An 87,087-nucleotide genomic window follows, 5' to 3' on the forward strand; every position below is an offset into this window, starting at 1 on the left:
GATTAGATCTGTTTCCTTTTTCATTGGTGCTTGGAATGGGATATTGCGCGTTGTAAAACCAGTCTCTTCTTTAATCTTTGCTTCCGTTTCGGCGGAGCCATCCCAACCAATCAAAACGAATCCGGTTGGGCGTTGATTTTGTTTGCATGTTTCAATGTGATTTTTTAATTCATCTAACGTATTAATTGTAAAATGTTCATTTTCTTTGTTTCGCAGGCGAGCATTTTCCAATAGGCGTTTTGGCATAATCTGTAGTTGTTCTTGAACGAAAGCAAATAACTCCTCGAAAGGAACGGCCACTTTGCCATCAATATCGCGAATTTTTGCCATGACCTGTCCATTTTCCAAATCTCTTGGACCACACTCAATACGGATACATGCCCCTTTTAGTTCCCATTCATGGAATTTGAAACCAGGCGAATTTTCTGAGTCATCCAAGCGTACACGATAGCCAGCCTCGTTTAAAGACGTGTAAATGGCATCTAGTTTTTCAAGAATAGCTGGGTTCTTTTTCCATGGGCCAACGGGAAGCAATACAACCTGTGTAGGTGCTACAGTTGGCGGAAAGACTAAGCCATTCTCATCGCCATGAGTCATAATAAGTGAACCTAATAAACGAGTTGAGATACCCCAAGAGGTGGTATGCGCTAGGACATGTTGATTTTCTTTTGTTAGGTACGTAATATCAAATGCTTGTGCAAATTTGGTTCCCATATAATGAGAGGTACCGGCCTGAACTGCCTTGCCATCTTTCATCATTGCTTCAACAGAATAGGTATCCACAGCACCTGCGAAACGTTCAGATGGGGTTTTTTGACCTTTGTAGACGGGAATGGCTAAAAATTCTTCACACAGACGGGCGTATTCATCAAGAATGTTCATCGTGCGGCGACGTGCGTCTTCCTCATCAGCATGTGCCGTGTGACCCTCTTGCCAAAGAAATTCAGAGGTTCTCAAAAACGGCAAAGTTTTTTTCTCCCAACGAAAAACATTGGCCCATTGATTGATTTCATAAGGTAAGTCCCGATAGGAATGAATCCAATCGGAAAATGCAGAACCAATCATAGTTTCAGAGGTGGGTCTTAAGGCAAGTGGTTCTTCTAACTTTTCATTTCCAACTTCCGTTACCCAAGGTAATTCCGGTGCAAATCCTTCAATGTGATCGGCTTCTTTCATGAAAAAGCTTTTTGGAATCAACATTGGGAAATAAGCATTGCGAATATCTTGGCTTTTTAAAAATTTATTGAATTCTTCTTGAATATGTTCCCATAATTCAAAACCATCAGGACGGAAAATAATTGATCCGCGGACAGGTGAATAAGACATTAATTCCGCTTGTTGCACAGTTTGCAAATACCATTGTGTAAAATCATTTGTTTGTTCTGACATACAATCAGCTCCTTGTTTGTTGTACTAAATGAAGGCAAAAGAAAAAGCCTCTCATCCTCTTTCGAAAGGACGAAATGCTTTGGACATTCGCGGTACCACCTTTGTTGACTGCTTTTTAGCAATCCCACTTACCAGACGATAAGGAGTCTATTCCTATTGCTTTCACAATAAAACCATTGGTAGGTTCACAGGATGCACATGGTATCGAAGTTTCAGCCTAGCTTCGATTCTCTTTACGAAGGATTCCTGCTACTAGTCCAAATCCTGTCTTTAGACTACTCAATTGTCTGCCAAAAAGCAAGTCCTTTTCAAAAAAAGAATAGAAATTTGCAGTCTGATAGGAAAATTCGTATAATGGATTGATTCTATTTAAAGGAGAGACAAGCGAAAAATGAGAAACGAAATGATGCATCGACCGGTTGTGAAACCGGAGCTCGTTCACTACCTACGAACCCAACAAAAACCTTTAGATGGTGAGCTAGGACAAGTGGAACGCGAAGCGAATGAACAAGGTGTTCCCATTATTCCCCATGAAACAGTGGTATTTTTAAAATTTTTATTGGGTCAGATGAAACCTAAGCAAATTTTAGAAATTGGTGCAGCAATCGGTTTTTCTTCTAGTTTGATGGCGCAAACCATTACTGACGGACATGTGACTACGATTGACCGATACGATGTGATGATTGAGAAAGCCAAACAAACCTATAAACGTCTTCATTTAGAAGAGAAAGTGACTTTACTTGAAGGACAAGCTGCTGATATTTTGGCTGAATTGACTGGACCATACGATTTTATCTTTATGGATAGTGCCAAATCAAAATATATTACCTTTTTACCAGATTGCATACGATTATTAAAAAAAGGAGGTGTCCTAATGGTTGATGATATTTTTCAAGGGGGAACAGTTTTGGATCCAATCGAGGAGATTCCCAGAGGACGCCGAGCAATCCATCGGAAACTAAACCAATTTTTAGAAGTCATCAACCACCATCCAGATTTAACGACTTCACTTGTTCCATTGGGTGATGGGATTGCATTAATTACCAAAGAAGCTGATGACGTTCAAATTAACATAGAAGACTAATTTCAATTAATCTTTCTTTAAGGTTGACATGTTATCCTCCTTTTGAAAAGAGGGGAAAGCAATGAAAGGGATAACAGTTATAAAAGGATTGGTCCTACTCAGTATGTTGGGAGGGCTTCTAACTTTTTTCTCAAAAACGATAAACCATCAATCAAGTGATTCAACGAGTCAATATGCGACGAGCTTGGCTGCTACGCCATTAATTATGGTTCCAGGAACCGATGCCACGGTCAATCGATTTGATTCCCTCATCGATTCCTTGAAAAAAAAGATTACAGATATCGATGTGGTAAAAATAGAAGTAAAAACAGATGGAACATTAAAAGTAGAGGGGACAATGAGCGCAAAAACGAACCACCCGATTTTTGTGATTGGTTTTGAAGACAGTAGTGATCAGACGTTAGCCAAACAAAGTGGCTGGTTCCAACAAGCATTACAATACATTCAGACGCGTTATCAAATAAAAACATATAATTACCTTGGTCATTCAAATGGTGGTCTTGTGATAACGGAGTATTTAGAAAATCAGACAACGACAAATGATCCAACCCTTGGGAAATTGATGACATTAGGGACACCGTTTAATGATGTATCCTTTGACTATAATGAAAAAGAGGATACGTTTGATCAACCGAAAGTAGTGAGTGAGCAATTCGCTAGCTATTTGAAAAAAAATAATCAAATTCCTGAGGGGATCCAAATGATCAATGTCGTAGGAAAGGTTGCGGGCACCTATTCCGATGGGGTAGTCCCAATAACAAGTGTTCTAGCTGGTAAATTGCTCTATAACAATCTAGCCAGCTACCAGGAACTTATCATAACAGAGGATAGCCAACATAGTGCATTGGTTCAAAATGAGAAAGTTCAAAAAACAATTGAATCTTTCTTTTGGTAGGAATAATAAATAACAAAAATTCATTGACTTTCAAGAACGAATTCCCTATAATATTGTTTGTTGCTGAATTGTCATAGTAGCTCAGCCGGATAGAGCATCCGCCTTCTAAGCGGACGGTCGGGGGTTCGAATCCCTCCTGTGACGTAAAAGGTCGCTTATTTTTTCCTAATGAAAAAGCTTTTAGATAAGCATTTCATTAGGATTTTTTTTGTATTTTTTGTTATGTGGTAGACGAACTGTACTTCGAACTGGTAAAAGTATCCCACACGTTTTGTCTCATAATAGCATTAGTTTATTATTTTGCAAGAGGTGGTATTTACAGCATTTAGTGGTGCAACTTTTAACTGTTGTGCATGCTTATTTGAATCTTTTTAGAAAGGCATAATGACATTTGTTTGGTTCGACCTTTCTTTAGAAGGCGGATGCTCTATCCAGCTGCACTGATTGGGTTACGTTGAGAATTTTAAAAGTAGAGTAATCCTTGAATAATTCACAGTATTTAACAGTAACCCTTGTAAACCCTTCTGCTTGAACAGTTTTTGCAAATTATTTTTTCATCCTTTGGGTGTAAAAAGGGCACTCCTTATGGTATTGTTAAGTCGACCAAAACGTCACAATACAAGCAAGGAGTGCCCATATGTCGATTTTACAACACAAACAACTAACTTTCAATAAAAATAATACACTTGCCAACGATGGTGGGAAAATTTCTTCAGATAGTGGTCTTATTCTGATAAAAGAGTTTATGAACCGGATTGGGTTTTCAAGCATACTTGAAGAGCAAGTAAAACTAACTGACAACCGAAAAAACCCAGATCATACGTATAACGATATAATAGAGCAGCTACTTTTACAGCATATCGCTGGCTACTCAAAAGATGTCGCAGCGAATCGATTACGACTAGACCCGATCTTCAAAACTATCTTTTCCAACAAAAACACTCTGGCATCACAACCAACGATTAGTCGCTTTTTCCAAGCAATCACAAAAGAAACTATCCCTCAGTTTATGCAGGTGGCCCAGTTGTATTTTGCAAGGCTTTTATACATAAAAGGGGATGCGGACATAATTCTGGACTAAAAATTAGTTCAGGAGGTACTCCCTTATGTTTTCTCACAAGAAACGCGAAAAAGCAATTCAGTTATTTTTAAAGCATGACTGTTCCTATGTTGCCACCATTCAAAAATTAGGTTATCCATCAATCAGTGCATTACGTAGTTGATACAAAGAGTATCTGATATCTAGAAGACTCCATTCTGAGTAGCAGAAAAAGTCAAAGTATTCTGAAGAACAAAAACGAATAGCTGTAAATCATTATTTTGAATATGGGCAATGTTATTCTCGTACTGTTCGTATGCTTGGTTATCCAAACAGGGAATCGTTACGGCAATGGTGTGAAGAATTAGCATCTGGGGCTAGAAAAATTCGAAAAAGTGCAGTAAAGTTAGAAAAAAATCAAAAAAATGATGTGTTGAAAAAATTTTATGAACCACAAATCAATAGAAAACATTTAGCTGAAACGGAAGATATAAGCAGAACTACTCTATATCAATGGAAAGACACGTATCTTGGAAATGACTTCCCACTGCGCATGCCACAAGAAAAACAATTACACCAAAAAGATCTGCTTGTAAAAGAAGTAGAGGAGCTTCAGAAGCAAGTGCACCAATTACAGCTCGAAAAAGCGTTACTTGAAGGAGCGGCTGAACTGTTAAAAAAAGAGAAATCCATCAATCTACTTTGCCTATCAAACCAAGAAAGGACAGTACTGATTGATGGCTGAAATTAAATTTAAACTGAAGAAACTAACGAAAAGGAACTGGGAAATCACTACAAAAGTGAGGATAGAGAAAATTAATCAACTCGTAAGAGATTGGGGGAATTACTATAAGATAAGTAAGGTGAAGAATTTTCTTTTATCCATGGATGCGAGAGTCAGAAGAATACTAAGAATGTGTATTTGGAAACAATGGAAAACGCCATAAATGAGAAGGAAGAACTTAATGAAGCTAGGGATGAACCGCTATGAAGCGTATAAAAATAGCTATTCTAGCTAAGAAATTGCAAGAATAGCTCACTCGTGGATCTTAACAACCACGATAACCAATGAACGCTTAGAACGTTTTGGTTTACTCTTTTTAAGTTAAACAGTATCAAAAAGTACACGTGATGTAAAATTGAACCGCCGTATACGGAATCGTACGTACGGTGGTGTGAGAGGACGAATAATCAATTAATGATTATTCTCCTACGCGATTAATCATTGGTTTTAGGAGAAGTAAATGGAAAATGTATCATTACAATATAAGAAATTTGGAAAACCAAGTGACGTGGTTCAGTTAGTGCAATCAGAACTTCGTCTTTTAAAAATGAATGAAATAAAAATAGCTATGAATCGTGTTTCAGTTAATCCCTCTGATTTAATTCCAATAACAGGCGCATATGCACATCGCACGCCATTGCCAGCTATTGTAGGATATGAAGGATTTGGAGTCGTTTTGGAAACAAGTTCTAAGAGCTTGGACTGGCTAGTTGGAAAACGGGTATTACCTCTCGGGGGAGAAACATGGCAAAAATTCTTGATTACCCAACGAGAACAAATAATCGTACTTCCTTCAGAATTATCCGATAATCAAGCTTGTCAAATATACATAAACCCATTGACTGCATGGGTACTATGTCGACAATTTATGAATTTAAAAAAAGAGACGGTCTTGTTAGTAAATGCTGCAAATTCTGCAGTTGGCAAACTTCTTTTGCAATTTGCTAACCTTAGTGGGGCAAAGTTTTTGGGTGTTGTACGTAATGAACAGGCTAGGAAACAGCTATATGAACTGGGGGCCACCCATGTGATTAATAGTAGCCAGGAAAATGTATTTGAACGGGTAGCGGACTTAACGAATGGTGAAGGTGTGGATTACGCGATTGATTCAATTGGGGGTTATCAAGGTACCATTTTAGCTACTTGTGTAAAAACTGCTGGAAGTTTCTATTTGCTTGGTTTATTATCCGGACAACAGATTGATTGGTCCTGTGTCGCAAAATTACCTATTCAAACCAAAATTTTTCATCTGCGTCATTGGCTTGAACAAGCAACATTATCTCAAAAGGAACAAGCGTTTCAGAAACTTTTTTCAATGGTAACTAAGAGGCAATTGATACTAGCGTCCTTTGATAAAGTTTCTCCCTACACGGATTTCTACAAGGTGTTAAAAAATATAGAAATGAAGGGGGTACAAGGAAAACAATGTATGCTATTTACAACATAAAGGGAGATTATAGAAAAGCAAGTAATAAAAGCAGTTATTCTTTTGATTCTGCCAAAGAAACATCCTGTTTTTAACGAAATATTCAGAAAATTATAAAAAAACATTTGACAATAGGAAAAAAAGGGCGTATCCTGCTAACAACAACTTGTTTGAAAAAGGTGAAAATGATGAGAACAAAGATGAGAAAAACCGTTAAGTTTAGTGATACATTTTTATTATTATTATAGATCAGGACTCTTTCTTTTAGCTACATTATAAGAGTCCTATTCGCATTGCATAAAGGAAATCAACCTTTGTGGAGTGCTTTTTTTATACTATTTTTTCTAACAAAGGGAGCGATGAAAATGAGAAAAATTCAATTTTTCGATACAACATTGAGAGACGGTGAACAGACACCCGGTGTAAACTTCAACACGAAAGAAAAAGTGCAGCTAGCTTTACAATTAGAAAAATGGGGAATTGATACCATTGAGGCAGGATTTCCCGTAGCATCACCAGGAGATTTTGAAGCGGTACGTGCAATTGGTCAGGCATTAAAAAAAGCTACCGTGGCTGGATTAGCAAGATGTCAAAAAGCTGATATTGACAGTGTCTATGATGCCATCGGTGACTGTGCGCATCCGCAAATCCATGTTTTTCTTGCGACTAGTGAGATTCATATGCGCGATAAACTAAAAATGACAGCAGAGGAAGTCTTGTCTTCTATTCATGAATATGTAACCTATGCGCGATCTCTATTTGACATCGTCCAGTTTTCTCCGGAAGATGCTTCACGAACGGACAAAGAGTTTCTTTTAAAAGCTGTTCAAACAGCAGTAAATGCAGGTGCGACAATCATCAATATTCCAGATACTGTTGGCTATGCTAACCCGACAGAATATGGCGCAATGTTTGCGTATTTAATTGAAAATGTTCATGCCGACCGTCCCATTACTTACTCTTCTCATTGCCATGATGACCTAGGGATGGCTTCGGCAAATGCATTGGCCGCCATTGAAAATGGTGCGAATCGCGTAGAAGGAACCGTCAATGGCATTGGCGAACGAGCTGGGAACACAGCACTAGAAGAGATTGCAGTAGCGTTGCACATCCGTAAAGATTTTTACCAATGTGAAACCAATATTGTATTAAATGAAACGAAGCGAACCAGCGATTTGGTTTCTCGTTTGTCAGGTATTGATGTCCCAAGAAATAAAGCTGTAATTGGTGGAAACGCGTATGCTCATGAATCGGGAATTCATCAAGATGGGGTGTTAAAAAATCCTGAAACTTATGAAATTATTACACCGCAATTAGTTGGGGTGGCAACCAATTCATTGCCATTAGGGAAACTTTCGGGTCGCCATGCGTTTCAAGAAAAGTTAAGAGAACTTGGTTATGATATTGATGGCGAAGAGTTGAAGGGGTTATTTAAACGATTTAAAGCATTGGCAGACAAGAAAAAACAAGTGACGGATGAGGATCTTTTGGCTTTATTAGCGGATGAGGTGCGCCAACAACCGGTTGATTGCCAATTAACTGCGCTTCAAGTTCAATACGTATCAGATGGGTATCAATGTGCAGTCGTAGCGATTGAAGAAAATGGCAAACAAATGAGTGCTTCTTCTGTAGGATCAGGTAGCATCCAAGCCATTTATAATGCAATTGACCAAGTTTTTGAGCAAGAACCTTATTTGATAAATTATGAAATTAAAGCCTTGACCGCTGGAGAAGATGCACAAGCCCAAGTTCATGTGACAGTTGAATGCCCGGAAACGCATTACTTAGTTAGTGGTATAGGCGTCGACTTTGATGTTTTGCAAGCATCTGCAAAAGCCTATGTTCATGCAAGTAGTCTACTAAAAAATAGGAGTGTATCTCAATGATAAAACGGATTGTTACGCTAGCCGGAGATGGCATAGGACCAGAAATTATGGACAGTGCATTGGCTGTTTTACAAGCAGCTTCACAGGAAACCGATTTTGACTATACAAATGACAAGCAGCTATTTGGTGGCTCGGCAATTGATCAGACCGGCTACGCACTACCCAAGGATACGTTAGAAGCTTGTCAATCGGCAGATGCCATTCTTCTAGCAGCGATTGGTGGTCCACGTTGGATGAATGCGCAACAAACACCTGAAAAGGGACTGCTAGCATTACGGAAAGCTCTGCAATTATATGCCAATATTCGCCCAATCAAAGTTGCTGACAGCTTGGTTCATTTATCTCCGCTAAAAGCAGAAATTGTAACTGGTACTGATTTCGTTGTTGTTCGAGAGTTGACAAGTGGCATTTATTTTGGGGAACCACGGGAAAAAAGAACCACAGAAGCCTTTGATACCAACCGCTATACAGTAACAGAAATTGAACGACTTATTCGACAAGCCTTCACGATTGCTCGCGGCCGCAAAAAACATGTAACCTCCGTTGATAAAGCCAACGTATTGGCAACAAGCCAACTTTGGCGCGAAGTTGCTGAACGGGTAGCTAAGGACTATCCCGATTGTACACTGGAACATCAGTACGTGGATTCAGCGGCGATGAAATTAGTTACGAATCCAACCTCCTTTGACGTGATTGTAACAGAAAATCTTTTTGGGGATATTTTAAGCGATGAGGGTTCCGTATTGCCAGGTACACTGGGAGTATTGCCAAGTGCGAGTCATAGTGTGAATGGGTCATCTTTGTATGAACCGATCCACGGATCAGCACCCGATATTGCTGGTCAAAACAGAGCCAATCCCGTGTCGATGATTCTCTCCGTAGCAATGATGTTACGACAATCTTTCCAAGAAGTGGCATTAGCGAATCAAATCGAAACAGCTTGTTACGCAACAATGGCGAAAGGCATTTTGACGCCCGATTTAGGTGGAACGGCTACTACTACAAGTATGACAGAGGCAATTATTGATGAACTAAATAAAGTACCAACTATCGTATAGAGGTGAAAACAATGGGGAAAACATTATTTGATAAAGTATGGGAACGTCATGTAATAACAGGTGAGGAAGGACAAGCACAGTTATTGTATGTTGATCTACAGTTAATACATGAGGTGACATCACCACAAGCCTTTGAAGGTTTACGGCAAGCCAATCGCCAAGTGCGTCGTCCAGATAAAACGTTTGGAACGATGGATCACAATGTACCAACTAAGGATATTTTTACAATTACTGACTTGGTATCCAAAAAGCAAATGGATACACTGAGAAAAAACTGCGAAGAATTTGGGATTACGTTGTGCGACAATGGTTCTTTGCGACAAGGAATTGTCCATATGGTTGGTCCGGAGGTAGGATTAACACAACCCGGTAAAATCATTGTCTGTGGGGATTCTCATACCGCAACACATGGTGCGTTCGGTGCGATTGCCTTTGGAATTGGGACCAGTGAAGTGGAGCATGTCTTAGCGACACAAACGATTTGGCAAAAAAAACCCAAACGAATGGGGATCCATGTCACTGGTGTCTTGCAGCCTGGGGTTTATGCGAAAGATATTATTCTGGCTTTAATTGCACGGCATGGGGTTGATTTTGGTGTCGGCTATGCTGCCGAATTTTATGGTGATACCATTCGTAATCTGACGATGGAAGAACGAATGACCATCTGCAACATGTCAATCGAAGGTGGCGCGAAGATGGGAATGATGGCGCCAGATGAAAAAACATTTGCGTTCATTCGAGGCAAAGAGTACGCTCCGCAAGACTTTGAAGCAGCCGTCGCTGATTGGTCGACATTGTATACGGATGAGGATGCGGTGTTTGATCGCGTATTAGAATTAGACGCATCTACACTAGAACCATATATTACCTGGGGGACCAATCCTGAGATGGGGGTAGCGATCCATGAAAACTTTCCACCAATTCGTGATCATAATGATGAACTGGCTTATGAATATATGGATTTAAAACCAGGACAAAATGCAGCAGATATTCCGATTGAATACGTGTTTATTGGCTCGTGTACAAATGGCCGCTTATCGGATTTACAAGAAGCAGCCAAGATTGTACAGGGCAAGAAGATCAAAGAAGGGGTTACAGGAATTGTTGTTCCTGGATCAAGACCGGTTCGGCATGCAGCAGAGGCTTTAGGGATTGATCAAATTTTTATAGCAGCTGGCTTTGAATGGAGGGAACCAGGCTGTTCAATGTGCTTAGGGATGAATCCGGATAAGGTCCCCGAGTTTGTTCATTGTGCTTCGACATCAAATCGGAACTTCGTTGGTCGACAAGGGAAAAATTCTCGGACGCATCTATGTAGTCCGGCTATGGCAGCAGCGGCTGCTATTAATGGAAGATTTGTCGATGTTCGCAGTTTAGTAGGGGGAAAGTGAAATGGAATCTTTTAAAAAATATGAAGGACGCATTGTGCCTTTTATGAATGACAATATTGATACCGATCAGATTATTCCCAAAAATTACTTGAAACGAATTGAAAAGACTGGCTTTGGAGAATTTTTATTTGATGATTGGCGTTATCTTCGTAATCGTCAACCTAACCCCGATTTTGTCTTAAATGAACCGCAATATGAAGCGGCATCAATTTTAATCTCAGGAGATAATTTTGGTTCGGGCTCGTCACGTGAACACGCTGCTTGGGCTTTGTTGGATTATGGCTTTCGGGCAGTCATCGCTGGTAGCTTCAGTGACATATTCTATATGAATGCAACCAAAAATGGCTTGTTGCCGATTGTTTTAGCAAAGGACGTACGTGATCGAATTGCATCCATTCCCGCTGACCAAACAATCACGATTGATCTTCCTCATCAAGTCGTTCGTGTTGATGAGGACGCATATCCATTTGAAATCGATTCGACTTGGAAGTATAAGTTAGTTAATGGGTTGGATGAAATTTCGATTACCCTTCAAGAAGAAACAGCGATTGCAAACTATGAAAAGACCATTGCGAGCTATTGGCAATAAAAATAAGAGGATTTTTATTGACGTTGAGTGAAAATTTTGCTAGGATAGTATTGTTGTAATTGTGGACTCCACAGCTACAACCGCACAGAACAAGTTTATAAGCACGCAAGTCACTTGGGATGGCGAGTCTAAGTCTAAATGAAGGAGGTGCTGTATAGCATGTACGCAATTATTAAAACGGGTGGCAAACAAGTCAAAGTTGAAGTTGGTCAAGCAATCTATGTTGAAAAATTAGATGTGGAAGCTGGACAAAAAGTGACATTTGACGAAGTGATTCTAGTAGGTGGCGAAGCAACAAAAGTTGGCGCTCCAACAATCGCAGGTGCAACTGTTGAGGGAACTGTAGAAAAACACGGCAAACAAAAGAAAGTCGTTACTTTCAAATACAAACCTAAAAAACATTCTCACCGTAAACAAGGTCATCGTCAACCATATACAAAAGTAGTGATTGAAGCAATTAACGCTTAAACACTAGAAAAGTAGGATGAATCGAAATGATTAAAGCAGTGTTTCAACGAGATGCAGCGGGAAGTATTTTTTCTTTTGAATTGTCTGGTCATGCAGATGCAGGCGAGTATGGTTCAGATGTTGTCTGTGCTGCAGTTTCAGCGTTAGCGATTAGTGCAACCAATGGCATCGATGCCTTGGCAGGTGCAACCCCTTCTGTACAAACAGATGAAAGTGATGGGGGCTATTTAGCAGTTGAATTACCCATGTATATGACACAAGAACAAAACAACATTTCGCAAATTTTACTTGAAAATTTATTGCTTGGATTACAAGCGATTCAAATGGAACATACGGAGAATATAACTATTCAGACACTCATTAAAAATTAGGAGGTGCATTCCATGTTGTTGAATATGAATTTACAATTATTCGCCCATAAAAAAGGGGGCGGTTCTACTTCTAACGGCCGTGACTCACAATCAAAAAGATTAGGTGCGAAACGCGCTGATGGTCAAACTGTTACGGGTGGATCTATTCTTTATCGTCAACGCGGAACCAAAATTTACCCTGGAGTAAACGTTGGTATTGGTGGCGACGATACATTATTTGCAAAAGTTGATGGTGTGGTACGTTTCGAACGTAAAGGCCGCGACAAAAAGCAAGTTTCAGTTTATCCAGTAGCTGCAGAAGCATAATCATAAAAGCATGAACGATTGTTTCATTGACAATTGTTCATGCTTTTTTTTTGCATTTTGGAATTAGAAAAAGGGGATATTTAATTGTCAGTTGGGCTAAACGGATTCGCTATCGCTGCCTCGTAGTTAATTCGTCAAGTGCGTGCCAATGAGTAGCCCGATAATTAAACCGAAAACAGAACAGAGAACAATAAGAATGGGTACTGAAAAAAAGAGACCAATCACCGCGCCAATAACCAATCCTGCAATTGCAGAAATAAACAGAGGAATGAGCGTTGATGATGCTTGTTTCTTTTTTCTTGAAGAATTTCGGCGTCTTTTTTGTTTGGTCATGGAAAAGCTCCTTTGAATATCACTTGCTTTTAGTTTAGTAAATTTCATTATGAAAATCAATCGAAGGGTTTGACCAGTGTTTTGAAGCCTTGAACAACGATTGTAAGTTACACGTTTTCTTTCTTACATATTCATGTCAAATAATTATCATTTTATAAATATTAACGAATAAAATAATTAAATAAAAATAACAATTTAATGAGTTTTTAATTTAAAATACATAGAATTATTTCGGAAAAATATGTTATGATACAGGTAAAGATAGGTCGAAATTTCACACCAAAGAAGGGGTGAGGAGAGATGAAAGAAACACAAGCAATCAATGCAAAAAAGACATTTGTTACCGGCGAAAATTTTTATGCTCAGCATCTTTTAGGAGCACATCGTCTGAGTGATTCTAGTTATATTTTTAGAGTTTGGGCTCCTAACGCAAGCCAAATCTGGCTAGTGGGCTCTTTTAATGATTGGTCAGAATCATTACCTATGAAAAAGGATGAAGCAACAGGGATATGGGAGGTTAGTACATCACTTACGCATGAGGGGGACTTGTACAAGTTTAAGTTGGAACAACCAAATGGAGAAATTGTTTTTAAAATGGATCCTTTTGCTGTTCGATTCGAACCACGACCCGGAACGGCGGCAATTGTCTATACGATTCCTGACAAGCGATGGAAAGATGGTCTGTACCGTGGCCGGACAAAGCGAAGCAATTATTTTAAGCGACCAATAAATATTTACGAGGTGCATGCAGGTTCCTGGCGATTTCATTGGGATGGCACACCCTTCACATTTAAAGATTTGTCAAAAGAGTTAGTTCCATATGTCAAGACAATGGGCTATACGCATATTGAATTGATGCCAGTTATGGAACATCCGCTTGATCAGTCATGGGGGTACCAATTAACTGGCTATTTTGCACTTTGTGAAAGCTATGGGACACCAGAAGAATTTCAAGAATTTGTCGAAACTTGTCATCTAGCGAACATTGGCGTCATTATTGATTGGGTACCTGGACATTTTTGTGTAAATAGTGATGCAATTGCCTATTATGATGGAACGGCTACGTTCGAGTATTCAGATGAGCAACGGGCAAAAAATATTCGTTGGGGTGCATTGAATTTTGATCTGAGTAAACCACAAGTGCAAAGCTTTTTAATTTCAAATGCATTGTTTTGGTTAGAATTTTATCATGTAGATGGTATTCGAGTGGATGCTGTTTCAAGTATGATTTACTTGGACTATGATGAAAAGCAGTGGCAGCCCAATCATCTGGGTACCAATCAAAATTTAGACGGTGTCTATTTCTTACAAAAATTAAATGCGGTCATTAAATTGGCCCATCCAGCTGCTTTGATGATTGCAGAAGAGAGCTCGTCTGAAACAAAAGTGACTGGTCGAATAGAAGACCATGCGCTAGGCTTTGATTTTAAATGGGATTTGGGTTGGATGAATGATACGCTGACCTTTTTTGAAATGGATCCTATGTATCGTGGAGAGCATCTTCGACTGTTAACATTTTCATTTATGTATATGGAGAATGAACAGTACCTATTGCCATTGTCTCACGATGAGGTTGTTCACGGGAAAAAGAGCTTGATGCATAAAATGTGGGGGGATCGTTACAAACAATTTGCCCAATTACGTAGTTTACTCACGTATCTCATGGCTCATCCAGGGAAAAAATTACTCTTTATGGGTAGTGAATGGGGACAGTTCCTGGAATGGAAATATAATGAGGGACTAGAGTGGAAAGACTTATCAGATCCGTTAAATTCAGCCATGCAAACTTTTACGAAAACAATCAATGAACTGTATCATTCTCAAGCAGCCTTATGGGAATTAGAAGATTCGCCTCAGCAAGGGATTGAATTTATTGATGCGGATAATCGCGAACAAGTGGTACTTAGTTTTATAAGAAAAAGCAAAAGGAAAAAAGATTTTTTACTTTTCGTATTTAACTTTTCTGCCATTGAGTATCAAAAATTTCAAATTGCAGTTCCTTATGAGGGCGTTTACGAGGAATATTTCAATACTGAGCGGTTGGAATTTGGAGGCACGTGGACAGAAAAACAACCGGATATGGTTGCAAAAAAAGTGGCAAATCAAAAGGGGAAACAAACAATTGAACTGGTGGTACCAGCCTTAGGGGCAGTGATCATCAAACCAAAATCAATTGTTTTAAATAGAAAAGGATGAGGGGAGGGAAGATGGCATTGCCATCAAAAGTATGAAAACAGAAATGCTCGCAATGATTTTAGCAGGAGGAAAAGGTAGTCGACTGGGAAAACTAACCCAAACGATTGCCAAACCCGCGGTACCATTTGGTGGAAGATATCGAATTATCGATTTTACGTTAAGTAATTGTGTAAATTCTGGTATCAGAAACGTAGGTGTTGTGACACAATACCAACCTTTGGCATTAAATGATCACATCGGAAATGGATCTAGTTGGGGACTAGATGGGATCAATTCGGGAGTCACAATCTTGCAACCTTATTCTAGCAATGAGGGGAGTAAATGGTTTGAAGGAACAGCCCATGCAATCTATCAAAATATGGATTACATCGATCAAATGGATCCTGAATATGTCTTGATTTTATCGGGTGATCACATATATAAAATGGATTATGAAAAAATGCTGGCTGCTCATAAAAAAAATCATGCCTCACTAACAGTCGCTGTGATTGAAGTTCCAATGGATGAAGCTTCCCGTTTCGGAATTATGAATACCGATGAACATGATCGCATTGTGGAATTCGAAGAAAAGCCGGCCAATCCTAAAAATAATTTGGCATCTATGGGAATTTATATTTTTACCCTATCTCGATTACGAGAAGTTCTTCTGAATAGCTACAATAAAGATGATCAAATGCTTGATTTTGGCCAACACGTGATTCCAGCGTATATCGAAAGCGGTGAGAATGTCTTTGCGTATCGCTTTAAAGGGTATTGGAAAGACGTGGGAACAATTGAATCATTATGGCAAGCTAGTATGGAATTTATTCAATTGGATAATGAATTAGATATGCGCGATAGCACTTGGCGAATCTATTCAAAGAACCCGATTTCACCACCAAACTTTTTAACGGAACAAGCTTCTGTAACAGATTCATTAGTTGTCGATGGGTGCTATGTCGCAGGGAAAGTCGAGCATAGCTTATTATCAAATGATGTGAAAATCAAGGAAGGTGCAGAAATAACTGATAGTGTCATTATGGCGGGTGCCACCATTGGGAAAAATGCAAAATTGAACCGAGCAATCGTAGGCGAGAATGCTATTATTGGGGATAATGCAGAGCTGGATGGAACAGACGAAATCGTCGTAGTTGGGTATGCAGAAGGGATTGGGGTGTTGATTGATGAAAGCTAACAGAGTTTCAGCCATAATGGGAAATGAATATGATGGTGAAGGATTGGGTGTGTTAACTGAACATCGACCACTAGCGACGCTTCATTTTGATTGTAAATATCGACTAATGGATTTCAATTTATCCAATTTGGTTAATGCCAATATCCAATCTATTTACATGTTGTTTAGCGAGTCAAAAATGCAATCCATTTTTGATCACTTAGGAGGAGGAAGAGAATGGCATTTAAACAGTATTCTAAGTCATTACTTCTTTGCTTTTCACGAAGATATTATTAGGAAAAAAGAAGCCGGTGAGCCCTATTTTGCAGCAATGATTGATTTCTTAAAAAAATCAAAATCAACTTACACGGTTTATGTAGGAAATAAAATGCTGTGTAGTCTGGATTTTCGCTCCATTCTCAAAGTTCATGAAGCACAGCGGGTAGATTGTACCATGGTTTTTAAACGCGTCCCTCTTTCTCTCGTCCATGAAGAAGACCATGTGCTTTCATTTGGCGAAGAAGGGGCATTTATGGGTCAACAACGCTACTCCGAAATGATAGGAGAACAAGAATTAGTTAATTTAGGCATGAATAGCTTTATTTTGAATACGCAATGGTTGATTGATTTATTGGAAAAAGCTCAAGCAAATCAACTTACGACTAGTTTAGAAGCGTTACTTTGGGAAACAGCGAATACGCAAGAAGGCTCATTTGCTACCTATGAATATACGGGGTACCTTAGCAATATTCATAATACAAAAAGCTATTATGACGCAAATATGGACATGTTGGATCCTAAGAAATTCAATTCACTGCTTTATTCTAGTCAACATATCATTACAAAAGCCAAAAACGAAGTGCCAACTTATTTTTCAAAAGAATCGGATGTTCATTCAAGTCAATTTGCGACCGGTAGCACAATTAAAGGGACTGTTCACCAAAGCCTCATTTCTAGACGATCGATTGTTGAAAATGATGCAATTATTGAAGGATCCATTATTATGGCGAATGGCTATGTCGGTAAAGGGGCTGAGGTTCGTTTTGCCATACTAGATAAAAATGTATCGGTGGAGGAAGGCGTGCGGATTATTGGCACACCAGAAGAACTAGTAGTTGTCAAAAAAGGAACAACGGTGAAAGAAGATCAATTAGTAGGTGGTGTGAAATGAGATTACTGTTTACTGCAGCTGAATGTGCCCCTTTCTTTAAAACAGGTGGCTTAGGGGATGTTGCCGGTGCCTTACCAAAGTACATCCAAAAGGCAGGTCATGAAGTTGTTGTTTTCTTACCTTATGTAGGTAGTATGCCAGAGCAATATAAAGAGCAACTAACCGATTTGTTCTCTTTTACCGTTCTTGTAGGTTGGAGAAAACAATATTGTGGAATCAAAACGGCTTTATTCGAAGGTGTTCGTTACTACTTTATTGACAATGAATACTATTTTAATCGGCCAGCAATTTATGGTTATTACGATGATGGTGAGCGTTTTGCATTTTTCCAACAAGCAGTTATTGAAGCAATGGAAAAAATTGATTACGTGCCGGATATCATCCATGTCAATGATTATCATACGTCATTTATTCCATTCTTATTAAAGAAAAAGTATCATTGGATTCAAGCGTACCAGTCAATCAAAACGTTACTAACCATTCATAACATTGAATTTCAAGGGAATTATCAGGAAGAGGTATTAAGTGATTTATTTGGAATCGGCAACGAAGACTTTGTGAATGGCCAAATCGAACAAGAAGGTCAAGTCAATTGGCTAAAAGCTGGGATTGTCTATGCCGATTGGGTGAATACTGTTTCTCCAAGTTATGCCAATGAAATTCAGACAAAAGAATTTGGTAAAGGTTTGGACGGGATTCTCCGCCAAGAAAGTGGGAAAGTGAGTGGTATTCTAAATGGAATTGATTACGAATCTCATAATCCGGCAACCGATCGCCATTTGTTCGCACCTTTTGATGCAACGAATTTAACAGGAAAAATTGATAATAAAATTCAACTGCAAAAATATTTAGGATTGCCTATCTCTGCGGAGATACCACTCATCGGGATGGTTAGCCGGTTAACCTATCAAAAGGGCTTTCATTTAGTTCTGGAAAGATTAGAAGAAGTGTTGCAACAACAAGTTCAAGTAGTCGTATTAGGTACTGGAGATCCTCTTTTTGAGGAGGGATTTCGTTATTTTGAAGGTCGTTACCCAGACAAAGTTCGTGCTTGTATTACATTTGATGTTGATTTGGCACAGAAAATCTACGGGGGATCGGATATCTTTTTGATGCCTTCTGCGTTTGAGCCTTGTGGTCTATCACAAATGATGGCAATGCGCTATGGAACATTACCGGTTATCCACGAAATTGGTGGCTTAAAAGACACCATATGGCCTTTTAATCCGGTGACTCATGAAGGTGACGGCTTTGGTTTTGCAACCTTTGATTCATATTACATGAAGGAAAGTCTAAATTTGGCTATTCATATTTTCCAAGCTGTCCCAAAAGTTTGGCAACTGATGGTTGAACGAGCGATGACGAAAGATTTTAGTTGGGAATCGGCATCGAAGCATTATTTGGATTTATATGAAAAATTAGTAAATGGCGTTTCATTTTCGTAAATCGAATGGAGAAAAGCTGGCCCAGGGAGAATCCATTGTGACCAGCTTTCTCGTATTTTTTAATTTAAAGAATGGGTGTGACTGGAATGAACAAAAAAGTTTTCAAGAAGAAATTTTTAGATTTACTTACAGAAAAATTTGCTATCTCGGTGGAAGATGCATCGCTCTTTGAAATATATACAACACTTGGTACGCTCGTTCGTTCTAGCTATGCAAAAGATTGGCGTCGCACCTGGAATACATATGATCAGTGTCAGCAAAAACAGCTCTATTATTTTTCCATTGAATTTTTGCCAGGCCGTATGATGAAAAGTAATTTATTAAATATGGGATGGCTTGATACCGTACAAGAAGCATTAGCCGATCTGGGAATCAATTTAGATGATGTATTGGCACAAGAACCAGATATGGCTTTAGGAAATGGTGGTTTGGGAAGATTGGCATCTTGTTTTATGGATTCAATTGCTTCTGAAGGCTTACCAGGCAATGGCAATGGGATTCGTTACAAGTATGGTCTGTTTAAGCAAAAGTTTATTGATGGCTACCAAGTAGAATTACCGAATGAATGGCTAGCAAGAGGAAATCTATGGGAAGTGCGCCGTGAAAGCAAAGCAGTCGATGTTTGCTTTAATGGACACGTTTATCTAAAAAAACAAGCGGATGGCTCACTTGAACCAATTCATGAAAATCCGACAATTGTGCGGGCAGTTCCGTATGATACTGGCATGGTAGGATTTCGTAATGGCACAGTGAATACTTTACGACTTTGGGATGCTGAAATTCCCCTTTCTGAAGAAAGCTATTATCGGAGCATTGAACAAAGACGCGCAATTCAAGATTTAACTTCTGTTTTGTATCCAGATGATTCAAATGAAGAAGGGCGTCGATTGCGTTTGATGCAAGAGTACTTTTTCGTATCAGCTGGTGTCCAAAGTATTTTGAGGCATTTTAAGGCAAAACAAAAGGATTTTCATAATCTAGATGAGTTTGTCGCCATTCATATCAATGATACCCATCCGGCATTGTGCGTTGCTGAATTCATGCGTTTACTGCTTGATGAGGAAAAAATGAGTTGGGAACGAGCTTGGAATGTGACCGTCAAAGTGATGAGCTATACCAACCATACGATTATGGCGGAAGCGCTAGAAAAGTGGCCTGTTGATATGTTGCAATCAGTACAACCGCGTATTTACCAGATTATCGAAGAAATTGATCGACGCTTTATCGAAGAAATGACAGGTGTAGTGGACTGGGAAGTCATTCAACGAACAAGGATTATTTCCGACAATCTGGTTCATATGGCTCATTTGGCAATTATTGGAAGTCATAGCACGAATGGTGTGGCGAAACTGCACTCTGATTTACTGAAAAATGTCGTTCTTCATGATTTTTATCGGCTTTACCCGGATCGATTTAATAATAAAACGAATGGGATTGCTGAACGTCGATGGTTGCAATTAGCAAATCCAGCGCTCTCACAAGTCCTTGATCAGACCATTGGAGACAGCTGGCGGTATGATGCCAATGATTTGCATCTTTTAATGAACTTTCGTGAGGATGAAGCCGTTCTTAAGCAATTACAAGTAGCGAAGCAAGCCAATAAACATCGTTTAACAGAATTTGTTTTAAAAGAAACGGGGTTAAAAATCAACGAAACAGCTATTTTTGACGTTCAAATCAAACGATTGCATGCCTACAAACGACAACTACTCAATCTATTGCATATTTTAACGCTATATTTTGAAATCAAAGAGGAAGGCAAGACGGATATTCAACCACGTGTCTTTATTTTTGGAGCCAAAGCCGCGCCAAGTTATCATTATGCAAAATCAATTATCAAAGTATTGAATGAAGTGGCCACAATGATTCGTCATGATCCAGCTGTTTCTGACAAACTAAGCATTGTTTTTTTAGAAGACTATAGTGTCAGCTTAGCAGAAGTCATCATTCCAGCTGCCGATGTTAGCGAACAAATCTCCCTTGCATCAAAAGAAGCATCCGGGACAAGTAATATGAAGCTAATGTTAAACGGTGCCGTAACGATTGCTACTTTAGATGGAGCGAATATCGAGATACGCGATGCAGTAGGCGAAGAAAATATTGTTATTTTTGGATTGACTGAATCTCAAGTATACGATTATTATGAACAAGCCAATTATCATTCGTATACGTACTATGAGTCCTCTCCTAAATTAAAGCGAGTAGTTGATTCATTTATTGATGGTACCATTCCAAATATCTACCAAGAAGGTGTAGAAATTTTTGATTCTCTTTTGAAATATAATGACGAATTCTTTGTCTTAAGAGATTACGAGGCATATATCCAAGCACAAAGACAAATAGCAGCGGATTATCAGCAGCAAGATAAATGGTTACGTATGAGTCTTGTAAATATTGCGAATGCGGGCCGTTTTTCAGCGGATGATACCGTGATGAAATATGCTGAAGATATTTGGCAAATTGAAAAAACCAACCCTAAGAGAAGGCAAGCGGAGGATAAAAAATATGTCCCATATACGCTTTAATCCTTGGGTCGAGTACTACAAACTGCCTTTTGGGGCAGCCGCGGTCGATCAAGAGATTGTGCTTAGAATATACGTTGCTACGAGTGCTCAATCACCCCAAGTTTACTGTCTATACCGTAAAGAAGGGGAAGATACCCAAGAGTTATCGATGCAACAAATCGGAACGCATTGGTATGAGTGCCGAATGGTTTTACCTGAGAAAGGTCTTTATTTTTACTCTTTTGTGATTATTGCAAATGATGAACAATCGCTGGAAACCATTTATTATGGCAAGGGAGCAGATTCAAGTGGAATTGGGCAAGCAACCTATGATGGCAATCAGGTGAGGGAATTTCAATTGACTTGTTTCAAAGAAGAGCCAATTGTTCCTTGGTACGTTGAAGGAGTCGCTTATCAAATTTTTCCGGATCGATTTGCCAATCACCTCGCCAATCATCAATTGTTAGTTGAAAGAAGAAATACGTTTCATTATGGCAATTATTTGGACCGGCCAATGTATGTTAAAAACCAAGCTGGGGATGTCGTTCGCTGGGACTTTTTCGGAGGAACACTAAAAGGTATTGAGGAAAAAATTCCGTATTTACTGGATTTAGGGGTCACCATTCTTTATTTGAATCCCATTTTTTCAGCGGACAGCAATCACCGCTATGATACGAATGATTATTTTGAGATTGATGACTTGCTTGGCACCAAGGAGGATTTTCTGTCTCTTGTCAACGCACTTCACCAAGCGGGAATTCGTTTAATCCTTGACGGCGTTTTTAGTCATGTCGGTAAGAATAGTAAGTATTTTAATCAAGATGGTCGGTATGGTGATGATGTAGGAGCTAGTCGCTCTCAAGCAAGCGAATATTTTTCTTGGTTTACGTTTACCGATTATCCTTCTGATTATCAATCTTGGTGGGGAATCAAAGATTTACCTGAAGTGAACAAAGAGTCCTCGACATTTCAAACGTTGATCTATGCAGGAGAAACAAACGTAATTGATTACTGGACGTCTCTCGGGGTAGATGGCTGGCGTCTTGATGTTGCAGATGAGCTGCCTGACTCATTTATCGAAGGGATTCGAACAACATTAGCCTCCCATAAGGAACGTGTGGTAATTGGCGAAGTTTGGGAGGATGCATCAAATAAAATTTCTTACGGTAAACGCAGAGAATATGTTTTTGGGGATAATTTGCAGGGTGTGATGAACTATCCATTTCGTGATGCTATTTTGGATTTATTGTTGCATCGATCCTCCGTGGAGCAGGTTTGTCAAACGTTAACGGAAATTATCGAAAACTATCCATTACAATTTTTGCTACAATCCTTATCGAATATCGGAACACATGATACGAAACGAATTTACACAGAGCTTTATGAAAATGAACGGAAATTTCTGTTAGCTTTAACTATGCTCTTTGTTTTTCCAGGTGTTCCGTGTCTGTATTATGGAGATGAAAGGCAAATGAAGGGGGAAGATGATCCGGATAACCGAGCTTTTTTCCCATGGCAGACAATGGATCAGCGAATCTTTCGCTTTTGTAGACGCTTGATTAAGTATCGTAAAACTCATCAATTTTTACAAAAAGGGGATACGAACTTTTTCTATCAAGGAGAGTTGTTTGGGTGTTTACGTATTTTTGAAAATGAGTGGACGATTCTTCTTGTCAATCCATCCGAGAGAGAGCAATCTGTTGATACTCATAGCATCCATTGGTTAAGAAGCATACCAGTTTCTCATCAATTTATTGAGCGCATTTCAAAACAACTGCCGAATAAACTATTGGGAACGGATTTCTGGATAGCAACATTTGAGGAAGAACGAAAAATAGGTGGTCAATTAAGTGAGTAAAGAACAGCAAAGAACTAGGAAAAATCAAAAAAAGAGAAAGAGAACCATTTTGATTGGCTTTCTTTTCATTATCTGCGTTACTGGAGTAGGGTTTTTCGTAAAAGAAAAACAGAAATCTGAGAATCATGGACTGCAAACAACTAGTTCAAAAACAGTTGCAGCCTCGAAGAAAACAACGCAAACAGAAGAAAAAAAGGAAACGAAGAGAACGGCATCTGAAACTTTTTTAAAGCAAGTTGATCTTCAATCTTGGCAATTACAGTTAGTAGGACCAGATCATAAAATTTCAGCGCCAATTGATGAAGCAACTACGTTAGAAAATGTAGGCTCGTTTCAAATGAATAAAGCTATTGTGACCTCATTTGAAGAATTAGAAGCGGCTGCTCAAGCGGCAGGGTATCCTCTGGTAATTGTCTCTGCCTATCGTTCGGTCGCTTATCAAGAACAAGTATTAAATGCAGCTATTCAACAAAAAATGGCCAATGGTATGACGTATGATGAAGCATTAGCGGATGCCAAAAAAACAATGACTGAGCCGGGCTATAGTGAGCACCATACGGGGCTAGCAATTGATGTTGTTGATCAGTATTGGTACAACAACTATACACCAGAGTTATTGCATTCCAATTTTGGCCAAACAGAAGGCGGTAAATGGCTAGCTGCCAATGTGGCAAATTATGGCTTTATTATCCGTTACCCAGAAGGAAAAGAGGCCCTTACAAAGATTGAATATGAACCTTGGCATATACGATATGTTGGCAAAGAAAATGCTATCTATATGACGAAGCATCAACTCACTTTGGAAGAATTTCTTGAAAAAGCCAAAAAAGAACAACAAAAATAAAAATAGCACACTTGGCTAGTAGGTAATTCCCAAATTCAGAAGTAGCTTGATTGGGAAAATCACTTACTAGCTTTTTTAATTGGATATCCATCCTTTTCTATCTAAGTAGCTGTTTGGTATACTAGGTAAAGAGGTGAAACAGTATGAAGCAAATCATTGAGACAGAACGCTTAATCTTACGTAATTTCCATTTATCAGACGCGCAAGCGATGTTTGATCATTGGGCGAGTGATGATGAAGCGACAAAGTTTTTAACTTGGCAACCGCACCAGTCCGTTGATACAGTAATAGAACACTTGGAAGCGATACTAAATCAAGACCAAGCGAACGGCTATTTTCACTGGGCGATTGTCGAAAAATCTTCAAATCAACTCATTGGGAGAATTGATATTATTGATTGCAATGAAGCAATAAAAATGAAGGAAATTGGGTACGTTCTTGGCAAAAAGTGGTGGCACATGGGGTATATGTCGGAGGCGTTGAACGCAGTAATTGCTTTCTTATTTACAAAAACGGATACCAATCGCATTGAAGCTACTCATGATGAGGAAAATCGTTTTTCAGGTGCAGTCATGAGCAAAGCGGGAATGCTTTTTGAAGGTGTTCATCAAGATAGGAGTCGCAACAATCGTGGGATTGTCAATCAGGTGATGTATGGGATTACGAAAAAACAATACCTTCTCCGTGATATCATTGGTTGAGGAAAGGATAAAAAATGAGGAGAATAGAAGAGGTTAGGGACCTGACGGAGGAAATGGTCGACTTGCTGTTATTGGCTGATCCAGATTGTGTGCATCTAACCACCTATCACAATGCAGTTTATTTTACTGTAACGGATGACAAGCAAATAATTGGGATTGTCGCTATTGGAAATCCCTCAGAGGACTCCTTTGAAATTTTAAATCTTGCGATTAAAGAATCACATGAAAATCAAGGATACGGGTCATTTTTGCTTGCTTTCGCTGAGCAATATGCGAAGCAAAATGCAAAGCAAATACTTTGGATTAAAACCAGTACGACCAGTTTCAAGCAACTGTATTTGTATCAAAAAATGGGGTTTCGCTGTGTCCAAATTGTACCAAATTATTTTTCTATTCACTACAGCACCCCTCTTTTTGAAAATAAATTAAGAGTACAAGATCAAATTATTCTAAAAAAAATTGTATAATAAAAAATAGAGGAGTGAATGTCTTATGAAGAAAACGGCTATGGTCATTATCAATCCCAGTTCCGGTGGCGAAAAGGCAGATACTTATCGTGAACAGATTGAAAAAAAACTTAAGACGCTGTTTGAAGAAGTAGTTGTAAAAGAGACAGACAAACAAGGGGACGCTGAAGCCTTCGCTTGTTTCGCAGCTCAAAATCACTATGATGCAGTTTTTGCAATGGGTGGAGATGGGACAGTCAATGAAGCCATTAATGGACTAGCAGAGAAAGAACATCGCCCCCTCTTTGGTTTTATCCCATTGGGAACCGTAAATGATTTGGGGAGAGCACTTCATCTGTCGTTAGATCCAGAGGAAGCGATTGAACAATTATCTTTTGAGCACGTGACGCAGTTAGATATCGGCAAGGTGAATGACCGTTATTTTATGAACGTGATTGCTGTAGGAACAATCCCAGAAGCCATCAATGATGTTGATTCGGAAGAGAAGACCAAAATGGGCAAAATGGCTTACTTTGTTTCAGGTATGAAGTATTTACTAAAAAGTGATCGCTATGAATTTGAATTGCTGTTAGATCAACAAGTGGAACAAGTGAAAAGTAGTCTCGTTCTCATTGGCTTGACCAACTCGATTGGTGGCTTTGAATCATTGTTACCCAAAGCAAAAGTTGACGATGGGTTTCTTCATTTAGTCTATTTGAATGATCAATCATTCTTGGACATGGTTAAGAGTGTACCAGAATTAATCAAAGGTGTAGAAATAACATCTGCAAACGTCACTTACCGCACTTTTAAACAAGGTGAGATTGCGCTGCTCTCAGAAGGAAATCTGGAAACAAATATTGATGGTGATCCAGGAGCCGAATTACCCATTAAAGTGGCAGTTTTACCACAACACTTAACGGTATTTTGTGGCAGAAAGAAGTGAGTAAGAAAGATGGATGTGACGACATGGAAAATTAGAATTGCCCAACAAACGGATGTACCCGCATTATTACAAATTTATACGCCTTATGTTGAAACAACGCCAATCACATTTGACTATGAAACTCCTACTGTAGAAGAGTTTGGTCGTCGTATGGTTGCGATTCAAGAAAAATACCCTTATCTAGTATGTGAATCAAATGATGGAAAAATCGTGGGTTATGCATATGCCAGTGCCTACAAAAATCGGACAGCATACAATTGGACAGTTGAGACGAGTATTTACCTTGATGGCAGAGTGAAAGGACAAGGAGCTGGATCAGCTCTGTATCAAGCCTTAGAGGAAAAGCTTAGCCAACAAAATATCTGCGTGTTACTGGCCTGCATTACTGCTGGAAATGAAGAAAGTATTGCTTTTCATAAAAAATTTTCCTATCGTGAGGTAGCTTATTTTCCCAATCTTGGCTATAAAAGTGGTCAGTGGTTGGATGTCTTATGGATGCAGAAAGAATTAGGACCGATTCAAGGAGCGCCGCTTGCTTTTCTTCCAATTCATGAAATTGATTACTAAAAGCGTCGATACGTTGATTGTTTATCGGAATCTTGCTTGGCAACAGGTAAGAGAATAACCGCTATTCAGAAAGTTGTGTTGGAGGTATAGAATGAGTTTATTGTATTTTGCATGTGGCATAGTTGCTGGTTTATTAGGAGCCTTGTTAGGATTGGGTGGAGGAATTATCATTACGCCGATTTTAACCTTAGCAATGGGATTAGATATCAAGTATGCCATTGGAGCAAGTGTTATATCCGTTATTGCAACAAGTTCGGGTGCGAGTATTGCTTATTTAAAAGATGATTTATTGAATTTAAGGGTTGCCATGTTCTTGGAAATTGCAACGACCATTGGGGCGATTGCCGGAGCGTTACTTACGGGAATTTTTGCACCTAAAATTTTATACATATTTTTTGGCGCGTTGCTCCTCTTTTCGTCCTATAATATGTTAAATAAAATTATTTTTACGAAGAAGGATCAATTGTATCAAGGGCCGATGAGTAAAACAGTAGCACGATTAAAACTAAATGGTAGTTATTACGACAAACAAGAGCAACGCCAAATATCTTATGAACTTACCAATCTAGTTGGGGGATTTTCCATGATGTTTGGGGCCGGAATTGCCAGTGGGTTACTAGGAATTGGCAGTGGGGCCTTTAAAGTTTTAGCTATGGATACCATCATGAAGATGCCGTTAAAACCTTCAAGTGCGACAAGCAATCTTATGATGGGAGTCACCGCGGCAGCGAGTGCCACGATTTACTTTTTTAATGGCTCCATTCAGCCATTGATTGCAGGACCAATAGCAATTGGCGTATTGATTGGTGCAGGGATTGGGACAAGAATCATGCCAAAATTAAAGGCACGCACGCTTAGAATGCTTTTTGTTCCGGTATTACTTTATTTAGGCGTACAGATGGTCTTAAAAGGAATAGGGTGGATGCGATGAATGAAGAAGAAGCAGAGTTAGCTAGAGTCGAGTTAATTATCGGTAAAATCTTGGCTATAGGAACATATAGCGCAGCGATTATCATTATTTTTGGATTGCTGTTATCCTTTTTTTTACCTAATCAGCAAACAATCCAAGCCAAGGAATTGTTGTCGCTCCCTGTTTATTTCAATGAATTAAAAACATTTCAAGCACAAGCATATGTGTTTTCGGGCCTTTTTCTGCTAATATTGACTCCTGCACTGCGGGTAGTCGTATCAATATGGTCGTTTGCTAAAGAACATGATTGGGTATACGTTGCAATCACTTCTTTCGTTCTAATTATATTAGTCAGTAGTTTAATTTACGGCATTATTAACTAATAAAAAGATGGACTAGCGGTGAGGATAAAAAAAGGATGTGAGTGGTAGTGTCAAAACGTATTGAGTCAATCTATCAGTGGATGCGGGATGCTCAATCAGAGAGAATTGATGGGGTTTCTTTAAATTGGACAACAAAAGAACTTGCTGAAAAATTTCAGATTCAGCGCTCAAATGTTAGTAAGGATTTAAATGAATTGGTACGTCAAGGACGATTACAAAAATCAGATGGTCGACCGGTAACCTACCGATTAATCGACCCATATGTCTCATCCTCATCTCATCCCAATAGACAGCAAACGAGACCCGTAGAAAAATACGTGAAGAGCTATAAAGAGGAGCCGTCAAAGACGAGAACGACCCCGTTGACCAATGTTCAACAAGACGTTTTTGCAAGTGTTATCGGTATTAATGGCTCGATGAAAAATGCTGGTGAACAAGCGAAGGCCGCTATTTTATATCCGCCCAAGGGCTTGAATTGTTTGATTACTGGTCCAACGGGTTCTGGGAAGACATTCTTTGCTCATGCGATGTTCCAATTTGCTCGACAAAATGAAGTGATTGGGGAACATAAAGAATTAATCGTGTTTAACTGTGCCGATTACGCTCATAATCCAGAATTATTAATGAGTCATCTATTTGGATATGCCAAGGGAGCCTTCACTGGAGCAGATCAAGAAAAACCGGGAATCATAGAAGAAGCCGATCAAAGTATGCTCTTCTTAGATGAAATTCACCGCTTGCCACCGGAAGGACAAGAAATGATTTTTTACTTTATGGATCATGGCAAGTATAGTCGCCTGGGAGAAAGTGGCAAAAATCGCCAAGCCAATGTTCGAATTATTGGGGCAACCACTGAAAATCCCACGTCCGCTTTGTTAGCAACCTTTTTGCGAAGAATTCCAATCACAATTCAACTCCCTTCTTTTGAACAACGACCAGATTCGGAAAAAATTGACTTGGTTCAAGTCATGGTAGCGCAAGAAGCCAAACGTATTGAACGAACCATTTCGTTAACGGAAGATGTTGTGAAGGCTCTTATCGGAGGTGTAACGTTTGGCAATATTGGTCAATTAAAATCGAATGTCCAATTGGTTTGTGCTAGAGGCTTTTTAAATCATATGTATCACGAACAAATAGAAATCACACTAGATGATGTCCCTGAAGGAATTCGGGCTGGATTACTTCAAATTGCCAATGCCCGACAGTCACAAGTTGCTCTAGCCAAATTACTTACTCCCAAAATGGTTGTCCAACCGGGTGACTCTCAGAATAGCATTCAGACGGACTCTTATGAATTACCTTATAATCTGTATGATATTATTGGCGACAAGGCTGCCTTATTAAAAGCAGAGGGTGTCGATCAAGAAGCTATTCACCATTTTATTTCGACCGATATTAATGTTCATTTGAAATCATTTTATAAGAACCATGGTTTTTCTTTTCAGTCGGAAAATAAATTAAGTGAGTTTGTCGACTCAAGAATTATTGATGTAACGAATAAGATATACAAAATGGTCGTTGAAAAATTAGGAGAGGTCTTTCAGCAGAATTTTTTATATGCGATGAGTCTGCATATTAGTTCCTTCATGAAAAAAATTCAACTTGGTGATTTGCGTTATTCCAATGATAACATCCGGGAAATGGTGTCAAACTATCCTGAAGAGTTGGCGATGGCAAAAGAAATTCGACTCTATATCGCGGATTATTTTCATGTTGATATTCCTCAGGCAGAAGAGGATTATTTGGCAGTTTTGTTAATCTCTTTAAAAAATGCTTCTGTTCGTGGGCAAATTGGAGTTGTTGTAGCGGCGCATGGAGACAGTACCGCCAGTAGTATGGTGGAAGTGGTGAAAAAATTACTCGAAGTTGACCAAATTGCTGCTGTTGATATGCCCTTAGATATGTCTCCAAAAGTGGCCTACGAAAAAGTTGTGGATGCTGTGAAACAAGTCAATAAAAGAAGCGGCGTTCTGTTATTAGTTGATATGGGGTCTTTGGCAACTTTTCAGGAACGGATTCAGCGAGAGACAGGAATTACAATTCGTTCAATCGACATGGTCACAACGCCCAGTGTGTTAGAAGCTGCTAGAAAAGCAGCTGTTCCTGGAAATGATTTAGAAAGTATTTATGAAACGTTAAAAGGATTTCGAGGTTATGGGCAGCTAGGAGAAAAGACGGTCATAAGGCAAAAAAAACATAAGAAAAAAGCCATTTTAGCAATTTGTGCTTCAGGTGAGGGGACTGCAAAACAAGTCAAAGAAATTATCGAAGAAGCGCTCAAACAGCACTATATTCATGATGTTGTGGTGGTTACATTGTCCATTGTAAATTTGAACAATGCATTGCCAAATTTATTGGAAACCTATGAAATAGTGGCATCAACCGGAGTGGTTAATCCAAAAATTGAAGCCCCATTTATCTCGTTGGAGCATTTTATCAATGCAGATATTGACGAATTAATTGACTATCTCTTTTTTGAACAAGATGCTGAAGATTTGACGCAACAAGATTTTTCACAGGAAACAACCAATGAGTCTATCCGAAAACAAGCGTGTAAACAATTTATTTCGGACACAGTCACTTTTTTGAATCCGGATAAAGTCATAGATGCCCTTTGGTTGCTCTCCTCAGAAATTGTTCACCATTTTTCTTTACCAGATTCAGATTACTCATTTCAAACAAATTTTTCGACACATTGCAGTAGTATGTTAGAACGAATTATTATTGGTCAAACATTGAATATAAGCGATGATGAAAGAGTTGAAACGCAGAATTGGGTCTCTTATTCCTGGTTACATGAAAAACTTCAACAATTAGGAGAGGTTTTCCATCTAACGATTCCCGTGAATGAAGAATACTTCTTAGCGGAAATGATCCAGTATCGTTTAAAAGAATAGTGTATAAATAAATAATCTATACACTAAAAGATACACTAATCGTAGTGTATCTTTTTTTGTTTTTAAAGAAAAAAGTAAGGTTTATCAAGGTTTATTTGTGTATCGAAAAGTTGGCATGTTAATTGCTTATAAATAAATGAAAGGAGTGTGACTGTATTCGTCAAGCAAAGAAAGTAGAGGTGGACAAGTCATGACAATCCGTTTGGCACGTATTGATGATCGGTTGATTCATGGTCAAGTGGCAACAGCTTGGACAAAAACAACAGGTATAGAACGAATCATAGTGGTGAGTGATGAAGTGGCACGAGATCCATTTCGAAAAGTATTGCTTAATGAGGCTGCCCCACCGGGAATTCGAACCAATGTTGTTTCAATAGAGCAACTACTAAGGGTTTGTAATCATCCGTTATTTATGCAACAACAGATTATGCTCTTATTTACAAATCCGCAAGATGTTGTTCGTTTGGTTCATGGGGGAATGAGGGTTCCGAGTGTGAATATTGGTGGGATGCGATTTCAAGTAGGTAAGCACATGGTTACAAACTTTGTTTCGATTGATGAACAGGACAAGCAATCCTTTTATTATCTACACCATCGAGGAATTGAATTAGAGTTGCGTAAAGTACCGGCAGACCGCAAAATCTACTTGATGGACTTGTTAGAGAAAGAAAAAAATGTTGCAAACAAAAATGTATAGGAGGGAAAAGAATGGTAGGAATTATCTTAGCCAGCCATGGTGAATTTGCCAAAGGAATTTTGCAGTCGGCAACAATGATTTTTGGCGAACAAAAAGATGTTACAGCGGTTACGTTGATGCCTAGTGAAGGTCCAGATGATGTGAAAGCAAAAATGAAACAAGCTGTTGCAGCATTTGACAACCAAGATGAAGTCTTATTCTTAGTTGACTTATGGGGTGGCACACCGTTTAACCAAGCCAACAGTCTTTATGAAGAACATAAAGATAAGTGGGCAATCGTTGCTGGTATGAACTTACCGATGGTTATTGAAGCATTTGCTGCAAGATTAAGTGAAAACGCTGCACAAAAAATTGCTTCACAAATACTTTCAGTTGCAAAAGACGGAGTGAAAGTACAACCAGATTCATTGGCACCAGCCGCTTCAAAAACTGCTCAAAACGTTTCAAATGCAGGAGCTCCGGGAACGTTTAAATACGTGTTAGCACGGATAGATTCTCGATTGCTTCACGGGCAAGTAGCAACTGCGTGGACAAAAGAAACGCAACCAACACGTATTATTGTCGTTTCGGATGATGTAGCAAAGGATGAATTGCGTAAGAAATTGATTCAACAAGCAGCTCCTCCTGGTGTTAAAGCACACGTTGTACCAGTGGATAAAATGATTGAACTTGCAAAAGACAACAAGCATTTTGGTGGTCAAAAAGCCATGTTGTTATTTGAAAACCCAGAAGATACATTACGGGCAGTTAAAGGTGGCGTTCCTCTTAAGACAATTAATGTTGGATCAATGGCGCACTCCATCGGCAAAGTTCAACCTAATAAAGTTTTAGCGTTTGATCAAAAGGATATTGATACATTTAATGAGTTAAAAAAAGCCGGATTAACCTTTGATGTACGGAAAGTTCCTAATGATTCAAAAGGGGACATGGATGAAATTTTGAAAAAAGCGCAAGAAGAATTAAATAAACAAAAATAGGGAAATCTGAAAGAAATGGAGGAACAACAATTATGGAATTAAATTTTATTCAGATCATATTAGTCGTTGTTGTAGCATTTCTGGCTGGAATGGAAGGAATTCTTGATGAATTTCATTTTCATCAACCAGTAATTGCATGTACATTAATTGGACTAGTAACTGGGAACTTACTACCTTGTCTAATTTTAGGTGGGACGTTACAAATGATCGCTTTAGGATGGTCAAACATTGGTGCAGCCGTTGCCCCAGATGCTGCGTTGGCATCTGTAGCATCTGCAATTATTTTAGTTTTAGGTGGACAAGGAAAAGCTGGCGTTTCTTCTGCAATTGCCATCGCCGTTCCTTTAGCTGTAGCCGGATTATTATTAACAATCATCTGCCGTACAATTACAACAGCATTTGTACATTTTATGGATAGCGCGGCAAATGAAGGCAACATCGGCAAAATTGAGTTTTGGCAAATTGCAGCTATTTGTTTACAAGGTATCCGGATTGCTATTCCAGCAGCCTTAATCTTGGCTGTTGGTGAAGGTCCAGTGAAAGCAATGCTTGAAGCAATGCCAGTTTGGCTAACAAGTGGTTTAGCAATCGGTGGTGGAATGGTTGTTGCCGTTGGTTATGCAATGGTTATCAACATGATGGCAACGCGCGAAGTTTGGCCATTCTTTGCTATTGGTTTCGTATTAGCTACTGTTTCACAAATTACTTTGATTGGTTTAGGTGCAATTGGTGTATCCCTTGCCCTTATTTACTTGGCTTTATCTAAACAAGGTGGATCAGGTAATAATGGTGGAAATACAGGCGATCCTCTAGGCGATATTATTGACAACTATTAATGAAGGAGGCGACACAAGTTATGGAAAATAAAATACAATTAACGAAAAAAGATCGAATCTCTACTTGGTGGCGTTCAACATTCCTTCAAGGCTCATGGAATTATGAACGTATGCAAAATGGTGGTTGGGCTTATACAATGATTCCGGCCATTAAACGATTATATCCAAATAAAGAAGACCGAATTGCAGCCTTAAAACGTCATTTGGAATTCTTTAATACTCACCCTTATGTAGCATCACCTATTATTGGGGTAACTTTAGCGCTGGAAGAAGAACGCGCAAATGGTGCACCAGTTGATGATGTGACAATTCAAGGGGTTAAGGTTGGGATGATGGGACCTTTAGCCGGTGTTGGTGACCCAGTCTTCTGGTTTACTGTAAAACCTATTTTAGGTGCATTAGCAGCGTCTCTAGCAATGGGTGGTAGTATCATTGGTCCAATCATTTACTTTATTGCTTGGAATGCGATTCGGATGGCATTCATGTGGTATACCCAAGAATTTGGTTACAAAGCTGGATCGAAAATAACGGAAGATTTATCAGGTGGCGTATTACAAGACATTACTAAAGGGGCTTCCATTTTAGGGATGTTTATCCTTGGTTCATTAGTTAACCGCTGGGTATCTATTTCATTTAAACCCGTTGTTTCTTCTGTTAAACTTGATACAGGTGCTTATATTGATTGGGATAAATTGCCTTCAGGAGCTGCCGGTATCAAAGCAGCATTGGAACAACAAGGTGCAGGCTTATCTCTATCAGACACCAAAGTAACAACGTTGCAAAATAACTTGGATAGCTTAATTCCAGGACTAGCAGCATTGCTTCTTACATTGTTATGTATGTGGTTATTGAAGAAAAAAGTTTCTCCAATTATCATCATTTTGGGTCTATTCGTTGTAGGTATTGTGGCACATTTAATTGGCTTAATGTAGTCAAATTTGAAAAGCAGGCTCAGATGAATGAATCTGGGTCTGTTTTTATGGATGAGCTTTTGCTATACTTATAGCATAAAACAGGAGGATAGCGATGGTACAATCACTGAATTCAAAAGTTGATTTAGTAAAAGATGGAACTTCTTTTACTGGATTAAATGAATATGGGAAAATTATGATTGGCGACAATGCCTTTGAGTTTTATAGTGATCGAGATCCCAAAAAGTTTATTCAAATTCCGTGGGAAGAAGTTGACTATATCGTAGCTTCCGTTATGCTCAGAGGGAAATGGATACCACGTTTTGCGCTTAAAACCAAAAAGAGTGGTACATACACTTTTTCAGCAAAGGATCCTAAAAAAGTCTTACGAGCGATTAGAGAATATGTTGATCCTAGTAAAATGGTTCGGTCGTTAGGATTTTTTGAGGTTTTGAAAAATTCATTTGTTTCTATCGGCAGAAAATGGCAAAAAAAGTAAAAAGATTGATGGAAATCAATCTTTTTTTGTGTCTTTCAACTTATTTTCATGAAGTTTGATATAATAAGTTTGATTAGTTGATGAAAGAAGGAAAGAAAAATGATACGAGTAGAAAAATTACGGTCAGCAATGAAAAAGGAAAAAATTGATGGGTTTTTAGTTACGAGCCCTTATAACTTACGCTATCTAACCAATTTTACAGGTACAACGGGATTGGCAGTCATTACATTAGATAAAGCGTATTTTGTAACCGATTTTCGGTATACTGAACAAGCTGCTAAGCAAGCACAAGGCTATGAAATTGTGAAAAATGTAGGCCCTATTTTTGATGAAGTCGCAAAACTGTGCCAAAAAGAGGAAATTCAGTCATTAGGATTTGAAGAAGCATTTATTAGTTTTGCACAGTATGGGCAATTGGAAGACCTACTGGAAGAAACGGCATTGATTCCAATTTCAGGAATGATTGAGGAATTACGAGAAATAAAAGATGAAAATGAAGTGAAGATTGTTAGAAAGGCTTGCGAAATAGCCGACCGAGGTATTGAACACATTTGGAATACTATTAAGCCAGGAATGACTGAAATAGAAGTAGCCAATCAATTGGACTTCTATATGCGCTCTTTAGGAGCAACGAGTGTTTCCTTTGACACCATTGTTGCTAGTGGTCTCCGTTCGGCAATGCCGCATGGTGTGGCAAGTGAAAAAATCATCGAAAAAGGAGAATTAATTACTATTGACTTTGGTTGTTATTACGATGGTTATGTTTCTGATGAAACAAGAACATTTGCCATTGGTGACCCAGGTCAAAAACTAAAAGACATTTATCAGATTGTGCTTGAAGCTAATCTAAAAGTTATTGAAGAAGCAAAACCAGGAATGTCTGGAATCGAACTGGATGCAATTGCCCGTGATCACATTGCATCGTTTGGTTATGGAGAAGCCTTTGGTCATTCTACTGGTCATGGGATTGGGTTAGAAATTCACGAAGGACCTAATGTATCATTCCGTGCCGAAAAAAGATTTGTCCCAGGAAATATTATTACCGATGAACCAGGTATCTACTTGCCAGGTATTGGAGGCGTTCGTATCGAAGATGACTTGTTGGTTACAAGTACGGGAAATGAAGTATTAACGAAGGCAACGAAAGAATTTATGATTCTATAAAAAGTAACAGACTGTGTTGGTAGTTTTTATAGCGAAATAAGCTAGAAAATGATACACTAGTACCGAAGTTCTTGCACATTCGTTGAGTTTCTTTTGATTGAAGTAGATGGATAATTAGCATTTTGGAACGCATGGAGTCTTTTCATTTGAGTATCGAAAGTGCAAAGAGATGGAGGAAATCATAATGGTTGAAGAAAAAAGCTTCGTATTAGATACGAATCATGGATTAGGTGAAATTGTGATTGCACCTGAAGTAATTGAAGTTATTATCGGCATCGCCGCTGCGAATGTCGAAGGTGTATATGGCATGAGAGGAACATTTACAAGCAACGTCAATGAATTGTTGGGTAGGAAAGCCCATGGCAAAGGTGTCCATCTAACAATTGATGAAGAAGGAATCAAAGTTGACTTGTATTGCTATATGAAATATGGGGTATCTGTTCCAAAAATTGCTATGGATATCCAACAAAGAGTGAAACAACAAGTTCTGTTTATGACAGATGTCGAATTAATAGAAGTGAATATTCATGTTGTTGCCATTGTACCTGAAAAGGTAGAAGAGTTGGATTTGAAAGAATTATTTGAAAATGATGAGGATGAAAATGAATAAAGAGCTATCCAGACATGAAATTCGAGAAATAGCGATTCAATCGCTGTTCCCTTTAGACTTTAATGCCGATTTTTCAAAACAAGATGCCATCCAACATGCAATTGAAGTGAATCAACATGAACTATTAGATGAACAAGCAGAAAATTTTGTTCCAGAGTATCTGGATTGGCTTGTTTCTGGAGTTTGTGAGCATAAAGGTGAACTTGATAAGGAAATCGAAACGTATTTACGTCCGGGCTGGAAGATTGGTCGCTTGGCTAAAATGGACGTGACGATATTAAGATTAGCGATTTTTGAAATGCGGTATGCGTCAGATGTCCCTAATAAAGTGGTGTTAAATGAAGCAATTGAGTTAACCAAAACATTTAGTGACGACCAATCACGGAAGTTTGTGAATGGTGTTTTATCTTCAATCAACAACAAATTAGAAGCTGATGGCGAGTAAGCCCAGCTTCTTCTTTTTCGTGATGGTGGAATTCATGGAAAAGCAGAAAACATCTTGGTCAATGCTACTCACTCAACTTTGACTATGGTAAAATAAGAAAAAATAAAGGGGTGTGGCAGTTTTATGACAACAATTATTGATGGGAAAAGATTAGCAGATAGATTACAAAATGAATTAAAGGAACAAATAGCGAATGATTCGTTGCGGACGCCACCAGGTTTAGTCGTTTTGTTAGTCGGAGAGAATGCTGCTAGCCAGACTTACGTGCGTAACAAGGAATTGGCTGCTAAACGAATTGGTATCCATTCAAAAGTTGATCGTTTACCTGCAGCAATTTCGGAGAAAGCGTTGTTGGAAAGAATCACTCAGTATAACGTTGATCCGGCTTTTCATGGGATTCTTGTGCAATTACCGCTTCCAAAGCACATTGATGAAGAAAAAATATTGAACGCCATTAGTCCTGAAAAAGATGTGGATGGCTTTCATCCTTTAAACTTAGGAAAACTATTTCTCGGCAAGCCAGAGATGATTCCTTGCACCCCTTATGGCATTATGAAGATGCTTGATGAATACCATATTCAATTGGAAGGGAAAAAAGTGGTCGTGATTGGGCGGAGCAATATTGTCGGTAAACCAATGGCGCAACTAGTCTTAGCACGACATGCGACGGTTACAATTGCCCATTCTCGTACGAAACATTTAGCTGAATTAGCCAAAACGGCAGACATCTTAGTGGTGGCTATTGGTCGCGGGAAGTTCATTACCAAAGAATACGTGAAACCTGGCGCAGTAGTAATTGATGTGGGGATGAATCGTGATGAAAATGGCAAATTGGTAGGCGATGTTGACTTCGAGGAAGTTGCACCATTGACTTCTTATATCACTCCAGTTCCAAAAGGAGTTGGACCTATGACAATTACTATGCTAATGATTCAGACTTATGAAGCAGCCAAAAGGCAGGAGAATGCAAGGTGAGTGAACAATATTTAAGCATTACAGCAATTACCGCCTACTTGAAGAGAAAATTTGAAGCGGACCCTTATTTAGAAAGGGTTTATTTAACAGGAGAAATTTCAAATTTTCGACTGAGACCTAATCATCAATACTTTAGTTTAAAAGATGAACATGCAAAAATTTCGGCAGTGATGTTTAAAGGTGCGTTTCAAAAGCTAACTTTTCAACCTGAAGAAGGAATGAAAGTCTTAGTGATTGGCCGCATTTCATTATTCGAAACAAGTGGCAATTATCAATTATATATCGACCATATGGAACCAGATGGCATTGGAGCACTCTATAAGGCATACGAACAACTGAAAGAAAAACTAAGTAAGGAAGGTCTCTTTCAACTAGCCAAAAAAGAATTACCCAAATTTCCTAAAAGAATTGCCATTCTCACTTCGCCAAGTGGAGCAGTTATTCGGGACATCATTACAACTGTTCGACGTCGTTACCCAATCGTACAGCTCGTCCTTTATCCAACAGTGGTCCAAGGAGAAAAGGCGGCTGCAGATATCACTAGGAATATTCAGCGCGTGGAAGCTGATGGGCATTTTGACACGATGATTATTGGTCGTGGTGGTGGATCAATTGAAGATTTGTGGCCGTTTAATGACGAACAAGTTGCTAGAGCTATCGCGATGGCAAAAACACCAATTATTTCTTCTGTAGGTCACGAAACAGATACAACCATTGCAGATTTGGTGGCTGATGTGCGTGCAGCAACGCCAACTGCTGCGGCTGAATTGGCAGTTCCTGTATTAAGTCAAGAATTACTGAAACTAGATGAAATGAAAATGAGACTACAGCAAGCATTTCTTTACCAGTTAGAAAAACAAAAACAACGGTATGAGAAAGCAAGCCACTCTTACGTTTTTCGTCAACCAGGGCGTTTGTACGAATCGAAATCGCAACAATTAGATATCCTTTCTCAACGCCTAATCCAGCAAATGCAACAAGTGTTTTTTTCAAAACAACAAGTTGCAACAACGTTGATGCAACGACTTTCTTACCAACCCTTAATGCGAGTGTACGAACGAGAATTGCAACAGCAAAACTATTTGGATGAACGATTAAAAAAAGCAATGAATCAACTATTTACATTGGCAGATCAAAAATACAATCATGCCATTCAATCACTTGATTTAGTCAGTCCGTTGAAGATTATGAATCGAGGTTACAGCTATGTATCAAAGGGAAAAGATATTGTTCAGTCTGTGACAAGCATCTCTATTAATGAGGAATTGACCATTCATCTTAACGATGGGATTGTCCAAACAAAAGTAGCGGCAATTCATAAGGAGGAAAAACAATGACAGCAACATTTGAGGAATCACTTGCGGAATTAGAAAAAATTGTATCACGTTTAGAACAAGGGGATGTGCCATTGGAAGAAGCTCTTGCTGTTTTTCAACAAGGAATGGTATTGAGCAAACAATGCAAAGAAACATTGGAAAAAGCTGAAAAAACGTTAACCAAGCTGATGACGGATAATGAGGAAGAGCAACCTTTTGAAGAGGATGAAAAACAATGAAATTCAAGCAACAACCTTTTTTAGACGCGGTTGAACGAGCAATGGATACGGCAATTATTGAACAAACCAATGACGAACGTTTGGCAGAAAGCATGCGTTACTCCATCCATGCTGGGGGCAAGAGAATTCGACCACTTCTTCTTGCAGCAAGTTATTCGTTGTACCAAGAGACGATTGATTCGTCGGTGGTTCAAGTTGCAGCCGCAATTGAACTGATTCATACGTATTCATTGATTCATGATGACCTACCAGCTATGGATAATGATGACTTACGAAGAGGGAAACCAACGAATCATAAAGTGTTTGGAGAGGCACTCGCGATTCTAGCTGGGGATGGTCTCCTAACGTTGGCTTTTCAAGTATTAAGCCAAGCACCATTGGATAATGAGAGAAAGGTTACTTGTCTCAAATTACTTGCTCAAACAGCTGGAACCTTAGGAATGGTCGCTGGACAGGCGGCAGATATTCAAGCAGAAGGAAAACAATTGCCATTGGAAGAGTTACAATGGATTCATGCACGTAAAACAGGAGAACTGATTCGTTTTGCTGTTTTGGCTGGGGGAATCATTGGAGGGGCTTCACAAGAAGAGCAAGCACGACTTGATTTATTTGCGAGAAAGCTAGGCTTAGCATTTCAAATTAGAGATGATTTACTAGACGTCCTTTCAACAACTGAAGAATTGGGGAAAACAGCTCACCGAGACAATGATTTGCAAAAAAGTACCTATCCGCAATTGCTTGGGATAGATGAAGCGAAAATCGAACTAGCAAACCAATTGAGAGAAGCGCACAATATCCTGCAACTGTTCGCTGAAAATGGCTATCAAACGCAAGCACTAGCAGCAATTATGGATAAGTTTACCTTATAATAGAAAGAGGAAAATGATGAAAAAAGAACGGGTAGATGTTTTAGCTGTTCAACAAGGATTATTTGATACGCGAGAACAGGCCAAACGAGGAATTATGGCAGGATTAGTCTATAAAGAAATAAACAAAGAACGACTCGATAAACCTGGTGAAAAAATTGATTATCAAACAGCCTTAGAAATTAAAGGAAAGAAATTGCCTTATGTTTCGCGAGGTGGGTTAAAGTTAGAAAAGGCACTGAAGTTATTTGATTTTTCAGTTAAGGGAAAACGATTAGTAGACATTGGGGCCTCAACAGGTGGGTTTACAGATGTTGCCTTGCAAAATGGCGCACTGCTAAGCTATGCATTGGATGTTGGATACAATCAATTGGCTTGGAAGTTACGACAAGATGAGCGAGTGGTAGTAATGGAGCGCATGAATTTTCGTTATGCAACATCCGCTGATTTTCAGTTTGGTACGCCTGAAGTAGCCACAATTGATGTTTCTTTTATTTCGTTGAAGTTGATTTTACCAACCTTGCACCAAATACTGATGGATGGCGGAGAAGTAATGGCCTTAATCAAGCCCCAATTTGAGGCAGGGCGTGAGGCAGTTGGCAAACATGGAATCGTCCGTAACCCAGCGACGCATCAAGCTGTTATCGAAATGATTGTGGATTTTGCAAGGAAAGAGCGATTTGATGTGCAAAATCTTTCTTATTCACCAATCACAGGTGGCGAGGGGAATATTGAATTCCTGATTCACCTGAAAAAATCGGATAAATTGGGTGAAGTAGCGAGCATTGTAGCAATTGAAGATACGGTAAAGAACGCACACGAACAATTAACATAAAAAAAGCTAAGATATGAATTTGCAACAGATAATTGTGCCACTACGTTATTAGATGAATTGCTTCTTTGATTCTGTTGGGTCCAGTATAAATCCGTCGAATGGAAGTGATTTTAGATCTATTGCTTGAGGAAATTTGTCTTGTTCAAATTTGTGTCAAGGCTCTTTTTCTTTTGTTTTAGAAAATTAGTTTTCTGTCAGGGATTGCGAAAGCACTTTTCATTGTGCAAAAAATACGCTATCATAGGTGAGAAATAGAAGGAGGGACGAGAATGAAAAAAAAAGAACGACATCGTTTGATTGCGCGTTTGTTACTAGAAATGGATATTCAAAAACAGGAACAATTTGTCGAAGTTTTAGAAGAACGTGGCATTCGAGTGACTCAAGCAACAATCTCAAGAGATATAAAAGAATTAAATTTAGTAAAAGTCCCTTCAGAATTGGGAGGCTATCGTTATAGTTTACCCGCACAGAATGAAGAAGAGCAAGCGATGAAATTAGATAAATTGTTAAAAAATGCATTTATTCATGTCAAGAAAATGGACAAATTTGTTCTGTTACAAACAATTCCTGGAAATGCGGTAGCGGTTGCTCCGCTAATTGATCAACAATATTCCCATGCATTATTCGGTATTTTAACAGATGATGACAAAGTCTTAATGATTTCAAATTCAGAAGTAGCTTGTGATGAACTATTTACTTGGTTAAAACAATATGAACAGTAAATGAGGATGATGAGTCGATGTTAGTTGAAATGAGAATTGAAAATTTCGCAATTATTGAGTCCTTGTCGCTTTCGTTTCATGAAGGAATGACAACGCTAACTGGTGAGACTGGCGCCGGTAAATCCATAATTATTGACGCATTGGGTCTTTTGGCCGGTAGTCGTGCTTCAACTGAAGTCATTCGTCAAGGAGCGAAACGTTGTCATTTGGAAGGCGTATTTGATTGGCCAACCAATCCACAATTTTTCACATTGATGCAAGAATTGCTAGTTGATCAAGAGGAAGACTATTTGGTCGTTCAACGGGATATTTCTATAAATGGAAAATCAATTTGCCGGGTGAACGGGCAGGTCATGACATTGGCCAATTTAAAAAGAATTGGTCATTTCTTGGTAGATATTCAAGGACAAAATGAACATCAATCTCTTTTGCAAGCTGATCAACATCAACGATTACTAGACGAATTTGGCAGTGATGAATTTAAAAATGCTTTGCGCGAGTATGTAGTCCTCTTTCATGAATGGAAATCACTTGAAAAAACCGTCAACGACCGAAAGAAAAATGAACAGTCCTATGTACAACGCATGGATATGCTCCGTTTTCAGGTAGACGAAATTGAAAAAGCTGAGTTGCAATCTGGTCAAGAGGAAGCCTTAAATGAAGAGCGTGATAAACTACTTAATTTTCAAAAAATTTTGGATGCGTTTGTCAGCGTTCATCAATTAATTACTGCGGACGATCATGGCATTTTAGATAATTTAGGTCTAGCAAAAAATGAATTAGCGAGTGTCGCTTCCTTTGCAAAGGAATATGAAACCCTCTCGGAGTCATTGACAACGGTCTATTATCAATTACAAGATATCGCAGTCGATTTGTCACGACAAACTGATTTACTCGAGTTTGATGACCAACATCTCCGTCAAATCGAGGATCGACTTGAAACCATACATCAACTAAAAAGAAAATATGGAGACTCCGTCGAATACATATTGGCTTATTATGAGCAAATCTCACTCGAATTATTAGAAACGAATCGATTGGATAGTCAATTAGATCAATTGGAATCACTGTTAGAAGAAAAAGGAAAAATGGTGGCTAAAAAAGCTGATCAATTGCATGATTACCGAAAAAAAATTGCTCATCGCCTAGAAAAAGCAATTATCAATGAATTACGAGAATTATATATGGAACATACGCAATTTGAAATTCATTTTGACACTATTGCTCATGGGTACGATGAACGAGGAAAAGATGAAATACAATTCTTTTTATCTGCGAATCCTGGTGAACCATTGCGACCATTGGAAAAAGTGGCGAGTGGGGGAGAAATTTCACGGATTTTGCTTGCTTTGAAAACCGTTTTTTCTTCCAGCCAAGGACTAACGAGCATTGTGTTCGATGAAGTGGATAGTGGGGTGAGTGGGCGTGTTGCCCAAGCAATAGCCGAAAAAATCTCTCAAATTGGCAGACGCTCTCAGGTTTTGTGCATCACGCATTTGCCCCAAGTCGCAGCTTTTGCTGATTATCAGTACTTTATTTCCAAAACCGTCCAAAATAACCGTACCAAAACAACGGTCGTCGAACTGACCAATTCTGAACGTATTAATGAAATTGCACGTATGCTAGCAGGAGCTGAAGTGACTGCATTAACCAAAAAACATGCTGCTGAATTAATACAGTTAGCCAAGAAGGACCGATTAAAAAAGTCAAATGATGTGTAGTAGATTGGATAAACAGGGTAATAAAAAGCTGAAACGATTTTGTCATCATCGTTTCAGCTTCTTCTCTTTTTTAGCGAATACTGGTAATCGCACCCAACACAATCGAGCCGATTGTTAATATAAGCATTGTCCAAACAACCACCATGGTTACTTTCGCAAACCTACTTTTCTTTTTTTTCTCACTCATATTGTTCATCCTTTTTTCTAGTCATTAGGAACATTTTACAACCTTCTATTCGATAACTCAAGTCACATAGCTAGAATTACAAAAGATTTTTCTTTTTTAAATACCGAATTGCGCCTACACATAGTAGAATCGTTCCAATTGCAATTAACCAGAAGGCACCTTTGGACTGGGCAAAGGGTAAAGAAACGTTCATGCCATAGATACCGCCAATAATAGTTGGAATCGTCAGGACCAAAGTCAAGGAAGTTAAGATTTTCATGACATTGTTCAAATTGTTTGAAACAATCGCAGAGAACGTATCTGTGATTTGGCTAACTAATCGCAAGTGAATACTGGCTGAGGTGACTGCTTGTTTTGTTTCAATCAATACATCTTGCAAATGGTTATGAATGGCATGATTTCTTTTTAACAACGAAATTTCAGAGAAGTGTTCAAGCGTGACTAAATTATTTTTTGTGGCGGATTCAATCAATACCAAACTTTTTTGAATATCAAGCATTTGATACAATTGCTTATTTTCTGTTGACACTTTAATTTGCCCCTCGAGAACCGCCAGTTGGTGTTTAATTTTTTTTAAATATTGATTAAATGATAAAACAAGTTTCCATAGTATTTGAAGAACCAAATTCATTTCGATGGACATATCATTCTGATGGAAATGAATTTCTGGAAGCTCGTCAAAAAAAATCGGTGGGTATTTTGAGACTGTTAATACTTTTCTCTCTGGAGTAAAGATAATGGCTAGTGGATACGTTTCATATTGTGGGTACCCATTCGGACTGACAAGTGCATGTGGGTATTGCAGTAAGAGCAATGCCGCTCGTTCAAATACACTTTGCTCTAATCCTTCGTAGCGAGAATTTTCAGCGTCATCGAGCACAGCAGTTAAATAGTCCATCGGCAAATGATAGGAAGAAGACAAGTCCGTTAATTCATCTGCATTTGGACTTTCAATATGAATCCATTGGACATTTTTACTGTCTTTTGGCTGTTTTTCAAGCTGATCGTGAATAAAAGAATAGTAGTGAATCATAGCAACCTCCCGCTAATGAATGAAATATTTTTAAAATTTAACAAAATGAAACATTTATGTAAACAAAATGAAGTATAGTATACCTAATGTATAGAAAGGACCGAAGTACATGCAACCTTTTCAATTAAATCTTATAATTTGGTACGTTTACCCTATTATAGCAATATTTGGCTCACAATTCATTGTTTCCTTCTTTCATTTGAAACAAAAGTATCAATTAAAAACTCCTGACGTTGCTACACCATTTTTAATGATTGGCCTTCATTTTTTTTCAATCGCAGCACTAGGTAGAAGTGTATTGGCGTATTATTTCATTTCGATTATTTTATTAGGAATGGGATTAGCGTTGGTTCATGCTTACTTTTTTGATGACATTCATTATGGTCGGTTATTTAAGATGTATTGGCGAATGGTTTTTTTATTAACAATTTTCCTTTATGCAATCTTGCTTTGTTGGAATCTCCTCGCGTATTTTTCTTAATATGCACAAGGGAATTTAGTAAAAACAGCCCCAAAAACTATTTGGTAAAAACAAGTCAAAAAAAATCTTAACTTTTCAGAGAAAATGTGGTAGAAAGTGGGGGATTGTGGTAGACTTTATTTATTAAGTGGAGGATAGGGGTTATTAGCCATGTTAATGGGTGAATTTCAACATTCAATTGACGCGAAAGGTCGCCTGATTGTCCCAGCAAAGTTACGTGAACAACTTGGTGAAAAGTTTGTAGTAACTAGGGGACTGGATGGTTGCTTATTTGGCTACCCTTTGGATGAATGGAATCAACTTGAGACGAAGTTAAGTGAGATGCCCCTTGCCAAAAAAGATGCCCGGACATTTGTTCGCTTTTTCTATTCGGCAGCCACTGAATGTGAAATTGACAAGCAAGGAAGAATAAACATTCCAAATACCTTACGTGAACATGCACATTTGACGAAAGCTTGTGTCATTATTGGTGTTGCTAATCGTATTGAAATTTGGGATGAAGAAAAATGGCAAGCTTTTTCGGAAGAAGCTGAAGAAAACTTTGATGAAATAGCAGAAACCATGATTGATTTTGGATTGTAGAAAGAGGAAGCTAAGTGGAATTTCAACACTATACGGTTATGAAAAAAGAAACAGTAGAAGGATTAGCAATTAAACCGAATGGTGTTTATGTGGATTGTACTCTGGGAGGAGCAGGTCATAGTGAATACCTTCTTAGTTTGCTAGGACCAGATGGACATTTATTTGCTTTCGATCAAGATCAAAAAGCCCTGGATTTTGCCAAACTTCGTCTACAAGCCTATGTCGAAAAAGGTCAAGTCACATTTGTAAAAAGTAATTTTCGAAATCTAAAAAATGAACTAGCAAAATTAGGAGTAACGAAAGTAGATGGCATACTCTATGATTTAGGCGTTTCCTCACCACAGTTAGATGAGGCAGATCGTGGTTTTAGCTATCATCAAGATGCCCCTTTGGATATGCGCATGGATCAATCTGCCACATTTTCCGCCTATGAGTTAGTGAACAATTATTCCTATAATGAGCTTGTGAAAGTCTTCTTCCGCTATGGAGAAGAAAGATTTTCAAAGCAAATTGCGCGAGAAATTGAACGTGTGCGTGCGAATCAACCTATTGCTACTACAGGAGAATTAGTTGAGATTATCAAAACGGGTATCCCAGCGCCAGCACGGAGAAAGGGTGGACATCCGGCCAAACGGATTTTTCAAGCGATTCGGATTGCGGTCAATGACGAATTGGGTGCGATTGAAGAATCGTTAGAACAAGCAATTGAACTGATTCATGTCGGTGGTCGAATTAGTGTCATCACTTTTCATTCTCTCGAAGATCGTTTGGTGAAGAATATTTTTAAAGAATATAGTCAAATCAAGGAATTACCTCCTGGCTTGCCAATTATTCCAGAAGAATATCAACCTATTTTAAAAATTGTAAATCGTAAACCAATTCTGTCTAGTGATGCTGAATTAGAGGAAAACAATCGTTCTCGGAGTGCGAAACTAAGAATTGCTGAAAAAATAAAGGAAGGGGAGGGGTAGAATATGGCTGAGCTAAAAATGAAAGATGTACAAATTCATCCTTATGAGACAGATTTTCAGTCTAATCAACAGGTAGTATTTGAACAAACACAACGTCCTGAAATCATCAAAGTCCCTACTTCTCCTATTACAAAAATAGCTAAATTAAGTCGGTTAGAGAAATGGTTGATTTTTTTCGTTATTTTTGGAGCAATTGCTCTTGGACTCTTGGCGATTAGTTTAAGAACCCAAATCAGTTCTGTCGAAAACTCAATAACGACGATTCAAAATGAAATTGATGATGCAAATACGACAAAGGCCGATTTACAACAAGAAAAAAATGAACTTTCTAAAACAGATAGAATTCAGAAAATCGCTGAAAAAGAAGGATTGTCAATCAAAGAGGATAATTTAAGGAATGTGAAGTAAATGAGTCTGAAGGAAAAAACGAAGCGATATTTCAATAAGAAAAACAAGTCACCAAAGAACAATCGCAAAATCGTGGGAATTATTCTATTTTCCATGACGTTTGTGATGTTCTTTTTATTTGTTATCCAACTAACAAAAATTGTGGTTATTGGAGAAGTTGCCAATGTATCATTGGAAGATAAGACCAAACAACTATATCAAGGAAGCAAAATTGTCAAAGCCAAACGGGGAACAATCTATGATCGCAATGGGATTGCTATAGCGGAGGACGCGACGTCCTATTCAGCCTATGCAACCTTATCAAAAACGTATACTAGTGGCAATAAAAAATTATACGCTCAGAAAAAAGATTTTGAGAAATTGGTTGCTATTCTAGCAAAAGAAATTAGTGGATTTGACAAGAAAAAAGCACTATCAGCTTTGGAAAATGGGGCAAAAGATAACCTTTGGCTTGTCGAATTCAGTCAAGCAAAGAATTTAACCTTAAAGCAACGGACGGCAATTGAGACGGATTTAAAGAATGAAGATCTTGTAGGAATTTATTTTAATGACAATCAAGCAAGAATGTATCCAAATGGCGAATTCGCTTCTCACCTAATTGGGTATACAGATTTAGAGGAAAACAAATCCGGCGAAAAAGAATTAGTCGGGAAAATGGGAATTGAGGCAGCCTATGACGATATTCTCAAAGGGACCAACGGAAAGATTGTCTACCAACGTGATAATTATCAAAATCCATTACCAGGAACGGTGTCAGAGACGGTGGCTGCCAAAGATGGCAAAGATATTTATACAACCTTAGATAGTCGCTTGCAAGTTTATCTAGAAAAATATATGAAAGAATACTATGAAAAACTAGAAGCAAAAACGATGACGGCCATGCTTGTAAAAGCCGACACGGGTGAAATATTGGCGATGGACCAGCAACCATCATTTGACCCAGAAACTAAAAAAGGTCTAGGAACGGAATACGATCCGAACTTTAATTGGGCCAATACACTTGTGGAGGAGCCATACGAACCTGGTTCTACAATGAAAATTATGACAACCGCCGCTGCGATTACACAAGGGGTTTATGATCCGAATGAAACGTATCAAGGTGGGAAAATTGAAATTGCAGATGCAACGATAGATGATTGGGATCACGGTGAAAAAGGAATGTTGACTATGCGACAAGCACTCTCATGGTCAAGTAATAAAGGGATGGTCATTTTAGAGCAAAAAATGCCGGATGCTTGGCGTCAATATTTGAAGAAATTTGGGTTTGGTCAAAGTACCTATTCTGGTCTGGTGAATGAGAGTGCTGGAACATTGCCTTCAACAAATATTGTGGATACAGCGATGAGTGCGTTTGGTCAAAGTATTGGTGTGACGAATTTTCAAATGATGCAAGCCTTCACGGCCATTGCAAATAATGGTAAAATGTTGAAACCACAATATATCACCAAAATTGTCAACCCAAATACCAATAAGGTGACAGTGATGGAGCCAGAGGTTGTTGGAAATCCGGTAACGGAGGAAGCAACCAAACAAGTTAGAGAATATATGCGTGATACCACTGAAAACGAAGAGTACGGAATTGCTTATGGGAAATACAATGTGCCCGGCTACCACGTAAGTGTCAAAACAGGGACTGCTCAAATATCTGAGAATGGCACGTACTTAAAAGGTGAAAATGATTATATCTATTCGGCTGTTTCAATGGTTCCATCGGAAAATCCTGAATATATTTTTTATCTAACCATTAAACAACCCAAAAAATATGATTACAACGCATTGTCGGACATTACCAATGCTATCTTGAAACGAGCAATGGATTTAACAAGTTCCGACGCAACAACTGATGGCTCTTCGACAGAACCATCAACAGAAAAAATTAAAATTGATGATTATCGAAACTTAGCAACTACAACTGCGGCTACTGCAGCTCAAAAAAGTGGATTGGATCCAATCGTTCTGGGAGAAGGCTCAAAAGTAAAGAGTCAATCTATTGAAGCAGGCAAAACCGTATTAGCTGGTGAAAAATTATTGTTGTTAACAAATGATGATGCCGTAACTATGCCAGATATTACTGGTTGGTCAAAAACGGATATCCTGAAATTGACCGACTTATTAAAGATTGATGTGAAATTTGAGGGAGAAGGTTATGCAACCTCACAAAATATTGAAGCATATTCAACAGTAGGAAAACAAAAATTGACGGTCGTTTTAAAAGAAAATCAGTAATAGGAGTGCAGAAAATGGATTGGGAAAAGATGTTTTTACCATTAGCAAGTGGTTTTGGTATTACAGTGGCTTTTATGCCACTGTTTATTGGTTATTTTCAAATGAAAAAATATGGACAAGAAATAAGAGAGGAAGGACCGAAGTGGCATCAGAAAAAGGCCGGTACTCCGACAATGGGCGGGGTCGTCTTCCTATTAGCCGCTGTAATCACATCACTGTGGGTCGGTGCTTGGCAAAAACAACTCACAACCACACTAACAATTTTATTGTTTATTCTCGCATTATATGGATTTATTGGTTTTTTTGATGATTTTATCAAAATTTTCAAAAAAAGAAACATGGGATTAAATTCAATCCAGAAACTGATTGGCCAAATCGTAGGGGCACTCGTTTTTTATGGGGTTTATTTATATGATGGCAATGACAATCAACTAAATATATTTGGTCAAACCATTCATTTAACTTATTTTTATGGTCTATTTGTCATTATTTGGTTAGTTGGTTTTTCAAATGCAGTCAATTTGGCAGATGGCATTGATGGATTGGTAGCGGGCTTAGGCACGATTTCCTTTGCTACGTATGCAATAATTGCATACCATCAAAACCAAATTGATGTACTCATTTTATGTTTGAGTATTATCGGTGGATTAGTTGGTTTCTTTGTCTATAATCATAAACCTGCCAAAATATTTATGGGTGACGTAGGTGCATTATCATTAGGTGGGATTTTGGCTGCTGTTTCCATTTTGTTGCATCAAGAGTGGTCCTTATTATTGATTGGTTTTGTCTATGTATGTGAGACACTAAGCGTTATTTTACAAGTAGGATATTTCAAGTCAACTGGGAAGCGATTGTTTAAAATGTCCCCCATCCATCACCATTTTGAAATGCTTGGTTGGTCAGAATGGAAAATAAATGGCGTCTTTTGGACAATTGGCTTGATTTGTTCTATGCTAACGCTATGGATTATCTTATAGGAGACGATGAAACATGAAAAACATTACAACTTACGAAAATCAAAAAGTCTTAGTGCTAGGATTAGCGAAAAGCGGATTTAGTGCGGCCAAATTGCTTCATCATTTGGGCGCACTTGTTACCGTTAATGATGGCAAAGTTTTTGAAGAAAATAAAGATGCGCAAGAATTGTTATCAGAAGGCATAAAGGTCATCACTGGTAGTCATCCATTGGAGCTTTTAGATGAAGATTTCGCACTGATTGTTAAGAACCCGGGCATTCCATATTCACATCCGTTTGTCCAAAAAGCATTGGAACGCAACATTCCCATTCTAACAGAAGTGGAATTGGCTTATGAAATATCAGAAGCACCGATTATTGGTATTACTGGTACAAATGGGAAAACGACAACAACCACAATGATTGAACACATATTGAATCAATCCATGACAACAGGGGTTGCACGGTTAGCTGGAAATATTGGGTTCCCAGCTAGTACAGTTGCCCAGGAAGCCGGTCCGAATGATGAATTAATCATGGAACTTTCAAGTTTTCAATTGATGGGTATCACAACATTTCATCCAGAGATTGCGGTCATTACGAATATTTATGAAGCACATATTGATTACCATGGAAGCAGAAAAGAATATGTCAAAGCAAAATGGCATATCCAACAAAATATGTCAGCTGCTGACTACTTGGTTGTCAATTGGAATCAAAAAGAATTGCAAACATTGGCCCAACAAACAAAAGCAACCGTCATCCCTTTTAGTACGGAATCTGAGGTACCAGGTGCATACGAAAAAGATGGCAAATTATTTTTCAAGGATCAGTTCATTATGCTAGCAGAGGAACTGGGTGTCCCAGGGCAACATAATATTGAAAATGCGCTGGCGGCGATTGCCGTCGCAAGTTTGAAGAAGGTTCATCCAGCGATAATTAAAGCCGCATTAAGCCAATTTACCGGGGTGCCCCATCGTACGCAATATGTTGGAACAGTCCAAGACGTTCGCTTTTTCAATGATTCTAAAGCAACAAACATCTTAGCCACTAAAATGGCACTTGGCGGATTTCAACATCAAAACTTAATTTTATTAGCAGGTGGATTAGATCGTGGAAATACATTTGATGAATTAATTCCAGCTTTGACAGATGTGAAAGCCATCCTTTTATTTGGACAAACCAAAGAAAAGTTAGCGGATGCTGCACAGAAGGCGGGTATTCCGATAATTAAATTTACCGAAAATGTTGAGACAGCTGTACCCCTCGCTTTTTCAATCAGTAGTCCAGGAGACACAATTTTATTATCTCCTGCGAATGCAAGCTGGGATCAATATCCCAACTTTGAAACGCGCGGTGATCGTTTTGTTCAGGCAATGAAACAGTTAAAATAGGAAGAAATGAGAGAAAAAGATGAGAGTACTAGTTACTGGTGGAGGAACTGGAGGACATATTTATCCGGCCTTGGCATTTGTAAAATATGTGAAACAAATGGACCCAAACGCAGAATTTATGTATGTTGGTGCTAAAAGAGGGTTAGAAAACAAAATTGTTCCTCCTTTAGGAATTCCATTTAAAACGTTGGAAATTCAAGGATTTAAAAGAAGTTTTTCAGTTGAAAATCTTAAGACAATTCAATTGTTTTTGAAAAGTATTCGTCAAGCGAAGAAAATAGTAAAAGAGTTCAAACCTGATATCGTCATTGGAACGGGCGGATATGTCTCAGGCGCTGTAGTCTATGCAGCTGCAAAACTACATATTCCCACAATCATTCATGAACAAAATAGCGTGCCAGGCATGACCAATAAATTTCTGGCAAAATATGTTGATCGCGTTGCCATTGCCTTCCAAGATGCGGCACCTTATTTTCCAAAATCAAAAACAGTATTGGTAGGAAACCCTAGGGCGCAAGAAATGGTAGGTATTCAAAAATCAGCAATATTGGAACAATATAATTTAGAAGTGGCTGTTCCGACTGTCCTGATTTTCGGCGGAAGTCAAGGTGCCTTAAAAATTAATCAAGCTGTGATTCAAGCTTTGCCTGAATTTTCGAAGAAACCTTATCAAGTATTATATGCTTCTGGGGAAAGGTATTTCCAAGAAATTGAAGAAACCATCGGTATGACAAAAGACGCATTTAAGAATATAAGCATTCAACCTTATATTAATCAAATGGCGGAAGTTATGGTAAATTGCGATTTGCTGATTGGTCGGGCGGGTGCAACCTCAATTGCTGAATTCACTGCCTTGGGATTGCCTGCTATTTTAATTCCGAGTCCATATGTAACGAATGATCACCAAACAAAAAATGCTCAAAGCTTAGTTCAGATTGGCGCAGTTGAAATGATTAAAGATGCGGAATTGAATGCACAGACACTTGTTGAAGCAGTTGATAAAATTATGAGCAATGAAGTGCTTCGTCAGTCGATGGCAGAAGCCTCTAAATCTGAAGGAATCCCAAATGCTTCCGAACGCTTGTATCGGTTGGCGAAATCAATTACTCGGGATTGAGAGGAGGAAGTCTTATCAAAAAGGAAAAAAAATCTCAATCTGAAGAAAAAGCGTTGACTCCATGGCAAGAAGAACATGCACGATACCTTGAACAAAAAAAAATTGGCGATAAAAGCCAGACCAATGCTACAGAAGAAAAACCTAGCGAGCAGCCTACTGAAGCACAAACAATGACGCAAGAACAATCAAAAGAAGACGGGACAGTTGAAGATGTTCAGTTAGAACGAACGAGTGAGCGCGTGTCGTTTATGGATAAATTACCTAACCTGCATTCCTATCATAACAAACAATTGTTTCGACGAGTGGCGCTTATTATTGGGGTGCTGTGTATTCCATTATTAATCTGTGGCTACTTTATTTCCCCCTATAGTCGATTGGCGAAAATCGAGGTGACTGGCAATCAGTTGGTTTCGAGTCAGGATATTTTAAACGCTTCACAGTTGCAATTAGATGAAAACTTTTTTCAACAATATCAAGAAAGAAAACAAGCCAAAACGAAGATTCAAACTCGCAATCCTCGTATTAAATCTGTAGCAATATCAATGAGTGGACTAAACGAATTGAACATACATGTTACAGAATACAAAGAAATTGCACAACTTTCCAAAAATGGTACCTACTACCCAATTCTTGAAAATGGAAAAGTTTTAGAAGAAACACACAAAGATGCCAACAAGCAACAAGTAATTTTAGAAAAATTTACAGATCATCAGTGGATTCTGGCGACCATTACTCAATATAAAAAATTATCCAGTGCTTTACAGAGTGCCATTTCTCAAATTTCTTATGAAGCTACAAAAGCAAACAAGCAACTTCTTCATTTATATATGAATGATGGGAATACCGTGATTGTTAATATTGACAATATGGCAACCCAAATGAAATACTATCCTCAAATTACAAAAGATTTAACCAATAAAGGAATTATTGATATGGAAGTGGGCATTTTTTACGCACCTTATGAAAGTTCCACTTCGGATCAAGAAAAAGAACAGGATTCAACCACTTCTTCTAGTGAAGAATCGGTCTCTTCAGATGAAAACCAGGAGAATAATTAGTTAAAAAAGTTATTTGAATAAAATATTACATATTATTTATCCTAACGCCTTTATCATCGCCTATAAAATATGGTAAAATTGGTAGAAATGAAAAGAAATCCCAGTTTATTTGGCGGTTGAATGAATAAGATATAGATACAATTAGGAGGGAATCCCATCCATGGCAAAATCAGGAATTTATGTGGGCTTGGATATCGGTACATCATCAGTAAAAGTAGTCGTTGCTGAATTTATTGATAACCAAATGAATATTATTGGCGTAGGAAATGCTAAATCAGAAGGAATCAATCGTGGTATCGTTGTAGACATCGAAAAAACAGTCAATGCGATTCATCGTGCGATTGGTCAGGCAGAAGAAAAAGCGGGTATCCAAATTCGTAATGTAAGTGTTGGTTTACCGGCGAATTTATTAGAAGTTGAAAATTGCCAAGGGATGATTGCCGTTAATGGTGAGTCAAAAGAAATCACGGATGAAGATGTGCGAAATGTGACTTCCGCTGCTTTGGTGCGTTCGATTCCACCTGAAAGACAAATTGTCGCAATTATTCCACAAGAATTTACAGTGGATGGTTTTGAAGGAATCAAGGATCCACGTGGTATGATTGGTGTACGCATGGAAATGTTTGGTCTTTTGTATACTGGGCCAAAGACAATTGTCCACAATATAAAAAAATGTGTAGCTAATGCAGGACTTGTGTTGGATGAACTAATTATTACACCTCTGGCTTTGACCGAAATGATTCTATCTGACGGAGAAAAAGACTTTGGTACAACAGTGATTGACATTGGCGGTGGTCAAACCACGACCGCAGTTATGCATGATAAGCAGTTAAAATTTACACATGTCAATCAAGAGGGTGGGGAGTTTGTAACAAAAGATATCTCTACGGTTCTTAATACCTCATTCAATAATGCAGAAGCGTTAAAAATCAACTATGGAGACGCCTATCCTGATCGGACATCGGAAGCAGAAGAATTTCCAGTAGATGTGATTGGAAAAATGGATCCCGTGAAAGTAAATGAAAAATATTTATCAGAAATCATTGAAGCAAGAATGGAACAAATCTTTAGTAAATCAAAAGAAGTATTGGATTCCATTGAAGTATTAGAACTTCCTGGTGGCGTCGTATTAACTGGTGGAGCAGCAAGTCTGCCTGGTGTGGTTGAATTGGCGCAAGAAATTTTTGGAACAACCGTAAAATTATATGTACCAAGTCATATGGGATTGCGTAATCCGGTTTTCACAAATGTGATTAGCTTGGTTGATTTTGCGGCCAATGTTAGCGATGTTTATCGAATTGCTAAAAGTGCTGTTACCGGTGAAACGGTTGCACCAAGCCAAAGCTATCAAACAGCACCCGTCCGACAAGCCTCAGAAACGGTTTCATCTTCTTATGAAGAAGCCGATGAACAAGAGTACCAAGAATCAGAAGAATCTCATTCAGAAGGAAGTTTTACTGACAAAGTAAAAGGTTTCTTCTCAAATATTTTTGATTAAGCAGGAGGAATGCAAATTATGGAATTTTCAATTGATAATAATGTGAACGAAGGCGCTGTAATCAAAGTAATCGGTGTAGGCGGTGGCGGTGGTAACGCCGTCAATCGAATGATTGAAGAAAATGTAAAAGGTGTCGAATTCATTGCAGTTAATACCGATGTACAAGCACTTAAAAATTCAAAAGCAGAAACAGTCATCCAATTAGGCCCTAAATACACAAGAGGATTAGGTGCGGGTTCTCAACCAGAAGTTGGTGAAAAAGCAGCGGAAGAAAGCGAACAATTCATCCGTGAAGCTTTAGAAGGTGCTGATATGGTCTTCATCACTGCTGGTATGGGTGGTGGAACTGGAACCGGTGCTGCACCAATCGTAGCTAGCATTGCGAAAGAATTAGGTGCGCTAACGGTGGGTGTTGTTACGCGTCCATTTACTTTTGAAGGACCAAAACGTGGTCGTTTCGCAGCAGAAGGAATTGCGAAATTAAAGGAAAATGTTGATACCTTACTAATTATTTCAAACAACCGTTTATTGGAAGTTGTTGACAAAAAGACACCGATGTTAGAAGCATTCCGTGAAGCTGATAATGTATTGCGACAAGGTGTTCAAGGGATATCTGATTTAATCACTGCTCCTGGATATGTGAATCTCGACTTTGCAGATGTGAAAACAGTGATGGCCAACCAAGGAACAGCTTTAATGGGTATTGGGGTTGCCAGTGGAGAAGAACGTGTAATTGAAGCAACGAAGAAAGCTATCTCTTCCCCATTGTTAGAAACATCAATCGATGGTGCAGAGCAAGTCTTACTAAATATCACTGGTGGATTGGATATGACGTTATTTGAAGCACAAGACGCTTCAGATATTGTTGCAAGTGCCGCAAGTGGAGATGTTAATATTATTTTAGGAACATCTATTAACGAAGATATGGGCGATGAAATTCGGGTAACAGTCATTGCAACGGGTATTGACCCAACAAAAAAAGATAGTCGATCTGCCCGTTCTCCTAGAACGAGTCAGATCCAATCAAAAACACAAAAACCAACAATCGAGTTGGATCAAGCCCAACCAACTTCAAATGAAGAAGAAACCGCATTTGGCAATTGGGACATTCGTAAAGAACAAACCATTCGTCCAAAGGTTGATGAAACACAATTTGATACTATTGAAAAAAAAGAATTTGATACATTTTCGCGTGACGAACAAAAAAACTCGGACGACGAATTAAGCACACCACCATTTTTCCGTCGTAAAAGATAGAGGAGGAAGAGCACATGATTTCTGATAACTTGCGGAAAGTGGAGCAAGAGGTACAGAAAGCATGTGCTCTTGCTTCGCGAAAAAGAGAAGAGGTCACTCTGGTAGCAGTAACAAAAACAGTTGATTTGGCAAGCACGATGGCGATTGTTAACCAAGGCGTTACGCATTGTGCTGAAAATCGTGTGGAGCCCTTTCTGAGTAAGAAAGCAGCTATGAAAGATCAGTCCAATGTTACTTGGCACTTTATCGGTAATCTCCAACGAAGAAAAGTAAAAACGGTTATTAATGAAATCGATTATTTTCATGCCCTCGATAGCCTAACATTGGCAGCTGAGATTCAAAAACGTGCGACCAGAAAAATTCGTTGCTTTATTGAAGTCAACGTTTCAGGAGAAGAAGCAAAACAAGGGATTCAACCTGCTATGCTACAGTCCTTTGTCGAAGAATTAATTGCATATGATAAAATTGAAATTGTGGGATTGATGACGATGGCCCCTTTTCATTCTTCTGAGATGGAGCAACGAACCATCTTTCATCAATTACATATGATGCAACAATCAATCGCAGCTCAAAAAATAGTGAATGCGCCCTGTCTTGAACTGAGTATGGGGATGAGCAACGATTTTCCAATCGCAGTCGAAGAGGGTGCGACCTTCATTCGCGTAGGCTCAGCATTATTTAAAGAATAGAAAAAAGGAGGAAGAAACTTGTCTCTTAAAATGAAGATTTCCAGTTTTTTTGGTCTAGATGACGAAAACTATATGGATGATGACCCGTACTTCAATCAACAATCAGAAGCAAGTCAGGTAAGAAGTACCCATCATACAGGTGCCAAAGATGCCTTTACAACTAGAGCAAGCAAAAAGGTGAACCAACCGACACCGACAGCCTATACAACAAGCAAGCAAAGTAATAAGCAAACACGTCCTATTGCTAGTCAAGAAACTGCTCAGATGAAGCATTATGAAGAGCGAAAAGGGAATCAAGCTTCGCAGAAAGTAGTTACGATGCAGCCTACATCGCCATCAAAATCAAGACCTCAAGAAAAAAATACTGTCCATTCAAGTAAAATCATTATCGTCGAACCAAAAGTCTATTCAGAAGCAATGATTATCGCGAAACATGTTATTGGTGGAGAATCTGTATTAGTTAATTTTCATTTAATAGATGAACCCCAAGCTCGTAGAATTGTTGATTTTCTAACAGGTGCCGTGTATGCTGAAGATGGCGACATCAAACGAGTAGCTGATGAGATTTTTTTATGTACACCAAAAGGCATTGAAATCGATGGAACTGCACAATCTCTCGTTGATAACAATCTTTTTGATTTATAAGGGAGGTGCATCTTATTTTAATTTTACAAATTGTTTCATTACTTAATAAGGCGATTTATTTGTATTCGATATTGCTTGTTATTTACGCACTACTTTCGTGGTTTCCTGGAGCCTATCAAAGCTTTCTAGGCAAACTTTTAAACAAAATTTGCGAACCTTATCTTAGTCTATTTGACCATTTGCGATTGCAGATTGGCCCAATTGATTTTACGATTTTTGTAGCAATTATTTTGTTGGATTTAGCAGGTAAGGGATTAACAATATTGCTGATGATGCTAATTTAGAAAGGAGCATAATACAGTGGACGCAAATATCTACCAGCATTTTAGAAATGACGAACGTCCATTTATAGATGCTGTGCAAGATTGGATTGAAAAAGTTCAAATGCAGTACGCTCCTTATCTAACTGATTTTCTCGATCCGCGGCAAGCTTTCATCCTGGAAACGATTGTTCGCCAACAATCTGATCTACAGTTTCAGTTTTATGGTGGATATGAGCAAGCTGAAAGAACACGATGTCTGATTTATCCCGATTACTATACACCTGTACAAGATGAGTTTGATATTATACTTTTTGAAATCAAGTATCCCGAAAAATTTACCCAACTTTCGCATGGGAAGATTCTAGGCACACTAGTGCATTCCGGTATGAAGCGCGAATTTTTTGGTGATATCATTTCTGATGGCCAACAATGGCAAGTTTTTGTTGCTAAAGAAGTGCAGAACTATGTCCAATTGCAAGTGACAAAAATGGGCTCTGTTCATATTCGATTAATCGAAAAGAATTATACAGAAGTGCTGTCCCCAAAAGATGCTTGGCTAGAGGAAGCAACAACAGTTAGTTCCATGCGTCTAGATACAGTCATTGCCAGTGTTTTTTCAATTTCACGACAGCGCTCAAAACTGTTAATCGAAACGGGAAAAGTAAAGGTAAACTGGCGAGTAGCCGAACGTCCGGATTTTATGTTAGAATTATTAGACATTGTATCGATTCGAGGCTTTGGCCGTTTGCAAATTCAAAAGCAGGGTGGTACAACGAAAAAAGAAAAGATTCGTTTGGCAATCGGAGTATTGCGTAAATAATAATAAAGAGGTGTAAAAAATGGCATTAACCCCATTAGATATTCAAAATAAAAGTTTTCCAACCAAAATGCGTGGCTATGAAAAAAGTGAAGTAGATGATTTTTTAGATTTAGTTGTTCGAGATTATGAAGCAGCTGTACAGAAAAATCGTGAACTAGAAAAAACATTAAAACATGCAGAAGAAAAACTAGAATACTTTAATGAACTAAAAGATGCACTGAATCAGTCAATTATTGTAGCACAAGATACAGCAGATAAAGTGAAATCAAGTGCAAGTAAAGAGTCCGAAGTCTTGGTGACAGCTGCACAAAATCGAGCGGATGAATTAATTTCGAATGCTGAAAAACGTGCGCATTCCTTAACTACGGCAGCGGAAGATAAAGCAAAAGAAATTCTAACAGAAGCAACTGAAAATGCACGTCAATTAGTAACTGAAACCAATGATTTAAAGAAAAAAACAAGAGTATTCCACAGCAACTTATCACTAATGTTAGAATCACAATTGGAACAAGTGAAAAGTCCAGAATGGGAAGAAATATTAAAACCTTTTTCTAGCTATGTTCAAGACAGTCACTCAGTAATACGCGAAGTATTATCAAAAGAACTTGACAATGAAAAAGAAGATGCAGTAAACTCAGAACAAGTAGCTGCGGCAATGGAGCAACCGGTTATTGAAGAAGAACCGATTGTCGTGGTGGACGCAACTGAGAAAATTATTGATATTCCAGAACCAGAAAGTAATAACTAAGACACATAATAGAACAGCAATTTGGATATATTTTTTTAAGCGAGTTGGTGATGGTGTAAGACTGACAAACCCTGTATCTAAATGATCCTCTATTCAGTTTTGTTTCTGAAAGATAAGTAAGAAACAACGAGTAATCTCGTTAACGATTACTAAAGCAAATAGTTGCTACTATTTGAAACATTGGGTGGTACCACGAGAAATTCGTCCCTTCATACTTGTATGAAGGGCTTTTTTTGTTTATCAGATGAAGCCCATTGGTTAGCGTGAGAAAATTAAAAAAAAAAATTGAGAAAAAAGATTGGAGCGAATAGCATGAAAATGAAAGAAACCTTGCATCTTGGAAAAACTGCTTTTCCAATGCGTGGCAATTTGCCAAATCGTGAAGTTGAATGGCAAAAAGAATGGGAAGAAAATGATCTCTACCGCTTAAGACAAGAAAAAAATGAAGGGAAACCAACTTTTGTCTTACATGATGGTCCTCCTTATGCCAATGGAAATATCCATTTAGGTCATTCCTTAAATAAAATTAGTAAAGACATTATCGTGCGCTCTAAATCAATGTCTGGTTTTCGTTCTCCATATGTTCCTGGTTGGGATACTCATGGCCTGCCAATTGAACAAGTCCTAACCAATAAAGGCATCAAACGCAAAGAAATGACGATGGCAGAATACCGCCAAAAATGTTACGACTACGCGTTAACACAAGTTGACAAACAACGTGCCGACTTTAAACGTTTAGGTGTATCTGGAGATTGGAATCATCCATATATTACGCTTACACCTGATTATGAAGCAGCTGAAATTCGCGTATTTGGTAAAATGGCTGAAAAAGGCTATATTTACAAAGGATTGAAACCTATTTACTGGTCACCATCAAGTGAATCCTCATTAGCTGAAGCCGAAATTGAATACAAGGACGTGAAATCACCATCGATTTATGTTGCTTTTGATGTGGTGGATGGCAAAGGAATTCTAAATTCGGATACAGCCTTGATTATTTGGACAACAACTCCTTGGACCATTCCTGCTAACTTAGGAATTTCAGTGAATCCTAAGTACACATACGTTCAAATTGAAGCAGATGGTCGTAAGTTTGTAGTGGCAAAAGATTTATTGGAAAGTGTTACGAAAGAAATTGGTTGGGAAAACGTTACCGTTCTGAAAGAAATTCCTGGAAAAGAAATGGATCGAATGACTGCTCAACATCCATTATATGATCGGACCTCTTTAGTGATGGTTGGAGATCATGTCACATTAGATGCTGGTACTGGTTTAGTTCATACGGCTCCTGGACATGGGGAAGATGACTTTATTATTGGGAAAAAATATCATTTGGACATTTTATCACCAATTGATAGCCGTGGTTGCTTCACCGATGAAGCCCCTGGTTTTGAAGGTCTCTTTTATGAAAAAGCCAACCCTATTGTGACAGAAAAATTAGAAGAAAAAGGTGCTTTACTAAAACTTGATTTCTTTACCCACAGCTATCCGCATGATTGGCGGACAAAAAAACCAGTTATCTTCCGAGCTACGCCACAATGGTTTGCATCGATTGATAAATTCCGCCAAGATATTTTGAATGAAGTTGATAAAGTCAACTGGATTATTCCATGGGGAAAAACACGTTTGCACAATATGATTCGTGACCGTGGGGACTGGGTTATTTCTCGTCAACGAGCTTGGGGTGTTCCATTACCAGTTTTTTATGCGGAAAATGGTGAAGCGATTTTGACACCAGAAACCATTGAGCATGTGGCACAACTCTTCGGTGAATTTGGCTCAAATGTTTGGTTTGAACGAGAAGCGAAGGATCTATTGCCTGCAGGTTTCACACATCCGGGTTCACCAAATGGATTGTTTACAAAAGAAACAGATATTATGGATGTTTGGTTTGATTCAGGATCTTCGCATGAAGCAGTTCTACGCCAACGACCAGAATTAACTTTCCCAGCTGATATGTATTTGGAAGGTTCTGACCAATACCGTGGTTGGTTTAACTCAAGTATTACAACCAGTGTTGCAATCAATGGTGTAGCGCCGTACAAAGCGGTTCTTTCTCAAGGATTTACTTTGGATGGCGAAGGACGTAAAATGAGTAAATCGCTAGGAAATACGATTCTTCCAGAGAAGGTTATCAATCAAATGGGAGCGGACATTCTTCGTTTATGGGTAAGTAGTGTGGATTATGAATCAGATGTCCGAGTATCGATGGATATCTTAAGTCAAGTTTCTGAAGTCTATCGAAAAATCCGTAATACCATGCGTTTCTTATTAGCTAATACCGAGGATTTTGATCCAGTAAAAGATAATGTGGCTTACGATGACTTGCGTTCTGTTGATAAGTATATGACGGTTCGCTTGAATCAAGTAATCAAAGAAATTCGTGAAAAAGGATATGAAACGTATAATTTCTTACACATCTATCGCACTGTGATTAATTTCTTAACTGTTGATTTGTCCTCTTTCTATTTGGACTTTGCAAAAGATGTCGTGTACATTGAGGCTGAGAATAATCATGATCGTCGTTGTATGCAAACTGTTTTTTATCAAACAGCAGTGGCATTAACCAAGTTATTAACGCCCATCATCCCACATACGGCAGAAGAAATTTGGTCTTATTTAAAAGAAGACGATCAATATGTTCAATTGGCAGAATTTCCTGAATTCCAAGAATTTGCAAATCAAGATGAACTTTTAGATACATGGTCTGCCTTTTTGGACTTCCGTGACAAAGTACTCAAAGCTCTAGAAGTTGCACGAAATGAAAAACAAATTGGGAAATCAATGGAAGCAAAAGTAACGATTTATCCGAGTGAACAAGTTGCGACTCTCCTAAAAGCAGTCGATAGCAATTTAGCACAGTTATTAATTGTTTCTCCAGACTTTTTTGACGTACGTCCAGTTGGTGAACCTGCTCCAAGTAATGCACAAAGCTTTGATGACGTAGCCATTCTTGTAGAAAAAGCAGAAGGCGTTGTCTGTGACCGTTGCCGCCAAATGAAAACACATGTAGGCGCTCATGAAGAGTTACCAACACTTTGTGATCACTGTGCAGAAGTAGTGTTATCAGAGTTTCCTGATGCTGTTGCACAAGGATTTGAATAAAAAGTAAGCAAATAAGGAAGACAATTTGATGAATGGTTGTTTAAAAGAGTGAAAATCAAACGTTCTCTTGCAGCCATTCTTTAAAAAGTCTCCTTTTTTTATTAGTCTATACCATTTAAAGATGTTCTTTTGAGCATCTTTTTGCTTACAACATTAAAAATGAGAACGATTCTCATTTATTTTCGACAAAAATTTATGGAAAATTTTCAAAAAATGTGTAAACTGGTTATTACATTGATAATTCTAACAGTTTGGTAAAAAAAATAAGTTTTATTCTATCTGAATTTTAATTTATTCTTTTTTTAGACCGAAATAGTCTGAATTTTCAAATAATCACAAGAGGGTGTGTCTCATGAACGAAACAATGATGAATGGCAAACAACAGCAGACAATGTATGATCCTTCTTTTGAAAAAGATGCATGTGGAATGGGATTTATCGCAAATCGTCACGGTGAGTCTTCTCATCGCTTGGTTGATTATGCGTTGACAATGTTAGAACGTATGAATCATCGTGGTGGAACGGGTGCTGAACCAGATACAGGCGATGGTGCGGGAATCTTAATGGCTATTCCAGATTCTTTTTTTCAAAAGAAAGCCAAAGAAGAGGGGATTCTTCTGCCTGAAAAGGGTGACTATGCAATAGCAATGCTTTTTTTACCGAAAGAAGAAGAATTTAAGCATGAATTGCAACGTGCGCTGACGACAGATATCCAGCATGCAGGTTTTCGAGTTGTATGGACTAGAGATGTTCCGTATGCCTTTTCTAACTGTGGACCGGGTGCGCAAAAGGTTATGCCTAGTTTTGTGCAACTATTTATCGAAAAACCATTAGATGTTGCTGCCGGTCGTGATTTTGAGGATCAACTGTTTCGTTTGCGTCGGAAAATTGAAAAAGAATACCATGCAAATGAGTTAACCATTTGTAGTCTGTCAAGTAAAACAGTTGTTTACAAGGGAATGTTACATGCCTACCAAGTACGTTTATTCTACAAAGACTTGCAAGATCCAACGATTGCTACAAGCATTGCGTTGATTCATTCTCGTTTTTCGACAAATACGTTTCCAAGTTGGAATCGGGCACAGCCGTTTCGTTTTCTGGCACATAACGGTGAGATTAATACCTTACGGGGGGCAGAAAATTGGATGCATAGCCACCAAATTGAAATGTATGATGAGGAAAACTCCGATTCTGCCAAATTAGAAAACTGTATGGAGTATTTGTATCGCAATGGACGGGATATTCCGCAAGCACTAATGATGATGGTTCCTGAAGCATGGGGTGAGGAAGCGAATCTTAGTCCGGAATTGACCGCTTTTAATGAGTATAATGCTAGTTTTATGGCACCATGGGATGGACCGGCCGCATTGTGTTTTACGGATGGTGAAATGGTGGGAGCTGCACTGGATCGAAACGGATTACGCCCTTCTCGATACTCGATAACCAAAGATGGTTTGGTAGTGGTCGCATCTGAGTCAGGTGTGGTCGATCTTGAACCATCATCGGTCATTGAAAAAGGTGTTTTAGGTCCGGCAAATGTCTTTTTGGTGGATACAACAACAGGTAAGGTATTACATAATGAAGAAATAAAAGCACACTATGCGAAAAAACACCCGTACAAAAAATGGGTAAAAAATCAATTGCTTTCTTTGGATATGTTAGCAGCTCATTCTGAAAAAGAACTCAGTTTATCAGAATCAGAGCTATTGAAACTGTGGAAGTTAAATGGCTATACAGATGAAATTATCCGTACGCTCATTATTCCAATGGCTAAAAAAGGGGAAGAACCAGTTATTTCTATGGGATTTGATGCTCCGTTAGCAGTGCTAAGTGAAAAACCGCAATCGTTATTTACCTATTTTAAACAACAATTTGCCCAAGTTACGAACCCCCCAATTGATGCCATTCGGGAAAAACTAGTCATTGGTACCGAGCTGTTTCTTGGAAGAGATTCCGATATTCGACAAGATATTCCCGAAAACTGTCGTAAGCTGAAAGTACCTAGTCCTGTTCTATCGACGGAAGACTTTTTAAAAATCAAACAAATGAAACGTAAATATCAACAATCGGCTACCCAATCCATTCTTTATGAGTACCAGGAAGATCGAAGAAATAGTTTGCGTCAAGCAATGGAAACCCTTTGTCGAGAAGCGGAAGCGAAGATTGATCAAGGGGCGACAGTCATCATTTTGACTGATCGCAATCGTCAAGAAGGGAAAATGGCTATTCCAATTCTATTAGCCGTGTCTGGTTTGCATAATTATTTGGTTAGTCAAGGGAAAGGTTCATTGGTTTCGATTGTGGCGGATACCGCTGAAGCATGCGAAGTTCATCATTTTGCCATGTTGATTGGTTACGGTGCCGGTGCAATCCACCCTTATGGAGCGTATGAAACATTAAATTACTACCATTTGTCTGACAAGATCGAATCTTACCGTAAGGCCTGCGAAAAGGGAATTGTCAAGATTATGTCGCGAATGGGAATATCCACTGTTGCCGGTTATCAAGGGGCACAACTATTTGAAGCAGTCGGCATCTCTAAGGCTGTCATTGATGAATTCTTTACCGGAACTTCGTCGCGAATAGGCGGTCTTTCATTGGAACAAATTGAAGAGGAATATTTGAAACGCTATGAGTCTGCTTACGGTGAAAAAGCCAATGACTATTTGCCTTCAGGAGGAAGTTTTCAATTTAAGGAAGACGGCGAACATCATTTGTATAATCCGCGAACAATCTACAATTTTCAACGAGCTGTTCGAACAGGAGACTACCAACTTTACAAAGAATATGCGAATCAAATGAATCATGAAGCTTTAGAATCTCCAACTACACTGCGAGCAATGTGGGAATTCAAACGAAATCGCCAACCGATTAAAATTGATGAAGTTGAGCCTGCTGAGCGGATTGTCAAACGTTTTAAAGTCGGAGCGATGTCTTATGGTTCCTTGAGTGAGGAAGCCCATAAATGCATTGCTGAAGCCATGAATCGCATTGGTGCCAAATCCAATAGTGGTGAAGGTGGCGAACACCGAAATCGTTTCAAACCCGAAGCGAGTGGGGTTCATTATAATAGCAAGATTAAACAAGTTGCTTCAGGACGTTTTGGCGTAAATGCTGAATACTTGATGAGCGCTGAGGAAATTCAAATCAAAATGGCACAAGGAGCAAAACCTGGTGAAGGTGGTCAATTGCCGGGAAACAAAGTCTTTCCATGGGTTGCGGAAATTCGTGGTTCGACACCTGGCGTTCGGTTGATTTCACCACCACCACATCATGACATTTACTCGATTGAGGATTTAGCTCAATTGATTTATGATCTTAAAACAATCAATCCTTATGCACGAATCAATGTGAAATTAGTGTCTAGTACAGGTGTTGGGACGATTGCGACAGGGGTTGTGAAAGCTGGAGCAGATGTTGTGGTGATTTCTGGTTATGATGGTGGTACGGGTGCGTCTCCAAGAAATTCCGTCCGAGATGCGGGTCTTCCTTGGGAAATGGGGGTTGCGGAAGCCCATCAAACCTTAAGCATGAATCATTTGCGTCAACGCATGGTCTTAGAAACAGATGGAAAGTTAATGACGGGCCGAGATATTGCGGTTGCGACGCTTTTGGGAGCAGAGGAGTATAGCTTTGCTTCATTGGTACTGGTTTCGGTCGGTTGTGTCATGATGCGGGTGTGCAGTTTAAATACCTGCCCAGTGGGGGTAGCCACTCAAAACCCTGCGTTGAGAAAATTCTTTGCAGGTAAGCCAGAGCATGTCATTCATGCCATGATGTTTTTGGCAGAAGATTTGCGAGAAGTAATGGCGGAATTAGGTTTTCGCACTATCGATGAAATGGTTGGACATGCGGAAGTCTTGCAACCACGTTTTGTTCCTAAAGGTAAAGCCAAATCATTGGATTTCTCAAGAATCATTGGCACAGAAATCGGTATTGAACGAAAAGTAGAGGACCCATTTGCTGAGAAACGACCATGGAAAGAGTTAGACTTTTATAGCCAAGGGGCAATTGAATCGAAACAACCGATTTTTGTTTCTCATGCGATTAATAATGTTCAACGTTCAGTTGGCGCACGTATGGCTGGTTGGATCGCTGAACGCTTTGGAAATTACGAGTTACATCCTGGGTTATTAAATTACACCTATACAGGTATTGCCGGTCAAAGTTTTGGGGCATTTATCACACAGGGAATGCAGTTAAAATTGATTGGAGAGGCAAATGATTATGTGGCCAAAGGATTGAGTGGCGGTCGCTTGATTATTGTTCCTCCAGAAGATGCCGGTTATGATGTTGATCATTCTCCAATTGTTGGGAATGTTGCTTGCTTTGGCGCAAATCGTGGGGAAGCGTTCTTTAGAGGAATTGCTGGGGAACGATTCTGTGTGCGAAACAGCGGTGCTCAAGTTGTTGTGGAAGGTGTTGGCGATCATGGTTGTGAATATATGACTGGTGGTGTCGCCGTGATTCTTGGCAAAACTGGTCGGAATTTTGGGGCAGGTATGTCGGGCGGCGTGGCTTACGTTTACGATCCAACGCATACATTCCCAGAAAAATGCAATCTAGAAATGGTTGATTTATTTGAATTGAATGAAGCTGGCGACGATCAGTTGTTAAAAGAGCTGATTGAAAAACATTTGGCCTATACAAAATCAACAAAGGCTGCCTATATTTTGCATCATTGGGAGACAGAACAACACCATTTTGTCAAAGTTTATCCGACAGAGTACCATCATATGATTGAAACAACTGCTCGTTTCAGAGAAGCTGGATACAATGAAACAGAGGCAGTCGAATTGGCATTTGAGTCAGTCGTAGGTGCGCAACTGTCAATACCAAGTAGAAAGGAATGAGAAGTTGATGGCAGATCCTTTTGGCTATTTAAAACACGCAAGAAAAGATAATCCTTATCGACCAATTGCTGAACGTATCAAAGATTGGCATGAACTTCAAGTGCCTTTAGGGGTAGAGGAAAGGCAAGAACAAGCCTCTCGTTGTATGAATTGTGGCATTCCTTTTTGTCATACAGGGGTATTCTTTGGAGGAAAACGGGCAGTCTCTGGTTGTCCAAATGATAATCTAATCCCTGAGTGGAATGATTTGGTTTATCAAGGAAGATTTAAAGATGCTTTTGAACGGTTAGCAAGAACCAATCCATTACCTGAAATGACGGGCCGGGTTTGTCCTGCTCCTTGTGAGAAGAGTTGTACAGAGGCACTGAATGGTTCTGGCGTATCTATTCACGATAATGAACGATTTATCATTGATACCGCTTTTGAAAATGGTTGGGTGAAAGAATCCGGATTACCGGGCTCAAAAACAGATTTTACGGTAGCGATTGTCGGAAGTGGACCGGCTGGATTGACGGCAGCTTGGCGATTGAATCAGCTGGGACATTCTGTGACAGTTTATGAACGGAGTGACCGATTTGGTGGCCTGTTGATGTATGGTATTCCCAATATGAAGCTTGACAAAGATGTTGTCCAACGTCGCATTGACTTGATGCAGGAATTAGGTATCACGTTTATTGCCAACACTGAAATTGGGCGTGACATTTCTTCAGAAGAACTTCAGGAGAAATACGATCGCGTCATTTTGGCAACAGGTGCCAGTGTACCAAGAGATTTGAAGGTTCCAGGTCGAGAATTAAATGGCATCCGTTTTGCAGTTGATTACTTAACGGAAGCGACGAAAGACGTGTTAAAACATGGAAAAGATGCAACGAGTCGCAAACTTGAAGGAAAGCATGTGATTGTTATTGGGGGTGGAGATACAGGAAATGACTGTATCGGTTCCGCTATTCGTCAAGGTGCAGCTTCGGTTAGACAATTTGAAATCAATCCAGCTCGTCCTGAAGAGCGCGATACCACCAATCCCTGGCCAGAGTATCCAATGATTAAAACAGTAGGGTACGGTCAGGCCGAAGCGGAGGAATTGTTTGAGACAGAAACACTTTTTTATAATCAAATTCAAACAACTGCTTTTATTGGAGCAGAAAGAGGACAGTTAATTGGTGTGGAGACAGTTCGTGTGGGCGATGATCGTCAACCAATCGATGGGACACAGCAGGTTTTGAAAGCTGATGTGGTGTTATTAGCAATGGGCTTTGCAGGACCAGAAAAAAAATTGTTCGATGCTTTCGGCGTTGAGGAAATTTATGGAGATCATACCACAAATAACGAACGAGTGCTTGTTGCTGGCGATGCCAAACGGGGACAAAGTTTAGTCATTTGGGGAATCAAAGAAGGTCGCATGGTCGCAGAAAAGGTTGATGAATCTTTACGTGCATTGACCTATCAATAGAAAAAAGTGAGCAAGGATGAACATCATCTTCGCTCACTTTTTTTATGAGAAGAAAAAAAGTGTTGGTATTGCTACCAACACTACTCATTGATTAGGCATCCCCTAATAATCCACGCTCACGGTACCAAGCATCGGGCGTCCAAATCCATTCAAATCCATCTTTTTCCAATAGAGCATCGGCTTCTTTTGGTCCCATTGTCCCAGCAGCATAATTAGGAAACGTTGCAGTAGAATGATCCCAAGCTTGGCGGATGACATCAACAATGCGCCATGATTGGGCCACTTCATCCCAATGGGTGAAATTTGTTCCATCGCCGTTTAAGGCATCTAACAATAACTTTTCATAGGCTTCAGGTGTATTTTCCAAGATTTCTGAACTATTACGATAGTCCAATTTCACTGGGTGCATATCAAAACCAGCACCGACTTCTTTGCCATTTAATGAAAGAGAGAAGCCTTCAGTGGGTTGAATGTAAATGGTTAACACGTTCGGAGCGAGAGTTTTCTGTTCACAAGGTTCGTTGATTGATGTTTTGAAAACATTGACTGGTACTTGTTTGAAAACAATGTTGATGCGTGTACCTTTTTCTGTCAATCGCTTCCCAGTTCGAATATAGAAAGGAACTCCTGACCAGCGGAAATTATCAATGTAGAATTTACCAGCAACAAAGGTCTCTGTTTGTGAATCAGCATCAACATTTTCTTCTTCACGATAGCCAACAAAGGTTTGATCGTTTCTTTTTCCGGGCGCATATTGGCCACGGACGAAGTGTTCATCCACTTCAGCCTCGCTATAAATGCGAATGGCTTCTAACGCTTTTATTTTCTCCTGCCGAATCCCTTTTTCACTAAATGCAATTGGTGGTTCCATCGCTAATAAGGAAAGAACTTGTAAAATATGATTTTGGACCATATCTTTGAGGGCACCGCTTTTATCGTAATAACCCCCCCGTTCCTCAACACCTAGGTCTTCTGCAATATTGATTTGAACATTAGCAATGTAGCGGTTATTCCATTGTGATTCAAAGATATTGTTTGCAAAGCGGATAGCAGAAATATTTTGAATCATTTCTTTACCAAGATAATGATCAATTCGATAGATTTCACTTTCAGAGAAGACTTCCGAAATTTCACCATTTAGTTTTTCAGCAGAAGCATAATCTGTTCCAAAAGGTTTTTCAATAATAACCCGATGATACCCATCTGTGGCAAGCATGCCTTGTGATTCAAGATGGTGCACAATGGTACCAAAGAAATTTGGTGACATGGCAAGGTAAAAAAGGCGATTGCCTTCTAGGTGATAGTGTTCATCAAGTTGGTCTGCCAAGCTACGTAATGCCGCATAATGTTCGGTATCATTGACATTATGTGATTGGTAATAAAAATGAGAAGAGAATGCATCGGCTTGCTCAGGGGTTTCAGCTAGACTTGCAATGGTTTTCTTGACGATTTCTCGATAGACTTCATTTGTCCATGGTCTGCGAGCAGTGCCAATAACTGCAAAAGATTCTTTTAATTGTCCTTTTAAATAAAGTCGAAATAAAGAAGGATAAAGCTTGCGTTGTGCCAAATCACCGGTACCACCAAAAATTGTTAATAAGACCTTTTTATTTTCCATTTTAACCACTTCCTTATAGTTGATCGACAAAAATTGTCGAGGCTGCTTTGTAACTAACAGCTAGTGTTTTTGTATCATTCTTTATTGTAATGGGTCCTTCATAGTCTGCAATGTCTAAAATTGTATAAACTTCATGAATTCGTAGATCAAGCGAAACAAGGTAGTCGAGTAATTCTTTTTCATCAAGAACGCGAGCAATGCGAACTTTTGTCCCAATTGGATAGGAAGTAAGTGTCGAACGTTTGACTTCTTGAATGGGTTCATCTTCACTAGGAATGACACCGCCGTGAGGACAATAAGCCGGATGATTTAAATAGTCTTCGAGACGGGTGGCTAATTTTTTTGATGTAACATGTTCCAGTACTTCAGCATCATCATGGACTTCATTCCAAGTATAATTTAGGTGTTCGACAAGGAAAACTTCCCATAAACGATGGCGGCGAATCAGCGCACTTGCACTCGTCAGTCCAGCTAAAGTTAGTTGCACGCCTTGGTAAGGGGTATGTTCAACTAATCCTTCTTTTACAAGTTTCGTTATCATTTCACTGACCGAAGCAGCAGAAATAGTTAAGCCAGAGACGATTTGTTTGTTTGAAATTTTGGCTTGGTCGCCGCCAAGTTCAAGAATCAATTTTAAGTAATCTTCACGATTTGGTGTCATGTTATTCATCCCTTCTTTATGTACTAAATTCTATCAAAAAAAATGAAATATTACTATGTAAAGAGTATGGAAAAAAGCAAAAACGTTTCAATCGTTTTTGCTTTTTTTCACCCACGAAAGGAGTTTGGTTAAGCCCATTCCCCATTACGGAAAATAGGAACCCGGGAACCGTCTTTACGAATGCCATCAATATTCATTTTATTTGATCCAACCATGAAATCTACATGGGTTTGGCTATGATTTAGGCCTGCTTGGGATAATTGTTCTTCGGTCATTTCTGTCCCATTTTTGACACTGAATGCATAAGCGGAACCAAGTGCAAGGTGATTGGAGGCATTTTCGTCAAAGAGGGTGTTAAAAAAGGTAATTCCTGATTGAGAAATAGGTGATTGATTTGGCACAAGTGCAACTTCGCCCAAATGTTTGGCTCCTTCATCAATTGCTAATAAGGTTGCTAAGGTTTCTTGACCTTGTTCGGCTGAAAAGTCAACGACTTTGCCATTTTTAAAAGTAAAGTGCATACCAGAAAGGATGGACCCACCATAACTTAGGGGTTTCGTACTTGAAATGTAACCATCTACTCGATTGACATCTGGAGCTGTAAATACTTCTTCAGTAGGCATATTGGCCATAAATTCTTCTCCACGGCTGTTAAAACTACCGGCTCCCTCCCAAACATGATTTGCTGGCAAGCCGATGATTAAATCCGTACCAGGGGCTGTATAGTGGAGGGCATCAAATTGTTCAGCATTCAGTTCATTTGCTTTTTCTCTTAATAACTGGTCATGTGTTTGCCAAGCTTTGATTGGATCCGCTTCGTAGATCCGCGTTGTTTGGAAAATTTGGTGCCACAACGCTTCTTGAGCAGCTTCCGGTGACTGATTAGGAAATACTTTTTGTGCCCATTCTTTGCCAGCAGCAGCTACAACGGTCCAGCTGATTTTATTTGCTTGACTTGCTTGACGTAAATTACGTAAGGCTTTTCCGGTAGCTGCTTGATAACTTGCTACACGTTCGTTTGGTACGTTGGCAAGTGAGCTTGGATCAGAGGAGACGACACTAATGCGGCTTGCTCCTTTGGCTATCCAATCCTCTGCCTGATCTACTTTGTATTGTGGTACTTGTGCAATACGGTCTTGGTCTGCATGAGCCAAAAATAGGCGTTGAGTAGTATCGTCTGTCCATTGAACAATGACTTCAGCTGCACCTAAATCGTACGCTTTTTCTGTGATTAATCGTGCAAGTGGTGCTTGGTCAACACTGATTGACAAGACGATGGTATGTCCTTTTTGAACATTGACCCCAACCTCCACGATAAGCTGTGCATACTTTTCTAAATTTTGATAAAAATTTGTTTTGGTCATTTCTTTGTTTATTCCTCCTAAAAAAATCATTCGTAATCCCTAATATAATAACATTCTTAATCTTTGAAAACAAATAGAAGGGCGAGGATATGCAAGAAAATGTTAAAGAATCAAACGAAAATGGTCAATTGAGTAAGCGATATTTTGAAATCCTATCTTTGCGTGTTAAAATAAGAATAGTCATTGTAAGCTAGATTTTTTATTTATAAGGAGATGGAGATATGGCTAGAAAAAAAACGATTACTCGTGATCAGATTTTAACGGCTGCATATGAGGTAGTTGCGAACAATGGTTTCTCCAAATTTACTGCACGAAATATTGCAACTCAAATGAAATGTTCCACTCAACCGATTTACTTAGAGTTTGCCAATATGGATGATTTAAAGCAGGAAGTAGTAAAAGCAATCTTTACCCATTTGTCTGAAGATATCTTCACTCGTGAAGTAACAGGAAATCGATTAATTGATTTTGGGTTAAACTACATAGATTTTGCTACGAAAGAGAAAAAGTTGTACCGTGCGTTATATTTAGAAGACTCCGGTAATGGGTCAATGATGCAAGAGACTTCCTTTCACTGGTTTAAAAAGCTAGCAATTGATCAATCTGAGTATGCGAATTTATCGGAAAGTGAAATTAAATCAATTTATATTGGCTTTTGGATTATGGCTACTGGAATGGCATCGTTGATGTCCGCTGGAATTTTGGAATTTGTGCAAGAAGATGTAATCAAAGCATTACAAGAAACCTTGACAATTGTTATTGATCGAAAAGAAACGATTGACATTAAATTAGCTGCTTCAAAATAAAAAATGATTATGAAAAAAAGCAACTCTGCTTGATTCCTTGACGTACCAACAATGGAATCTTTACAGAGTTGTTTTTTTAATTTGTCGCAGCTGCTGCTAATTGTTTTGCGAATTCTTCAAGATGTTGAATATCCTCTTCTTCTGCAGCTAAGTCGACTTTCACACTGTCAGCGCCCTTGCTTGCCCCAACTTTGGTAAAGAGTGCTTCAAAATCATCGACGGATTTACAAAAATAATCATAAAACGTATCACCAGATCCACAAACACCAAATATTTTGCCTGTTAAATCAAGCTCAGCTAAATCATCATAAAAATCCATGATTTCATCTGGCAAATCGCCATCACCATACGTATAAGAAGCGACGATACAAATGTCTGCATCTTCAAAGTCCTCTGCATCAACCTGTGTGCATTCGTTGATTTCAACATCGATTGCTAAATTCTCTAACGCTTCTGCAACGATGTCTGCTATTTCTTCTGTATTCCCTGTTAAACTTGCATAAACAATTTTTGCCACTGTCATTTTCTTCCCACCATTGTTAAAAGAGTAATTACAAGTCGATTATAGCAAAGTTAGGCAGGAATGAAAACTCTGGAAAGGGGTGTTTGGAAAATAACTCACCCTATGGTAAAATGAGTAGTATTTAAACAGAGGAGACGAGTTGAAATGATTACACTGAAATCACAACGAGAAATTGATCAAATGGCTGAATCAGGAGCTATTTTAGCTGATGTGCATCGTCATTTGCGTACATTTATTAAACCAGGTATCTCTAGTTGGGATATTGAAGAATTTGTTCGCAACTTCATCGAAAGTCATAATGCTGTTGCAGCACAAATTGGTTTTGAAGGCTATAAGTATGCTACGTGTTGTAGTATTAATGATGAAATTTGCCATGGCTTTCCAAGAAAAAAGGCGTTAAAAGAGGGCGATTTAGTTAAAGTTGATATGTGTGTCGATTATAAAGGTGCAATATCTGATTCTTGTTGGGCCTATGCAGTTGGCCAAGTCAGCCCGGAAGTACAAAAATTGATGACAGTCACCAAAAAAGCCTTGTATTTAGGCATTGAACAAGCGGTAATTGGGAACCGAATTGGTGATATTGGGCATGCTATTCAAACCTTTGTTGAAGATCAAGGATACGGGGTGGTTCGTGATTTTATTGGTCATGGGATTGGTCCAACCATTCACGAAGATCCAATGGTTCCTCATTATGGTGAAGCAGGGAAAGGGCTACGTTTGCGTGAAGGAATGGTTATCACTATTGAACCAATGGTCAATATCGGCGATTGGCGAATGAAAATGGATCCAAATGGGTGGACTGCATATACACGTGATGGTTCCTTAAGCTGTCAGTATGAACACAGCTTGGCAATAACGAAAGAAGGACCTAGATTGTTAACGTCACAAGGCGAAGAAGGAACTTATTAGCAAGGAAGGATGTAGGGTAGATGGGATGGATAAAGAAAATTCAACAAAACGAAAGAATACACCGTTTTATTGAAATTTCCGGCAATCGTATTTCAGATTCAGATATCGGCAATACTTCCGTAGTGGTTGCTTATTATTTGTTGCTATCCCTTTTTCCACTTTTGATTGCGGTCGGAAATATTTTGCCATTTCTTTCCATTGATCCGAATACCATTCTTCCTTATTTGCAAGAAATGATTCCGAGTCAGGTTTACGAATTTATTGGACCAGCTATCAAAGATTTACTGACACAGGGATCAGGTAAATTGTTATCTGTTTCGGCTCTAGGGGCTCTTTGGTCTGCGAGCCAGAGTATTAATGGCCTGCAGACTGCTATGAATCGAGCTTACGGGGTTGAGCAGCGTTCGAATTTTGTGATTGTCCGAATTGTTTCTTTTTTTGTGATTGTCTTCTTTATGATTTCAATTGTGGGTGTCTTTTTGGTTATGGGGATTGGCAAGGTTATTTTAGATGTATTGCAGCCTATTTTTCAAATTCCAACTGAATGGATTGCTTTATTCCAAACATTGAAGTGGCCAATCACAATTTTGGTGTTGCTGTTCATGTTGACCATGATTTATTGGATTGTTCCAAACGCAAAAGTAAAATTACGATCGGCAATACCTGGTGCAATCTTTACTACGATTGGTTGGATGATGTTATCGCAATTATTTGGAATTTACGCCATGTATTTTGCGCGGAAAATCAGTGGGTACCAAATTATCGGAAGCTTTATCGTATTGATGATTTGGTTGAACTTTGCGGCATCCATCATTATTTTTGGAGGAATATTGAACGCAATTATTGAAGAAATGGTCAGCGGTAAGGAAATACAAAAGCGCAGAGGACCTGTCCAACGAGTCACGCAAAAGTTGACTGAAAAACTGACAAATAATGAGGATGAAAGTGGGAATGAGTAAATGGCATTTACGTTTAAATTCATTATCCAGCTCTTTTTGACCATGATGCTGGCAGCGGTTCTTACTCCTTTGGTTAAACTTTTAGCTTTTCGGATTGGTGCCGTTGATATGCCAAACAAAAGAAGAATTAATACCAAAGCGATGCCTACTGCAGGCGGATTGGCAATCTTTTTGGCCTTTTCACTTGCTACTCTTTGGGAATTTCGCCACGACCTTCTGGGGACGAACGTTCTACCCATTTTGCTGGGCGCATTGATTGTGGTGATTACAGGGTTAATTGATGATATAAAGGAGCTAACACCGCTACAAAAATTAACAGGATTAATATTGGCAGCTTTAGAAATCTATTATGTGGCTAATATTCGAATTAATAGCATGTCCATTCCTTTTTTAGGGATGTTTCACCTTGGTTGGTTAAGTTTGCCGATTACCATTCTCTGGATATTGGCTATAACCAATGCGGTTAATTTGATTGATGGCTTGGATGGTTTAGCAGCTGGAGTTTCTATGATTGCATTAGTGACGATTGGGATTGTCAGCTATTTCTACTTGCCAGACAATGGTGTCGTGATCTCGATTATGATTTTTACATTGGTCGCATCTATCATGGGCTTTTTCCCATTTAATTTTCATCCGGCAGCGATTTTCTTAGGTGATACTGGTGCATTGATGTTAGGCTTTTTAATTTCCGTTTTTTCTTTACAAGGATTGAAAAACGTTACATTCATTTCCGTTTTAACACCAATGTTCATTTTAGGCGTGCCAATTACTGACACAATTTATGCGATGATTCGGCGTCTTTTTAATCGTCAACCGATCTCTTCGCCTGACAAAATGCATTTGCACCATCGGCTAATGTCACTAGGTTTTAGTCATAGAGGAGCGGTGATGACAATTTACGCTTTAGCCGTCATTTTTTCATTTATAGCTCTTTTGATGAATTACGCAAGTACAACTGCGATTATTTTATTAGTCATTATGACGACCTTTGGGCTGGAGTTATTCATTGAATTAATTGGCTTAGTAGGAGAGAACCGTCAACCCTTATTACACTTTCTGAAATTTTTTGGTAATCGCCAATTTAGACAAGATGTTTTGCAAAAATTTCTCGAAAAAAGAAAAAAATAAAGATTAGCGGATGGCTTGTAGGCATCCGTTTTTTCGTTTTGACAAATATCAGGGATGGGTGTAAACTTCTTTTAGAAAGATTACTTTTGTAAACGGAAAAGAGGTGTATCCTGATGAACCAGGAACCCATAAAAATTAGTGATTCCGAGTGGGAAGTGATGCGTGTTATTTGGAATGAAAAATGTTCTGATGCTAAGGGAATATATGATGTTTTAGGAGTAGCAAAAAATTGGAAGATGGCGACGATTAAAACGTTACTTGGACGACTCGTAAAAAAAGGGGCTCTTTCAACTGAACAAGAAGGAAAGAAATTTTTGTATCGCCCATTGGTGAATGAAATGCAAGTTATTCAGGATGCAACGACCGAATTACTTGCACACATCTGTGCCAAAAAAATGGGGCAAACCATTTCTGAAATGCTCTCACAGGTGGAATTAACGGAAAAAGATATTCAGGAAATCAATGAACAACTTGCGAAAAAAAAGCCAGTCAAAATAATCAAATGCGATTGCTTACCAGGTCAATGTGATTGTCATAAAAATGAACGGGGGAACGAGAATGAAACAAACATTTGCAATTGAAGGAATGAGTTGTGCCCATTGCGTGGCACATGTTGAAAAGGCAGTGAATGAACTACCAGGGATCAAAAAAGTGGCCATTCATTTAAAGAAGAATAATGGGGTCATTAAGTATGATGAAACGAAAGTCACAAGTGATCAAATTATTGAAAAAATTAATCAAGAAACAAACTATCATGCTTCTTTAGCATAATCTCCAAAAATAAATCCTTACTTGTAGGTAGGGATTTTTTTTATCGTAAATGATTTCATTCACCATTTGGCAAATCATCGTATGGTATAATGAACCATGAAGCGAAGGAGAGGGATTGGAAATGGAATTGAAACGACTCGAAGTGCCAACAACATCGATTACCGAAGTAAAAAAGTCACCGATGGATGTGTTTCAGCAAGCACGTGAGGCTGGTACAGGGGTATATGTATTTAATCGTGAAAAAATTGCCGGTATTATGTTAACCCAACAACAGTATGAAGAGCTATTGGATCAGTTGCAACAATTCCGTGAGCATTCTTTCCAATCAACGCAAGAAACGGAAGAGATGGTCTCGTTGGAGGGATTAAGTCAGCAATTGATTCAACAAATCCGCCAAACGATTGTCGTTGGAACGAGTATCGCAGCAAAACAATTGGATGAAAAAATGGTTAGTTTAGGCTTTATCACCAAAAAGACGGGGTTTGGAGGCGTGACAGAGCTAATCAAAGAATTGCAAACAACTGGAAAAATGGTGTATCAATTTCGTAAAAAAAACCAAGAAAAAAATCTTTACGTAGACTTAATAGGGGAATTAGATGTACAGAATCAGCTTGGTGATCGAATGGTTGTCAAAAAAATTCTTGCTCGTCAACTGAGTTAAAAAAGTACTTTCTATTACCGAGAAGTGTGCTAGTATAGAAAAAAGGAGTGAGAATATTGAGACAATTAGCAAATCGGTTTAATCCTCAGTTAAATAAAATTGCCATCTCTTTGATTAGACAATTTGATGAACAAGTATCAACTATACCAGATATGTTGAAACTTACATTGGGTGAACCAGACTTTCATACACCTGACCATGTGAAAGAAGCAGGTATTCGCGCAATTCAAGAGAACTATACGCATTATTCAGGTATGGCTGGCTTAGCAGATGTACGTGAAGCTGCAGCGGCATTTTTCCATCAAAAATATGGTGTAACGTATGACTGGCATTCAGAAATTATGGTAACCATTGGTGCAACAGAGGCGATTTCTGCCACGCTCTTAAGCATACTGTGTCCTGGCGATGAGGTTATCTTGCCGGCCCCTATCTATCCTGGTTACGAACCCATCATTACTTTAGCTGGAGCAACCCCGATTTATATTGACACGAGGGAAACGGGTTTTGTCCTTTCGCCTGAAGCTCTGGATAAGGAATTGCAGACTCGAGGAGAAAAAGTAAAAGCGGTTATTTTAAATTTTCCCAGCAATCCAACTGGTGTTACCTATAACGAAGAAGCCCTTGCTGCTTTGGCAGAAGTCCTAAAAAAATATGATGTATTCGTTGTGAGTGATGAAATTTATAGTGAATTGAGCTATGATGCACCACACGAAACACTGGCGCGTCACTTGAGAGATCAAACCATTGTCATCAATGGCTTATCAAAATCGCATGCTATGACTGGCTGGCGGATTGGTTTTATTTTTGCACCTGAGGAATTGGCTAAAGAAATTATAAAAACACACCAATATTTAGTAACAGCCGCAACAACCATTTCACAAAAAGCTGCGTTACAAGCCTTGGTTGAAGGCATTGATGATGCAGACATTATGAGAGCAGAATATTTGGAACGCCGTAATTTTGTCTATGACCAGATGACTGCGCTTGGTTTTGAGGTAGCAAAACCATCAGGGGCTTTTTATATTTTCGCTAAAATTCCTAGTAATTATACGCAACAATCCATGGATTTTTGTGTTGATCTAGCGCAAAAAGCGAAATTAGCGATTATTCCTGGTGTTGCTTTTGGACCAGAGGGTGAAGGCTATGTGCGTGTTAGTTATGCAGCAAGTCTTGATCAACTAAAAGAAGCCATGCAGCGTTTGAAACAGTATATGAATAAATAATTTGGAATCTTGATTGGAGCTAGGAAGCAACTAGCTGACAATCAAGATTTTTTTAAAATAAAGGTCTGATTTTGCTTGGAAAATGGTAAAAAAATTTACAAATATTTAACATAAGAAGGTCGATTCTTTACGTAAAATCCATTTGCTCTTTACATCCTCTTGTTAGACTATGGTTGTTAGAAAGAGAGGAGAGTAACAAATGAAAAAACTAGGTTCCGTCCTTTTATTAGCAGGTATTTTATTAGCAGGGTGTGGTAGCAATTCAAGTAGCAGTGGATCAAGCGAAAGCAGTTCAGCTGCTTCAAATGAACCGGTCAAAATTGTAGCGGTAGGTTCAACTGCTTTACAACCGTTAGTAGAGTCAGCAAAGGAAAGTTTCACTGCAAAAAATACAAATTATGATATTACAGTTCAGGGCGGTGGATCAGGAACTGGTCTTAGCCAAGTCGCTAGTGGCGCTGTAACGATTGGAAACTCAGATGTGTTTGCCGAAGAAAAAGAAGGGGTAGATGCGAGTGCTATCGTCGATCACAAAGTAGCTGTTGTCGGAATGGCACCAGTTGTTAATAAAGACGCAGGCGTTAAGAATGTTACAAAAGAACAATTGATTGATATTTTCACTGGAAAAATTACAAATTGGAGCAAAGTGGGCGGAAAAGATGAAGCCATTACGGTCATCAACCGAGCAGCAGGAAGCGGGACTCGTGCCACTTTTGAAAAATGGGCATTAGATGGCGCTGAACCCGTTCAAAGCCAAGAACAAGATTCATCTGGTACGGTAAAGAAAATTGTTTCTGAAACACCAGGAGCAATCAGCTATTTAGCGCTATCCTATATTGATAGCTCACTACAAGAATTGTCAATTGATGATGTGAAACCAACTGCTGAAAATATTGAAACAAATGACTGGAAAGTTTGGTCTTATGAACATATGTATACAAAAGGCGAACCCGATGCCGGCGTGAAGAAGTTCTTAGACTATATGACAAGCGATGAAATTCAAAAGGGTGCTGTAAAAGAATTGGGTTACTTGCCAATTACGTCAATGAAAGTTGAACGAACCGCTGATGGAAAAGTAACTGATGTGAAATAAATAGCAAAACAGGTCGCACAATCAAAAGACAAGTGGGAGCCGACTCTACCAAAAAAATTTGGTGGTCGGTTCCCACTTGTCTTTTTCCTTGAAAAATGAATGGTGCATGAGACAACTATTATAAAGCTAGGTTAATGGAAAATTTAGAATAAAGGTTGTACCGATACCTGGATAGCTTTGTACGTCAATTGTACCATTTAAGGCTTCAACATACTCTTTCACAATGGCTAGTCCTAGACCAGAGCCTCCAGAATTACGCGCACGCGCCTTGTCCGCTCGGTAGAATCGTTCAAAGATTCGTTTTTGATCATCTTTATCGATACCAACACCTTCATCTTTTACCTGAATAGTTAATTTTTTATTGACTTGACTAAATAAAATTTGAATCGTGGTATCTTCAGTAGAATAATAAATGGCATTCTCAATTAAATTTTTCAAAATTGCCTGCAGAAGCTCTTGTTTGGTAAAAAAGAGATATTCTTGGTTGCCATGAATAGCAAAGTGAATATTCTTTTCTACCGATAATGTATGATAGTCTTCGATTATATGTTGAATAAATGGAAAAAGTGGAATATTTTTTAACTCATAATCATAGCGATCCGTGCTCTTCGATAATTGAATGACTTGCTGAATCAATTCTTCTAAACGATAAGCATCTTTTTGCATAATCGTCAAAAAAGATACCAAGGTTTCGGGATCATTTTTCGCACCGTCTAGCAGAGTTTCGGTGAAGCCAATCAAGGAAGTAACTGGGGTTTTTAATTCATGCGTGACATTTCCAACGAAATCACGTTGCATTTTCTCAAGTTGGCGGATTTTAGTTAAATCATACGCCGTGACTAAAATTTGATGATCCTCTTTAAAGTAGCGAAGGGTGACATCCAATATTTTTTGCGTGGCTGCTATTTTTATTTCTTGATTAACAAATGGCGCACGTTCGCTAACATGATAAATCAGTTGAATCAAATGTGTATCAGTAATGACCGAAGAGAAAGGAACGTGCCATTGTTCAATGGGGGCGATACCTAAATTTTTTTGCATCGAAGCGTTCATGGACTTTACCTTTCCTTCATGATCCAAAATAAAAATACCGATTTTTAATTCATTAAACAAAGTAGTGAGTTGCTTTTCGCTAGACTCATACGCAAGGTAGGTTTGATTCAGCTGATCATTTAATTTGGAAACAACCGTCAACAATTCTTCTTCTTGTTCATTTGGTTTTTCCTTTTCGACGACTTCATTGATCATTGGATCTTGAATCATCTTTTTTAAGATGGGGAGAACAGTTTCTACGGGGCGATTGCGTTTGGTTAAAATACGCAAAACTAAGAAATAGACCATACAATAAAAAAGCAAATAAATCATAAAAATGGATTGTTTTATCCCTTTTGAACTTTCTAGAAAATCATCCGCAGGCTCAGCCAAACGTAAATAACCAACGATCTCATTTTTTTCTTGGATGGGAAGTGCTACATACAAGAACGTTTTTTTGATGGTAGTGCTCCAACGAGTTGCTTTTCCAAATGCATTTCCACTCATCACAGCCTTGATTTCCGGTCGATTGGAGCGGGTGCCACGTAATGATCCATCTGAACTATCTTTGAGAATATGGCCGTTTTTATCAAGCAAGGTTAATCGTTCATCGGAGTCTTCACTATAGGTACTCGTGAGTTCTTGCAGCTTCATTATTTGACTATCACTCATGTGTAATAGCAGTTTTCCTTTTTTTTGCAAGTAACTGACTTGTTGATTGGTCACTTGTTGGTTGTAAAAACGGCTAATTAATTGCCAGCTACCGAAAAAAAGGAAAAGAAAAACAACGCTTAATGCGCCGTAATTTTTAAAAAAACGTTTCATTGATGAGGCTCCTTAAATGTATAGCCAAAACCACGAACAGTCTGCAAATATTGAGGATGCTTTGGATCGTCTTCAATTTTTTCACGCAGATGGCTAATATGAACATCCACTATACGACTTTGACCATCAAAATCGAAATGCCAAATACGATCCAATAGGGTATCACGATCGATGACGCGATCTTTACGTTTCATGAAATAGACCAAAAGCTCAAACTCTTTTGGTGTAAGAAAAATCTGTTGGCCTTTGACTTTGACTTGGTAATTGGATAAATCAGCTTCAATGGTGCCGATTTTGACCAATTCATTTTTTTCTTCATCAACTAATTGGGGTTCTTTATGGACAACGCGGCGTGAAATTGCTTTGATACGGGCGATAACTTCACGTGGACTGAATGGTTTACTTAAATAATCGTCAGCACCAATTTCCAGTCCAAGAATGCGATCAATCGGATCATCTTTCGCTGTTAGAATTAGAATGGGTGTTTCCACTTTTTCTTGGCGTAAACGTTTTGTAATCTCAATGCCATCTATGTGAGGCAACATGACATCAAGCAAAATAAAATCGAAGGGCTGTGTCAGCGCAACTTCTAACGCTTCCAGACCATCAGTGGCACTTGTTACTTGATACCCTTCTTTTTCCAAATTAAATGTTAGTAAGGTAACGATTGATGGTTCATCATCCACTACAAGAATTTTTTTCATAATGTACTCCTTAGCTCCTTTTTTTCATACGTTCATTCTAACACGAATTGAGATGAGGAACTATTGGCAACTTTCATAAACAAGTGAAAAGCTAGCTTGGACTATCCATAGTGAACTTTTCTTCTGAACTATCTGAAAAAGTCGGTCGTTCCCATCAACTAAGAGGTGGTTTGCAATACACTTAAATGGTATAATAAAAGGCGACATTTATTGAAAAGTAACTGGAGGAAGATTGTCTGTGGAAATTGAAAAAACCAATCGGATGAATGCGCTCTTTGAATTCTATTCCACCCTTCTTACACAAAAGCAGATGAACTACATGGAACTATATTACGCAGATGATTATTCCTTAGGTGAAATTGCAGAAGAATTTGATGTTAGTCGTCAGGCAGTGTATGACAATATCAAACGGACTGGAAAGATAATAGAAGATTATGAGCGAAAGTTGCATATGTATTCCGATTATGTTGTACGAAGCCAATTAATGGAGCAAATGGAAGAATACCTTACGGAAAAATACCCAGAAGAGACGTTCTTAAAAGAATTATTGCAGAAATTAGCAGAAATTGACGAATAAAGGATGGAACAAAGATGGCATTTGAAAGCTTGACAGAACGCTTGCAACAAGCGATGAGTAAATTACGAAAAAAAGGCAAAGTCACGGAAGCTGATGTAAAAGAAATGATGCGGGAGATCCGGCTCGCACTTCTAGAAGCAGACGTAAATTTACAAGTAGTAAAAGAATTTACGAAAAATGTGCGACAAAGAGCAATTGGTGCAGAAGTACTTGATAGCCTGTCACCAGCACAACAAATTGTAAAAATTGTTAATGAGGAATTGACTGCAACATTAGGTTCAGAAACGGTAGGCATAGAAAAAGCTCCGAAAATACCAACGATTATCATGATGGTCGGGTTACAAGGGGCTGGTAAAACCACATTTGCCGGAAAATTAGCAAACCAACTGAAAAAAACGGAGAATGCTCGCCCTTTAATGATCGCTGGCGACGTTTATCGACCAGCAGCGATTGATCAGTTAAAAGTACTAGGTCAACAATTGGATGTACCTGTTTTCGATATGGGGACCGAAGTAAGTCCAGTTGAAATTGTGCGACAAGGTTTGGCGCTTGCCGTTGAGAAAAAAAATGATTATGTCTTGATTGATACAGCCGGACGTTTGCATGTAGATGAAGCGTTAATGGAAGAGTTGAAGCAAATAAAAGCATTGGCACAGCCGAACGAAATCTTACTCGTTGTTGATGCAATGACAGGGCAAGATGCTGTAACGGTTGCCGATAGCTTTAACCAACAGTTAGGAATCACTGGTGTTGTTATCACCAAATTAGATGGGGATACTAGAGGGGGTGCCGCACTTTCCATTCGCGCAGTTACTGGAGCACCAATTAAATTCACGGGTACGGGGGAAAAACTGACAGATTTAGAAATTTTCCATCCTGACCGCATGGCTAGTCGTATTCTCGGCATGGGAGATATGCTAACACTTATTGAGAAAGCCCAACAAGATTACGATGAGAAAAAGGCTGAAGAACTTGCCCAAAAAATGAAGGAAAATAGTTTTGATTTTAATGACTTCATTGAACAATTGGATCAAGTCATGAGCATGGGGCCATTGGAAGATTTGATGAAAATGATCCCAGGAATGAGCCAAGTACCAGGAATGGAAAATTTCAAAGTAGATCCGAAAGACATCGCTCGTAAAAAGGCCATTGTCTTTTCGATGACTCCCGAAGAACGGGAAAATCCAGATTTGTTAAACCCTAGCCGTCGACGCCGGATTGCAGCTGGCTCAGGCAATAATGTTGTTGAAGTCAATCGAATGATCAAGCAATTCAAAGAAGCCCGAACTATGATGCAAAAAATGTCAAACGGTAATTTTAATGTCCCAGGTATGGATCAAATGTTTGGGACAGGCATCAAAGGAAAATTGGGTAAGATGGCAATGAATCGAATGGTGAAAAAAAACAAAAAAAAGAAAAAGAAACGGAAATAGCATAAGTCGCAAGGCAGTGAAACAGTTTTTTCCTTTTCATTTTCGTTCCATTCTCTGCTTGTTCATTCATATTAGTTGTACCGCTTTCTTATTGATGTTACTATGAATGTAGAAACAGAAAGGAGAAATGCACAATGGTGAACAAAGATCAAGTAGAGGGTAAATTAACTGAAGCGAAAGGTAAAGTAACTGGTGATGACTCCGAAGAATTAAAAGGAAAAATCAAAAAAGGATTTGGCGATTCCAAAGAAAAAGTGGAGGAATTCGCTGACGATGTAGCAAAAAAGGTGAATGAATTCGTCGATCATAAAGATAAAAAATAACCAATAAATCCTTTCTAAAGTAGATGCAAAGCATCTACTTTTTTTATAGAAAATCCAGCTAGCATAAACCGACAAGCGCTAGCTGGATAAAATAAATAGGTAAATCATGAATAGAAAAAACAATCAGCAAATTAGTCAGCTAATTTGTTGAAAAACTCAATATACTTCCTTGAGATTAAATCAAAGAATTCTGCTGTTTGGGCTTTTATTTTACCTTCTTCGTCAAAAATTGTTAAGGCATTGCCAATGTATGCTTCAGGTTGTTGCAATGTAGGCATATTTAGGAAAACCAATGATTGACGTAGATGATGGTTGGCACCAAAGCCACTAATCGCACCAGGGGAAACAGAGACAACCAAAGCAGGTTTGCCATCCCAAACACTGTGACCATAAGGACGCGAACCAACATCTAAGGCATTCTTCAATGCTGCCGGAACAGAACGATTGTATTCTGGCGTAAAGAAGTAGACCCCATCAACATTCGCCATTTCTTGACGGAAACGACCCCAGGCCTCTGGAACAGCGCCTTCAACATCCAAATCTTCATTGTACAAAGGTAAATCACCAATTTCAATAAAGGTTGGTTCAAATCCTGTAGGCAAAACACTTGCAAAGTAGGTTGCCACTTTTTTGTTTAGCGAATCTTTTCTCAAACTGCCGACAATAATACCAATTTTCTTTGTCATGTATGTTCCTCCTCTTTTTTTCTTTACAAGACCATTGTAGGCATAACAAAAAAATAAATCAAAAATTTTGAACGTAATGGATAGTTGAAAAGAAAAGGTAAGTTGTAAAATGAAATGCATAAAGAAATAAACAAAAAAATCATGTAGATACGTTATACTTAAAAGCGTCAAAACCATAAGTATGAAAGAGGTATCTACA

The 87,087-nt window shown here is 38.7% G+C and carries 83 protein-coding genes, 1 tRNA gene, 1 pseudogene and 3 other annotated features; of the genes and pseudogenes, 74 read left to right on the forward strand and 11 right to left on the reverse strand.

What is annotated here, in order from left to right; genetic code table 11:
- A partial coding sequence (proS, locus tag ACFSR0_RS06015; protein WP_379980879.1) for a proline--tRNA ligase occupies positions 1-1,389 on the reverse strand: 1,389 nt, incomplete at its 3' end.
- Between the two features lie 62 nt (positions 1,390-1,451).
- Positions 1,452-1,664: a binding site (T-box leader), on the reverse strand.
- Between the two features lie 116 nt (positions 1,665-1,780).
- On the opposite strand from proS, the gene ACFSR0_RS06020 reads away from it, so the two are divergent.
- The 14 genes and pseudogenes from ACFSR0_RS06020 to rpmA all read left to right on the forward strand — a co-directional run bounded on the left by ACFSR0_RS06020 (position 1,781) and on the right by rpmA (position 12,686).
- Entirely contained in the window at positions 1,781-2,473 is a 693-nt protein-coding gene (locus tag ACFSR0_RS06020) for an O-methyltransferase (RefSeq protein ID WP_379980881.1), read from the forward strand.
- A 61-nt stretch (positions 2,474-2,534) separates the two neighbouring features.
- A complete protein-coding gene (locus ACFSR0_RS06025; protein WP_379980883.1) occupies positions 2,535-3,368 on the forward strand; it encodes an alpha/beta hydrolase in 834 nt (277 codons plus the stop codon).
- A 70-nt stretch (positions 3,369-3,438) separates the two neighbouring features.
- Positions 3,439-3,512, forward strand: a tRNA-Arg gene (locus tag ACFSR0_RS06030).
- 493 nt (positions 3,513-4,005) lie between these two features.
- A complete protein-coding gene (locus ACFSR0_RS06035; RefSeq protein WP_379980885.1) occupies positions 4,006-4,449 on the forward strand; it encodes a transposase in 444 nt (147 codons plus the stop codon).
- A gap of 25 nt (positions 4,450-4,474) precedes the next feature.
- Positions 4,475-5,146, forward strand: a pseudogene (locus ACFSR0_RS06040) (transposase); the annotation flags it as partial.
- Positions 5,145-5,354 carry a group II intron maturase-specific domain-containing protein gene (locus tag ACFSR0_RS06045; RefSeq protein WP_379980887.1) on the forward strand — a complete coding sequence of 70 codons (210 nt, stop codon included), beginning with the start codon at positions 5,145-5,147 and terminating at the stop codon, positions 5,352-5,354. The pseudogene ACFSR0_RS06040 and the gene ACFSR0_RS06045, both read left to right, overlap by 2 nt.
- 297 nt (positions 5,355-5,651) lie before the next feature.
- A complete protein-coding gene (locus ACFSR0_RS06050) occupies positions 5,652-6,638 on the forward strand; it encodes a zinc-dependent alcohol dehydrogenase family protein (RefSeq protein ID WP_379980889.1) in 987 nt (328 codons plus the stop codon).
- Between the two features lie 344 nt (positions 6,639-6,982).
- Complete coding sequence (locus ACFSR0_RS06055) at positions 6,983-8,503, forward strand: 2-isopropylmalate synthase (RefSeq protein WP_379980891.1); 1,521 nt, start codon at positions 6,983-6,985, stop codon at positions 8,501-8,503.
- Positions 8,500-9,561 carry a 3-isopropylmalate dehydrogenase gene (gene leuB, locus ACFSR0_RS06060; protein ID WP_379980893.1) on the forward strand — a complete coding sequence of 354 codons (1,062 nt, stop codon included), beginning with the start codon at positions 8,500-8,502 and terminating at the stop codon, positions 9,559-9,561. Before ACFSR0_RS06055 ends, leuB begins: the two co-directional genes overlap by 4 nt.
- A gap of 11 nt (positions 9,562-9,572) precedes the next feature.
- Positions 9,573-10,952 carry a 3-isopropylmalate dehydratase large subunit gene (leuC, locus tag ACFSR0_RS06065; protein WP_379980895.1) on the forward strand — a complete coding sequence of 460 codons (1,380 nt, stop codon included), beginning with the start codon at positions 9,573-9,575 and terminating at the stop codon, positions 10,950-10,952.
- A gap of 1 nt (position 10,953) precedes the next feature.
- A complete protein-coding gene (leuD, locus tag ACFSR0_RS06070) occupies positions 10,954-11,541 on the forward strand; it encodes a 3-isopropylmalate dehydratase small subunit (RefSeq protein ID WP_379980897.1) in 588 nt (195 codons plus the stop codon).
- Positions 11,542-11,609: 68 nt separating this feature from the next.
- Positions 11,610-11,681, forward strand: a sequence feature (ribosomal protein L21 leader region).
- A gap of 19 nt (positions 11,682-11,700) precedes the next feature.
- Positions 11,701-12,009 (forward strand): 50S ribosomal protein L21, encoded by a 309-nt coding sequence (rplU, locus tag ACFSR0_RS06075; protein WP_379980899.1) that lies wholly within the window; start codon positions 11,701-11,703, stop codon positions 12,007-12,009.
- A 26-nt stretch (positions 12,010-12,035) separates the two neighbouring features.
- Entirely contained in the window at positions 12,036-12,380 is a 345-nt protein-coding gene (locus ACFSR0_RS06080) for a ribosomal-processing cysteine protease Prp (RefSeq protein WP_379980901.1), read from the forward strand.
- A gap of 12 nt (positions 12,381-12,392) precedes the next feature.
- On the forward strand, positions 12,393-12,686 hold the full coding sequence (rpmA, locus tag ACFSR0_RS06085) for a 50S ribosomal protein L27 (protein WP_379980903.1): 294 nt from the start codon (positions 12,393-12,395) through the stop codon (positions 12,684-12,686).
- A gap of 126 nt (positions 12,687-12,812) precedes the next feature.
- Here the strand turns inward: rpmA and ACFSR0_RS06090 are convergent, their stop codons facing one another.
- Positions 12,813-13,019 carry a hypothetical protein gene (locus ACFSR0_RS06090; protein ID WP_379980905.1) on the reverse strand — a complete coding sequence of 69 codons (207 nt, stop codon included), beginning with the start codon at positions 13,017-13,019 and terminating at the stop codon, positions 12,813-12,815.
- A gap of 300 nt (positions 13,020-13,319) precedes the next feature.
- Between ACFSR0_RS06090 and glgB the strand changes: the two genes are divergently transcribed.
- The 29 genes from glgB (at position 13,320) to recN (ending at position 43,853) form a co-directional block, all read left to right on the forward strand.
- Positions 13,320-15,215: a 1,4-alpha-glucan branching protein GlgB gene (gene glgB, locus ACFSR0_RS06095; RefSeq protein ID WP_379980907.1), complete on the forward strand. Its 1,896-nt coding sequence runs from the start codon at positions 13,320-13,322 to the stop codon at positions 15,213-15,215.
- Between the two features lie 31 nt (positions 15,216-15,246).
- Positions 15,247-16,389: a glucose-1-phosphate adenylyltransferase gene (locus ACFSR0_RS06100; protein WP_379980909.1), complete on the forward strand. Its 1,143-nt coding sequence runs from the start codon at positions 15,247-15,249 to the stop codon at positions 16,387-16,389.
- On the forward strand, positions 16,379-17,539 hold the full coding sequence (glgD, locus tag ACFSR0_RS06105) for a glucose-1-phosphate adenylyltransferase subunit GlgD (RefSeq protein ID WP_379980911.1): 1,161 nt from the start codon (positions 16,379-16,381) through the stop codon (positions 17,537-17,539). Before ACFSR0_RS06100 ends, glgD begins: the two co-directional genes overlap by 11 nt.
- Positions 17,536-18,984: a glycogen synthase GlgA gene (glgA, locus tag ACFSR0_RS06110; protein WP_379980913.1), complete on the forward strand. Its 1,449-nt coding sequence runs from the start codon at positions 17,536-17,538 to the stop codon at positions 18,982-18,984. Before glgD ends, glgA begins: the two co-directional genes overlap by 4 nt.
- A gap of 86 nt (positions 18,985-19,070) precedes the next feature.
- Positions 19,071-21,509, forward strand: coding sequence for a glycogen/starch/alpha-glucan phosphorylase (locus tag ACFSR0_RS06115; RefSeq protein WP_379980915.1), 2,439 nt, complete (start codon positions 19,071-19,073; stop codon positions 21,507-21,509).
- A complete protein-coding gene (locus ACFSR0_RS06120; RefSeq protein WP_379980917.1) occupies positions 21,490-23,346 on the forward strand; it encodes a glycoside hydrolase family 13 protein in 1,857 nt (618 codons plus the stop codon). Before ACFSR0_RS06115 ends, ACFSR0_RS06120 begins: the two co-directional genes overlap by 20 nt.
- Positions 23,339-24,190 (forward strand): M15 family metallopeptidase, encoded by an 852-nt coding sequence (locus tag ACFSR0_RS06125; RefSeq protein WP_379980919.1) that lies wholly within the window; start codon positions 23,339-23,341, stop codon positions 24,188-24,190. The genes ACFSR0_RS06120 and ACFSR0_RS06125 overlap by 8 nt, the downstream gene beginning before the upstream one ends.
- Before the next feature lie 143 nt (positions 24,191-24,333).
- A complete protein-coding gene (locus tag ACFSR0_RS06130; RefSeq protein WP_379980921.1) occupies positions 24,334-24,891 on the forward strand; it encodes a GNAT family N-acetyltransferase in 558 nt (185 codons plus the stop codon).
- Positions 24,892-24,905: 14 nt separating this feature from the next.
- Entirely contained in the window at positions 24,906-25,358 is a 453-nt protein-coding gene (locus ACFSR0_RS06135; protein ID WP_379980923.1) for a GNAT family N-acetyltransferase, read from the forward strand.
- A gap of 25 nt (positions 25,359-25,383) precedes the next feature.
- On the forward strand, positions 25,384-26,283 hold the full coding sequence (locus tag ACFSR0_RS06140; RefSeq protein WP_379980925.1) for a diacylglycerol/lipid kinase family protein: 900 nt from the start codon (positions 25,384-25,386) through the stop codon (positions 26,281-26,283).
- Between the two features lie 9 nt (positions 26,284-26,292).
- On the forward strand, positions 26,293-26,850 hold the full coding sequence (locus ACFSR0_RS06145) for a GNAT family N-acetyltransferase (RefSeq protein WP_379980927.1): 558 nt from the start codon (positions 26,293-26,295) through the stop codon (positions 26,848-26,850).
- Positions 26,851-26,941: 91 nt separating this feature from the next.
- Complete coding sequence (locus ACFSR0_RS06150; protein ID WP_379980929.1) at positions 26,942-27,781, forward strand: sulfite exporter TauE/SafE family protein; 840 nt, start codon at positions 26,942-26,944, stop codon at positions 27,779-27,781.
- Positions 27,778-28,143 (forward strand): DUF1634 domain-containing protein, encoded by a 366-nt coding sequence (locus tag ACFSR0_RS06155; RefSeq protein ID WP_379981051.1) that lies wholly within the window; start codon positions 27,778-27,780, stop codon positions 28,141-28,143. The genes ACFSR0_RS06150 and ACFSR0_RS06155 overlap by 4 nt, the downstream gene beginning before the upstream one ends.
- Before the next feature lie 47 nt (positions 28,144-28,190).
- Complete coding sequence (locus ACFSR0_RS06160) at positions 28,191-31,040, forward strand: sigma 54-interacting transcriptional regulator (RefSeq protein WP_379980931.1); 2,850 nt, start codon at positions 28,191-28,193, stop codon at positions 31,038-31,040.
- Between the two features lie 190 nt (positions 31,041-31,230).
- Entirely contained in the window at positions 31,231-31,737 is a 507-nt protein-coding gene (locus ACFSR0_RS06165; RefSeq protein ID WP_379980933.1) for a mannose/fructose/sorbose PTS transporter subunit IIB, read from the forward strand.
- An 11-nt stretch (positions 31,738-31,748) separates the two neighbouring features.
- The gene (locus tag ACFSR0_RS06170) at positions 31,749-32,714 is read left to right on the forward strand and encodes a mannose/fructose/sorbose PTS transporter subunit IIA (protein WP_379980935.1); all 966 of its coding nucleotides are present in this window, start codon (positions 31,749-31,751) and stop codon (positions 32,712-32,714) included.
- Positions 32,715-32,746: 32 nt separating this feature from the next.
- Complete coding sequence (locus tag ACFSR0_RS06175; protein WP_379980937.1) at positions 32,747-33,550, forward strand: PTS mannose/fructose/sorbose transporter subunit IIC; 804 nt, start codon at positions 32,747-32,749, stop codon at positions 33,548-33,550.
- Between the two features lie 20 nt (positions 33,551-33,570).
- Positions 33,571-34,482 carry a PTS system mannose/fructose/sorbose family transporter subunit IID gene (locus ACFSR0_RS06180; RefSeq protein WP_379980939.1) on the forward strand — a complete coding sequence of 304 codons (912 nt, stop codon included), beginning with the start codon at positions 33,571-33,573 and terminating at the stop codon, positions 34,480-34,482.
- Between the two features lie 94 nt (positions 34,483-34,576).
- Entirely contained in the window at positions 34,577-34,960 is a 384-nt protein-coding gene (locus ACFSR0_RS06185) for a DUF956 family protein (RefSeq protein WP_379980941.1), read from the forward strand.
- A 99-nt stretch (positions 34,961-35,059) separates the two neighbouring features.
- On the forward strand, positions 35,060-36,124 hold the full coding sequence (locus ACFSR0_RS06190) for a M24 family metallopeptidase (protein WP_379980943.1): 1,065 nt from the start codon (positions 35,060-35,062) through the stop codon (positions 36,122-36,124).
- 184 nt (positions 36,125-36,308) lie between these two features.
- Positions 36,309-36,734, forward strand: coding sequence for an Asp23/Gls24 family envelope stress response protein (locus ACFSR0_RS06195; protein WP_379980945.1), 426 nt, complete (start codon positions 36,309-36,311; stop codon positions 36,732-36,734).
- The gene (gene nusB, locus ACFSR0_RS06200) at positions 36,727-37,179 is read left to right on the forward strand and encodes a transcription antitermination factor NusB (protein ID WP_379980947.1); all 453 of its coding nucleotides are present in this window, start codon (positions 36,727-36,729) and stop codon (positions 37,177-37,179) included. Before ACFSR0_RS06195 ends, nusB begins: the two co-directional genes overlap by 8 nt.
- Positions 37,180-37,302: 123 nt before the next feature.
- Entirely contained in the window at positions 37,303-38,154 is an 852-nt protein-coding gene (locus tag ACFSR0_RS06205; protein WP_379980949.1) for a bifunctional methylenetetrahydrofolate dehydrogenase/methenyltetrahydrofolate cyclohydrolase, read from the forward strand.
- Complete coding sequence (xseA, locus tag ACFSR0_RS06210) at positions 38,151-39,491, forward strand: exodeoxyribonuclease VII large subunit (protein WP_379980951.1); 1,341 nt, start codon at positions 38,151-38,153, stop codon at positions 39,489-39,491. Before ACFSR0_RS06205 ends, xseA begins: the two co-directional genes overlap by 4 nt.
- Positions 39,488-39,709 carry an exodeoxyribonuclease VII small subunit gene (locus tag ACFSR0_RS06215; protein ID WP_379980953.1) on the forward strand — a complete coding sequence of 74 codons (222 nt, stop codon included), beginning with the start codon at positions 39,488-39,490 and terminating at the stop codon, positions 39,707-39,709. The genes xseA and ACFSR0_RS06215 overlap by 4 nt, the downstream gene beginning before the upstream one ends.
- Positions 39,706-40,578, forward strand: coding sequence for a polyprenyl synthetase family protein (locus ACFSR0_RS06220; protein WP_379980955.1), 873 nt, complete (start codon positions 39,706-39,708; stop codon positions 40,576-40,578). The genes ACFSR0_RS06215 and ACFSR0_RS06220 overlap by 4 nt, the downstream gene beginning before the upstream one ends.
- 16 nt (positions 40,579-40,594) lie before the next feature.
- Positions 40,595-41,410 (forward strand): TlyA family RNA methyltransferase, encoded by an 816-nt coding sequence (locus tag ACFSR0_RS06225; protein ID WP_379980957.1) that lies wholly within the window; start codon positions 40,595-40,597, stop codon positions 41,408-41,410.
- Positions 41,411-41,679: 269 nt separating this feature from the next.
- Positions 41,680-42,132 carry an arginine repressor gene (locus tag ACFSR0_RS06230; RefSeq protein WP_379980959.1) on the forward strand — a complete coding sequence of 151 codons (453 nt, stop codon included), beginning with the start codon at positions 41,680-41,682 and terminating at the stop codon, positions 42,130-42,132.
- 17 nt (positions 42,133-42,149) lie between these two features.
- Positions 42,150-43,853 (forward strand): DNA repair protein RecN, encoded by a 1,704-nt coding sequence (recN, locus tag ACFSR0_RS06235; RefSeq protein WP_379980961.1) that lies wholly within the window; start codon positions 42,150-42,152, stop codon positions 43,851-43,853.
- A 70-nt stretch (positions 43,854-43,923) separates the two neighbouring features.
- Here the strand turns inward: recN and ACFSR0_RS06240 are convergent, their stop codons facing one another.
- Together ACFSR0_RS06240 and ACFSR0_RS06245 are read right to left on the reverse strand one after the other, a co-directional pair.
- Positions 43,924-44,040 (reverse strand): DUF4044 domain-containing protein, encoded by a 117-nt coding sequence (locus ACFSR0_RS06240; RefSeq protein WP_379980963.1) that lies wholly within the window; start codon positions 44,038-44,040, stop codon positions 43,924-43,926.
- A 76-nt stretch (positions 44,041-44,116) separates the two neighbouring features.
- Positions 44,117-45,073 (reverse strand): magnesium transporter CorA family protein, encoded by a 957-nt coding sequence (locus ACFSR0_RS06245; RefSeq protein ID WP_379980965.1) that lies wholly within the window; start codon positions 45,071-45,073, stop codon positions 44,117-44,119.
- Between the two features lie 109 nt (positions 45,074-45,182).
- Here ACFSR0_RS06245 and ACFSR0_RS06250 point away from each other — a divergent pair, with 109 nt between their 5' ends.
- From ACFSR0_RS06250 to ACFSR0_RS06340, 19 genes are all read left to right on the forward strand, one after another.
- On the forward strand, positions 45,183-45,554 hold the full coding sequence (locus tag ACFSR0_RS06250) for a DUF3397 domain-containing protein (RefSeq protein ID WP_379980967.1): 372 nt from the start codon (positions 45,183-45,185) through the stop codon (positions 45,552-45,554).
- Between the two features lie 150 nt (positions 45,555-45,704).
- Positions 45,705-46,136: a division/cell wall cluster transcriptional repressor MraZ gene (gene mraZ / locus ACFSR0_RS06255; protein WP_379980969.1), complete on the forward strand. Its 432-nt coding sequence runs from the start codon at positions 45,705-45,707 to the stop codon at positions 46,134-46,136.
- 14 nt (positions 46,137-46,150) lie between these two features.
- The gene (rsmH, locus tag ACFSR0_RS06260) at positions 46,151-47,107 is read left to right on the forward strand and encodes a 16S rRNA (cytosine(1402)-N(4))-methyltransferase RsmH (protein WP_379980971.1); all 957 of its coding nucleotides are present in this window, start codon (positions 46,151-46,153) and stop codon (positions 47,105-47,107) included.
- Between the two features lie 3 nt (positions 47,108-47,110).
- On the forward strand, positions 47,111-47,515 hold the full coding sequence (gene ftsL / locus ACFSR0_RS06265; RefSeq protein ID WP_379980973.1) for a cell division protein FtsL: 405 nt from the start codon (positions 47,111-47,113) through the stop codon (positions 47,513-47,515).
- Complete coding sequence (locus tag ACFSR0_RS06270) at positions 47,516-49,741, forward strand: penicillin-binding transpeptidase domain-containing protein (protein ID WP_379980975.1); 2,226 nt, start codon at positions 47,516-47,518, stop codon at positions 49,739-49,741.
- 14 nt (positions 49,742-49,755) lie between these two features.
- Positions 49,756-50,718: a phospho-N-acetylmuramoyl-pentapeptide-transferase gene (gene mraY / locus ACFSR0_RS06275; RefSeq protein ID WP_379980977.1), complete on the forward strand. Its 963-nt coding sequence runs from the start codon at positions 49,756-49,758 to the stop codon at positions 50,716-50,718.
- Between the two features lie 13 nt (positions 50,719-50,731).
- Complete coding sequence (murD, locus tag ACFSR0_RS06280; protein WP_379980979.1) at positions 50,732-52,090, forward strand: UDP-N-acetylmuramoyl-L-alanine--D-glutamate ligase; 1,359 nt, start codon at positions 50,732-50,734, stop codon at positions 52,088-52,090.
- Between the two features lie 19 nt (positions 52,091-52,109).
- Complete coding sequence (gene murG, locus ACFSR0_RS06285) at positions 52,110-53,207, forward strand: undecaprenyldiphospho-muramoylpentapeptide beta-N-acetylglucosaminyltransferase (RefSeq protein WP_379980981.1); 1,098 nt, start codon at positions 52,110-52,112, stop codon at positions 53,205-53,207.
- A 53-nt stretch (positions 53,208-53,260) separates the two neighbouring features.
- A complete protein-coding gene (locus ACFSR0_RS06290; protein ID WP_379980983.1) occupies positions 53,261-54,265 on the forward strand; it encodes a cell division protein FtsQ/DivIB in 1,005 nt (334 codons plus the stop codon).
- 160 nt (positions 54,266-54,425) lie between these two features.
- Entirely contained in the window at positions 54,426-55,763 is a 1,338-nt protein-coding gene (gene ftsA, locus ACFSR0_RS06295) for a cell division protein FtsA (protein ID WP_379980985.1), read from the forward strand.
- A gap of 18 nt (positions 55,764-55,781) precedes the next feature.
- Positions 55,782-57,020, forward strand: a complete 1,239-nt coding sequence (gene ftsZ / locus ACFSR0_RS06300; RefSeq protein ID WP_379980987.1) for a cell division protein FtsZ — start codon at positions 55,782-55,784, stop codon at positions 57,018-57,020.
- A 14-nt stretch (positions 57,021-57,034) separates the two neighbouring features.
- Positions 57,035-57,709, forward strand: coding sequence for a YggS family pyridoxal phosphate-dependent enzyme (locus ACFSR0_RS06305; RefSeq protein WP_379980989.1), 675 nt, complete (start codon positions 57,035-57,037; stop codon positions 57,707-57,709).
- Positions 57,710-57,727: 18 nt separating this feature from the next.
- The gene (locus ACFSR0_RS06310) at positions 57,728-58,354 is read left to right on the forward strand and encodes a cell division protein SepF (protein ID WP_379980991.1); all 627 of its coding nucleotides are present in this window, start codon (positions 57,728-57,730) and stop codon (positions 58,352-58,354) included.
- A 5-nt stretch (positions 58,355-58,359) separates the two neighbouring features.
- A complete protein-coding gene (locus ACFSR0_RS06315) occupies positions 58,360-58,638 on the forward strand; it encodes a YggT family protein (RefSeq protein WP_379980993.1) in 279 nt (92 codons plus the stop codon).
- A gap of 16 nt (positions 58,639-58,654) precedes the next feature.
- Complete coding sequence (locus tag ACFSR0_RS06320) at positions 58,655-59,437, forward strand: YlmH family RNA-binding protein (RefSeq protein WP_379980995.1); 783 nt, start codon at positions 58,655-58,657, stop codon at positions 59,435-59,437.
- Between the two features lie 19 nt (positions 59,438-59,456).
- Positions 59,457-60,185, forward strand: coding sequence for a DivIVA domain-containing protein (locus ACFSR0_RS06325; protein ID WP_379980997.1), 729 nt, complete (start codon positions 59,457-59,459; stop codon positions 60,183-60,185).
- Positions 60,181-60,397: a binding site (T-box leader), on the forward strand. Its footprint overlaps the gene before it by 5 nt.
- A 100-nt stretch (positions 60,398-60,497) precedes the next feature.
- A complete protein-coding gene (gene ileS / locus ACFSR0_RS06330) occupies positions 60,498-63,290 on the forward strand; it encodes an isoleucine--tRNA ligase (protein WP_379980999.1) in 2,793 nt (930 codons plus the stop codon).
- A 352-nt stretch (positions 63,291-63,642) separates the two neighbouring features.
- Positions 63,643-68,142 carry a glutamate synthase large subunit gene (gene gltB, locus ACFSR0_RS06335; RefSeq protein ID WP_379981001.1) on the forward strand — a complete coding sequence of 1,500 codons (4,500 nt, stop codon included), beginning with the start codon at positions 63,643-63,645 and terminating at the stop codon, positions 68,140-68,142.
- A gap of 7 nt (positions 68,143-68,149) precedes the next feature.
- Positions 68,150-69,592 (forward strand): glutamate synthase subunit beta, encoded by a 1,443-nt coding sequence (locus ACFSR0_RS06340; protein ID WP_379981003.1) that lies wholly within the window; start codon positions 68,150-68,152, stop codon positions 69,590-69,592.
- 91 nt (positions 69,593-69,683) lie between these two features.
- Here the strand turns inward: ACFSR0_RS06340 and zwf are convergent, their stop codons facing one another.
- The 3 genes from zwf to ACFSR0_RS06355 all read right to left on the reverse strand — a co-directional run bounded on the left by zwf (position 69,684) and on the right by ACFSR0_RS06355 (position 73,235).
- Positions 69,684-71,210, reverse strand: a complete 1,527-nt coding sequence (gene zwf / locus ACFSR0_RS06345; RefSeq protein WP_379981005.1) for a glucose-6-phosphate dehydrogenase — start codon at positions 71,208-71,210, stop codon at positions 69,684-69,686.
- Positions 71,211-71,223: 13 nt separating this feature from the next.
- Positions 71,224-71,871: a metal-dependent transcriptional regulator gene (locus ACFSR0_RS06350; RefSeq protein WP_379981007.1), complete on the reverse strand. Its 648-nt coding sequence runs from the start codon at positions 71,869-71,871 to the stop codon at positions 71,224-71,226.
- Positions 71,872-71,999: 128 nt separating this feature from the next.
- Positions 72,000-73,235: an aminopeptidase gene (locus ACFSR0_RS06355; RefSeq protein ID WP_379981009.1), complete on the reverse strand. Its 1,236-nt coding sequence runs from the start codon at positions 73,233-73,235 to the stop codon at positions 72,000-72,002.
- Between the two features lie 221 nt (positions 73,236-73,456).
- Between ACFSR0_RS06355 and ACFSR0_RS06360 the strand changes: the two genes are divergently transcribed.
- The gene (locus ACFSR0_RS06360; protein WP_379981011.1) at positions 73,457-74,041 is read left to right on the forward strand and encodes a TetR/AcrR family transcriptional regulator; all 585 of its coding nucleotides are present in this window, start codon (positions 73,457-73,459) and stop codon (positions 74,039-74,041) included.
- 76 nt (positions 74,042-74,117) lie between these two features.
- Here the strand turns inward: ACFSR0_RS06360 and ACFSR0_RS06365 are convergent, their stop codons facing one another.
- Positions 74,118-74,564 carry a flavodoxin gene (locus ACFSR0_RS06365; protein WP_379981013.1) on the reverse strand — a complete coding sequence of 149 codons (447 nt, stop codon included), beginning with the start codon at positions 74,562-74,564 and terminating at the stop codon, positions 74,118-74,120.
- 144 nt (positions 74,565-74,708) lie between these two features.
- Between ACFSR0_RS06365 and map the strand changes: the two genes are divergently transcribed.
- The 8 genes from map to ACFSR0_RS06405 all read left to right on the forward strand — a co-directional run bounded on the left by map (position 74,709) and on the right by ACFSR0_RS06405 (position 81,308).
- The gene (gene map / locus ACFSR0_RS06370) at positions 74,709-75,473 is read left to right on the forward strand and encodes a type I methionyl aminopeptidase (RefSeq protein WP_379981015.1); all 765 of its coding nucleotides are present in this window, start codon (positions 74,709-74,711) and stop codon (positions 75,471-75,473) included.
- A 20-nt stretch (positions 75,474-75,493) separates the two neighbouring features.
- The gene (locus ACFSR0_RS06375) at positions 75,494-76,432 is read left to right on the forward strand and encodes a YihY/virulence factor BrkB family protein (RefSeq protein ID WP_379981017.1); all 939 of its coding nucleotides are present in this window, start codon (positions 75,494-75,496) and stop codon (positions 76,430-76,432) included.
- Entirely contained in the window at positions 76,433-77,560 is a 1,128-nt protein-coding gene (locus ACFSR0_RS06380) for a glycosyltransferase family 4 protein (protein ID WP_379981019.1), read from the forward strand. It begins immediately after the preceding gene.
- Between the two features lie 113 nt (positions 77,561-77,673).
- Entirely contained in the window at positions 77,674-78,141 is a 468-nt protein-coding gene (locus tag ACFSR0_RS06385; protein WP_379981021.1) for a CopY/TcrY family copper transport repressor, read from the forward strand.
- Positions 78,119-78,331 carry a copper chaperone CopZ gene (gene copZ / locus ACFSR0_RS06390; RefSeq protein WP_379981023.1) on the forward strand — a complete coding sequence of 71 codons (213 nt, stop codon included), beginning with the start codon at positions 78,119-78,121 and terminating at the stop codon, positions 78,329-78,331. Before ACFSR0_RS06385 ends, copZ begins: the two co-directional genes overlap by 23 nt.
- Before the next feature lie 121 nt (positions 78,332-78,452).
- Positions 78,453-78,992 carry a type II toxin-antitoxin system Phd/YefM family antitoxin gene (locus ACFSR0_RS06395; RefSeq protein WP_379981025.1) on the forward strand — a complete coding sequence of 180 codons (540 nt, stop codon included), beginning with the start codon at positions 78,453-78,455 and terminating at the stop codon, positions 78,990-78,992.
- A 56-nt stretch (positions 78,993-79,048) separates the two neighbouring features.
- Positions 79,049-80,215, forward strand: coding sequence for a pyridoxal phosphate-dependent aminotransferase (locus ACFSR0_RS06400; RefSeq protein WP_379981027.1), 1,167 nt, complete (start codon positions 79,049-79,051; stop codon positions 80,213-80,215).
- 199 nt (positions 80,216-80,414) lie between these two features.
- Positions 80,415-81,308, forward strand: a complete 894-nt coding sequence (locus ACFSR0_RS06405) for a phosphate ABC transporter substrate-binding protein (RefSeq protein ID WP_379981029.1) — start codon at positions 80,415-80,417, stop codon at positions 81,306-81,308.
- 126 nt (positions 81,309-81,434) lie between these two features.
- Here ACFSR0_RS06405 and ACFSR0_RS06410 read toward each other — a convergent pair whose 3' ends face one another.
- Together ACFSR0_RS06410 and ACFSR0_RS06415 are read right to left on the reverse strand one after the other, a co-directional pair.
- A complete protein-coding gene (locus ACFSR0_RS06410; RefSeq protein ID WP_379981031.1) occupies positions 81,435-83,165 on the reverse strand; it encodes a sensor histidine kinase in 1,731 nt (576 codons plus the stop codon).
- Positions 83,162-83,869, reverse strand: a complete 708-nt coding sequence (locus ACFSR0_RS06415; RefSeq protein ID WP_379981033.1) for a response regulator transcription factor — start codon at positions 83,867-83,869, stop codon at positions 83,162-83,164. The genes ACFSR0_RS06410 and ACFSR0_RS06415 overlap by 4 nt, the downstream gene beginning before the upstream one ends.
- Before the next feature lie 238 nt (positions 83,870-84,107).
- Between ACFSR0_RS06415 and ACFSR0_RS06420 the strand changes: the two genes are divergently transcribed.
- From ACFSR0_RS06420 to ACFSR0_RS06430, 3 genes are all read left to right on the forward strand, one after another.
- Positions 84,108-84,446 carry a putative DNA-binding protein gene (locus tag ACFSR0_RS06420; RefSeq protein ID WP_379981035.1) on the forward strand — a complete coding sequence of 113 codons (339 nt, stop codon included), beginning with the start codon at positions 84,108-84,110 and terminating at the stop codon, positions 84,444-84,446.
- A gap of 14 nt (positions 84,447-84,460) precedes the next feature.
- The gene (gene ffh, locus ACFSR0_RS06425) at positions 84,461-85,879 is read left to right on the forward strand and encodes a signal recognition particle protein (RefSeq protein ID WP_379981037.1); all 1,419 of its coding nucleotides are present in this window, start codon (positions 84,461-84,463) and stop codon (positions 85,877-85,879) included.
- Positions 85,880-86,013: 134 nt separating this feature from the next.
- A complete protein-coding gene (locus ACFSR0_RS06430) occupies positions 86,014-86,202 on the forward strand; it encodes a CsbD family protein (protein ID WP_379981039.1) in 189 nt (62 codons plus the stop codon).
- A 131-nt stretch (positions 86,203-86,333) separates the two neighbouring features.
- Here the strand turns inward: ACFSR0_RS06430 and ACFSR0_RS06435 are convergent, their stop codons facing one another.
- Complete coding sequence (locus ACFSR0_RS06435; protein ID WP_379981041.1) at positions 86,334-86,888, reverse strand: NADPH-dependent FMN reductase; 555 nt, start codon at positions 86,886-86,888, stop codon at positions 86,334-86,336.
- Positions 86,889-87,087 lie beyond the last annotated feature (199 nt).

Source organism: Enterococcus camelliae (assembly GCF_042685105.1).
GTDB lineage: Bacteria > Bacillota > Bacilli > Lactobacillales > Enterococcaceae > Enterococcus_G > Enterococcus_G camelliae.

Bases quoted from the DNA above. Each gene is read 5' to 3' on its own strand.
- ACFSR0_RS06120 (WP_379980917.1), top strand. From the start codon at position 21,490: ATGTCCCATATACGCTTTAATCCTTGGGTCGAGTACTACAAACTGCCT.
- ffh (WP_379981037.1), top strand. From the start codon at position 84,461: ATGGCATTTGAAAGCTTGACAGAACGCTTGCAACAAGCGATGAGTAAA.
- ACFSR0_RS06355 (WP_379981009.1), bottom strand. From the start codon at position 73,235: ATGACCAAAACAAATTTTTATCAAAATTTAGAAAAGTATGCACAGCTT.
- map (WP_379981015.1), top strand. From the start codon at position 74,709: ATGATTACACTGAAATCACAACGAGAAATTGATCAAATGGCTGAATCA.
- ACFSR0_RS06215 (WP_379980953.1), top strand. From the start codon at position 39,488: ATGACAGCAACATTTGAGGAATCACTTGCGGAATTAGAAAAAATTGTA.
- glgD (WP_379980911.1), top strand. From the start codon at position 16,379: ATGAAAGCTAACAGAGTTTCAGCCATAATGGGAAATGAATATGATGGT.
- leuD (WP_379980897.1), top strand. From the start codon at position 10,954: ATGGAATCTTTTAAAAAATATGAAGGACGCATTGTGCCTTTTATGAAT.
- murG (WP_379980981.1), top strand. From the start codon at position 52,110: ATGAGAGTACTAGTTACTGGTGGAGGAACTGGAGGACATATTTATCCG.
- ACFSR0_RS06195 (WP_379980945.1), top strand. From the start codon at position 36,309: ATGGTTGAAGAAAAAAGCTTCGTATTAGATACGAATCATGGATTAGGT.
- zwf (WP_379981005.1), bottom strand. From the start codon at position 71,210: ATGGAAAATAAAAAGGTCTTATTAACAATTTTTGGTGGTACCGGTGAT.
- ACFSR0_RS06055 (WP_379980891.1), top strand. From the start codon at position 6,983: ATGAGAAAAATTCAATTTTTCGATACAACATTGAGAGACGGTGAACAG.
- ACFSR0_RS06145 (WP_379980927.1), top strand. From the start codon at position 26,293: ATGGATGTGACGACATGGAAAATTAGAATTGCCCAACAAACGGATGTA.
- leuC (WP_379980895.1), top strand. From the start codon at position 9,573: ATGGGGAAAACATTATTTGATAAAGTATGGGAACGTCATGTAATAACA.
- ACFSR0_RS06225 (WP_379980957.1), top strand. From the start codon at position 40,595: ATGAAAAAAGAACGGGTAGATGTTTTAGCTGTTCAACAAGGATTATTT.
- ACFSR0_RS06150 (WP_379980929.1), top strand. From the start codon at position 26,942: ATGAGTTTATTGTATTTTGCATGTGGCATAGTTGCTGGTTTATTAGGA.
- glgB (WP_379980907.1), top strand. From the start codon at position 13,320: ATGAAAGAAACACAAGCAATCAATGCAAAAAAGACATTTGTTACCGGC.
- ACFSR0_RS06395 (WP_379981025.1), top strand. From the start codon at position 78,453: ATGGAATTGAAACGACTCGAAGTGCCAACAACATCGATTACCGAAGTA.
- ACFSR0_RS06140 (WP_379980925.1), top strand. From the start codon at position 25,384: ATGAAGAAAACGGCTATGGTCATTATCAATCCCAGTTCCGGTGGCGAA.
- ACFSR0_RS06365 (WP_379981013.1), bottom strand. From the start codon at position 74,564: ATGACAGTGGCAAAAATTGTTTATGCAAGTTTAACAGGGAATACAGAA.
- ACFSR0_RS06165 (WP_379980933.1), top strand. From the start codon at position 31,231: ATGACAATCCGTTTGGCACGTATTGATGATCGGTTGATTCATGGTCAA.
- ACFSR0_RS06305 (WP_379980989.1), top strand. From the start codon at position 57,035: ATGATTTCTGATAACTTGCGGAAAGTGGAGCAAGAGGTACAGAAAGCA.
- ACFSR0_RS06375 (WP_379981017.1), top strand. From the start codon at position 75,494: ATGGGATGGATAAAGAAAATTCAACAAAACGAAAGAATACACCGTTTT.
- murD (WP_379980979.1), top strand. From the start codon at position 50,732: ATGAAAAACATTACAACTTACGAAAATCAAAAAGTCTTAGTGCTAGGA.
- ACFSR0_RS06205 (WP_379980949.1), top strand. From the start codon at position 37,303: ATGACAACAATTATTGATGGGAAAAGATTAGCAGATAGATTACAAAAT.
- ACFSR0_RS06435 (WP_379981041.1), bottom strand. From the start codon at position 86,888: ATGACAAAGAAAATTGGTATTATTGTCGGCAGTTTGAGAAAAGATTCG.
- ACFSR0_RS06020 (WP_379980881.1), top strand. From the start codon at position 1,781: ATGAGAAACGAAATGATGCATCGACCGGTTGTGAAACCGGAGCTCGTT.
- ACFSR0_RS06385 (WP_379981021.1), top strand. From the start codon at position 77,674: ATGAACCAGGAACCCATAAAAATTAGTGATTCCGAGTGGGAAGTGATG.
- ACFSR0_RS06175 (WP_379980937.1), top strand. From the start codon at position 32,747: ATGGAATTAAATTTTATTCAGATCATATTAGTCGTTGTTGTAGCATTT.
- ACFSR0_RS06090 (WP_379980905.1), bottom strand. From the start codon at position 13,019: ATGACCAAACAAAAAAGACGCCGAAATTCTTCAAGAAAAAAGAAACAA.
- rplU (WP_379980899.1), top strand. From the start codon at position 11,701: ATGTACGCAATTATTAAAACGGGTGGCAAACAAGTCAAAGTTGAAGTT.
- ACFSR0_RS06190 (WP_379980943.1), top strand. From the start codon at position 35,060: ATGATACGAGTAGAAAAATTACGGTCAGCAATGAAAAAGGAAAAAATT.
- glgA (WP_379980913.1), top strand. From the start codon at position 17,536: ATGAGATTACTGTTTACTGCAGCTGAATGTGCCCCTTTCTTTAAAACA.
- ACFSR0_RS06045 (WP_379980887.1), top strand. From the start codon at position 5,145: ATGGCTGAAATTAAATTTAAACTGAAGAAACTAACGAAAAGGAACTGG.
- ACFSR0_RS06220 (WP_379980955.1), top strand. From the start codon at position 39,706: ATGAAATTCAAGCAACAACCTTTTTTAGACGCGGTTGAACGAGCAATG.
- ftsA (WP_379980985.1), top strand. From the start codon at position 54,426: ATGGCAAAATCAGGAATTTATGTGGGCTTGGATATCGGTACATCATCA.
- ftsZ (WP_379980987.1), top strand. From the start codon at position 55,782: ATGGAATTTTCAATTGATAATAATGTGAACGAAGGCGCTGTAATCAAA.
- recN (WP_379980961.1), top strand. From the start codon at position 42,150: ATGTTAGTTGAAATGAGAATTGAAAATTTCGCAATTATTGAGTCCTTG.
- ACFSR0_RS06270 (WP_379980975.1), top strand. From the start codon at position 47,516: ATGAGTCTGAAGGAAAAAACGAAGCGATATTTCAATAAGAAAAACAAG.
- leuB (WP_379980893.1), top strand. From the start codon at position 8,500: ATGATAAAACGGATTGTTACGCTAGCCGGAGATGGCATAGGACCAGAA.
- rpmA (WP_379980903.1), top strand. From the start codon at position 12,393: ATGTTGTTGAATATGAATTTACAATTATTCGCCCATAAAAAAGGGGGC.
- ACFSR0_RS06415 (WP_379981033.1), bottom strand. From the start codon at position 83,869: ATGAAAAAAATTCTTGTAGTGGATGATGAACCATCAATCGTTACCTTA.
- ACFSR0_RS06380 (WP_379981019.1), top strand. From the start codon at position 76,433: ATGGCATTTACGTTTAAATTCATTATCCAGCTCTTTTTGACCATGATG.
- ACFSR0_RS06240 (WP_379980963.1), bottom strand. From the start codon at position 44,040: ATGAGTGAGAAAAAAAAGAAAAGTAGGTTTGCGAAAGTAACCATGGTG.
- ACFSR0_RS06340 (WP_379981003.1), top strand. From the start codon at position 68,150: ATGGCAGATCCTTTTGGCTATTTAAAACACGCAAGAAAAGATAATCCT.
- gltB (WP_379981001.1), top strand. From the start codon at position 63,643: ATGAACGAAACAATGATGAATGGCAAACAACAGCAGACAATGTATGAT.
- mraY (WP_379980977.1), top strand. From the start codon at position 49,756: ATGGATTGGGAAAAGATGTTTTTACCATTAGCAAGTGGTTTTGGTATT.
- copZ (WP_379981023.1), top strand. From the start codon at position 78,119: ATGAAACAAACATTTGCAATTGAAGGAATGAGTTGTGCCCATTGCGTG.
- ACFSR0_RS06230 (WP_379980959.1), top strand. From the start codon at position 41,680: ATGAAAAAAAAAGAACGACATCGTTTGATTGCGCGTTTGTTACTAGAA.
- ACFSR0_RS06115 (WP_379980915.1), top strand. From the start codon at position 19,071: ATGAACAAAAAAGTTTTCAAGAAGAAATTTTTAGATTTACTTACAGAA.
- ileS (WP_379980999.1), top strand. From the start codon at position 60,498: ATGAAAATGAAAGAAACCTTGCATCTTGGAAAAACTGCTTTTCCAATG.
- ACFSR0_RS06245 (WP_379980965.1), bottom strand. From the start codon at position 45,073: ATGATTCACTACTATTCTTTTATTCACGATCAGCTTGAAAAACAGCCA.
- ACFSR0_RS06180 (WP_379980939.1), top strand. From the start codon at position 33,571: ATGGAAAATAAAATACAATTAACGAAAAAAGATCGAATCTCTACTTGG.
- ACFSR0_RS06185 (WP_379980941.1), top strand. From the start codon at position 34,577: ATGGTACAATCACTGAATTCAAAAGTTGATTTAGTAAAAGATGGAACT.
- ACFSR0_RS06350 (WP_379981007.1), bottom strand. From the start codon at position 71,871: ATGACACCAAATCGTGAAGATTACTTAAAATTGATTCTTGAACTTGGC.
- mraZ (WP_379980969.1), top strand. From the start codon at position 45,705: ATGTTAATGGGTGAATTTCAACATTCAATTGACGCGAAAGGTCGCCTG.
- ACFSR0_RS06025 (WP_379980883.1), top strand. From the start codon at position 2,535: ATGAAAGGGATAACAGTTATAAAAGGATTGGTCCTACTCAGTATGTTG.
- ACFSR0_RS06080 (WP_379980901.1), top strand. From the start codon at position 12,036: ATGATTAAAGCAGTGTTTCAACGAGATGCAGCGGGAAGTATTTTTTCT.
- ftsL (WP_379980973.1), top strand. From the start codon at position 47,111: ATGGCTGAGCTAAAAATGAAAGATGTACAAATTCATCCTTATGAGACA.
- ACFSR0_RS06170 (WP_379980935.1), top strand. From the start codon at position 31,749: ATGGTAGGAATTATCTTAGCCAGCCATGGTGAATTTGCCAAAGGAATT.
- ACFSR0_RS06155 (WP_379981051.1), top strand. From the start codon at position 27,778: ATGAATGAAGAAGAAGCAGAGTTAGCTAGAGTCGAGTTAATTATCGGT.
- ACFSR0_RS06360 (WP_379981011.1), top strand. From the start codon at position 73,457: ATGGCTAGAAAAAAAACGATTACTCGTGATCAGATTTTAACGGCTGCA.
- ACFSR0_RS06135 (WP_379980923.1), top strand. From the start codon at position 24,906: ATGAGGAGAATAGAAGAGGTTAGGGACCTGACGGAGGAAATGGTCGAC.
- ACFSR0_RS06100 (WP_379980909.1), top strand. From the start codon at position 15,247: ATGAAAACAGAAATGCTCGCAATGATTTTAGCAGGAGGAAAAGGTAGT.
- ACFSR0_RS06250 (WP_379980967.1), top strand. From the start codon at position 45,183: ATGCAACCTTTTCAATTAAATCTTATAATTTGGTACGTTTACCCTATT.
- ACFSR0_RS06405 (WP_379981029.1), top strand. From the start codon at position 80,415: ATGAAAAAACTAGGTTCCGTCCTTTTATTAGCAGGTATTTTATTAGCA.
- ACFSR0_RS06035 (WP_379980885.1), top strand. From the start codon at position 4,006: ATGTCGATTTTACAACACAAACAACTAACTTTCAATAAAAATAATACA.
- ACFSR0_RS06410 (WP_379981031.1), bottom strand. From the start codon at position 83,165: ATGAAACGTTTTTTTAAAAATTACGGCGCATTAAGCGTTGTTTTTCTT.
- ACFSR0_RS06430 (WP_379981039.1), top strand. From the start codon at position 86,014: ATGGTGAACAAAGATCAAGTAGAGGGTAAATTAACTGAAGCGAAAGGT.
- ACFSR0_RS06325 (WP_379980997.1), top strand. From the start codon at position 59,457: ATGGCATTAACCCCATTAGATATTCAAAATAAAAGTTTTCCAACCAAA.
- ACFSR0_RS06050 (WP_379980889.1), top strand. From the start codon at position 5,652: ATGGAAAATGTATCATTACAATATAAGAAATTTGGAAAACCAAGTGAC.
- ACFSR0_RS06130 (WP_379980921.1), top strand. From the start codon at position 24,334: ATGAAGCAAATCATTGAGACAGAACGCTTAATCTTACGTAATTTCCAT.
- nusB (WP_379980947.1), top strand. From the start codon at position 36,727: ATGAATAAAGAGCTATCCAGACATGAAATTCGAGAAATAGCGATTCAA.